104 protein-coding genes, 3 tRNA genes and 1 pseudogene are annotated in these 114,641 nt (G+C 69.8%); 64 read left to right on the forward strand and 44 right to left on the reverse strand.

The window, feature by feature from the left end; all coding sequences use genetic code 11:
- Positions 1–176 precede the first annotated feature (176 nt).
- Positions 177–494: a cupin domain-containing protein gene (locus ACIQZO_RS29790; RefSeq protein WP_403631833.1), complete on the reverse strand. Its 318-nt coding sequence runs from the start codon at positions 492–494 to the stop codon at positions 177–179.
- 89 nt (positions 495–583) lie between these two features.
- Here ACIQZO_RS29790 and ACIQZO_RS29795 point away from each other — a divergent pair, with 89 nt between their 5' ends.
- The 5 genes from ACIQZO_RS29795 to ACIQZO_RS29815 all read left to right on the forward strand — a co-directional run bounded on the left by ACIQZO_RS29795 (position 584) and on the right by ACIQZO_RS29815 (position 4,294).
- On the forward strand, positions 584–964 hold the full coding sequence (locus tag ACIQZO_RS29795; protein ID WP_403631835.1) for a phage holin family protein: 381 nt from the start codon (positions 584–586) through the stop codon (positions 962–964).
- Positions 965–975: 11 nt separating this feature from the next.
- Positions 976–1,467: a low molecular weight protein-tyrosine-phosphatase gene (locus ACIQZO_RS29800; protein WP_403631838.1), complete on the forward strand. Its 492-nt coding sequence runs from the start codon at positions 976–978 to the stop codon at positions 1,465–1,467.
- Positions 1,464–2,639 (forward strand): cystathionine gamma-lyase, encoded by a 1,176-nt coding sequence (locus ACIQZO_RS29805; RefSeq protein ID WP_403631841.1) that lies wholly within the window; start codon positions 1,464–1,466, stop codon positions 2,637–2,639. The genes ACIQZO_RS29800 and ACIQZO_RS29805 overlap by 4 nt, the downstream gene beginning before the upstream one ends.
- 208 nt (positions 2,640–2,847) lie before the next feature.
- Positions 2,848–3,753 (forward strand): LysR family transcriptional regulator, encoded by a 906-nt coding sequence (locus ACIQZO_RS29810; RefSeq protein ID WP_403631844.1) that lies wholly within the window; start codon positions 2,848–2,850, stop codon positions 3,751–3,753.
- Positions 3,754–3,814: 61 nt separating this feature from the next.
- A complete protein-coding gene (locus ACIQZO_RS29815; RefSeq protein WP_403631847.1) occupies positions 3,815–4,294 on the forward strand; it encodes an NUDIX domain-containing protein in 480 nt (159 codons plus the stop codon).
- A gap of 34 nt (positions 4,295–4,328) precedes the next feature.
- On the opposite strand, the gene ACIQZO_RS29820 is transcribed toward ACIQZO_RS29815, so the two are convergent.
- Together ACIQZO_RS29820 and ACIQZO_RS29825 are read right to left on the reverse strand one after the other, a co-directional pair.
- Entirely contained in the window at positions 4,329–5,537 is a 1,209-nt protein-coding gene (locus ACIQZO_RS29820) for a globin domain-containing protein (protein WP_403632181.1), read from the reverse strand.
- A 120-nt stretch (positions 5,538–5,657) separates the two neighbouring features.
- Entirely contained in the window at positions 5,658–6,308 is a 651-nt protein-coding gene (locus tag ACIQZO_RS29825) for an HAD family hydrolase (RefSeq protein WP_403631850.1), read from the reverse strand.
- 168 nt (positions 6,309–6,476) lie between these two features.
- Here ACIQZO_RS29825 and ACIQZO_RS29830 point away from each other — a divergent pair, with 168 nt between their 5' ends.
- From ACIQZO_RS29830 to ACIQZO_RS29840, 3 genes are read left to right on the forward strand one after another with little or no spacing between them, the layout of a single operon-like run.
- Positions 6,477–7,370 carry a GNAT family N-acetyltransferase gene (locus tag ACIQZO_RS29830; protein WP_403631853.1) on the forward strand — a complete coding sequence of 298 codons (894 nt, stop codon included), beginning with the start codon at positions 6,477–6,479 and terminating at the stop codon, positions 7,368–7,370.
- 15 nt (positions 7,371–7,385) lie between these two features.
- Positions 7,386–7,847 carry a GNAT family N-acetyltransferase gene (locus ACIQZO_RS29835; protein ID WP_403631856.1) on the forward strand — a complete coding sequence of 154 codons (462 nt, stop codon included), beginning with the start codon at positions 7,386–7,388 and terminating at the stop codon, positions 7,845–7,847.
- Between the two features lie 57 nt (positions 7,848–7,904).
- Positions 7,905–9,074 carry a winged helix DNA-binding domain-containing protein gene (locus tag ACIQZO_RS29840; protein ID WP_403631859.1) on the forward strand — a complete coding sequence of 390 codons (1,170 nt, stop codon included), beginning with the start codon at positions 7,905–7,907 and terminating at the stop codon, positions 9,072–9,074.
- A gap of 15 nt (positions 9,075–9,089) precedes the next feature.
- On the opposite strand, the gene ACIQZO_RS29845 is transcribed toward ACIQZO_RS29840, so the two are convergent.
- The 3 genes from ACIQZO_RS29845 to ACIQZO_RS29855 all read right to left on the reverse strand — a co-directional run bounded on the left by ACIQZO_RS29845 (position 9,090) and on the right by ACIQZO_RS29855 (position 11,407).
- Complete coding sequence (locus ACIQZO_RS29845; RefSeq protein WP_403631861.1) at positions 9,090–10,475, reverse strand: serine hydrolase domain-containing protein; 1,386 nt, start codon at positions 10,473–10,475, stop codon at positions 9,090–9,092.
- Positions 10,476–10,633: 158 nt separating this feature from the next.
- Positions 10,634–11,014, reverse strand: a complete 381-nt coding sequence (locus ACIQZO_RS29850; RefSeq protein ID WP_403631864.1) for a hypothetical protein — start codon at positions 11,012–11,014, stop codon at positions 10,634–10,636.
- 78 nt (positions 11,015–11,092) lie between these two features.
- Entirely contained in the window at positions 11,093–11,407 is a 315-nt protein-coding gene (locus ACIQZO_RS29855; protein ID WP_403631867.1) for a hypothetical protein, read from the reverse strand.
- Positions 11,408–11,475: 68 nt separating this feature from the next.
- Between ACIQZO_RS29855 and ACIQZO_RS29860 the strand changes: the two genes are divergently transcribed.
- Positions 11,476–11,832 (forward strand): hypothetical protein, encoded by a 357-nt coding sequence (locus ACIQZO_RS29860; RefSeq protein WP_403631870.1) that lies wholly within the window; start codon positions 11,476–11,478, stop codon positions 11,830–11,832.
- 355 nt (positions 11,833–12,187) lie between these two features.
- On the opposite strand, the gene ACIQZO_RS29865 is transcribed toward ACIQZO_RS29860, so the two are convergent.
- The 6 genes from ACIQZO_RS29865 to dnaB form a co-directional block, all read right to left on the reverse strand.
- A complete protein-coding gene (locus ACIQZO_RS29865; protein WP_403631872.1) occupies positions 12,188–12,523 on the reverse strand; it encodes a hypothetical protein in 336 nt (111 codons plus the stop codon).
- On the reverse strand, positions 12,483–15,209 hold the full coding sequence (locus ACIQZO_RS29870; RefSeq protein WP_403631874.1) for a TniQ family protein: 2,727 nt from the start codon (positions 15,207–15,209) through the stop codon (positions 12,483–12,485). The genes ACIQZO_RS29865 and ACIQZO_RS29870 overlap by 41 nt, the downstream gene beginning before the upstream one ends.
- Entirely contained in the window at positions 15,206–16,321 is a 1,116-nt protein-coding gene (locus ACIQZO_RS29875) for an AAA family ATPase (protein ID WP_403631877.1), read from the reverse strand. Before ACIQZO_RS29875 ends, ACIQZO_RS29870 begins: the two co-directional genes overlap by 4 nt.
- On the reverse strand, positions 16,318–18,450 hold the full coding sequence (locus ACIQZO_RS29880; protein ID WP_403631880.1) for a helix-turn-helix domain-containing protein: 2,133 nt from the start codon (positions 18,448–18,450) through the stop codon (positions 16,318–16,320). The genes ACIQZO_RS29875 and ACIQZO_RS29880 overlap by 4 nt, the downstream gene beginning before the upstream one ends.
- Complete coding sequence (locus ACIQZO_RS29885) at positions 18,447–19,166, reverse strand: TnsA-like heteromeric transposase endonuclease subunit (protein ID WP_403631883.1); 720 nt, start codon at positions 19,164–19,166, stop codon at positions 18,447–18,449. Before ACIQZO_RS29885 ends, ACIQZO_RS29880 begins: the two co-directional genes overlap by 4 nt.
- Before the next feature lie 198 nt (positions 19,167–19,364).
- Entirely contained in the window at positions 19,365–20,831 is a 1,467-nt protein-coding gene (gene dnaB, locus ACIQZO_RS29890) for a replicative DNA helicase (protein WP_403632184.1), read from the reverse strand.
- Between the two features lie 452 nt (positions 20,832–21,283).
- On the opposite strand from dnaB, the gene ACIQZO_RS29895 reads away from it, so the two are divergent.
- Positions 21,284–22,621, forward strand: coding sequence for an MATE family efflux transporter (locus ACIQZO_RS29895; protein WP_403631885.1), 1,338 nt, complete (start codon positions 21,284–21,286; stop codon positions 22,619–22,621).
- Positions 22,622–22,751: 130 nt separating this feature from the next.
- Here the strand turns inward: ACIQZO_RS29895 and rplI are convergent, their stop codons facing one another.
- The 4 genes from rplI to rpsF all read right to left on the reverse strand — a co-directional run bounded on the left by rplI (position 22,752) and on the right by rpsF (position 24,456).
- Positions 22,752–23,198: a 50S ribosomal protein L9 gene (gene rplI / locus ACIQZO_RS29900; RefSeq protein WP_069921086.1), complete on the reverse strand. Its 447-nt coding sequence runs from the start codon at positions 23,196–23,198 to the stop codon at positions 22,752–22,754.
- Between the two features lie 18 nt (positions 23,199–23,216).
- Positions 23,217–23,453, reverse strand: a complete 237-nt coding sequence (gene rpsR / locus ACIQZO_RS29905; RefSeq protein WP_003956534.1) for a 30S ribosomal protein S18 — start codon at positions 23,451–23,453, stop codon at positions 23,217–23,219.
- 43 nt (positions 23,454–23,496) lie between these two features.
- Positions 23,497–24,093, reverse strand: coding sequence for a single-stranded DNA-binding protein (locus ACIQZO_RS29910; RefSeq protein ID WP_403631888.1), 597 nt, complete (start codon positions 24,091–24,093; stop codon positions 23,497–23,499).
- Between the two features lie 72 nt (positions 24,094–24,165).
- On the reverse strand, positions 24,166–24,456 hold the full coding sequence (gene rpsF, locus ACIQZO_RS29915; RefSeq protein WP_004950685.1) for a 30S ribosomal protein S6: 291 nt from the start codon (positions 24,454–24,456) through the stop codon (positions 24,166–24,168).
- A 251-nt stretch (positions 24,457–24,707) separates the two neighbouring features.
- Between rpsF and ACIQZO_RS29920 the strand changes: the two genes are divergently transcribed.
- The 3 genes from ACIQZO_RS29920 to ACIQZO_RS29930 all read left to right on the forward strand — a co-directional run bounded on the left by ACIQZO_RS29920 (position 24,708) and on the right by ACIQZO_RS29930 (position 27,378).
- Positions 24,708–25,010, forward strand: coding sequence for a hypothetical protein (locus ACIQZO_RS29920; protein ID WP_030008388.1), 303 nt, complete (start codon positions 24,708–24,710; stop codon positions 25,008–25,010).
- A gap of 142 nt (positions 25,011–25,152) precedes the next feature.
- A complete protein-coding gene (locus tag ACIQZO_RS29925) occupies positions 25,153–26,271 on the forward strand; it encodes a lipid II:glycine glycyltransferase FemX (protein WP_403631891.1) in 1,119 nt (372 codons plus the stop codon).
- Between the two features lie 75 nt (positions 26,272–26,346).
- Entirely contained in the window at positions 26,347–27,378 is a 1,032-nt protein-coding gene (locus ACIQZO_RS29930; protein ID WP_403631894.1) for an alanine racemase, read from the forward strand.
- 10 nt (positions 27,379–27,388) lie between these two features.
- Here ACIQZO_RS29930 and ACIQZO_RS29935 read toward each other — a convergent pair whose 3' ends face one another.
- Together ACIQZO_RS29935 and ACIQZO_RS29940 are read right to left on the reverse strand one after the other, a co-directional pair.
- Positions 27,389–28,849 carry a glycosyltransferase family 87 protein gene (locus ACIQZO_RS29935; protein WP_403631897.1) on the reverse strand — a complete coding sequence of 487 codons (1,461 nt, stop codon included), beginning with the start codon at positions 28,847–28,849 and terminating at the stop codon, positions 27,389–27,391.
- A gap of 94 nt (positions 28,850–28,943) precedes the next feature.
- The gene (locus ACIQZO_RS29940) at positions 28,944–31,553 is read right to left on the reverse strand and encodes a transglycosylase domain-containing protein (protein WP_403631900.1); all 2,610 of its coding nucleotides are present in this window, start codon (positions 31,551–31,553) and stop codon (positions 28,944–28,946) included.
- Positions 31,554–31,830: 277 nt separating this feature from the next.
- Between ACIQZO_RS29940 and ACIQZO_RS29945 the strand changes: the two genes are divergently transcribed.
- The 3 genes from ACIQZO_RS29945 (at position 31,831) to ACIQZO_RS29955 (ending at position 34,938) form a co-directional block, all read left to right on the forward strand.
- Complete coding sequence (locus ACIQZO_RS29945) at positions 31,831–32,433, forward strand: PadR family transcriptional regulator (RefSeq protein WP_030383938.1); 603 nt, start codon at positions 31,831–31,833, stop codon at positions 32,431–32,433.
- A gap of 49 nt (positions 32,434–32,482) precedes the next feature.
- Positions 32,483–33,565, forward strand: coding sequence for an inositol-3-phosphate synthase (locus tag ACIQZO_RS29950; RefSeq protein WP_403631903.1), 1,083 nt, complete (start codon positions 32,483–32,485; stop codon positions 33,563–33,565).
- A 104-nt stretch (positions 33,566–33,669) separates the two neighbouring features.
- Positions 33,670–34,938, forward strand: coding sequence for an MFS transporter (locus ACIQZO_RS29955; RefSeq protein ID WP_403631905.1), 1,269 nt, complete (start codon positions 33,670–33,672; stop codon positions 34,936–34,938).
- A gap of 65 nt (positions 34,939–35,003) precedes the next feature.
- Here the strand turns inward: ACIQZO_RS29955 and ACIQZO_RS29960 are convergent, their stop codons facing one another.
- Positions 35,004–36,470, reverse strand: coding sequence for a CCA tRNA nucleotidyltransferase (locus tag ACIQZO_RS29960; RefSeq protein ID WP_403631908.1), 1,467 nt, complete (start codon positions 36,468–36,470; stop codon positions 35,004–35,006).
- Between the two features lie 185 nt (positions 36,471–36,655).
- On the opposite strand from ACIQZO_RS29960, the gene ACIQZO_RS29965 reads away from it, so the two are divergent.
- The 7 genes from ACIQZO_RS29965 (at position 36,656) to trxA (ending at position 46,104) form a co-directional block, all read left to right on the forward strand.
- Positions 36,656–38,920 (forward strand): DUF6049 family protein, encoded by a 2,265-nt coding sequence (locus tag ACIQZO_RS29965; RefSeq protein WP_403631910.1) that lies wholly within the window; start codon positions 36,656–36,658, stop codon positions 38,918–38,920.
- 46 nt (positions 38,921–38,966) lie between these two features.
- A complete protein-coding gene (murJ, locus tag ACIQZO_RS29970; protein WP_403631913.1) occupies positions 38,967–41,141 on the forward strand; it encodes a murein biosynthesis integral membrane protein MurJ in 2,175 nt (724 codons plus the stop codon).
- 117 nt (positions 41,142–41,258) lie between these two features.
- Positions 41,259–42,980, forward strand: a complete 1,722-nt coding sequence (locus ACIQZO_RS29975) for a protein kinase family protein (RefSeq protein WP_403631916.1) — start codon at positions 41,259–41,261, stop codon at positions 42,978–42,980.
- A gap of 25 nt (positions 42,981–43,005) precedes the next feature.
- The gene (gene sigM / locus ACIQZO_RS29980; protein WP_403631919.1) at positions 43,006–43,701 is read left to right on the forward strand and encodes an RNA polymerase sigma factor SigM; all 696 of its coding nucleotides are present in this window, start codon (positions 43,006–43,008) and stop codon (positions 43,699–43,701) included.
- Complete coding sequence (locus ACIQZO_RS29985; RefSeq protein ID WP_403631922.1) at positions 43,698–44,615, forward strand: hypothetical protein; 918 nt, start codon at positions 43,698–43,700, stop codon at positions 44,613–44,615. Before sigM ends, ACIQZO_RS29985 begins: the two co-directional genes overlap by 4 nt.
- A gap of 128 nt (positions 44,616–44,743) precedes the next feature.
- Entirely contained in the window at positions 44,744–45,703 is a 960-nt protein-coding gene (trxB, locus tag ACIQZO_RS29990) for a thioredoxin-disulfide reductase (protein ID WP_403631925.1), read from the forward strand.
- 59 nt (positions 45,704–45,762) lie between these two features.
- On the forward strand, positions 45,763–46,104 hold the full coding sequence (gene trxA / locus ACIQZO_RS29995; RefSeq protein WP_403631928.1) for a thioredoxin: 342 nt from the start codon (positions 45,763–45,765) through the stop codon (positions 46,102–46,104).
- Between the two features lie 70 nt (positions 46,105–46,174).
- Here trxA and ACIQZO_RS30000 read toward each other — a convergent pair whose 3' ends face one another.
- The 9 genes from ACIQZO_RS30000 to rpmH form a co-directional block, all read right to left on the reverse strand.
- Complete coding sequence (locus ACIQZO_RS30000; RefSeq protein WP_403631931.1) at positions 46,175–46,792, reverse strand: GNAT family N-acetyltransferase; 618 nt, start codon at positions 46,790–46,792, stop codon at positions 46,175–46,177.
- 102 nt (positions 46,793–46,894) lie between these two features.
- Positions 46,895–47,983, reverse strand: coding sequence for a ParB/RepB/Spo0J family partition protein (locus ACIQZO_RS30005; protein WP_403631934.1), 1,089 nt, complete (start codon positions 47,981–47,983; stop codon positions 46,895–46,897).
- Positions 47,980–49,068: a ParA family protein gene (locus ACIQZO_RS30010; RefSeq protein ID WP_403631937.1), complete on the reverse strand. Its 1,089-nt coding sequence runs from the start codon at positions 49,066–49,068 to the stop codon at positions 47,980–47,982. Before ACIQZO_RS30010 ends, ACIQZO_RS30005 begins: the two co-directional genes overlap by 4 nt.
- A 277-nt stretch (positions 49,069–49,345) precedes the next feature.
- Positions 49,346–50,062, reverse strand: a complete 717-nt coding sequence (rsmG, locus tag ACIQZO_RS30015; protein ID WP_403631940.1) for a 16S rRNA (guanine(527)-N(7))-methyltransferase RsmG — start codon at positions 50,060–50,062, stop codon at positions 49,346–49,348.
- A 136-nt stretch (positions 50,063–50,198) separates the two neighbouring features.
- Positions 50,199–50,711 (reverse strand): protein jag, encoded by a 513-nt coding sequence (locus tag ACIQZO_RS30020; protein WP_403631943.1) that lies wholly within the window; start codon positions 50,709–50,711, stop codon positions 50,199–50,201.
- Between the two features lie 15 nt (positions 50,712–50,726).
- Complete coding sequence (yidC, locus tag ACIQZO_RS30025) at positions 50,727–51,830, reverse strand: membrane protein insertase YidC (RefSeq protein ID WP_403631945.1); 1,104 nt, start codon at positions 51,828–51,830, stop codon at positions 50,727–50,729.
- A gap of 3 nt (positions 51,831–51,833) precedes the next feature.
- On the reverse strand, positions 51,834–52,115 hold the full coding sequence (yidD, locus tag ACIQZO_RS30030) for a membrane protein insertion efficiency factor YidD (RefSeq protein ID WP_075970728.1): 282 nt from the start codon (positions 52,113–52,115) through the stop codon (positions 51,834–51,836).
- Entirely contained in the window at positions 52,112–52,486 is a 375-nt protein-coding gene (gene rnpA, locus ACIQZO_RS30035; protein WP_403631949.1) for a ribonuclease P protein component, read from the reverse strand. The genes yidD and rnpA overlap by 4 nt, the downstream gene beginning before the upstream one ends.
- 21 nt (positions 52,487–52,507) lie before the next feature.
- Entirely contained in the window at positions 52,508–52,645 is a 138-nt protein-coding gene (gene rpmH, locus ACIQZO_RS30040) for a 50S ribosomal protein L34 (protein WP_100597229.1), read from the reverse strand.
- 355 nt (positions 52,646–53,000) lie between these two features.
- Between rpmH and dnaA the strand changes: the two genes are divergently transcribed.
- The 11 genes from dnaA to ACIQZO_RS30095 all read left to right on the forward strand — a co-directional run bounded on the left by dnaA (position 53,001) and on the right by ACIQZO_RS30095 (position 67,203).
- Positions 53,001–54,779, forward strand: coding sequence for a chromosomal replication initiator protein DnaA (gene dnaA / locus ACIQZO_RS30045; RefSeq protein WP_403631952.1), 1,779 nt, complete (start codon positions 53,001–53,003; stop codon positions 54,777–54,779).
- An 874-nt stretch (positions 54,780–55,653) separates the two neighbouring features.
- The gene (gene dnaN, locus ACIQZO_RS30050) at positions 55,654–56,784 is read left to right on the forward strand and encodes a DNA polymerase III subunit beta (protein WP_403631955.1); all 1,131 of its coding nucleotides are present in this window, start codon (positions 55,654–55,656) and stop codon (positions 56,782–56,784) included.
- A gap of 185 nt (positions 56,785–56,969) precedes the next feature.
- Positions 56,970–57,848 (forward strand): phosphogluconate dehydrogenase (NAD(+)-dependent, decarboxylating), encoded by an 879-nt coding sequence (gnd, locus tag ACIQZO_RS30055; protein ID WP_403632187.1) that lies wholly within the window; start codon positions 56,970–56,972, stop codon positions 57,846–57,848.
- Between the two features lie 86 nt (positions 57,849–57,934).
- Positions 57,935–59,071: a DNA replication/repair protein RecF gene (gene recF / locus ACIQZO_RS30060; protein ID WP_403631958.1), complete on the forward strand. Its 1,137-nt coding sequence runs from the start codon at positions 57,935–57,937 to the stop codon at positions 59,069–59,071.
- The gene (locus ACIQZO_RS30065) at positions 59,068–59,604 is read left to right on the forward strand and encodes a DUF721 domain-containing protein (protein WP_403631960.1); all 537 of its coding nucleotides are present in this window, start codon (positions 59,068–59,070) and stop codon (positions 59,602–59,604) included. Before recF ends, ACIQZO_RS30065 begins: the two co-directional genes overlap by 4 nt.
- Before the next feature lie 384 nt (positions 59,605–59,988).
- Positions 59,989–62,010, forward strand: coding sequence for a DNA topoisomerase (ATP-hydrolyzing) subunit B (gene gyrB / locus ACIQZO_RS30070; protein WP_403632190.1), 2,022 nt, complete (start codon positions 59,989–59,991; stop codon positions 62,008–62,010).
- Positions 62,011–62,053: 43 nt separating this feature from the next.
- On the forward strand, positions 62,054–64,660 hold the full coding sequence (gyrA, locus tag ACIQZO_RS30075) for a DNA gyrase subunit A (protein WP_403631963.1): 2,607 nt from the start codon (positions 62,054–62,056) through the stop codon (positions 64,658–64,660).
- A gap of 87 nt (positions 64,661–64,747) precedes the next feature.
- Positions 64,748–65,296: a DUF3566 domain-containing protein gene (locus ACIQZO_RS30080; protein WP_403631966.1), complete on the forward strand. Its 549-nt coding sequence runs from the start codon at positions 64,748–64,750 to the stop codon at positions 65,294–65,296.
- 118 nt (positions 65,297–65,414) lie between these two features.
- A tRNA-Ile gene (locus ACIQZO_RS30085) sits at positions 65,415–65,488 on the forward strand.
- Positions 65,489–65,632: 144 nt separating this feature from the next.
- Positions 65,633–65,767, forward strand: coding sequence for a DLW-39 family protein (locus ACIQZO_RS30090; protein ID WP_208809277.1), 135 nt, complete (start codon positions 65,633–65,635; stop codon positions 65,765–65,767).
- Between the two features lie 122 nt (positions 65,768–65,889).
- Positions 65,890–67,203 (forward strand): hypothetical protein, encoded by a 1,314-nt coding sequence (locus ACIQZO_RS30095; protein WP_403631969.1) that lies wholly within the window; start codon positions 65,890–65,892, stop codon positions 67,201–67,203.
- Here ACIQZO_RS30095 and ACIQZO_RS30100 read toward each other — a convergent pair.
- Entirely contained in the window at positions 67,190–68,443 is a 1,254-nt protein-coding gene (locus ACIQZO_RS30100; protein ID WP_403631972.1) for a serine/threonine-protein kinase, read from the reverse strand. The two genes, ACIQZO_RS30095 and ACIQZO_RS30100, sit on opposite strands and share 14 nt — an antisense overlap.
- Before the next feature lie 44 nt (positions 68,444–68,487).
- Positions 68,488–69,036 carry a helix-turn-helix domain-containing protein gene (locus tag ACIQZO_RS30105; RefSeq protein ID WP_403631975.1) on the reverse strand — a complete coding sequence of 183 codons (549 nt, stop codon included), beginning with the start codon at positions 69,034–69,036 and terminating at the stop codon, positions 68,488–68,490.
- 162 nt (positions 69,037–69,198) lie between these two features.
- Here ACIQZO_RS30105 and ACIQZO_RS30110 point away from each other — a divergent pair.
- The 4 genes from ACIQZO_RS30110 to ACIQZO_RS30125 all read left to right on the forward strand — a co-directional run bounded on the left by ACIQZO_RS30110 (position 69,199) and on the right by ACIQZO_RS30125 (position 72,747).
- Positions 69,199–69,271 (forward strand) — tRNA-Ala (locus ACIQZO_RS30110).
- A gap of 527 nt (positions 69,272–69,798) precedes the next feature.
- A complete protein-coding gene (locus tag ACIQZO_RS30115) occupies positions 69,799–70,812 on the forward strand; it encodes a ScbA/BarX family gamma-butyrolactone biosynthesis protein (protein WP_403631978.1) in 1,014 nt (337 codons plus the stop codon).
- A 42-nt stretch (positions 70,813–70,854) separates the two neighbouring features.
- Complete coding sequence (locus ACIQZO_RS30120) at positions 70,855–71,511, forward strand: HAD family hydrolase (RefSeq protein WP_403631981.1); 657 nt, start codon at positions 70,855–70,857, stop codon at positions 71,509–71,511.
- A 27-nt stretch (positions 71,512–71,538) separates the two neighbouring features.
- Complete coding sequence (locus ACIQZO_RS30125) at positions 71,539–72,747, forward strand: cytochrome P450 (protein ID WP_403631984.1); 1,209 nt, start codon at positions 71,539–71,541, stop codon at positions 72,745–72,747.
- 77 nt (positions 72,748–72,824) lie between these two features.
- Here the strand turns inward: ACIQZO_RS30125 and ACIQZO_RS30130 are convergent, their stop codons facing one another.
- Positions 72,825–74,336: an FAD-dependent monooxygenase gene (locus ACIQZO_RS30130; RefSeq protein WP_403631987.1), complete on the reverse strand. Its 1,512-nt coding sequence runs from the start codon at positions 74,334–74,336 to the stop codon at positions 72,825–72,827.
- 201 nt (positions 74,337–74,537) lie between these two features.
- Positions 74,538–76,103, reverse strand: coding sequence for an MFS transporter (locus tag ACIQZO_RS30135; RefSeq protein WP_403631990.1), 1,566 nt, complete (start codon positions 76,101–76,103; stop codon positions 74,538–74,540).
- Between the two features lie 118 nt (positions 76,104–76,221).
- On the opposite strand from ACIQZO_RS30135, the gene ACIQZO_RS30140 reads away from it, so the two are divergent.
- The 3 genes from ACIQZO_RS30140 to ACIQZO_RS30150 all read left to right on the forward strand — a co-directional run bounded on the left by ACIQZO_RS30140 (position 76,222) and on the right by ACIQZO_RS30150 (position 77,766).
- Positions 76,222–76,533 carry an ArsR/SmtB family transcription factor gene (locus ACIQZO_RS30140; RefSeq protein WP_403631993.1) on the forward strand — a complete coding sequence of 104 codons (312 nt, stop codon included), beginning with the start codon at positions 76,222–76,224 and terminating at the stop codon, positions 76,531–76,533.
- 115 nt (positions 76,534–76,648) lie between these two features.
- Entirely contained in the window at positions 76,649–77,632 is a 984-nt protein-coding gene (locus ACIQZO_RS30145) for an AMP-binding protein (RefSeq protein WP_403631995.1), read from the forward strand.
- Between the two features lie 2 nt (positions 77,633–77,634).
- A complete protein-coding gene (locus tag ACIQZO_RS30150) occupies positions 77,635–77,766 on the forward strand; it encodes a hypothetical protein (RefSeq protein WP_403631998.1) in 132 nt (43 codons plus the stop codon).
- 72 nt (positions 77,767–77,838) lie between these two features.
- On the opposite strand, the gene ddaH (ACIQZO_RS30155) is transcribed toward ACIQZO_RS30150, so the two are convergent.
- On the reverse strand, positions 77,839–78,705 hold the full coding sequence (gene ddaH / locus ACIQZO_RS30155) for a dimethylargininase (protein ID WP_403632001.1): 867 nt from the start codon (positions 78,703–78,705) through the stop codon (positions 77,839–77,841).
- Positions 78,706–79,023: 318 nt separating this feature from the next.
- On the opposite strand from ddaH (ACIQZO_RS30155), the gene ACIQZO_RS30160 reads away from it, so the two are divergent.
- The 12 genes from ACIQZO_RS30160 to ACIQZO_RS30215 are packed head-to-tail and all read left to right on the forward strand — an operon-like array spanning position 79,024 to position 91,868.
- A complete protein-coding gene (locus ACIQZO_RS30160) occupies positions 79,024–80,334 on the forward strand; it encodes a SidA/IucD/PvdA family monooxygenase (protein WP_403632004.1) in 1,311 nt (436 codons plus the stop codon).
- 54 nt (positions 80,335–80,388) lie between these two features.
- Positions 80,389–80,757, forward strand: coding sequence for a cupin domain-containing protein (locus ACIQZO_RS30165; protein WP_403632006.1), 369 nt, complete (start codon positions 80,389–80,391; stop codon positions 80,755–80,757).
- The gene (locus ACIQZO_RS30170; RefSeq protein ID WP_403632009.1) at positions 80,754–82,373 is read left to right on the forward strand and encodes a class I tRNA ligase family protein; all 1,620 of its coding nucleotides are present in this window, start codon (positions 80,754–80,756) and stop codon (positions 82,371–82,373) included. The genes ACIQZO_RS30165 and ACIQZO_RS30170 overlap by 4 nt, the downstream gene beginning before the upstream one ends.
- A 16-nt stretch (positions 82,374–82,389) precedes the next feature.
- Positions 82,390–83,715, forward strand: coding sequence for an MFS transporter (locus ACIQZO_RS30175; RefSeq protein ID WP_403632012.1), 1,326 nt, complete (start codon positions 82,390–82,392; stop codon positions 83,713–83,715).
- Between the two features lie 15 nt (positions 83,716–83,730).
- Positions 83,731–84,984: an ATP-grasp domain-containing protein gene (locus tag ACIQZO_RS30180; protein ID WP_403632014.1), complete on the forward strand. Its 1,254-nt coding sequence runs from the start codon at positions 83,731–83,733 to the stop codon at positions 84,982–84,984.
- The gene (ddaH, locus tag ACIQZO_RS30185; protein ID WP_403632016.1) at positions 84,977–85,801 is read left to right on the forward strand and encodes a dimethylargininase; all 825 of its coding nucleotides are present in this window, start codon (positions 84,977–84,979) and stop codon (positions 85,799–85,801) included. The genes ACIQZO_RS30180 and ddaH (ACIQZO_RS30185) overlap by 8 nt, the downstream gene beginning before the upstream one ends.
- Positions 85,798–86,133: a hypothetical protein gene (locus ACIQZO_RS30190; RefSeq protein ID WP_403632018.1), complete on the forward strand. Its 336-nt coding sequence runs from the start codon at positions 85,798–85,800 to the stop codon at positions 86,131–86,133. Before ddaH (ACIQZO_RS30185) ends, ACIQZO_RS30190 begins: the two co-directional genes overlap by 4 nt.
- Positions 86,130–87,908: an ABC transporter substrate-binding protein gene (locus ACIQZO_RS30195; protein ID WP_403632021.1), complete on the forward strand. Its 1,779-nt coding sequence runs from the start codon at positions 86,130–86,132 to the stop codon at positions 87,906–87,908. Before ACIQZO_RS30190 ends, ACIQZO_RS30195 begins: the two co-directional genes overlap by 4 nt.
- The gene (locus ACIQZO_RS30200; RefSeq protein WP_403632024.1) at positions 87,908–88,411 is read left to right on the forward strand and encodes a YbaK/EbsC family protein; all 504 of its coding nucleotides are present in this window, start codon (positions 87,908–87,910) and stop codon (positions 88,409–88,411) included. The genes ACIQZO_RS30195 and ACIQZO_RS30200 overlap by 1 nt, the downstream gene beginning before the upstream one ends.
- 5 nt (positions 88,412–88,416) lie before the next feature.
- Positions 88,417–89,679, forward strand: coding sequence for an ATP-grasp domain-containing protein (locus tag ACIQZO_RS30205; protein ID WP_403632027.1), 1,263 nt, complete (start codon positions 88,417–88,419; stop codon positions 89,677–89,679).
- A 36-nt stretch (positions 89,680–89,715) separates the two neighbouring features.
- Positions 89,716–90,861, forward strand: coding sequence for an NAD(P)/FAD-dependent oxidoreductase (locus tag ACIQZO_RS30210; protein ID WP_403632028.1), 1,146 nt, complete (start codon positions 89,716–89,718; stop codon positions 90,859–90,861).
- Positions 90,862–90,890: 29 nt separating this feature from the next.
- The gene (locus tag ACIQZO_RS30215) at positions 90,891–91,868 is read left to right on the forward strand and encodes an MmcQ/YjbR family DNA-binding protein (RefSeq protein ID WP_403632030.1); all 978 of its coding nucleotides are present in this window, start codon (positions 90,891–90,893) and stop codon (positions 91,866–91,868) included.
- A gap of 25 nt (positions 91,869–91,893) precedes the next feature.
- On the opposite strand, the gene ACIQZO_RS30220 is transcribed toward ACIQZO_RS30215, so the two are convergent.
- Positions 91,894–93,357 carry an NB-ARC domain-containing protein gene (locus ACIQZO_RS30220; RefSeq protein WP_403632032.1) on the reverse strand — a complete coding sequence of 488 codons (1,464 nt, stop codon included), beginning with the start codon at positions 93,355–93,357 and terminating at the stop codon, positions 91,894–91,896.
- Positions 93,358–93,626: 269 nt separating this feature from the next.
- Here ACIQZO_RS30220 and ACIQZO_RS30225 point away from each other — a divergent pair, with 269 nt between their 5' ends.
- The gene (locus tag ACIQZO_RS30225) at positions 93,627–96,800 is read left to right on the forward strand and encodes a BTAD domain-containing putative transcriptional regulator (RefSeq protein WP_403632192.1); all 3,174 of its coding nucleotides are present in this window, start codon (positions 93,627–93,629) and stop codon (positions 96,798–96,800) included.
- A gap of 75 nt (positions 96,801–96,875) precedes the next feature.
- Here ACIQZO_RS30225 and ACIQZO_RS30230 read toward each other — a convergent pair whose 3' ends face one another.
- Complete coding sequence (locus ACIQZO_RS30230; RefSeq protein WP_403632035.1) at positions 96,876–97,055, reverse strand: hypothetical protein; 180 nt, start codon at positions 97,053–97,055, stop codon at positions 96,876–96,878.
- A gap of 84 nt (positions 97,056–97,139) precedes the next feature.
- The gene (locus tag ACIQZO_RS30235; RefSeq protein WP_403632037.1) at positions 97,140–98,045 is read right to left on the reverse strand and encodes a hypothetical protein; all 906 of its coding nucleotides are present in this window, start codon (positions 98,043–98,045) and stop codon (positions 97,140–97,142) included.
- A 312-nt stretch (positions 98,046–98,357) separates the two neighbouring features.
- Here ACIQZO_RS30235 and ACIQZO_RS30240 point away from each other — a divergent pair, with 312 nt between their 5' ends.
- Positions 98,358–98,894 carry a LysM peptidoglycan-binding domain-containing protein gene (locus ACIQZO_RS30240; RefSeq protein WP_403632039.1) on the forward strand — a complete coding sequence of 179 codons (537 nt, stop codon included), beginning with the start codon at positions 98,358–98,360 and terminating at the stop codon, positions 98,892–98,894.
- A gap of 81 nt (positions 98,895–98,975) precedes the next feature.
- Here ACIQZO_RS30240 and ACIQZO_RS30245 read toward each other — a convergent pair whose 3' ends face one another.
- Positions 98,976–99,683: a DUF5324 family protein gene (locus ACIQZO_RS30245; RefSeq protein WP_403632042.1), complete on the reverse strand. Its 708-nt coding sequence runs from the start codon at positions 99,681–99,683 to the stop codon at positions 98,976–98,978.
- Between the two features lie 147 nt (positions 99,684–99,830).
- On the opposite strand from ACIQZO_RS30245, the gene ACIQZO_RS30250 reads away from it, so the two are divergent.
- Together ACIQZO_RS30250 and ACIQZO_RS30255 are read left to right on the forward strand one after the other, a co-directional pair.
- The gene (locus ACIQZO_RS30250) at positions 99,831–100,358 is read left to right on the forward strand and encodes a peptidylprolyl isomerase (RefSeq protein WP_403632195.1); all 528 of its coding nucleotides are present in this window, start codon (positions 99,831–99,833) and stop codon (positions 100,356–100,358) included.
- 133 nt (positions 100,359–100,491) lie between these two features.
- Positions 100,492–101,367 (forward strand): rhomboid family intramembrane serine protease, encoded by an 876-nt coding sequence (locus ACIQZO_RS30255; RefSeq protein WP_403632046.1) that lies wholly within the window; start codon positions 100,492–100,494, stop codon positions 101,365–101,367.
- A gap of 115 nt (positions 101,368–101,482) precedes the next feature.
- On the opposite strand, the gene crgA is transcribed toward ACIQZO_RS30255, so the two are convergent.
- Positions 101,483–101,737 carry a cell division protein CrgA gene (gene crgA, locus ACIQZO_RS30260; RefSeq protein WP_030383881.1) on the reverse strand — a complete coding sequence of 85 codons (255 nt, stop codon included), beginning with the start codon at positions 101,735–101,737 and terminating at the stop codon, positions 101,483–101,485.
- 91 nt (positions 101,738–101,828) lie between these two features.
- On the opposite strand from crgA, the gene ACIQZO_RS30265 reads away from it, so the two are divergent.
- From ACIQZO_RS30265 to ACIQZO_RS30290, 6 genes and pseudogenes are all read left to right on the forward strand, one after another.
- Entirely contained in the window at positions 101,829–102,602 is a 774-nt protein-coding gene (locus tag ACIQZO_RS30265; RefSeq protein WP_403632048.1) for a DUF881 domain-containing protein, read from the forward strand.
- Entirely contained in the window at positions 102,574–103,356 is a 783-nt protein-coding gene (locus ACIQZO_RS30270) for a class E sortase (protein WP_403632051.1), read from the forward strand. The genes ACIQZO_RS30265 and ACIQZO_RS30270 overlap by 29 nt, the downstream gene beginning before the upstream one ends.
- An 89-nt stretch (positions 103,357–103,445) precedes the next feature.
- Positions 103,446–103,622 (forward strand): hypothetical protein, encoded by a 177-nt coding sequence (locus ACIQZO_RS30275; RefSeq protein WP_403632054.1) that lies wholly within the window; start codon positions 103,446–103,448, stop codon positions 103,620–103,622.
- Positions 103,619–104,257 carry an aminodeoxychorismate/anthranilate synthase component II gene (locus tag ACIQZO_RS30280; RefSeq protein ID WP_403632057.1) on the forward strand — a complete coding sequence of 213 codons (639 nt, stop codon included), beginning with the start codon at positions 103,619–103,621 and terminating at the stop codon, positions 104,255–104,257. Before ACIQZO_RS30275 ends, ACIQZO_RS30280 begins: the two co-directional genes overlap by 4 nt.
- A 143-nt stretch (positions 104,258–104,400) precedes the next feature.
- Positions 104,401–105,078 (forward strand): annotated as a pseudogene (locus tag ACIQZO_RS30285) (class E sortase); the annotation flags it as partial.
- A 13-nt stretch (positions 105,079–105,091) separates the two neighbouring features.
- Positions 105,092–105,817, forward strand: a complete 726-nt coding sequence (locus ACIQZO_RS30290; protein ID WP_403632060.1) for a class E sortase — start codon at positions 105,092–105,094, stop codon at positions 105,815–105,817.
- Between the two features lie 173 nt (positions 105,818–105,990).
- Here ACIQZO_RS30290 and pknB read toward each other — a convergent pair whose 3' ends face one another.
- From pknB to ACIQZO_RS30320, 6 genes are all read right to left on the reverse strand, one after another.
- Positions 105,991–108,015, reverse strand: coding sequence for a Stk1 family PASTA domain-containing Ser/Thr kinase (gene pknB / locus ACIQZO_RS30295; RefSeq protein WP_403632063.1), 2,025 nt, complete (start codon positions 108,013–108,015; stop codon positions 105,991–105,993).
- Positions 108,016–108,210: 195 nt separating this feature from the next.
- Entirely contained in the window at positions 108,211–109,677 is a 1,467-nt protein-coding gene (locus ACIQZO_RS30300; protein ID WP_403632065.1) for a peptidoglycan D,D-transpeptidase FtsI family protein, read from the reverse strand.
- On the reverse strand, positions 109,674–111,098 hold the full coding sequence (locus ACIQZO_RS30305) for an FtsW/RodA/SpoVE family cell cycle protein (protein WP_403632068.1): 1,425 nt from the start codon (positions 111,096–111,098) through the stop codon (positions 109,674–109,676). The genes ACIQZO_RS30300 and ACIQZO_RS30305 overlap by 4 nt, the downstream gene beginning before the upstream one ends.
- 34 nt (positions 111,099–111,132) lie before the next feature.
- Positions 111,133–112,593 (reverse strand): PP2C family protein-serine/threonine phosphatase, encoded by a 1,461-nt coding sequence (locus ACIQZO_RS30310; protein ID WP_403632071.1) that lies wholly within the window; start codon positions 112,591–112,593, stop codon positions 111,133–111,135.
- Positions 112,594–112,740: 147 nt separating this feature from the next.
- Positions 112,741–113,244, reverse strand: coding sequence for an FHA domain-containing protein (locus tag ACIQZO_RS30315; RefSeq protein ID WP_403632074.1), 504 nt, complete (start codon positions 113,242–113,244; stop codon positions 112,741–112,743).
- A gap of 10 nt (positions 113,245–113,254) precedes the next feature.
- A complete protein-coding gene (locus ACIQZO_RS30320; RefSeq protein ID WP_403632077.1) occupies positions 113,255–114,115 on the reverse strand; it encodes an FhaA domain-containing protein in 861 nt (286 codons plus the stop codon).
- Between the two features lie 293 nt (positions 114,116–114,408).
- Here ACIQZO_RS30320 and ACIQZO_RS30325 point away from each other — a divergent pair.
- Positions 114,409–114,491 (forward strand) — tRNA-Leu (locus ACIQZO_RS30325).
- The last annotated feature ends 150 nt before the right edge of the window (positions 114,492–114,641 follow it).

A 114,641-nucleotide genomic window follows, 5' to 3' on the forward strand; every position in this document is an offset into this window, starting at 1 on the left:
CCGCCCGCTCATGATCCAGTCCTCAACAAGCCGGATCATCGCAGGCCACGGGGCACCTTTTGCATGCGGTGACAGAACGTCACAGTTCATGGAATTCACGGTGAAACACCGAGGCCGGAGTCCCCTGATCCGCCCCTTAGGGGGATCAGAGCCCCGACCCTCATCCGCCCTGCCGCTCAGCCCTCCGGCGGGGAGAACACCACCATCACCTTCAGGTCCTCGGTGATGTGGTGGAACTTGTGCGGGACGCCCGCCGGGACGTAGACGACGCTGCCGCGCGCCACCGTCTCCGTCTCCTCCCCGATCGTGATCGAGGCCCGCCCGCTGACGACGAAGTACACCTCGTCCTGCCGGTGCGGAAGCTGCGGATCGGTCTGCCCGGCGTCGAGCGCGTACAGCCCGACCGACATGTTCCGCTCGCGCAGGAACTGCAGATAGGCGCCGTCGTTGGCGGCCCGCTCCGCTTCGAGCTCGTCAAGCCGGAAGGCTTTCATCGTCGTTGCGCCCCTTGTACTCGATCGTTCCGTCGCATCCGCTGATCTGCGGATGTCCCACCGAGATCTTCTCTGCCACGATCAGACACATGACGAATTTCGTAGTCAAGACGCTCGCCAACGCGGCGGCCCTGGCCGTCGCCATCTGGCTGCTTTCCGGAATCACCCTCGACGACGGCAGCAGCATGGGCCGCCGGACCCTCACCCTGATCCTGGTCGCCCTGGTCTTCGGCCTGGTCAACCTGCTCGTCAAGCCGGTGGTGAAACTGCTCTCGCTGCCGCTGTTCGTCCTCACCCTCGGCCTGTTCACCCTCGTCGTGAACGCCCTGATGCTGCTGCTGACCTCCTGGCTGGCCACTCAGCTGAACCTCAGCTTCCACGTGGACAACTTCTGGACCGCGATCCTCGGCGGCCTGATCATTTCCATCGTCTCGTGGGCCGTGAACATGATCCTGCCCGACAAGAACTGAACAGGCCGGCCATGTACCGCGTCTGCTTCGTCTGCACGGGCAACATATGCCGCTCCCCCATGGCCGAGTCCGTCTTCCGCGCCCACGTGGTGGCGGAAGGTCTCGGCACCCTGGTCGAGGTGGACAGCGCCGGAACCGGCGGCTGGCACGAGGGGGACGGTGCCGACCCCCGCACCATCTCCGTCCTGGAGGCGGCCGGCTACGAACAAGGGCACCGGGCCCGCCGGTTCCGCTCTTCCTGGTTCGCCCGCCTGGACCTCGTCATCGCACTCGACACCGAGCACCTTCGGGACCTCCGGGCGCTCGCGCCCACCGCGCAGGACGCCGCGAAGGTGCGGCTGCTGCGGTCCTACGACCCCGCGGCCACGGCCGCGGAAACCGACGTACCGGATCCCTATTACGGGCCGCTCGACGGGTTCGAGGAGTGCCTGGAGCTGGTCGAGGCGGCGAGCCCCGGCCTGCTGGATGCCGTACGTGAAGCCGTGAAGGAGCACACCGCGTGAACGACTACACCCCCCGGGGCGCCGGATCGGCCGCATCCGGCCCGGCCTCGTTCGGCGACGGCACCCGGGCCGTCCGGGCCGGACTGCCGGAAGCCGTCAAGAACGAGCCGCCACTGCCCGGACCGGTCTTCGCCGCCCACTTCCACCTCCCGGGAGACGTCGAGGGCCCCTACGCCTACGGCCGCGACACCAACCCGACCTGGACCCTGCTGGAACGGGCGATCGGTGAACTGGAGGCCCCCGGCGAGGACGTGCACACCATCGTCTTCGCCTCCGGCATGGCCGCGGTCTCCGCCGTCCTCCTCTCCCAGGCGCACACCGGCGACACCGTGGTCCTGCCCGACGACGGCTACCAGGCGCTGCCCCTGCTGCGGGAGCAGCTGGAGGCCTACGGGATCCACGTGCGCACCGCGCCGACCCGTGACGACGGCCAGCTGGCTGCCCTCGACGGTGCCCGGCTGCTGTGGATCGAGACCCCTTCCAACCCCGGGCTCGACGTGTGCGACGTACGCCGCCTCGTGGACGCAGCGCACGCCGGCGGGACCCTGGTCGCCGTCGACAACACCCTGGCCACCCCGCTCGGGCAGCGGCCCCTGGAGCTGGGGGCGGACTTCTCGGTGGCGAGCGGAACCAAGGGCCTCACCGGCCACGGGGACGTCCTGCTCGGGTACGTCGTCTGCCGCGATCCGGAGCTCGCCGCCCGCGTCCGGCGGTGGCGCAAGATCGTCGGCGCGATCCCCGGCCCCATGGAGGCCTGGCTCGCCCACCGATCCCTCGCCACGATCCAGCTGCGCGCACAGCGGCAGTGGGCCAACGCACTGGCCGTCGCCGAGGCGTTGACCCATCGCACCGACGTGAGCGGGCTGCGCTACCCGGGACTGGCCACGAACCGCTCCCACAAGACGGCGGCCCGGCAGATGCGGGGCTTCGGCTCGGTGGTCTCCTTCACTCTGCCCGACCGCGCGCACGCGGAGCGCTTCATGGCCGCCCTGCACCTGGTCGAGGACGCCACGAGCTTCGGCGGAGTGCGGTCCACCGCGGAGCGGCGCGGACGGTGGGGCGGCGACGCCGTGCCGGAGGGCTTCATCCGCTTCTCCGCCGGCGCCGAGGACACCGAGGACCTCGTGGCGGACGTACTGCGCGCCCTCGACCACGCGGGCGCCGAGGGCTGAGCCGGGCAACGGCTTTCACCTGTCGCATCCGAGGAAGCCGTGTGCAAGCGGTCCGAGCCTCCCCCCTAGTGGCTCGGACCGCCCCGGGTTCCGCGCGCGAAGAACCACGCGACAAGGCTAATTGACTCTACGTCAGAGTCCAATCACGATAACGACAGGGACCTATCTGCATATTTATAGTTGAAGGCCCCCACCGAGAGGTGCAGCGATGGACCTGACCCTGCTGCGCACCTTTGTCGCCGTCCACCGGGCCGGCTCGTTCACACGCGCCGCCGCCCTCCTCGGACTGTCCCAGCCCGCCGTGACCTCGCAGATCCGCACCTTGGAGCGCCAGTTGGGCCGGCCGCTCTTCCACCGCCGGGCGCGTGGCGTCACCCCCACGGCCGTCGGCGACGAACTGGCCCACAAGGCCGCCCCGCACCTCGACGCCCTGCTGCGGATCACCGAGGCCGAGCGGGAGGCCGCCGGCGCGTTACGCACCCTCCACGTCGCCGGTCCCCCCGAGTTCCTGTGCCTGCGTGTGCTCCCCGCCCTCGCACTCCTCGTCGGCCAGGGCCACACCCTGCGCGCCGCCCCGCAGACCGGCGCCCAGGCGACCCTCGACGGGCTCGCCGCCGGCCACCACGACCTCGTCGTCACCACCGCCCACCCGCGGGGCGGGCTCTTCTCCGCCACCGCGCTGTGCGACGAGGAGCACGTCCTGGTCGCCGCGCCGTACTGGGCCGCCCTCGTCGACCGGGACCGGCTGCGCATCGAGGGGCCCGCCGCACTGGACGGAATCCCGCTCGTCGAGGTCCACGAGAGCCTGCCGCTCGTCACCCGGTACTGGGCCGCCGTCTTCGACGCCCTGCCCGATGCCAGGTCCCTGGCCGCCACCGTGGTCGTGCCCGACCTGCGGGCCGTACTGGAATGCGTCCGGGCCGGTGCCGGGCTCGCCGTCCTGCCCCGCTACCTGTGCCAGGAGGCCCTGGGCAGCGGTCGGATCGTCGCGCTGGCGGAGCCCCCGGTGCCGCCGCTGCGCACCTGGTTCCTGGTCGTCCGGACGGGAAGCCTGGCTCTGGCGCACCTCGCCCGGGCGCACGACCGGCTACTGGATGCCGCCGTGCACTGGTGAGCCACCTCTTTTTCGGCCCGTTGCGCGTTTCAGAAGCGGAGTGGCGGGCCACGCTTCTCCCATGACCGAACGTCCCGTGGTCAAACGCACCGCCCGCGCGATCCTGCTCGACGGTGGCGACCTGATCCTCATCAAACGCACCAGGCCCGGCGTCGACCCGTACTGGCTCACCCCCGGCGGGGGAGTCGAACCCTCGGACGCCACGGTCGTCGACGCCCTGCACCGGGAGGTCCACGAAGAACTCGGTGCGAAGATCACCGATGTGGTGCCCTGTTTCGTCGACACCGTCGAGCACATCGCCGAACGGGGGGTGACCGGCGTGAAGGTGCAGCACTTCTTCGTCTGCCGCCTCGAATCGATGGACCCGAACCTTCGGCACGGCCCCGAGGTCGACGAGCCCGAGGGCGAGTACGAGATCGTCCGTGTGCCCTTCAGCCGGGTGGGCATCGCAGCCGTCCACCTCGTCCCGCTGTCCCTGCGGCACTACCTCGACGGCAACATCGAGGGTGTACGCGCCATGCACGCTCCCGACCTGGGCTGAGAGCGGGCTGGGACCGGCGGTCCGCCGCCCGGTCTCAGCCGGCGATGCCCGCCAGCTCCTCGACCGCGTCGTGCCGGATCCGCTCGCAGGGAATCCCTATCCGAAGGAGCTCGTCCACTCCGTTGCGGATCATCGCGGGCGGACCCGAGATGAAGGCGTCGTACGAGCTCCACGGGCCGTGCTCGCCCACCGCCTGCGGCAGTTGGCCGGCCAGTCCGTCGCCGACCACCGGGCGCACCGACAGCCACGGATGGGAGCGCTGGAGTCCCAGCAGGGTGTCCTTGTCGTACAGGTCGTTGTCACTGCGGGCCCCGAAGAACACCTCCACGGGCCGACGCTCACCGTGTTCGGCCACGTCCTCGATCAGCGCCTTGATCGGCGCGATGCCGGTCCCCCCGCCCAGACACAGCATGCCGTTGTCCGTGGTGTGGTCCACCACCATCGATCCGGCCGGCGGTCCCAGGCGCAGTACGTCCCCCGGGCGGGCGTGACGGACCAGTGCGTTGGACACCCAGCCGGCGGGGACGGCCTTGACGTGGAACGACAGCAGTCCGTCGGCGCGCGGTGCCGAGGCGAAGGAATAGTGCCGCCATACCCGCGGCCACCAGGGGGTCTCCACGCTCGCGTACTGGCCGGCGAGGAAGGCGTAGGGCTGGTCCGGACGGACGGTCAGCACCGCGATGTCCGGGGTGCGCAGATCGTGGGACACCACCTCCGCGTGCCACCAGGCGGGAGCCTTGACCTCGTCCTCCGCCGCCGCGTCAATCATGATCTGGGAGATCGCGGTGTACGCGCGCACCCAGGCGGCCTGCGTCTCCGGGCCCCAGCTGCTGTACGCGTAGCGGGCCAGGGCTCCGACGAGGGCCTCGCCCACCGCCGGGTAGTGACCGGCCATGGTGCCGTACTTGCGGTGCCCGGTACCCAGTCGGCGCAGGTAGGGGACGAGGACGTCGGGGTTGTCGATGTGCTCTGCGGCGGTCAGCAGTGCCTTCAGCAGCCGGTCGCGCTGGACGTCCATGGCCACGGGGAACATGCTGCGCACTTCAGGGTGCCCGGTGAACACGAGTGCGTAGAAGTACGAGGTCACCCTGTCCGCGACGGGGGCGATCTCCGCGAGGGTCCGGCGGATGAGCACCGCATCGGGTGAGGGCTCGGCCGCGCCGCCCCCGCCGGATATCGGGGCCGTTTCGCGTCTGGCCGATCTGGTGGGCGGAGCGTCCATGCGGTGCCTCGCTTCGAGCATCTCGTCGGTCTGCACACGCCACGGCCTGTGAATCCGTGGTTCCGGGCTTCACAGCGTGCCAGCCGACTCAGAGGCCTGCGGGGAAACGCGGAAAGTCCGCGTTTCGAACCCACTTTCCTCCTAAGATGCGTCAACTCCCGGGCGTGCCAGACCCACAAGCTGGTACGCCTCGCGCAGATCCCGACCCTCGTAGACATGAGTCGCTCGCTCGGCCAGGAAAGGCCGCGCATTGACCGCCACCGAGACCGGCACCACATCGAAGAGCATCGCGTCGGTCACCGAGTCCCCGTAGGCAACGCAGTCGCTCCGGCTCACACCGAACTCCGCGCAGAGCCGGTCCGCGATCGTGACCTTGCCCTGGGGCGTCAGGATCCCGGCCTCCTCCACGGGCCGGGTGAACGGCACCTCCGGGAAGACCGACCCGTGCGCCGCGTGCGCGCCCCACTCCAGGAGCAGCTCCACGAAGAAGGACGGCGACAGGGAGATCACCGCGCAGTAGTCCCCGCGCTCCCGGATCTCCTGCCATACGTCCCGGATCCCGGTGAGCCAGGGTGCCCCGTCGAACGCCGCGCGGACGTGCGCGGGAGTCAGCTCGGCCCACAGTGTGTGAGCGGCGACCGAGAACTGGTGCGGGCCCATCTTCTGCGCCCCGAAGGCCCGTTCCAGCTCGGCGATCTCGGCGCTCAGCCCGAGCTGGCGGGAGATCTCGACCGGCGCCGCCGAGCCGTACATCAGCGTCCCGTCCAGGTCGAAGAGGTGCAGGAGAGTCATAGCCCATGAGGCTAGTCGGTCCGTTTCACGTGAAACACCGTGTTTCACGTGAAACACCGTCCGGCGGGCGGCGCCGGAGGGGGTCCGATGTTTCACGTGAAACATCGACCTGAACATCCGACCCCAAATCCTCTGGACGGCTCCCAGTCCATGATCCAGTCTGGGCCGGTGACACCACCACACATCACCGATCTACCGATCCGGGCGCTGACCGTGGACGATCTCCACCGCTGCGCCGACCTGTCCGAAGATCGCGGATGGCTCCGCGAGGACCATAAGTGGCGTCTGCTCCTCGCCGCCGGGAACGGCTACGGCGTCGATGCCCCGGACGGCCGGGGGCTCGCGGCCGCCTGTGTCGTCACCCGGTACGGCACCGCACCCGCCGGCCCGGAGCTCGCCGCCATCGGGATGGTCCTCGTGGCCGACCGATTCGCCCGTCAGGGTCTGGGCCGCCGCCTGATGACCCACGTCTGCAACGACGTACTCAAGGGCGTCCCCCTCACCCTGCACGCCACCCCGTACGGGCGCCCTCTCTACGAGGAACTCGGCTTCGAGACGACGGGGCGCGCCGAGATGCTGATGGGTGCCTTCCGGCACGAAGGCACCCCCGGCGCGTACGGCACCGCACGGGTCCGCCCGGCCAACGCCGAGGACCTCCCGCGCATCCTGCGCCTGGACGCGGAGGTCTTCGGCACCGACCGCACGCACCTGATCACCCGGCTTCCCGCCTTCGCCGACCGGCTGATCGTCGCCGAGGACCCTTCCGGAAACGGCTCCCTCACGGGCTACGCGGCGTCCTGGCCCAATCTGGACACCCAGGTCATCGGGCCGCTGATCGCCCATGACACCGCCACGGCCCAGTCACTGGTCTCCGCGCTCGCCCGGGGTACCGACCGGGTGCTGCGCACCGACGTCGACGTACGGCACGAGGAACTCGTCACGTGGCTCAAGGACCGCGGACTGGCCTCCGTGGCCTTCAACGCCGTCATGACCCGAGACATCCCCGGCTTGCCCGGCGACTGGACCCGCCGGTGGGCGCCGCTCACCGTGGCCGCCGGCTGAGAGGAACACGCCATCGTGACCGACACCCCCGAGCTGACGATCCGGCCCGCCACCGCGGCCGACGTACCCGCCATCGTGGCCATGCTGGCCGACGACCCGCTCGGCGCCACGCGCGAGTCCCCGGACGATCTCTCCCCGTACCTCACGGCCCTGAAGCGGCTCACCGACGACCCGAACCAGCACCTGGTCGTCGCCGTCCGCGACGACCGCGTCGTGGGCACGCTCCAGTTGACCGTCGTCCCGGGGCTCTCCCGTAAGGGAGCCACCCGTTCGATCATCGAGGGCGTCCGCGTGCACGCGGACGAGCGCGGCAGCGGCCTGGGCACCCGGTTCATCGAATGGGCCGTCGAGAAGTCCCGTACCGAGAACTGCACGCTCGTACAGCTGACTTCGGACGCGACCCGCACCGACGCCCACCGCCTCTACGAGCGGCTCGGGTTCACCGCCTCGCACGTGGGGTTCAAGCTCCAGCTCTGACCGGTCGTTCCGGCAAGCCGGGCCGCCGTGTCGGCGGCCCGGCCTACGATCGGGAGGATGAGCCTCCCCCTCGTCACCACCGCCGAGCGACGCCACCGGCTCGGCAAGCGCCACCGCCTCGCCCCGTCGGCCCGTGCCGCGTCGGTCGCGGAGGCCGCGGACTCCGTCGTGGCCCTGCACGCCACGGACGCCGCGACGGTCTTCCTCTCGGCCCGGGCCCGGCTCACCGGGGGCGGCCCGGACCTGATCGAGCGGGCTCTCTACGAGGACGTAAGCCTCGTGCGCCTGCTCAGCATGCGCCATACGCTCTTCGCGGTCTCCGCCGAACTCGCCCCGCACGTCGACTCCTCCACCGCCCGTGCCATCGCCACGAAGGAACGCCGCACCCTCCTCAAGCACCTCGACGAGGACGGCCAGGGACTCGACGCCGAGTGGCTGGCCCGGGCCGAGACCGCCGCGCTCGACACCCTCGACACCCACGGTCCCTCCACCGGCAGCCAGCTGTCCGCGGCCGTGCCCGCGTTGCGGCAAAAGATCACCATCAGTCGCGGCAAGAAGTACGAGACCGAGCAGGGCGTCGCGACCCGGGTCATCCGGCTGCTCGCCGCCGACGGCCGGATCCGCCGCGACCGACCGCGCGGATCGTGGACCTCCAGCCAGTACCGCTGGGTCCACACCGAGGCCTGGCCCGCCGTACCCGTCGCCGAGGCCCGTACGGAGATCGCCCGCCGCTGGCTGCGCGCGTACGGCCCCGCCACCGAGACCGACCTCAAGTGGTGGACCGGCTGGACCCTCACGGACGTCCGCAAGGCCCTCGCCGCCGTGGGCCCCGACCAGGTCCGTCTGGAGGACGGCAGCACCGCCCTCGTCAGCCCCGGGGACAGCGCGCCCGAACCGGCCCCGGAGCCGTGGGCCGCACTGCTGCCCGGCCTCGACCCCACCGGCATGGGCTGGGCCGACCGCGGTTTCCATCTCGACCCCGCCCACCGGAGCGCCCTGTTCGACTACGCCGGCAATATCGGCCCTACCGTGTGGTGGAACGGCGAGATCGTCGGCGGCTGGGCGCAGCGCTCCGACGGCGAGATCGTCTGGCGGCTGCTGTCCGGCCCCGGGCGCGCCGCCGAGCAGGCGATCACCGCCGAGGCCGCCCGGCTCGCCTCATGGGTGGGCGATGCCCGCGTCACCCCTCGCTTCCGCACTCCTCTGGAGCGCGAACTCGTCGCCTGAACCGGCTCCGGGCGGTCAGCCGATGCCCCGCCAGCCCTGCGGGTCCACCCCGCCGGGCACCGGGGCGTCGGCGTCGTAGGGCTCCCGGGTGAACACGAAGGACGCGAGGTCCAGATGGCTCACCGAACCGTCCTCACGGCGCACCGCACGCAGCGTCTCTCCGGCGTAGTAGCCGGAGAGACCGGTCCAGGTGCCGTCCGGCTCGGCCCGGAAGCGAGCCGTGCGCCCGGTGGCGCCCACCGGTCCCAGTTCCAGCGCTCCGTCGGCCCGCAGGCGCACCACCTGGGCCGAAGTGCCCCAGTACCAGGGGCCGCACAGCTCCAGCGGCACCTGGTCCGACTCCAGGAACGGCCGCCAGGGCCGGGGGAAACGCGGCTCGGCGTCGGCCACGATCCCCACGAGGTCAGCGGCAACCGTCGAGGCCGGCAGGCCCGAGGTGCAGTTCGCCAGCACCACCGCCGCCACGTCGTCGGCCTCGCTCAGCCACAGACCCGCGACGAAGCCGGGCAGCGATCCGCTGTGCCCCACGAGCCTGCGTGCGCCGACGAGCATCAGCTGCATGCCCAGCCCGTATCCCAGCTCGTCGAGGCCGGGCTCCGGGGGCGCGGCCGCCGTGCGCATCTCCCGTACGGACTCGGTGCACAGGACCCGCTCGTCACCGCGCAGGAGGAATTCGGCGAACCGCGCCAGGTCCCGCGTCGTGGACCACAGCCGGCCGGCTGCGGCCATGAGTCCCAGGTCCTCGAGCGGCTCGGGCATCATCACGTCGGCCCAGGGATGTACCGCCCAGCCGCCCGCGTGCGGGGCCTGCGGCAGCCCGCTCGTGCGCTCCAGGCCCAGGGGTTCCAGCACCTCGGTCCGCAGAGCCTCTTCCCAGGACCTTCCGCGCACCGCCTCGACCAGTGAACCGAGCAGGGTGTAACCGGGGTTGGAGTAGTGGTGCCTGCTTCCCGGCTCGAGCCGGAACGGCTCCTCGCCCAGCACGTCGGCGAGTTCGGGCCGCTGCCCGCCCGGAGTGCGCTCCCACCACTCGCCGGGCGTCTCCGCCGCCAACCCGCCCGTGTGTGCCAGCAGTTGGGCAATGGTCACCCGGCCGGCGCCGGTCCCCGGCAGGTGCTTCTCCAGCGGGTCCGCGAGCGAGAGCAGACCCTCGTCGCGCAGCCTCATCACGAGAACCGCCGTGAACGTCTTGGTGATCGACCCGATCCGGTACTGGACGTCCCCGTCCGGACCGTGCCCCTCGACCGAGGTCCGGGAACCCTCCCAGACCACCTCACCGCCCCGCAGGACGGCCGCCACCACGGACGGCGCCCGCCCCTCGCTCTGCGCGACGGCGATCCGGTGCCTCAGCGCACGCCGGGTGGCAGGGAGCAGTTCCAGGTCCTCAGCAAGATCGTCCATGATCTGTAGGATCTCGCTTTCGGTGTCATATCGCGACGCTGTGACCTGCAGGTCTTGGCGGTCTCTCACGTGGGTTGGCCTGGGTTCTGTCTCACGGCCGTGTCATTTCCTCGCAGCCATCCCGGATCCCTGTGCCTGCATCCGGGTTCCCTTCAAGGTCACCCAAAGATCAGTTCGACGTTGGAGTCGACGCAGACCTTCAATACGATCACGAGCTGTCGGGCGTCCTCGATGTGCCGCGAGAGAGCGGGGTCGCTTTCCTCAGCTTCCCACTCCGTGATGATCTCGGCCAGCCTGGGCAGGACCCTGGCGCAGTCGGCGGCGGATAGATCGCCGGCATCGTCGGGATGATCGATTAGGGGCTCAAGCGTCGATGAGATCTCGCTCCAGTCCCGGTCCCCGCCAAAGCCCCACATGTCCGGCAGTGCGAACCCCTCAGCCTGCGCCAAGCGCTGGCGAAAGGCGCTGAAACCCGAGTAGGACCAGCTGATGTCCGGGCTGGTGAGGTCATCGTCCCCAGGAAACAGACACAATCCCACGAAGCCTCCTCGATCGAGACTTCATGATCAAGGAGGCAGATCGAGTGCGGCAAGTGACTATCCGCCCCCAGCGAGCGATCACGACGGCCGGGCTGTGATCTGCTGGCGGGCGGAGTCCCAGACCTCCTCGAACTCGTCAGAAGTCAGATGCTCCGGATTATGGCCTTCCCACTCAGAGACGGGCAGTTCTGCTGTGATCCCAAACCTGCTGTCGTACTCGTCGAGGCGGCCTGTGTCGGAGGCCTGTTGCCATTCGACGACGGAGGCGGCTGCGATCGGGGTCAGCTCCGGCCTTTCGAGCTCGATCTGCCGGGTCACCCAGCCTTCGGCGTCGACCTCGAAGTAGAACCAGAGGTCTTCCTCGTCCCAGTAGCAGCGCATCCATGTCGTCACCAGCCCATGATGACTGCGTGCTGTCTGCTCGGCGGAGCAATGTCAGAGCCATGTTGGAGGATCACGCCATGCTGATTGCAACTGATGAGGCTGGGCGCGTGGTGAAGAGGCCCTCGAAGCCGGCGATAGGCAGGATGCTGGCCAACCTCCAACGCGGTAACGCGCATCTGGTGCTGGAGCGCGTGGAGGAGGGCCTGGAAGGCAGCTGGTATGTCCAGGTGTTGCTGCGCGACGACAACACGTACCAACTCGAATTCCGGGACGGCGTGGCAGCCGAGCACTATCAGACGCGGACCGTCTCTCAGGAGAAGGTCCTGACGGCAATGCTCGACTGGGCTGCTGGCAGGGGGGACTGGCGGGACGCTTTCATGTGGAACAACATCGGCTCGCAGTTCGAAACCGGAGAGGCTCCGCAACTCGGCTGATCAGGTCACCCATCCGGTAGTTGCTTCGCCCCTCGTCTGGATCCACTCGCGGATGGTCTCGATGGCGTCGAGAAGATCCTCGTGCGGAGATCACGATGCTGTCGACGAACCCGATCTGTTGGCACGTCCCCGCACTCAAGTTCCGCTTCACCGCTGCTCCAGACGATGAGCACGGCGACTTGGTCATCCGTTTCTAGCGTCACCCAGGTGCTGGTCTTGGTTCGGCCGTCCTCAGGCGATCGCTGGACGCCACCCGTGATTCCGCACGATCGCAAGCGTTCCTCGTGCTCGTCGAACCAGGTCTGGAGCCTCTGAGGCAGCTCATCCGGGGTCCGCCGCGCCTCTCCACTGTCTCTCATGGCTGGGGGATGAATCCCGCGGATCGGTCGAGCGAGAACGGAGCACCGGCCAGCATCGGATCCCAGCCTTGGCTCCGCGCTTCCCGAATGCTCGCAGCAACGTGAGCTGGCCGAATGGGCTCAGTCTCGACACCCAACCAGTTACTGGGATGGGCCTGGCCGCTGGTGACGATCAAGGTCGTGCCCGGCTGGTCGACGTTGGCGGCCTCGACCGCGTAGGTCATGGGTGTCCAGCAGAGTCCCTGCATGTAGGAGGGCTTCCTGCGGATTCGCCAGCGGTACTCGATCCCGTCAACGGCTATGCGGCGGGACCCCTTCTTGTTCAGCGCCATCGTCCCCCTCTTCTACCTCGGACTGTAGTGCCCTGCCACTGGCCTGTCCCTGGATATTCCTGGCTGCGGCGGCGACCTTCTTCCCGAAGGCGGTCAGCTTCATGGCTCTGCCTCGTTCGGCGCGCTCAATCAGAAGCTGTCCCAGGTCCTTTTCCAGCCGGTTGATCTGGATCACCAACGTCGGCTGGTTGATGCCGAGGGCCCGTGCGGCCTCACAGATCGTGGGATAGCCGGAGGCAGCCAGGAAACGTTCAATGCGTTGCCAGGCATAGGGGCTGGTGAGGGCCTTCCGTAGGAGGGCTGGGGTCTCGGCTCTCTTCTCGGTCACGCGGAGTGCAGTGTCGTGGCTACCGCCGCCGCGGGGCCGGAGGGGGATCTTGTGGGCGTGCGCCCATCGGGCCATGTTCGCGGTGCTCATGCCCTTCTCGCGGGCGAGATCGGGCAGGGTCCGACGCCGGTGGACGTACTCCTCGATCAGCCAGTCCCGTTCGACGGTGCCGCGGCGCGTGTAGTCCTGAGGACCGTCACGGACGGGGATGCCGTACTCCCGCGCGAGGCGGGTCAGGAGTTGGCGGGAGAAGCCGGTGAGGGTGGCGATCTGCTGGAGCGAACGGTGCTCGTTGAGGTAGAGCTGGGTGAAGTGCTCTTTCGGGAGGCTTTCTCGGGCTTGCTGGCGGATGCGGCCGGTGGCTCTGGCCACGTTGCGCGTCAGTGGGGGTGCGGGGGCGGGGTGTTCGTCGAGGACGTGCCGGATGGCGTCGATGTTCGTGCCGAGGATCTGAGCGACGTGCTGGGCGGGGTGTTTTCGCTGCCGGACGAGCTGATGCAGGCGGGCGATGTCGATGTGTGCTGGGTCGGGGCCGGGCAGGACTAGTCCGTCCGCCAGGGCTGCTGCGGGCTGCCAGGTCACGGGTTCGTCGTGGATATGGTGCGATGCCAGGAAGACCAGGCCTTCCTGGTGGAGGGCGTGTGTGAGTTCGGGCGTGTGCAGCGCGGATGCCAGCATCGCTGCCGCCCGGAAGGCCGCTTCGTCGAGCCCTCCTTGGTCGTCGGGGGCGGACTCCGCGGGGAGTCCGCTGAGACGCTGGAAGAGCCAGCCGCGGGCGATACGTTCACGCCGTCCGGTCCCGGGCAAGGCTCCGGTGCGGCGGCAAATATCCAACCATCGCTCATGTGGCAGCAGTTGGCTGTAGTCCAGGAGACGGCGCCGCTGGTAGTCGATGGGCACGTCGCCGGCGTCGATGTGGTCGGCGAGCCGGATCAGCACGGTGGCGATGTCCGGCCACTGGGGAAGATCGTCGAGTTCCTGCAGGAGACGTGAGGCTTCGGTGCCATCGGTGACGTTGCCGAGCAGTTCCGCGGCCCGGCCCAGAGGAACGCTGCCGTCGGGGATCAGCAGCAAAGCGGCGAGGACCGGGGCCAGGGTCCGTGCGTGGATCCCGTCAGGCGGTGTGAGCCGTACTGTCCATGCCGGCCAGAACATGGAGGGGATCTTCCTGGACCGCTGCTCGATGTCCTGGGCGGTCAGAGTCGGCCGGCGGGGAGTGGTTGTCGGGGTGCGGTAGCGCAGGTGCCCGCTGGGGCGGAGGCCCGGGGCCAGAGCGGCCAGATGCACGGACTGCAGAACCGGGCTGACGCCCTGCCCCCAGTCGTCGATGCTGGTGACGGAGACCTGCGTGAGCTCTTCGCGTACAACTTCCAGCAGACCGCGCATTGCCTCTCCGGCCGGTTGGATCCCGGGCCGTTCAAGGATGTTCAGGGCGGTGGTGACCGCGACGGCGACATCCACGGCCCGGGACGGGGCCGCGAACCCTGTGCGGTCGGCCGCCATTCCGGCGTGCGGCGAAACGGGATCGGTGGCGAGGTGTGCTGTGACGATGTCGGCAGGCAGCTGCTCGCGAAGTACGAGGGCGGGAAGGTCGGCCAGGGTCCGGATGCCCAGGGCCCGGATGTCGGCGAGCACGGCCTGTGCCGCTTGCGGGGCCGCCTCGTAGGGGCCGAAGGAGGCGCTTCCCGTGTCGATGATGTCCATCACGCGGTCCTGCGCCGTGAGAACAGGATGATCCACCGGCAGCAGAAGCGTCGAGGTTTGGGTGAGATCGGCCCCGCAGCCTGCGGAGACCGGTCTGTCTGGGCGGATCGGCGGGTTGCCGCAGAGTTCCAGGCGAGGAACGACCCGTCCCGAACGGGGCCGTTGCCGGGGGATCCGGCTGCAGTGCGGGCACCAGTCCGCCAGCAGTCGGCAGTGGCGGGTGCAGGCGAAAGCAAAGCCCAGCCGCCAGGACAACTGCCAGCGGCCTTCGCTGGATCGCAGGCACTCCGGGCAGAACCGGGATCCCCGGCCACGGCCCCATAGGGCATGCCGTGACACGTTGCGGCGGCCCTCGGCCAGCTGCAGAGCTTTTCCGTCGTAGTGGGCCAGAGTCAGGGCGGTGACCACCTGCGGGTCCACGCCTGTCGCGTGCGCGACGGCTGCGGTCCGCCGCTCATCGAAGGAGATCGTCCAGTCCGGTGGGATGCCTCGAAGCTGGTTCCCCGCCCGTTCCCGGACCGGGAAGCCGAGGTGCCACAACACATCGCCGAGCGTGGTGTCCATCCGCCGAGCCATCGCCTCCAGCCAGGAGTCGAGGGCCTCGCCCGGGAGAGGCAGCAGTCGGATCGGCAGGCTCCGCACGGCTGTATTCATGCGGCCTTGCTGCGACCTGATCGTGGGCGGCTGGTCAGGCGCCGCTTCTCCAGGGCAGCTTCGAGTTCCCTGCGGGCCGCCTCGGATGCCTCGTCGTTCTTCACGCTGTCGAGCAGATCGCGGTCCAGACGCTCGGTTCCAGTGCGAACGGCCCGTTGGCAGCCACGATTGATCAGCGTCATCAGCGACCCGATGTGACCGGTGCTGCGGGCGAAGAAGTAGTCCGAGAGGTCATCGGCAAGCATGCCGGGGTACTTGTCGGCCAGGACCAGTCGTTGTTCGAGGGCCAGCAGCATCTGCCGCCATTCCCTGCGCCCGGCCTCGGACTCGATCGTGAAGGGCCGCATCCCCAATCGGGTGGTGCGGCGCCCGGTCTGGGCCAGCACCGCTTCCCCCCTGCTGCCGCCCTCGCTGAACAGCCCCTTGCCCGCGAGTCCAACACCGATCATCAGCAGCGTCACGGGGAACTCGTTGGCGATCCACTTCAAATGGTTGCTGACTTCGATTCCGTTGCGCTGATTCCATTTCAGGAAGTGCAGGTCGTCCAGGGCCAGGAGGCGGACCTCGCAGGACAAAACACAGTCCAGAGCTCGCTGGCCGAGTTGGGCGGTGGTTCCACGGTTGCGACCCGGATGACCGAAGAATTCGAGGATGGCCCGGTTAAGGTCTTTCATGCCGGTATTCCCGGTCAGTCCAACCCGGCAGACCGGGAGTCGCTCGTGGCCCTGGGCGGTGAACTCGCCCTGTTCAGCGATCTCTCTGCGGTGGAACTCCCGGGCGAACGCCAACACCGAGGTGGTCTTGCCCAGGCCAGGGAAGGCGTCGACCGCGATGGCCCCCTTGGCCTTGTCGCCGTCCTGCAGATTGCTGTCAACGATGTCCCACAAGTCTTCGTGTAACTCGATCAGTTGAGGCGTCTTGATTGGGCCGATGTTCGCATGCCATTCTCGCCGCCGCAGGTTGTGCTCGACGCTCGCCTCATCGCTCAGGGCCTCCAGCTGTGCCCGGGTCAGCGCATCGGGCTGACGGCGACGCGGGTCCTGGGCGAACGTCTTGAGGTCCTCCTTCCGTGACAGCGCCAGGTTGCTCCGACTCGGCGCGGTCGTGCTCACGCATCCTCCAGGGCATCCGCGTAGAAATCGTCTGTGTCATCGAGGTCCTCCAGGTCGGCCGCGTCGTCATCGCCCATCTCCGCCGTCGGCTCCCGTACTTCGGTTTCCGCCGAGTCCTCGGACCGGCCCAGGGCTTTGCGTACGGACGGAAGTGAGACGACCGTGTCCATGTCGTCGCTCTCCGGCAGCTCGATGGATACCTGCTCGCGCGAGATACGCAGCGCCATGCGCCGTTCGGCGAGCGTGGTGCCCAGGCCGAGGTTCCAGCGCTCCAGCAGGTCGGCGACGGCGAGCCGGTCGTCGGGGTATCGGTATTTCGCGGCCGCCAGCTTCCGGGCGAAGGCGAGTGCCTCCTCGCTCAGCGGCATCCGCGCTGACGGCGCGTGTTCCCAGTTCAGGGTGTGCCAGGCACGGGTATCAGGGTCGCGGAAGTAGATCCGGGTGACATCATCCGGATCCACCTGGAACGGCCAGCCGTTCTTCACCGGACCGTCATACGGGCTGCGGATGCCTACCTCGGGCAGGCCCGGACCGCTGTAGCGGCGGCGGCCGATCTCAACTCCGTAGTGCTGGATCGTGCGCCACTTCGTGTGCAGGAACTCAAAAGCGAGGTCCCGGTCCCGGGGAACCTCGATCCAGCCGGCCCGTGCCATGCCGTGCTCGAACATCGCCGCGGGCGACATCCGCAGTCCGGGCAGACCCGGATCGACCAGGCTGGAGTGCGGCCGGCAGTGATAGACCGCCGCGGTCCACTCCCGGATCATCGCCTCCAACTCGTCGAGGAAGAAGAAAGCATCGCCTTCCGGGTTCTCTCCGCGGGAGTGGATGTCGGGTCCCTTGTAGCCGGGCAGAGCCTGCAGCAGGCCCTCGCGCAGGGTGCGGAAAAAGCGCTCAACCGGCCCTTTGTCCCGTCCCGTCCGCAGCCTCGCCGGCTGAATCGAGATACCCATCCGGCGGCAGACGCTGGTCAGATGCTCCGAGACATAGACCTTGCCGTGATCGACCACCAGCGTCTCTGGCACCAACGGCGGCGACGCCAGCCCCGGCCCGACGGCCGCAACGACGTCGACCAGCACGGTGCGTGGGATTCCGTGCTCGGGCCAGACCGCATGCCGCGGCCAGTCCCGCCCCGCCGGCCGGGGACGGAACGACTGGTAGAGCACCGCGCTGACGTCCGCCGCCTTCGTCGAGACCGGTGTGAGCCGAATCCCGGTGATGCAGCGGGTGTACCAGTCCATCGCAACCGTCAGCTCGGCCTGCACCCACTGCAGTGTCAGCGGATCGAACGCGAACACGTCCAGCCGCGTGGTGTCCATCAGCAGATACTCACCCGGCCGCGTCGGCCGCAGCTTCCCGTACGGACCCCGCGGACGCTCCGCGATATCCCGGTTCCGTTTCGTACTCAGCCGGAACAGCGGATGCCTCCGCTCCAGCTCAGCCAGAATCCGGTAAGCCGTCGCCTGGCTCGGCAGGCGGACTGCATCGGAGCCATGACGGGCAATGAGGCGTGCTCGGGTGCGCTCGATGACCATCTTGCGAGAGGGCTTCGACTCGCCGGTGTGCTCGACCATCACCTCAAGCGCCGTCTCCACCCACCGCTCATCGGTACCTGCCGCCGCACCACTGGACTGTTTCTTCTTCGGTACCAGTCCGGCCTCGCCATGCCTCCGAAAGTCCGCAACCCACTGCTTGACGGTGCGGACATGAACCCCCAGTTCCAGCGCCTTCGCAGCGTATTTGGGTTCCACCAACCCGCCGGGCGCATACTCACGGCGGGGCTCTCCCTCGCGCGCCAGCTCCGTACTTCCAGAACGGAAACCCGTCAGCAACTCGCGGACATGCTCAGCCCGCTCAAGGACCTGGTGCCGCTCGTCTTCCTTCAGCTGGTCCAACACCACCGAGGCGATTTCCCCGTCGTCATCAGCCGCCGGACCGGGCTGATCGGGAATCACGACCGCCCGGTCGGAGAACACGAGTTCCTTCAAGGACAACCGCAGAAGCCGCCCTTGGCCGTCCTTGAGAACCACCTCATTGCCCGCCGTCGTCGCGGCCATCTCCACTACCTCGACGGTCTCCCCGTCGTAGCGGAATCGTGTACCGACCCCCACTCGGGCTCCGGCCCCGCTCACGCTGCCCGCCTCAACACAGTTGAAGAACTGAGCGGCCGGCTGAGGTCCGCGCGAAGATCATGAGTCCAAATCAGGTGATGGACCGCAGCCCGGACGTAGGGCTCAGGCCGAGTGGGCAGCCACCGAACCACGTCGCCCAACAGGACACCGTCAAGGTCAGCTTGGCGAAGTTCGTCGAGAACCTTGGAACAGAACAGCCAGTCCCGCCGGTAGCCGGTAAGGAAGCGGATGTTCTCCAGTTCTGCCTCCGGCGGCTCGCTCCAGACCTCGTATTGCCATCCCCGAGACTCCACCGCCTGCCGCGTCCAGTCGAAGGTGAACGCCACCTCAGGCCTGGCTAACCGTCGGCGCGGCTTGACGTCCACCACCACGGGCCCCGGCTCGGTGATCAGCAGATAGTCCGGGATGTGCTTGCGGTCCTTCCCTGCCACCACGGTCCTCATCAGAAACGGCTGGGCCACGATGCCGTGTACGGACGGATCGAAGTCTGCGAAGAGAACCTTCGTCAGCTCCAGCCGTGACTCGTAGATCACGTGGTCCCGCGTCGTCGCCGACCAGTAGGTCCCGGAGTAGTGCTTCTGCTCTCGGTACCAACGGAACGTTCGCCATGGAGCCGCCGAACCCAGCAAGTCGACGGACGTATCCGCCCAGGACAAGTCCTCGACGCTCTTGCCGTCTTGGAAGCGAACACTGACTGCTACGGCGAGACTATCCACGGCGTACCCCATCCCAGGTGACGGCCCGAACAGCCACGATGCCCGCCCCTAGTCAAGAGGGAGGGCACGATCGGCTCTCGCCACCCAAAAGAGTGAGTCCGCTGAACTGCGATTCTCAGCACTACGCCATATATGCCACCGATATGCAGTCAGCTCTGAGAATATGGCGCGGATTTTGAGAACCTACATGATCGGATGCTACGTGTTGGCCATGTCCACGAAGCGTGAATAGTGGCCCTGGAAGGCCACCGTGATCGTGGCCGTGGGGCCGTTACGGTGCTTCGCCACGATCAGGTCCGCCTCGCCGGCGCGGGGGGACTCCTTCTCGTACGCGTCCTCGCGGTGCAGCAGGATGACCATGTCCGCGTCCTGCTCGATCGAGCCCGACTCACGCAGGTCGGAGACCATGGGCTTCTTGTCGGTGCGCTGCTCCGGGCCACGGTTCAGCTGGGAGAGCGCGATCACGGGGACCTCCAGCTCCTTCGCCAGCAGCTTGAGGTTTCTGGACATGTCCGAGACCTCCTGCTGACGGCTCTCGGGACGGCGCGAGCCGCCCGACTGCATCAGCTGGAGGTAGTCGATGACCACGAGAGAGAGGTCGTTGCGCTGCTTGAGCCGGCGGCACTTGGCCCGGATCTCCATCATCGACAGGTTGGGGGAGTCGTCGATGTAGAGCGGGGCGGCGGAGACGTCCGGCATCCGGCGGGCCAGCCGGGTCCAGTCGTCGTCCGTCATCGTGCCCGAGCGCATGTGGTGAAGCGCCACCCGGGCCTCCGCCGAGAGCAGGCGCATGGCGATCTCGTTGCGCCCCATTTCGAGGGAGAAGATCACGCTCGGCAGGTTGCTCTTGATGGAGCAGGCCCGCGCGAAGTCCAGCGCGAGCGTGGACTTACCCATGGCGGGACGGGCGGCGATGACGATCATCTGGCCCGGGTGCAGACCGTTGGTCAGCGAGTCCAGGTCGGTGAAGCCGGTGGGCACTCCCGACATCTGGCCGCTGCGGGAGCCGATCGCCTCGATCTCGTCGAGCGCGCCCTCCATGATGTCCCCGAGCGGCAGGTAGTCCTCGGAGGTCCGCTGCTCGGTGACGGCGTAGATCTCGGCCTGGGCGCTGTTGACGATCTCGTCGACGTCGCCGTCGGCCGCGTAGCCCATCTGCGTGATCTTCGTACCGGCCGCGACCAAGCGGCGCAGCACGGCCCGCTCGTGGACGATCTCCGCGTAGTACTCCGCGTTCGCCGCGGTAGGGACGGACTGGACCAGGGTGTGCAGGTACGAGGCCCCGCCCACCTTGCTGATCTCGCCGCGGCGGGTCAGCTCGGCGCCGACGGTGATCGGATCGGCCGGCTCGCCCTTGGCGTACAGGTCGAGGATGGCCTGGTAGATCGTCTCGTGCGAGGGACGGTAGAAGTCGTGGCCCTTGAGGACCTCGACGACGTCCGCGATGGCGTCCTTCGAGAGCAGCATGCCGCCGAGCACCGACTGCTCGGCGTCGAGGTCCTGCGGAGGGACGCGCTCGAAGCCGCCGCCCCCGCCGGAGTCCCAGGAGCCGCCCTCGCGGCCCCGATCGTGCTGTTCGTCCCCGCGGCCGCGGCCTTCGCCGTTACGGCGCGATCGGGCGGGCAGACGGTCTCCCGGACCGCTGTCGGCCCAGGGGTCGTCCATGGGCTCGGGCATGCTCACCGGGCCGCCTCCTCCCGTCCGCAACGCGGACCTCGCCGTGTCACTCTTTCTACGACACGGCTCTGACATTTGGGGCACCCGAATCCGCCGTCGGCGAGTCGGGCAACGAACCACGGTAGGCCCGCGAGCGGCGTCAGCCAATCTTGTTATCCACAGGGCATGTGGACGACATGTGGATGACGGCACCAATGCTGTGGGTAAGTCGCCGGAAGCTGTGCACGGACCGGGGGACGACGCTGTGGACAAAATCACGCGCCCCACCCTGTCACCCACTCTGACCTGCGGTTTTCTGCTCCAGAGGCAGTGGTGGAGAAAATTTTTGGCCACTGTCTCGAGATCGCCTCCAATGAGGTGCACGGAACGCCCCGGTCGGCGTTACCGTAAGGATCTAAAGATGGTTGCATCTATTACCTGTGGAAGATTAGATTGAGCGCATGACACAGGCCCTCGCAGCACCCGAGGCGGGGTCGGGACGGCACGACCGAGAGATCTTCGCACTCGCCCTCCCCGCCTTCGGCGCCCTCGTCGCCGAGCCCCTCTTCGTGATGGCCGACAGCGCCATCGTGGGGCACCTCGGCACCCCCCAGCTGGCCGGCCTCGGCATCGCCGCCGCGGTACTCACCACCGCCGTGAGCGTCTTCGTCTTCCTCGCCTACGCCACCACCGCGGCCGTCTCCCGCCGCGTCGGCGCGGGGGACCTGCAGGCAGCCATCCGGCAGGGGATCGACGGCATCTGGCTCGCCCTCCTGCTGGGCGCGGCCGTCATCGCCGTGGTGCTGCCCGCGGCCCCGTCGCTGATCTCGCTCTTCGGGGCCTCCGACACCGTCGCCCCGTACGCGCTCACCTATCTGCGGATCTCCGCCCTCGGCATCCCGGCCATGCTCATGGTCCTGGCCGCCACCGGGGTCATCCGCGGCCTCCAGGACACCCGTACGCCGCTCTACGTCGCCATCGGCGGCTTCGCCCTCAACGCGGCCCTGAACGTCGCACTCGTCTACGGTGCGGGTCTCGGGATCGCCGGCTCCGCCTGGGGCACGGTCCTCGCCCAGTGTGCGATGGCCGCGGCGTACCTCTTCGTGGTCGTACGCGGAGCCCGGCGGCACGGCGCCTCGCTGCGCCCGGACCCCGCGGGGATCCGGGCCTGCGCCCAGGCCGGCGCGCCCCTGCTGGTCCGGACCCTGTCGCTGCGGGCCATCCTGATGATCGCGACCGCCGTGGCCGCCCGGCTCGGCGACGCCGACATCGCCGCCCACCAGATCCTGCTCTCCCTCTGGAGCCTGCTCGCCTTCGCGCTGGACGCCATCGCGATCGCCGGGCAGGCGATCATCGGCCGCTACCTGGGAGCGAACGACACCGAGGGCGCCAAGGCGGTCTGCCGCCGCATGGTGCAGTGGGGAATCGCCTCGGGCGTCGTCCTCGGACTGCTGGTCGTCCTGGCCCGCCCGGTGTTCATCCCGCTGTTCACCAGCGACCCGGCGGTCGAGGCGGCGCTGCTGCCCGCCCTGCTGGTGGTGGCCCTCTCCCAGCCCGTCTCCGGCATCGTCTTCGTGCTCGACGGGGTCCTGATGGGTGCGGGCGACGGCCGCTACCTGGCCCGGGCCATGCTCGTGACGCTCGCGGCGTTCGCCCCGGCCGCGTTGCTCGTACCGCTCCTCGGCGGCGGCCTGACGGCGCTCTGGTGGGCCATGACGCTGATGATGATGGTCCGGATGGTCACTCTCCGGCTGCGCGCCGGCTCGGGCCGCTGGCTGATCGCGGGCGCCACTCGCTAGGAGGTGCCCGGGCCCCATCGTGTTTCACGTGAAACATCCGGGGCCGAGCCGACGCTGTTTCACGTGAAACAGCGCCCGACAACGACGAAGGGCCGCACCCCAGTGGGGTGCGGCCCTTCGAGCGCAGCCCTTAGGCGGCGACGACCTCGATGCCCACGTTCGCGGCCACGTCGGCGTGCAGACGCACGGAGACCTGGTACGAACCGAGGGTCTTGATCGGGGAGCCGAGCTCGACGCGGCGCTTGTCGACCTTCGGGCCGCCCGAGGACTCGATCGCCGTGGCGATGTCGGCCGGGGTCACGGAACCGAAGAGACGACCGGCGTCACCCGCGCGGGTGGCCAGACGAACCTTCACGCCCTCGAGCTTGGCCTTGAACTCGTTGGCCTGCTCGATGGTCGCGATCTCGTGGATCTTGCGGGCGCGGCGGATCTGCGCCACGTCCTTCTCGCCACCCTTGGTCCAGCGGATCGCGAAACCACGCGGGACCAGGTAGTTGCGAGCGTAACCGTCCTTGACGTCGACGACATCGCCGGCGGCACCGAGGCCAGAAACCTCGTGGGTCAGGATGATCTTCATTAGTCGGTCACCCTTTCCTTATCGCGCGGTGGACGTGTAGGGCAGCAGTGCCATCTCACGGCTGTTCTTGACTGCCGTGGCGACGTCACGCTGGTGCTGCGTGCAGTTGCCGGTAACGCGGCGGGCACGGATCTTGCCGCGGTCGGAAATGAACTTCCGCAGCATGTTCGTGTCCTTGTAGTCCACGTACACGGTCTTGTCCTTGCAGAACGCGCAGACCTTCTTCTTAGGCTTGCGCACAGGCGGCTTCGCCATTGTGTCTCTCCTGTGTGATCAAGAAGTGGGGATGCGAGCTGCCCTAGAAGGGCGGCTCGTCCGAGTAGCCACCGCCGGAGCCGCCGGAGCTTCCGCCCCAACCGCCCCCGCCGCCGCCCTGCTGCTGGCCACCGGCCGGCGCGCTGGACGCCCACGGGTCGTCGGAGGGAGCTCCGCCGCCCTGCTGCGGCTGGCCACCGGGGGCTCCGCCCCAGTTGCCACCGCCGCCGCCCTGCTGCTGACCGCCGCCGCCGTATCCACCCTGGCCACCGCGACCGGTGGTCTTGGCGACCTTGGCCGTGGCGGTCTTCAGGCTGGGGCCGACTTCCTCGACGTCCAGCTCGTAGACCGTGCGCTTGACACCCTCACGGTCCTCGTACGACCGCTGCTTCAGCCGGCCCTGCACGATGACGCGCATGCCCCGCTGAAGGGACTCAGCGACGTTCTCCGCCGCCTGACGCCAGACCGAGCAGGTCAGGAACAGGCCTTCGCCGTCCTTCCACTCATTGGTCTGCTTGTCGAAGATGCGGGGAGTGGACGCGACACGGAACTTCGCGACCGCCGCACCCGAGGGGGTGAAGCGCAGCTCGGGGTCGTCGACGAGATTGCCGACGACCGTGATGACGGTCTCGCCTGCCATGGATGAACCTCTCGGCGGGGATTGCTGCTGGGCTGCTGTGCTACTCGATCCCGATTACCGCTGAACCGAAGTTCAGTGGGTCTCGGGGCGAAGGACCTTGGTCCGGAGAACCGACTCGTTCAGGTTCATCTGTCGGTCAAGCTCCTTGACGACCGCAGGCTCGGCCTGAAGGTCGATGACCGAGTAGATGCCCTCAGGCTTCTTCTTGATCTCGTAAGCGAGACGACGACGGCCCCAGGTGTCGACCTTCTCGACCTTTCCGTTGCCCTCACGGACGACAGAAAGGAAGTTCTCGATCAGCGGGGAGACAGCGCGCTCCTCGAGATCGGGGTCGAGGATGACCATCACTTCGTAGTGACGCATGTGGAACCCACCTCCTTTGGACTCAGCGGCCACGGTCGTTCCGTGGCAGGAGGGTCGTGATGCGTAAGCACGGCGTCCGCAGAGCAGACACCGCGCAGCTGTACAGACTACCTGCTCACACCCTTCCGGTTGAAATCCGCCAGAAGAGGGCCACAATCTGTATCCATCGGGTGTGCTCGGTGCTAGGCCCTCGGCCCCTTGTCGGAGGCAGCCCGCAGCACCGCCAGCTTCAGCCAGGAGGTGCCCTTCCGATGGCACAGGCAATGCGGCCCCCTCAGATCTCCCTCCTCTCCACCGACGGCAAGCCCCACCCGCTGCAGGACACCCTGATGGCGGTCACGCTGACCCTCGGCGCCGTGGCGTTCGTCACGGCCTTCTTCCACAACCTGCACCTGATCAGCTCGTGGGCCGGGCTGATCGGAATCCTGACCGGCGCGTACGGACAGTTCGTCTCCGTCACGACACGCGAGCGCTTCGCGCTGATCATCGGCCTTGGTGCGTCTGCCATCGGCTTCTACCTCGGCATGTTCCACGGCGGCCTCTTCGGGGGCTGACCGGGCTGAGCGGGACACCTCCGCGGCAGGGCGCCGGCCACGCACCGGTCCGGGCCCACGGCCCGTCCCCCAGAAGGGTGGCGCCCCTGTCGCAGTAGGCTTCGCGCCATAGCCAGCGAAGCCGCCGGAGGAGACGCCCCGCATGAGCCTGTCCCTGAGGACCATCAGCCGAGAGCAGCATCTGGGATACCTCCAGAGCCTGCCCTCGGCGAGCCACTGCCAGGTCCCGGCGTGGGCCGACGTGAAGAACGAGTGGCGTTCCGAGAACCTCGGTTGGTTCAACGACTCCGACGAACTCGTCGGAGCGGCCCTCGTGTTGTACCGGCAGCTGCCCAAGGTGAAGCGGTACCTCGCGTACCTGCCCGAGGGCCCCGTCATCAACTGGTACGCCCCGAATCTGGAGGAGTGGCTCCAGCCGATGCTGGCCCATCTCAAGCAGCAGGGCGCCTTCACCGTGAAGATGGGCCCGCCCGTCGTCATCCGCCGCTGGAACTCCACCGCGATCAAGGCCGGTATCCAGGACCCGAACGTCAAGCGCCTGCGCGACGTGGAGGCCTCGGTCATCGAGCCCCGCGCCTTCGAGGTGTCGGACAAGCTGCGCCGCATGGGCTGGCAGCAGGCCGAGGACGGCGGCGCCGGCTTCGGTGACGTACAGCCCCGCTACGTCTTCCAGGTACCGCTGGCCAACCGCTCGCTGGACGATGTCCTGAAGGGCTTCAACCAGCTGTGGCGCCGCAACATCAAGAAGGCCGAGAAGGCCGGCGTCGAGGTCGTGCAGGGCGGCTACGACGACCTGCCGACCTGGCAGCACCTGTACGAGATCACGGCCGAGCGCGACAAGTTCCGCCCGCGCCCGCTCAGCTACTTCCAGCGCCAGTGGACGGCCCTCAACTCCGAGGACCCCAACCGGATGCGCCTCTACATCGCCACCCACGAGGGAGAGCCGCTGGCCGCCGCCACGATGCTCACCGTCGGCCAGCACGTCTGGTACTCGTACGGCGCCTCCGCCAACCACAAGCGCGAGGTCCGCCCCTCGAACGCGATGCAGTGGCGCATGCTGCGTGATTCGTACGCGCTCGGCGCAAGCGTCTACGACCTGCGCGGCATCTCTGACACGCTGGACGAGAACGACCACTTGTTCGGTCTGATCCAGTTCAAGGTCGGTACGGGTGGCGAGGCCGTGGAGTACGTCGGCGAGTGGGACTTCCCGCTCAACAAGGTCCTGCACAAGGCCCTCGACATCTACATGTCGCGCCGCTGACCCCGCACCACCCCGCCCCACACACAGACAGCACCGCTGCATCACGCAGCTTCTCAGGAGAGGTTCCGGACGGGCATGGCGCTCACGCTCTACGTCGACACCGCGCGCTGGCGTGCGCACCAGAAGCAGATCCAGGACCAATTCCCCGGGCTGATCCCGGTCTGCAAGGGCAACGGCTACGGCTTCGGCCACGAACGGCTGTGCGAGGAGGCGACCCGTATGGGCGCCGACATCCTGGCCGTGGGAACGACGTACGAGGCCGCCAGCATCAAGGACTGGTTCGGCGGCGACCTGCTCGTCCTCACCCCGTTCCGGCGGGGCGAGGACCCGGTGCCGCTGCCCGACCGGGTCATCCGCTCGGTCGCTTCGCTGGACGGGGTGCGCGGTCTGGTGGGGGCCCGGGTGGTCATCGAGTGCATGAGCTCGATGCGCCGCCACGGAATCTCGGAGCAGGACCTCGGCCAGCTGCACGCCGCGATCGAGGACGTCCGCCTGGAGGGCTTCGCCCTGCACCTGCCCCTGGACCGCCCGGACGGCTCCGACGCCGTCGAGGAGGTCATCGGCTGGATGGACCGGCTGCGCGCGGCCCGGCTGCCGCTGCACACGATGTTCGTCAGCCACCTGCGGGCCCAGGAGCTCGCGCGGCTGCAGCAGCAGTTCCCGCAGACCCGCTTCCGGGCGCGCATCGGCACCCGGCTGTGGCTGGGCGACCACGAGGCCACCGAGTACCGCGGCGGGATCCTCGACGTCACGCGCGTGACCAAGGGCGACCGGTTCGGCTACCGCCAGCAGAAGGCCGCGTCCGACGGGTGGCTGGTCGTGGTCGCCGGCGGTACCTCGCACGGAGTGGGCCTGGAGGCCCCCAAGGCGCTCCACGGTGTGATGCCGCGCGCCAAGGGAGTCGCCCGGGCGGGTCTGGCCACGGTCAACCGGAACCTTTCGCCCTTCGTGTGGGCGGGCAAGCAGCGCTGGTTCGCGGAGCCGCCGCACATGCAGGTGTCGATCCTCTTCGTGCCCTCCGACGCGACCGAGCCGAAGGTCGGCGACGAGCTGGTGGCGCACCTGCGCCACACCACCACGCAGTTCGACCGGGTGCTCGACGCCTGAGTCCGTCAGGTCAGCCTTGGGCGCTCGTGCCCCAGGCGACCCGCTGTTCGTCCGAGGGCGTCGCGTACCGCGGCGCCCTCGCCGCGTCCGACAGCACGAACACGTCGTCGGCCTCGTCCAGGACTCCGCCGGAGGGGTCGTCCGAGCCGTCCCGCCGTACGACGTCGCGCTCGGGCATCAGGATGTCCCGGACGATGACCGCGCACAGGTACAGGGTGGTCATCAGGTGGGCGGCGATCGCCAGCTGGTAGCCCTCCACGGGCAGGCCCTGGTGCTTGTCGCCGCTCGACGTGTAGGCGAGGTAGAACCAGATCCCGAGGAAGTAGACGACCTCGCCGGCCTGCCAGATCAGGAAGTCCCGCCAGCGCGGCCGGGCCAGCGCCGCGAGCGGGATGAGCCACAGCACGTACTGCGGCGAGTAGACCTTGTTGCAGAGGATGAAGGCGGCGACGACGAGGAAGGCCAGCTGCGCGAAGCGGGGGCGCCTCGGGGCGGTCAGGGTGAGCAGTCCGACGGCCCCGCACAGCAGGAGCGTCAGCCCGGTCGCGTACGTGTTGGCCCCGTCCAGGGGGTTGCCCGTGCGCTGGGAGATCAGCAGCCACACCGACCCGAAGTCGATGGGCCGTTCCTGGCTGAAGGTGTAGAACGTCTGCCAGCCGTCCCATGCGAGGAGCATGATGGGCAGGTTCACCACGAGCCAGGACCCGACCGCGCCCAGCACGGCGGCGCCGAAGGCGCGCCACTTCCCGGCCCGCAGGCAGAGCACGAACAGCGCGCCGAGCAGCAGTACCGGGTAGAGCTTGGCGGCGGTGGCCAGCCCGATGAGGATGCCGAAGAGCAGGGTCCGGCCGCGGGACCACATGAGCATCCCGGCCGCGGTCAGGGCGATGGCCAGCAGGTCCCAGTTGATCGTCGCCGTCAGGGCGAATGCGGGCGCCAGGGCGAAGAGCAGGGCGTCCCAGGGGCGGCGGCGGTGGGTACGGGCGACGCACACCGCGATGACGGCCGCGCAGGCCATCAGCATGCCCGCGTTGACCATCCAGTACATCTGTTCGCGGTGCTGCATGGAGCCGCTGCCGGGCGTCAGCCAGGAGGCGATCTCCATGAAGAGCCCGGTGAGCACCGGATACTCCAGGTACTCCATGTCGCCGGGCAGCCGGTCGAAGTAGGGCGTCAGGTTGTCGGCGAACCCGCGGACCGCGTACAGGTGGGGGATGTCGGAGTAGCAGGCGTGGGTGTACTGCGAGCCCGCCCCCCGGAACCACGCCCAGTCGTAGCAGGGCAGCTTCTGGACCATGCCGAGCGCGAACATGCCGATGGCGATGAGGGCCACGACGCGGACCGGCCCCAGCCAGTGGCCGCCGAGCCTCGCGTAGCGGCCCAGGGGGCCGCCGATGAGCTCACTGCCGGCTGCGGCGACCTCGTCCTGCTGCGTGGGCAGTACGGGGCGGTCCTCGTGCACCTTGGTCATGGGGCACATCCTGCCGTACGGGGCCGGACACGGGGGAAGGCCGTCGCACGCTGGGTGCGACGGCCTTCCTCGGCTCACGGAGCGGTGGTGCGGGTCACCCGTCGTCGGAGTCGTTGATCCCGCCGGTGATGCCGCCCGGGCGGCCCGGTCTGCCGGACTGCGTCGGGGACGGTGATCCGCTGGACCCGCTGCTGTTTCCGGCATTGGTCCCGGCGTTGGCCCCGGAGCTGGTGCCGGTGTTCGCGCCTCCGTTGGTGGCACCGCGCACCGTCTCCGGGTCGCAGTACAGCTCCCACGGCCGGCAGGACGGCTTCCCGCCCTTGGACGGGGAGGGGGACGGCGGCGGGGTGCTCGGCGGGATCGTCGACGGGGACGGCGACGGCGGGACGACGGGCGACGGCGTGGGGGAGGGGGCACCGGCGGAGTCGGCGGTGACGCCGAGGTCCTCGGCCTCCGGGAACTTCGTGACCGGGACGTCCTTGAGCGCCTCGCGCATGTACTCGGTCCAGATCACGGCCGGGATGTCACCACCGTGGATGGAGGGGATGTCACCCACACCGTTCATGGAGATCAGCTTCTTGTCCGCCGAGTTGGGGTCGGTGCGGAAGAGGACGATCGAGGTGGACAGCTCCGGGGTGTAGCCGACGAACCACGCCGACTTGTTCTGGTCCGTGGTGCCGGTCTTGCCGGCGGCCGGCCGGCCCAGCTTCTTGACCTTGGTCGCGGTTCCGTTCTGGACCACGTTCTGCAGGACCTCGGTGACGTTGTCCGCGATGGCGCTGTCCATCGCCCGCTGGTCCTTGCCCTTCTCGAAGCCGGACAGCTTGTCGCCGTCCTTCCAGACCTCGGTCACGGAGAACGGCTCGTGGTGCGTGCCGGAGGCGGCGAAGGTCGCGTACGAGTCGGCCATCCGGATGGCGCTGGGGGTCGAGGTGCCGAGAGCCCAGGAGGCGTCGGCGTTGGGGTTCATCGACTCCTCCAGGATGCCCGTGGACTTGGCCAGAGCCCTGACCTTGTCGTGACCGACATCGAAGACGAGCTGGGCGAACGGGACGTTGATGGACTTCTCCATCGCCTCGTTGAGGGTCACGTACCCGAAGGCCGTGGGGCTCTCGTTCTTCTGCTTGAAGGGCCTGCCCGAGGCGTCGCGCAGGGGCCTGCCCTCACGGTTGTTGATCACCGTGAGGTCGTTGGCCTGGTACTTGCTGTCGACCGAGATGCCCTTGCCCTTGGAGTTCTGGGTGCCGTACTCCATGGCCGCCGCCAGCACGTACGGCTTCCAGGTCGAGCCGACCGGGACACCGCTGGTGTTGGCGTTGTTGCTGAAGTACTTGTGGTCCCAGCCCGGGCCGCCGTACAGCGCGACGATGGCTCCGGTCTTCACGTCCACAGAGGCCCCGCCGAACTGCACGAAGGTGTCGGTGTCGGGGCGTTCCTTCTCGTTGATGAACCCGTTGCGGGTGTCCTCGACCGCCTTGACCAGGGCGTCCACCCGGGGCTTCTGGAAGGTGGTCCTGATCCGGTAGCCGCCCAGGGCCATCTGCTCCGGGGTGATGCCCTTGGTCTTCATCACGTACGCCTTGGCTGTGTCGACCAGGTAGCCGATCTGGCCCGTCATGCCGCGGGCCGACTCCGACTCGGCGCGCGGGGGGAAGTCCGCGTCCGTGTACTTCGCCCGCTCGGCCTTGTCCATCCGGCCGACCTCGACCTGCCGGTCCAGCACCCAGGACCAGCGTTCCCGCGCCCGCTTCTCGTTGAGCTCGGGGGTGGCGGAGGCGCCGATGCCGCCGTCGGGGTTGTAGAGGTTCGGGCCCTTCAGCACCGCGGCCAGGAAGGCGCACTCGGCAGGGTTGAGGTCCTGGCTGTCCTTGCCGAAGTAGGCGCGGGCGGCCGCCTGGATCCCGTAGGCGTCCCGGCCGTAGTAGGCGGTGTTCAGGTAGCCCGCGAGGACCGTGTCCTTGCGCTCGGACACACCCAGCCTTATCGCGATGAAGAGCTCGGTGGCCTTGCGCTTGATCGTCTGGTCGGAGTCCAGGTAGGTGTTCTTCACGTACTGCTGGGTGATGGTCGAGCCGCCCTGGGTGGAGCCGCCCGTGCCCATGTTCCACACGGCGCGGGCGATACCCATCGGGTCCACGCCCTTGTCGGTCTCGAAGGACTCGTTCTCCGCCGCGATCACGGCGTCCCGCATCGCCCGGGGGATGCTGGAGATGGGCACGATCTGCCGGTTCATCGAACCGCCCGTCGCGACCATCTGACTGCCGTCGGCCCAGTAGAAGACGTTGTTCTGCGCCTCGGCGGCCTTGTTCGGGTCCGGCGTACCCACCATGGCGATGCCGATGCCGGTACCCGCGATGATCACCGCGAAGAAGCCCAGGGCGGTGCCGGAGACGAACTTCCAGGACGGCACGAAGCGCTTCCAGCCGTCCCGGTCGGACCGCGGGTAGTTGATGAGCCGCTTGTCCCGGCGTCCGGAACCGCGCGCGGCGGTCCCTCTGCCGCGGCCGGCGGCGCCTCTCTGGGCAGCCCGGCGGGGATCGGCGCGGCTGCCCTGGCCGGGCTGCGGCGTGTACGGGCCGCTGTGTGACGCCGTGGGGACGTCACGTCCGGCCGGGCCCCTTCCGGGGCGCGGTGGGGTGGCACGCCGGGCTGAGGCGTGTCCACCACCCTGGGGCTGCGGCGGTTTGCGGCGGTGCTCGCTCATCGAACGACTACTCCTCGGGCAGGCGAGTGGCCTGGAAGCGGCAGAGATTAATTCCGGTTCCCCCCGGTGTCATCGCCCACAGACTACGCACGCGCAAAACGCGCCCAGTGCCGAAGTTCACCCCAAATCAGGCAACCTGCCTGGTGCGAATTGGTGATGTGACACCGGTCACCACGTCTCCCCTTGTCGATCAGGGCGCTCCGTTCTATCGTCTGGATGTATCGAGTCGATACATCAGCTCGGTATAAAGACTCAGAGGCGGAGGGGAGGAAGGCGGATGAGCAGACGCTCAGGCATCCTCGAGTTCGCCGTCCTCGGCCTGCTTCGCGAATCCCCCATGCACGGCTACGAGCTGCGCAAGCGGCTCAACACCTCGCTGGGGGTGTTCAGAGCCTTCAGCTACGGGACGCTCTACCCCTGCCTCAAGACGCTGGTCGCCAACGGCTGGTTGATCGAAGAACCGGGCAATGCCCCGGAGGACGCTCTCGCCGCTTCACTCGCAGGGCGCCGCGCCAAGATCGTCTACCGGTTGACGGCCGCGGGTAAGGAGCACTTCGAAGAGCTCCTCTCCCACACCGGCCCCGACACCTGGGAGGACGAGTCCTTCGCCGCCCGCTTCGCCTTCTTCGGCCAGACCGAACGAGACGTGCGGATGCGGGTCCTGGAGGGCCGCCGCAGCCGGCTGGAGGAGCGTCTGGAGAAGATGCGCGCCTCGATCGCCCGGACGCGGGAGCGCCTCGACGACTACACGCTTGAGCTGCAGCGCCACGGCATGGAGTCCGTGGAGCGCGAAGTGCGCTGGCTGAACGAGCTCATCGAGAGTGAGCGGGCGGGACGGGATCGGAGACGAACCGGTCCGTCCGACGAAACTGAAAAATGAGGCCTGCACCTCGCAGACCTCGTCCGAGAACAAACAGGGAGCAACCGGAATGGGTTCGGTTCGCGTAGCCATCGTCGGCGTAGGCAACTGCGCCGCCTCGCTGGTGCAGGGCGTCGAGTACTACAAGGACGCCGACCCGGCGGCCAAGGTCCCCGGTCTGATGCACGTCCAGTTCGGCGACTACCACGTGCGTGACATCGAGTTCGTCGCCGCGTTCGACGTCGACGCGAAGAAGGTCGGCCTCGACCTTTCGGACGCCATCGGCGCCAGCGAGAACAACACCATCAAGATCTGCGACGTCCCGAGCGCCGGTGTGACCGTTCAGCGCGGCCACACCTACGACGGTCTGGGCAAGTACTACCGCATGACGATCGAGGAGTCCGCCGAGACTCCGGTCGACGTGGTCCAGATCCTCAAGGACCGCAAGGTCGACGTCCTGATCTGCTACCTGCCGGTCGGCTCCGAGGCCGCGGCGAAGTTCTACGCCCAGTGCGCCATCGACGCCAAGGTCGCCTTCGTCAACGCCCTCCCGGTCTTCATCGCCGGCACCAAGGAGTGGGCCGACAAGTTCACCGAGGCCGGTGTCCCGATCGTCGGCGACGACATCAAGTCGCAGGTCGGCGCCACCATCACGCACCGCGTGATGGCGAAGCTGTTCGAGGACCGCGGTGTCCGTCTTGAGCGCACCATGCAGCTCAACGTCGGCGGCAACATGGACTTCAAGAACATGCTGGAGCGCGACCGCCTGGAATCGAAGAAGATCTCCAAGACGCAGGCCGTCACCTCGCAGATCCCCGACCGTGAGCTCGGCGAGAAGAACGTCCACATCGGCCCGTCCGACTACGTCGCGTGGCTCGACGACCGCAAGTGGGCCTACGTCCGCCTCGAGGGTCGCGCCTTCGGTGACGTCCCGCTGAACCTCGAGTACAAGCTCGAGGTGTGGGACTCCCCGAACTCGGCCGGTGTCATCATCGATGCCCTGCGCGCCGCGAAGATCGCGAAGGACCGCGGTATCGGTGGCCCGATCCTGTCGGCGTCCAGCTACTTCATGAAGTCCCCGCCGGTGCAGTACTTCGACGACGAGGCCCTGGTCAACGTCGAGAAGTTCATCAAGGGCGAGGTCGAGCGCTAACCGAACCCAAGGGTCGTACCGACACCTGGACTTCGGCTGTTCTTCCGCGGAGGGTCCCCGGGCAATGCGCCCGGGGACCCTCCGCGTATGTGACCCTTGCCCTCATGCCTGTCGTACGTGATCTGCGCGTACTCCTGCGCCTGCGGGATTTCCGCAACCTGCTCGCCGTACGGCTGTTCTCCCAGGCCGCGGACGGCGTCTACCAGGTCGCGCTCGCCACCTACGTCGTCTTCTCCCCGGAGAAGCAGACCTCGCCGGCGGCCATCGCCTCCGCCATGGCGGTACTGCTGCTGCCCTATTCGGCGATCGGACCCTTCGCCGGGGTGCTGCTCGACCGCTGGCGGCGCCGTCAGGTCTTCCTCTACGGCAATCTGCTGCGGGCCTTCCTCGCCTGCGTCACCGGGATGCTCATCGTCGCGCAGGTGCCCGACTGGCTGTTCTACGCCTCCGCGCTGTCCGTGACCGCCGTCAACCGCTTCGTGCTGTCCGGGCTCGCCGCGTCGCTGCCCCATGTCGTCGGCCCCGATCAGCTGGTCACCGCGAACGCGCTCTCCCCCACCGCCGGAACCCTCGCGGCGGTGGCCGGCGGCGGGCTGGCCTTCCTCGTCCGGCTGCTGGCCTCCGACTCCAATGCCCTCGTGGTCCTGCTCGGAGCCGGGCTCTACCTCGTCGCGGCCCTCGTCTCCCTGCAACTGGCCATCGGCCTCCTGGGGCCGGACCACCCCGCCGGCCGGGCCCACCCCTCGGTCACCGAAGGGGTCGCCCTCACCGTGCGGGGCATGACCGAAGGCCTGCGGCACCTCGCCGCCCGGCGCGAGGCGGCCCGGGCTCTCGCCGCGATGACCATGATGCGGTTCTGCTACGGGGCCCTGTTCGTCATGCTGCTGATGCTCTGCCGCTACTCCTGGTCGGACAACGAGTCCGACGGGCTGGCCCTGCTGGGAGTCGCCGTCGGCGCCTCCGGGGCCGGATTCTTCGCCGCCGCCGTGGTGACCCCCTGGATGGTGGGCCGGCTGGGCCCCCTCGGCTGGATCACCGTGTGCTCCGGGGGCGCCGCGGTCCTGGTGCCGGCCCTCGGCCTGTTCTTCACCCCGGGACCGATGCTCGTCGCCGCCTTCGTCCTCGGGCTCGCCACCCAGGGCGCCAAGATCGCCACCGATACCGAGGTGCAGTCGAAGGTGGACGACGACTACCGCGGCCGCGTCTTCTCCGTCTACGACGTGCTGTTCAACGTCGCATTCGTCGGCGCGGCGGCGGCGGCATCCCTGATGCTCCCCACCGACGGACGCTCCGTGATCCTGATCGTGATCGTGTCCGTGCTCTACGCCGCGACCGCGGTGCTGCTGGCCCGGCAGGAGCGACGTTTCACGTGAAACATCGCCGCTGACGATCCGGGGGGCGATGTTTCACGTGAAACATCGCCCCCGGTGTCCGTCCCTCAGGCCTGTGCGGCCCACCACTCCTTCAGCGCCACGACAGCCGCGTCGCGCCCCATCGGGCCGTTCTCCAGCCGCAGCTCCAGCAGGAAGGCGTAGGCCTTGCCGATCACCGGGCCCGGACGCACGTCGAGCACCTGCATGATCTCGTTGCCGTCCAGATCGGGCCGGATCGCGTCCAGCTCCTCCCGCTCCTGCAGCTGCGCGATGCGCTCCTCCAGCCCGTCGTAGGTCCGGGACAGGGCATTGGCCTTGCGCTTGTTGCGGGTGGTGCAGTCGGACCGGGTCAGCTTGTGCAGACGCTCCAGCAGGGGGCCCGCGTCACGGACGTAGCGCCGCACCGCGGAGTCCGTCCACTCCCCGTCGCCGTAGCCGTGGAAGCGCAGGTGCAGCTCCACCAGCCGGGACACGTCCTTGATCATGTCGTTGGAGTACTTCAGAGCGGTGAGCCGCTTCTTGGTCATCTTCGCGCCCACCACCTCGTGGTGGTGGAAGGAGACCCGGCCGTCGCTCTCGAAGCGGCGGGTGCGGGGCTTGCCGATGTCGTGCAGCAGGGCCGAGAGCCGCAGGACCAGGTCCGGGCCCTCCTCCTCCAGCGCGATCGCCTGCTCCAGGACGATCAGCGAGTGGTCGTAGACGTCCTTGTGCCGGTGGTGTTCGTCACTCTCCAGCCGCAGCGCGGGCAGCTCGGGCAGCACCCGGTCGGCCAGCCCCGTGTCCACCAGCAGTCCCAGGCCCTTGCGCGGGTGGGCGGACAGGATCAGCTTGTTCAGCTCGCCCTGGACCCGCTCCGCCGAAACGATCTCGATCCGCTCGGACATCGCCTTCATGGCCGCCACGACCTCCGGGGCGACCTCGAAGTCCAGCTGCGCGGCGAACCGCGCCGCGCGCAGCATCCGCAGCGGATCGTCCGAGAAGGAGTCCTCCGGGGTGCCGGGAGTGCGCAGCACACCGGCGGCCAGGTCCTCCAGGCCGCCGTGCGGGTCGATGAACTCCTGCTCGGGCAGGGCCAGGGCCATGGCGTTGACCGTGAAGTCACGGCGGACCAGGTCCTCGTCGATCGAGTCCCCGTAGGAGACCTCGGGCTTGCGCGACGTACGGTCGTAGGCCTCCGACCGGTAGGTCGTCACCTCGATCTGGAAGTTCCGTACGGTGTCCCCGACGCGGGCGCTCTTCTGCGCCCCGACGGTGCCGAAGGCGATGCCGACGTCCCACACCGAGTCCGCCCACGGCCGGACGATCTTCAGAACGTCCTCGGGGCGGGCATCGGTGGTGAAGTCGAGATCGTTGCCGAGACGCCCCAGCAGCGCGTCGCGGACGGACCCACCGACCAGGCCGAGGCGGAAGCCCGCCTCCTGGAATCGGCGGCCGAGCTCGTCGGCGACAGGAGCGATCCGCAGCAGTTCACTGACCGCGCGGAGCTGCACCTGACTCAGGGCACTGGGGTTGTCTTCGTTGGCGTTCGGCACAACAGAAAAGGGTACGTGCCCGGCCCACCGGGAGCCGCCCCTTTTGCGGGCACCCCGGTAGACGGCAACCCCGGCCCTGAGCTGATCATGTGGAGCAAGGCGCGGCACTCGCACACAGCGGGCCTCGTTACCATGCGTGGACGCACAAAAAACGACCACTGACACTTCGAGGGACGGGCTAGCGCGTGGCCGAGGCGGCAGACATCCAGGGGGCGTCCCCCGCTCCTGCCCGGCGCCGGTGGCTGCGGCGCGCGATCGTCCTGCTCGCCGGGACGCCCGTGCTGGCCGCGCTGATCTACTCGCCCGCGCCCCGGGCGGAGGCCGCACAGGCCTCGTCCGTGGATGTCCAGCTGACGTCCATGGCCCCCTCGGCGCCGGTCAAGGGCGACACCCTCACCATCGAGGGCACCGTGCTCAACACGGGCTCCGAGAAGATCACCGACGCCCACGTCGGCCTGCGGGTCGGGCCCGCACTCGCGGACCGCTCGTCCATCGATGAGGCGGCCGAGCGCACCGGCTTCCGGGCCGGCGCCGATCCGGGCGAGATCGACCCGGCCTACGCGGTGAAGATCGACTCCCTGCCCTCCAAGATCAGCCAGCCCTTCACGCTCACGATCCCGGTGAACAAGCTGGAGCTGGACAAGGACGGGGTCTACCCGCTCGGGGTCTCCCTGTCGGGAGTCACCGACAGCCGGCCGTCCGAGCAGGTTCTGGGCATCAAGCGGACCTTCCTGCCCTGGCAGCCCGAGGCCGCCGCCAAGCGCTCCCAGCTCACCTACGCCTGGCCGCTGATCTCCACCACCCGCGTGACGGCGGAGACGGGCTCCGACGAGCTCCAGACCCCCGTCTTCCTCGACGACTCCCTCGCCCAGGAGCTCGCTCCGGGCGGGCGCCTGGAGCGGATGGTCACCCTCGGCAAGGATCTGCCGATCACCTGGGTCATCGACCCCGACCTGCTCTATTCGGTCGACGCGATGACCAAGGGCTACCGGGTCCGCACTCCCGGCGGCAAGCCCGTCCAGGGCAAGAACAAGGCCGTCGCCGAGCAGTGGCTGAGCTCGCTCGAGGCCGCCGTCCAGGGCAAGAAGGTCGTCGCCCTCCCGTTCGCCGACCCGGACCTCGCCTCCCTCGCCCACCGCGGCAAGGACGTCTCGGGCACCCTGGGCCAGCTGCGCCCCGCCACCGACAAGGCGAAGCAGGCCGTCGAGACGGTCCTGCACGTCCCCGCTTCCACCGACTTCTCCTGGCCCGTGGACGGCGCCATCGACCCCTCGATCGTCAATGTGGCCACCTCGGCGGGCGCCCACAACGTCCTCACCCGCAGTGACAGCCTCGTGGAGAGCGGAGCCCTCGGCTACACGCCCTCGGCCGCACGGCCCATCGGGGCGGGCACCACCGCCGTCGTGGCGGACGCGGACCTGTCCACCGCCTTCCAGGGCGAGATGCTGCACGCCGGGACCTCCACGCTCGCCGTGCAGCGGTTCCTGGCCCACAGCCTCGCCCTGAACCTCCAGAAGACCGAGGAGCAGCGCAGCTTCGTCGTCGCCCCGCAGCGGATGCCCAACGTCAGCCAGGTGCAGACGATGGCCGCCGCCGTACGGGGCCTCCAGGCGGGCCGCTGGACGCAGCCCGTGGACCTTGAGGCCGCGGCCGCCGCCAAGCCCGATCCGGGAGCCACCACCCAGGTGCCGGGCGCCGGCCAGTACCCCGAGGCCCTGCGCAAGCAGGAGCTGCCGGTGTCGGCCTTCGAGAAGATCCGCACCACGCAGAACGCCCTCGACCGCTTCAAGGTGATCCTCGCCGCGCCCGACCGTGTGGAGATCCCCTTCGGCAACACGACCAACCGGGAGATGTCCACGTCCTGGCGCGGGCGTCCGGACGAGGCCAGCCTCTACCGGGAGCACGTACAGGAGTACCTGATCGGTCTCACCGAGAAGGTCAAGGTCATCCCCAAGTCCGACGCCACCCTGTCCGGACACAGCGCCACCATCCCGGTCAGCGTCCAGAACAGCCTGGTGCAGGACGTCCACGACCTCGTCCTGCGCGTGAAGTCCGCCAACCCGAGCCGTCTGATGTTCGGCGGCAAGGCCGAGGCCGAGCAACAGGTCACCGTGCAGGGCGACCACACCCAGACGGTCAAGTTCCCCGCCAACGCCACGGCGAGCGGTCCCGTCGAGGTCACCGCGCAGCTGTTCACCAAGGACGGCGTTGCCTACGGCAAGGCACGGACGTTCACCGTCGAGGCCACCGAGATCACGCCCACCGTCATGCTCGTGATCGCCGGTGGTGTGCTCCTCCTGGTCCTGGCAGGCGTCAAGATGTACGCCAGCCGCAAGCGCGTGGCGGCACGCGCCGCCGCCGAGGAGAGCACGCAGCCGAGTGACGAGTCCCCGGACACCGAACCGCAAAGCGCGGACGGGTCCGGCACGAGTGAGACAGTGGACCGTTGATTGACGCCGTGGCCGGTCGGCCTGGGGACGATGAGGTGGGGTTTCGATGAACGCGCCGTACGACGGTGACCGCGGGCAGGGCACTGGTGGGCCTGCGCCCTCCCAGGGCACTGCCCCGGGCACCCCGGTGCCCGGGCAGGTTCCCGTGCCCGCGCCCGCGCCGGACCGTGACCCGTATATCCAGGACGCCTACGCCTACGATCCCTACCGGTCCCAGGACCTGTCGGCCCAGGACCCCGTCGCCGAGGTGCTCTACGACCGGTCCGCCCACCCGCCGCCACCGCCCGGCACCTACCAGGAGCCCGGACCGCTCTACGCGGCTCCGACCGCGCCCTCCTACGCTCCGGACCCGCGGGTCTGGGCCCAGACCCCGCCGCCCGAGCCGGACGGCCCCTCGCGCCACCTGCCGTACGGCGACCACGCCACCACGACGCAGTTCGTCGGCGTGGACGCACTCGTCACCAACGCCGCGGACGAGCAGCCGGAGCCGGACGCGTTCGCGCACCTGTACCGGGACCAGGAAGCGGCGCCCCGCACCCCCGCCGAGGACGCTCCCGTGGCCGCTCCGGCCCCGAGCAAGCCGGCCGGACGCGCCTCCAGCCTCCTGAAGTCCAGTGCCCTGATGGCCGCGGGCACGATCGTCTCCCGCATCACCGGCTTCCTGCGGACCCTGGTGATCGCCGGTGCCATCGGCGTCGGCACCTTCAACGACACGTACCAGATCGCCAACACCCTGCCCACGATGATCTACGTGCTGGTCGGCGGCGGCGCTCTGAACGCCGTCTTCATCCCGCAGCTGGTCCGGGCCATGAAGAACGACAGCGACGGGGGGCAGGCGTACGCCAACCGGCTGCTGACGCTCGTCGTGGTGCTGTTGGCGGGCATCACGACCATCTGTGTCCTGGCCGCGCCGGTGTTCATCACGATGATGTCGCCGAAGATCGCCTCCGACCCCCAGCAGATGGAAGTCGCGGTCGCCTTCGCCCGCTACTGCCTGCCCACCATGTTCTTCATGGGCGTCCACGTGGTCCTGGGTCAGATCCTCAACGCCCGCGGCCGCTTCGGCGCGATGATGTGGACCCCGGTCCTCAACAACATCGTCGTCATCGCCACCTTCGGCGCCTTCATCTGGGCCTTCGGGGGCTTCACCACCTCCGCAGTGAACGCCACCACGGTCACCCCCGAAGGCGTGCGCCTGTTGGGCCTGGGCACCCTGCTCGGCCTCACCGTCCAGGCCCTGGCGATGCTGCCGTACCTGCGTGACGCGGGCTTCAAGCCGCGCCTGCGCTTCGACTGGCGGGGCCACGGCCTCGGCAAGGCCGCGGGCCTGGCCAAGTGGACCTTCTTCTTCGTCCTCGCCAACCAGGTCGGCCTGGTCGTCGTCACCCAGCTCGCCACCTGGGCCGGTTCCGTCGCCGAGAAGCAGGGCCACCCCGGTACCGGTATCACCGCCTACAACTACGCGCTGCTGCTGTGGCAGATGCCGCAGGCGATCATCACCGTCTCCGTCATGACGGCCGTCCTGCCCCGCATCTCCCGCTCCGCGCACGACGGCGACGCCGCCGCGGTCCGCGACGACATCTCCTACGGTCTGCGCACCTCGGCCGTCGCGATCGTGCCCTGCTCCTTCGCCTTCCTCGCCCTCGGTGTCCCGATGGCCACACTGCTGTACGCCGGCTCGGGTTCGGGCGCGCAGAACATCGGCTACATCCTGATGGCCTTCGGACTCGGCCTGATCCCGTACTCGATCCAGTACGTCGTCCTGCGCGGCTTCTACGCCTACGAGGACACCCGCACGCCGTTCTACAACACCGTCATCGTCGCCGCGGTCAACGCGGCGGTCTCCGCGCTCTCGTTCTTCGTGCTCCCGGCCCGGTGGGCGGTGGTCGGCATGGCCGCCGCCTACGGACTCGGCTACGCCGTCGGCGTCGGCGTCGCCTGGCGCCGCCTGCGCACCCGGCTCGGCGGCGACCTCGACGGCGCGCACGTGATGCGCACCTACACCCGCCTCATCGGCGCCTGCGTCCCGGCCGCCGCCGTGGCCGGAGCGGCCGCCTACGGGGTCACCCAGTGGCTGGGCAGCGGAGTCACCGGCTCCGCCGCCTCCCTCGTCGCCGGCGGGATCGCCCTGGCAGCGGTGTTCCTCATCGCCGCCAAGCGGATGCGGATCGAAGAGCTCAACGCAATGGTCGGGATGGTCCGCGGACGTTTGGGGCGCTGATGCGCACAACCGTCGCCCCCTTTCGTGTGTCGTGCTTAGCGTCGGACTGTGGGCACAATTGGCATGGCTTCGCAGACTGGCTTTCAGCACGCAACGGATGGGGAGGCAGGAACGACGGTGGCGGAACGTAGCACGGCTGCCGTCGACGTGGCCGACAACAGCGGCGATGAGCCGCTGACCGCTCAGGCGGCACAGGCCACGTCCGACGGGGTGGACACCCAGAACGGACGAGCCGCGGACGGACCCATGCCCGACAAGGACGGCGAACGCACCAACCCGGCCCCTGCGGCCGCACCCGAACTCCACAGCGGACACAAGCTCGCCAGACGCTACCGGCTGGAAGAGTGCGTCACCCGTGTGGACGGATTCAGCAGTTGGCGCGCGATGGACGAGAAGCTGCGCCGGGCCGTGGGCGTGCACCTGATGCCCGCCGACCACGCGCGGGCACGCTCCGTCCTGGCCGCAGCACGTTCCTCCGCCCTCCTGGGCGACCCACGGTTCGTGCAGGTCCTCGACGCGGTGGAGGAGAACGACGTCGCCTACGTCGTCCACGAGTGGCTGCCCGACGCCACCGAACTCACCGCGCTGCTCGCCGCGGGTCCGCTGGAGGCCCACGAGGCGTACCAGCTCGTCAGCCAGGTCTCCCAGGCCATGGCCGCCGCCCACCGCGAAGGGCTCGCCCATCTGCGGCTGACGCCCAGCGCGATACTGCGCACCTCCACGGGCCAGTACCGTATCCGCGGCCTCGCTGTGAACGCCGCCCTGCGCGGCATCACCAGCGAGACCCCGCAGCGCGCCGACACCGAGGCCATCGGCGCCCTCCTATATGCCGCCCTCACGCAGCGCTGGCCGTACGAGAGCGACGCGTACGGCCTCACCGGCCTGCCCAAGGGCGTGGGCCTGATCGCCCCCGACCAGGTACGCGCCGGTGTCCACCGCGGTCTGGGCGAACTCGCCATGCGCGCACTCGCCAACGACGGGGCCACCGCCTCCCGTCAGGAGCCCGCCTGCACCACCCCGGACGAGCTGGCCAAGGCCGTGGCCTCGATGCCCCGCATCCGGCCGCCGGAGCCCGCCTTCACCGCCCCGCCCGAGTACCAGCACACCACCTACCAGCAGGGCAGCTACGGACGTCCCACGCCTCCCGGCGTGAACACCGTTCAGAGCCGGCCCGTCGTGCCTCCTCCGCCCCCGCTGCAGAGCCGTACCGGCCGGGCCCTCAAGTGGGGCGTCGCCGCCCTGCTCATCGCTGCCCTCGGCCTGGGTAGCTGGCAGCTGGCCGACACCCTCCTGGACCGCGGGACCCAGAAGGGCAACAGCGGCACCAACAACAACCAGACGGGCTCCGACGACAGCGGGGAGAAGAAGGAGCCGACCCCTCTGACGATCACGGGTGCCCAGGAATACGCCCCGGACGGCAAGCCGCAGAACGCCGAGAACGTCTCGAACACATACGACGCGGACGCCGCCACCTACTGGCGTACCAAGAGCTTCTTCGACGGCCCCGAAGTGAAGATCAAGGACGGCCTCGGAATCGTCTACGACCTCGGGTCCGAGCAGGAGGTCAGCGGAGCATCGATAGCGCTGAAGTACGGCGGGCCGCACACCACCCTCACCCTGTACGCCGCCGACTCCAAGTCCCCCAAGGGTTCTGTCGGCTCCATGGCGAAGATCGCCGGAACGACCAGTTCGGACAACAGTCTCCAGCTGACTGCCGACAAACCGGTCAAGACGCGGTACGTGCTCGTGTGGATCACCGCCATGCCGCACGCGCCGCTCGATGACTTCAGCGATTCCGGCTACAAGCAGGCCATCACGGACGTGAAGTTCTCGGGCTGACCGCACAACCGGGAGGGGCCCACCGTTGAACGACGCGACACCCGGCACGTGCAGTGACCAGGAGCTCCTGGAGCTGCACGTGGCCGGTGATCCCGATGCCTTCGGCGAGATCGTGCGACGGCACCGCGACCGGCTGTGGGCCGTGGCTCTGCGGACCCTCGGGGATCGCGAGGAGGCCGCGGACGCCGTACAGGACGCCCTGGTCTCCGCCTACCGGGCCGCCCACACCTTCCGCGGGGAATCCGCCGTCACCACCTGGCTGCACCGGATCACCGTCAATGCCTGTCTGGACCGGGCCCGCAAGGCCGCCTCCCGCAGGACCGCGCCCCTCGACGACACGGACCGCCTGGAGCGCCTCCTGGAGCCCCACGAGTCCGCGGAGGCCCCCGCGGAGCGCCAGGACCTCCATCGCCAGCTCCTGGCCGCCCTGAGGACCCTCCCGGCCGATCAGCGGGCCGCGCTGGTCCTCGTCGACATGCAGGGATACCCCGTCGCCGAGGCGGCCCGCGTCCTCGACGTCCCCACCGGAACCGTGAAGAGCCGGTGCGCCCGTGGCCGGGCGAAACTCGTACCGCTCCTCACTCATCTGCGCTCGAATGCCGGGGATAACACCGCCTCCGAGCGGGGAAGGAACCGGACGCCGGGCGCGCCCGTCCCACCAGCGGCAGAACCCCGGCATTCAGACCCAGACGCTGTGAAGGGCGGAGGTGGACGACCGTGAGCCCCACAACCGGCATGACCGGCACGATCCGGCACCCGGACGTCTCGGAGATCTCCGACCTGACCGAAGGTCTGCTCTCCCCGTCCCGTACCGCCGAGATCCGCCGGCACCTCGACGACTGCGTGCTGTGCGCCGATGTCCGCGCCTCCCTGGAGGAGATCCGGTCCCTCCTCGGCACCCTTCCGGGCCCGGCCCGGATGCCCGCCGACATCGCGGGTCGCATCGACGCGGCCCTCGCCGCGGAGGCCCTCCTCGACTCCACGCAGCCTCAGGCCCAGGCCGTCCCTGCCGGCCGGCCCCGCACGCCGCACCGCGATGTTTCACGTGAAACATCGCCCGGTGGTCACCCGACCGGCCCAACCGGCCCCGGGCGGCGCCGCGCGCGCCGCAGGATCGCCGTCTTCGCGGGTCTGGCCGGCGCCGCCGCCTGCGCTCTGGGCCTCTTCCTGTTCGGCGACTTCGCCGGCACGCCCGCTCACGACACCGCCACCCGCGGTGAGGCATCGGACTCCGCCGAGCAGCCGTCCGCCGCTTCCGGCGGCAGTTCCTACACCGCTCAAGGCCTCCAGAACAGCGTCCGGCAGCTCATCGCGGCCGACCGGGGCACCAAGACCCTGCCCGAAGAGGGGAACAACACGCTGGGGCTGGAGAACACCACCCCCGCCCCCGGGGTCGCTCCCGGCGACCGGGCAACGGGTGCCGTGCCCGGCTGCGTCCAGGAGGCCACCGGGCGCCCCGACGCGCCGATCGCCGCCGAACGCGGCAGCTACCAGGGCACCTCCGTGTATCTGCTCGTCCTGCCCCACCCCGCCGACTCCGCGCGCGTGGACGCCTACCTCGTCGACACCGCGTGCGAGCAGACCGCTTCGGGAGCCCCCGGAAAGGTCCTCCTGACACACACCTATCCCCGGTAGCCGAGGCGTTCGGGCCTTTGCTGGGGCCGGTGGGGAATGCATGCGCCGTAGGATCCGTTGGGTGGGGTGAGAGTCCGCACCGGCCCCCGGTAGGCAGTACGCAGTCCGCAGAAACGAGGAAGAAACCCGTGAGCGACGTTCGAAACGTGATCATCATCGGCTCCGGGCCGGCCGGTTACACCGCCGCCCTGTACACCGCACGCGCTTCGCTCAAGCCGCTGGTCTTCGAGGGCGCCGTCACCGCGGGTGGCGCCCTGATGAACACCACCGAGGTGGAGAACTTCCCGGGCTTCCAGGACGGCATCATGGGCCCGGACCTCATGGACAACATGCGGGGTCAGGCCGAGCGCTTCGGTGCGGAGCTGGTTCCGGACGACATCGTGTCCGTGGACCTCAGCGGTGAGATCAAGACCGTCACCGACACCGCCGGCACCGTGCACCGCGCCAAGGCCGTCATCGTGACCACCGGTTCCCAGCACCGCAAGCTCGGTCTGCCGAACGAGGACGCGCTCTCCGGCCGCGGTGTCTCCTGGTGCGCCACCTGCGACGGATTCTTCTTCAAGGACCACGACATCGCTGTCGTCGGCGGCGGTGACACCGCGATCGAGGAAGCCACCTTCCTCTCCCGGTTCGCCAAGTCCGTCACGATCGTCCACCGTCGCGACAGCCTGCGCGCCTCGAAGGCCATGCAGGACCGCGCCTTCGCCGACCCCAAGATCAAGTTCGCCTGGGACAGCGAGGTCTCCGAGATCCACGGCGAGCAGAAGCTCTCGAGCCTCACCCTGCGCAACACCAAGACCGGTGAGACCTCCGAGCTGCCCGTGACCGGCCTCTTCATCGCCGTCGGCCACGACCCGCGCACCGAGCTGTTCAAGGACCAGCTGGACCTCGACCAGGAGGGCTACCTCAAGGTCGACGCCCCCTCCACCCGGACCAGCGTCAACGGCGTGTTCGGCGCCGGCGACGTCGTGGACCACACCTACCGTCAGGCCATCACGGCAGCGGGCACCGGCTGCTCCGCCGCCCTCGATGCCGAGCGCTTCCTCGCCGCCCTCGCGGACGCCGAGAAGGCCCACGCAGCGGTCTGACCGCTCCGCCCCCGCACCACCCCACCCCACACCCCGCAGAAAAGATGAAGGAGGCCGCTGTGGCCGGCACCCTCAAGAACGTGACCGACGCTGACTTCGACGCCGAGGTTCTCGCCAGCGGGAAGCCCGTGCTGGTGGACTTCTGGGCCGCGTGGTGCGGCCCGTGCCGCCAGATCGCGCCGTCCCTCGAGGCCATCGCCGCCGAATACGGCGACCAGATCGAGATCGTCAAGCTCAACATCGACGAGAACCCGGCCACGGCCGCCAGGTACGGCGTCATGTCCATCCCGACCCTGAACGTCTACCAGGGTGGCGAGGTCGCCAAGACCATCGTCGGTGCGAAGCCGAAGGCCGCCATCCTGCGCGACCTCGCCGAGTTCGTCGAGGTCAAGACCGCCTGACGGTCGATCCATGTTTCACGTGAAACGGGGCCGCCCCTGCATGGGGGCGGCCCCGTTCCGCGTTCCACGCTCACAGCGGGCGCAGCGCCGGCTCCTTGCGGGCCGCGCCCAGCAGCCGGTCCAGCGCCAGCTCCACGTCTTCCTTCCATGACAGCGTCGACCGGAGCTCGAGCCGCAGCCGCGGATGCACAGGGTGGGGACGGACCGTTTTGAAGCCCACCGCGAGCAGGTGGTCAGCCGGCAACAGGCACGCCGGGCCCTCCCAATGCGCGTCCCCGAACGCCTCGATGGCGCGGAATCCCCGCCGCAGCAGGTCTTTCGCCACCGTCTGAACCATCACCCGACCGAGGCCCTGGCTCTGATACCCCGGCATGATCCAGGCGGTGATCAGCTGCACGGCATCCGGCGAGACCGGGCTGGTGGGGAAGGCGGTGGCCCGCGGCACGTACGCGGCCGGCGCGTAGAGGACGAAGCCCACCGGAACCTCGTCCACGTAGACCACTCGGCCGCAGGATCCCCACTCCAGCAGGACGGCGGAAATCCACGCCTCCTTCTCCTGGGCCGCAGTACCCGCCTTCACGGCGGCCTCACCGCTGACCGGATCCAGCTCCCAGAAGACACAGGACCGGCAACGACGTGGGAGGTCCTGGAGGTTGTCCAGCGTGAGCGGTACCAGCCGACGACCCATGAACGCATCGTATCCACTGGTCGATCGTTCTTCGACAGCAAAGCGAAGGGGCGGACCGCGTCGGTTCGCACCGTCGCGATCCGCCCCTCGGCGGCCCGGGGTTCACTCCCCGGTGAGTCCCTGCTCCAGCACCCGGCCCTCGCCCGGCGCCAGCGATCCCAGGATTCGCTCCAGATCCTCCATCGAGGCGAACTCGACGGTGATCTTGCCCTTCTTCTGGCCCAGGTCCACCTTCACCCGCGTCTCGAAGCGGTCCGAAAGCCGCGTCGCCAGCTCGTTGAGAGCCGGAGCCACCCGGGCACCCGCACGCGGACCCTTCGGCTTCACCGCACTCGACGGCTCCGAGGCCATCAGCGTCACGATCTCCTCGACCGCACGCACCGACAGGCCCTCGGCCACGATCCGGTGGGCCAGCTTGTCCTGCTCCTCGGAATCGTCCACCGAGAGCAGGGCACGCGCGTGTCCGGCGGACAGCACACCCGCGGCCACCCGGCGCTGCACCGAAGGGGACAGCTTGAGCAGCCGCAGCGTGTTCGACACCTGGGGACGCGAGCGCCCGATCCGGTCGGCCAGCTGATCGTGGGTGCAGTTGAAGTCCTTGAGCAGCTGGTCGTAGGCCGCGGCTTCTTCCAGCGGGTTCAGCTGAGCGCGGTGCAGGTTCTCCAGCAACGCGTCCAGCAGCAGCTTCTCGTCGTCCGTCGCCCGGATGATCGCCGGAATGGCCTCCAGCCCGGCCTCGCGGCAGGCACGCCAGCGCCGCTCACCCATGATCAGCTCATAGCGGCCGGGGGCCGATTGCCGCACGACCACCGGCTGAAGCAGACCCACCTCCTGGATGGAGGTCACCAGCTCGGCGAGCGCGTCCTCGTCGAACACATCGCGCGGCTGGCGCGGGTTCGGCGTGATCGCGTCCATCGGGAGCTCGGCGAATGTCGCCCCTGCCACCACATTGGTCTCGGCCTCGGGCTCCGGCTCGACCACGGGGGCAAGGGGAAGCGATGTTTCACGTGAAACATCGGCCTGCACGAGCGCGGCCAGCTTCGCCGCCGCGACCCCCCGCTCCGAAGCCAGCGTCGGCACCGCCGACGGGGACGTCGAGCCGGCGCTGATCACCGGCGGCGTCTTCTCCTGCGGAGCCGCCGGGATCAGCGCACCGAGCCCCCGCCCCAGGCCTCTACGTCGCTCACTCACTGGATCCCCTCCGCCACACTCTGCGTGCTGTTCATGCCCGGGCCCAGATGGGCGTGCCGAGCGTCGTACTGCATTCCGACCCCCCGATACGCGATCTCTCGCGCTGCCTCCAGGTAGGAGAGGGAACCACTGGAACCCGGGTCGTAGGTGAGCACCGTCTGCCCGTAGCTCGGCGCTTCGGAAATTCGCACCGATCGGGGGATGCTCGTTCGCAGCACCTCCTTGCCGAAGTGGCTGCGCACCTCCTCCGCCACCTGCGAGGCCAGCCGGGTCCTGCCGTCGTACATCGTCAGCAGGATGGTCGACACGTGGAGCGCCGGGTTGAGGTGGGCTCGCACCAGATCGACGTTGCGGAGCAGCTGACCCAGCCCCTCCAGCGCGTAGTACTCGCACTGGATCGGGATCAGTACCTCCGCGCCAGCCACCAGCGCGTTCACCGTCAGCAGGCCGAGCGAGGGCGGGCAGTCGATCAGGATGTAGTCGAGAGGCTGGTCGTACGCCTGGATCGCCCGCTGGAGGCGGCTCTCCCGCGCCACGAGCGACACCAGCTCGATCTCCGCACCCGCCAGATCGATCGTGGCCGGGGCGCAGAAGAGCCCTTCCACGTCCACCACCGGCTGGACGACCTCCAGCAGAGGCCGGCTGTCCACGAGCACGTCGTAGATCGAGGGCACATCGGCATGGTGGTCGATACCCAGCGCCGTGGAGGCGTTGCCCTGCGGGTCGAGGTCGACCACCAGGACCCGTGCACCGTGCAGGGCCAGTGAAGCCGCCAGGTTGACGGTCGTCGTGGTCTTGCCCACGCCGCCCTTCTGGTTGGCCACCACGATGACCCGCGTCTGGTTCGGCCGGGGCAGCCTCTCTCCGGCGCGCCCCAGCGCCTCGACCGCCTGCTGGGCGGCTCGGCCGATGGGGGTGTCGTTGTCTACAAGAGGCGGAGGCAATGTTTCACGTGAAACATCCTCACCCGCCGATTCAGAGCGGGGACCGGGGACCGGATCGGTCATCGGCCCCGCGAGGTTGGCGTCGGACCGCACGGTGTCACTCTCCTCGACATCAGGCTCGCGATGAACAGAGCCTGCCATGCCACCCGGCTCGCGAACCAGCGGGGCCCGTACTCCTGTGGATGAATCCACCGATGTGGACAACTCCGTCCCCCTTCCGTCCTTGCGGGAACGCGGGGACGCTGCCGCACGACCGCGGCTGATGATTCCGTGCAGCAGAGAGCGACGTTTCACGTGAAACACGATGCCCGGACGGAGTCTTCACGCCGCTACGACACTCCGAAATCCATACCTATAGGGCCCAACGCGGATGAAATCTCCGCATTGGGCCCCCGGTCAGCACAGAATCAACGGACCATCACCGGCGGCGACGCGTACGTCCCACCCGTGCAGCCTTAGCCCGCTTGGCCGCGAACCTCACCCCGCCGGGGCTCTCTCCCACCTCGACCCGCACCACCGTCGACAGCGGATCCACCAGACCCTCGCCGACCTGGAGCACCGAGGTCTTCACCACACCCAGCTTCGCCAGCGCCGTCTTCGCCGACACCAGCTCCTCGTCCGCGGTGTCACCCTTCAGCGCCAGCATCTCGCCGTACGGACGCAGCAGGGGCACACCCCAGCCGGCCAGCCGGTCCAGCGGAGCCACCGCCCGCGCCGTCACCACGTGCACCGGCTGGAGCTTGCCCAGGACCTCCTCGGCCCGACCGCGCATCACCGTGACGTGGTCCAGGCCCAGCAGTTCCACGACCTCCTGGAGGAAGGTCGTCCTCCGCAGCAGCGGCTCCAGCAGCGTGATCTTGAGATCCCGGCGCACCAGAGCCAGCGGGATACCGGGCAGCCCGGCACCCGAGCCCACATCGCACACGGTGACGCCCTGGGGCACCACCTCCGACAGCACAGCGCAGTTCAACAGGTGCCGCTCCCACAGGCGCGGCACCTCACGCGGCCCGATCAGGCCCCGCTTGACTCCCGCGTCCGCCAGCAGCTCCGCGTACCGCACAGCTTCCGGGAAAAACTCACCGAACACCGCGCGCGCCTCTTCAGGCGCCGGGGGAAGCTCTGCTGCCTCCGTCACGGGGACCGTCCTTCCGTACCGCATGGTTCTGAAGAACCACGTCTTCAAGGTGAAGCGTCGTTCACTTGTCAGGCCAGGCTGACAAACATCGGCCCCGCCTGCGACACAGACGGGGCCGAACAACTTGCGCCGGCGATCAGGCCGGAAGCACAACGACGAAGCGCTGCGGCTCCTCGCCCTCGGACTCGCTGCGCAGACCGGCGGCCGCCACGGCGTCGTGGACGACCTTCCGCTCGAACGGGGTCATCGGGGCCAGCTCCAGCGGCTCGCCGGACGCCTTCACGTCCTTCGCGGCCTGGGCGCCCAGCGCCGCCAGCTCCTCGCGCTTCTTCGCGCGGAACCCGTCGATGTCCAGCATCAGCCGGCTGCGGTCCCCGGTCTCCCGGTGCACGGCGAGGCGGGTCAGCTCCTGCAGAGCCTCCAGAACCTCACCGTCGCGGCCCACGAGCTTCTGCAGATCACGGCCGGTCGATTCACTGACGATCGACACCGCGGCCCGGTCGGCCTCGACGTCCATGTCGATGTCGCCGTCCAGGTCGGCGATGTCCAGCAGACCCTCGAGGTAATCGGCCGCGATCTCACCCTCCTGCTCGAGGCGGGTCAGGGTGTCGCCACTCTCAGCGGCGGCGGTGGTGGTGCCTTCCGTCACGGGAGGGACTCCTTCTTACTTCTTGGGAGTGGGCTTGCTGGGCGTCTGACGCTGCGACTTCGACTGGCGCTTCGGTTGCTGGCGCTTCGCGGCACCGCCGCTCGCCGCATCCGAGTCTGCCGTGGCCTCGGAACTCTTGATCACACTGCCGTCGGGCTGGGCGGCCATGCCCTGCTTGGTGAGGGTGGTGATGAACTTGCGCTCGTTGTCGTTGCGGTCCGGGCCCTTGGCGACGATCGCGGCGACGACCTTCTTCTTGCTCCGGCCCTTCACGTCACCGTGCGAGCCGATGTGCTTCAGCAGGCGGGAGAGGTACTGGTCCTGCGCCTTGCTGCCCGGCGTCGGGTTCTGGTTGATCACGTACATCTGCTGGCCCATGGTCCACACGTTCGTGGTCAGCCAGTAGACGAGAACACCGACGGGGAAGTTGATGCCCATGACGGCGAAGATCACGGGGAAGATGTACATCAGCATCTTCTGCTGCTGCATGAACGGCGTCTTGACCGAGAGGTCCACGTTCTTCTGCATCAGCTGACGCTGGGTGTAGAACTGCGACAGCGACATCATGATGATCATGATGGCGGTGACGACGCGCACATCGGTGATCGAGGCGTTGAGGCTCGCGGCCTTCTCGGCGCTGTCCGTGAACTTGGCGGCGAGCGGAGCACCGAAAATGTGGGCCTGACGGGCGCTGGCCAGCAGCGGGCCGTCGATGTAGCCGATCTCTTTACCGTTGGCGATGCTCGAGAGCACGCTGTAGAGAGCGAAGAAGAACGGGGACTGCGCCAGGATGGGAAGGCACGAGGAGAGCGGGTTGGTACCCGTCTCCTTGTACAGCTTCATCATCTCTTCGGACTGACGCTGCTTGTCGTTCTTGTAGCGCTCCTGGATCGCCTTCATCTTCGGCTGGAGCGCCTGCATACCCCGCGTCGCCTTGATCTGCTTCACGAAGAGCGGGATCAGGCAGATACGGATCAAGACCACCAGGGACACGATGGACAGGCCCCAGGCCCACCCGCTGTCCGGCCCGAAGACTGCCCCGTAGAGCGAGTGGAACTGAACGATGATCCAGGAAACGGGTGTGGTGATAAAGCTGAACAGACCGGCGATCGTGTCCACTAATCAGGCTCCTTGAGCATTGCGAGATCTACGCAACGCACTGCGCAGCTGCTCGTGCCAACGCGGGCGTTTACGGGGTGGGACATGGTCCACACCACCCGGGGACCACGGATTGCACCGCAGGATCCGCCAAGCGGTCAGGACCGTCCCCTTCACCGCACCATGCCGGTCGATGGCCGTGTACCCGTAGTGCGAACACGACGGGTAGTAGCGGCACACCGGCCCGAGCAGCGGACTGATCGTCCACTGGTACAGCTTGATCAAAGCGAGCAGCGGGTACTTCATCGAGCCACGCCTCCCAGGAGCCGCACCAGAGCGGCATCAAGGTCCCGGGCCAGCGCGTCGGGGCCGGCATCGCCCGCTCCGGGCAACGCTCGTACCACCACCAGGCTACCGGCGGGCAGCTGAGAGAGCCGCTCGCGGACCAGATGGCGAAGACGGCGCTTGACCCGGTTACGTATGACGGCGTTGCCGACAGCCTTGCTGACGACGAAACCCGCACGCGTCGAGGGATCGATCTCCCCCGGCTCGTGCGGGTCCGTTGCACCGCTTGTACGTAGGTGGACGACGAGGAGCGGGCGACCAGCCCGACGACCTCGACGTACCGCGCTCGCGAAGTCCTCGCGCCGCCTCAGCCGGTTTTCGGGAGACAGCACGACGTCACGACCTGCGTGTTGTTACGCGGAAAGTTCGGCGCGGCCCTTGCCACGACGGTTCGCGAGGATCGCGCGACCGGCACGGGTACGCATCCGCAGGCGGAAGCCGTGGGTCTTGGCACGACGGCGGTTGTTCGGCTGGAAGGTGCGCTTGCTCACTCGGGGGCTCCAGAGAATGAATCGTTGTGGCGGGACATCGCCTGGCTGTCACCGTGCGCCCACGAGGAAACTCGCGTGTTCGCCCGAGTGGCACCGCTAAACGATCACTAATAGTGACCTTCGCCCATCCATAGGCAGGCGGCAGCAGCCATCGACAACTCGACCTCGTTACGGTACGCGCGGCTACGCCGTCCGGTCAAACCGAGCCGACGTGGCCGCACACTGTGCACAGGCTGTGGACAACGACTTGAACCGTACCCGCTGGCCTGACTACCGTTGACTGACCCCGGATTTTTTGTCCCGACCGTCCCAAAGAACCACACATTCGTGGGACCCCTGTGAGAGAGCGTGCTCTGTGGCTGACGTACCTGCCGATCTTGCCGCAGTGTGGCCAAGGGTGCTCGAGAAGCTCCTCGGGGAGGGACAGCCGGGGATCGAACCGAAGGACAAGCAGTGGGTCGAGCGGTGTCAGCCCCTGGCACTCGTCGCCGACACCGCACTGCTCGCCGTCCCCAATGAGTGGGGCAAGCGCGTCCTCGAGGGCCGCCTCGCCCCGCTGATCAGTGACGCGCTGAGCCGCGAGTGCGGCCGCCCCATCCGGATCGCCATCACCGTGGACGACTCCGCCGGCGAGCCCGCGCCCCCCGCCCCGCCCCAGCAGCAGGGCGGGTACGAGCCCTACGGCGGCCAGCGCCCCGGCGGCGGCCCCGGCGACGACCAGCTCCCCACGGCCCGCCCCGCCTACCCGGACTACCAGCAGCAGCGCCCCGAGCCCGGCGCCTGGCCCCGCGGCGGCCAGCAGGACGACTACGGCTGGCAGCAGCCGCGCCTCGGCGGCTTCCCCGAGCGCGACCCGTACGCCTCACCGCAGCCGGGCTATATGCAGCAGTCCGAGCCCTCCGGCTACGACCAGGGCTCCTACGAGCAGCAGAAGTACGAGCAGTCGCCGTACGACTCCCAGCAGCAGCACCAGAACCATCAGTACGAGCAACAGAAGTACGAGCAACAGAAGTACGAGCAGCCCGCGCCGCGCCAGGCTCCCGGCCGGCCCTCGTCGGCCCCGTCCCCCTCCGGCGGCTCCACCTCGGGCCCGCTGGAGCCGACCGCGCGGCTGAACCCGAAGTACCTCTTCGACACCTTCGTCATCGGCGCCTCCAACCGCTTCGCGCACGCCGCCGCGGTGGCCGTCGCCGAGGCGCCCGCCAAGGCCTACAACCCCCTCTTCGTCTACGGGGAGTCGGGCCTCGGCAAGACGCACCTGCTGCACGCGATCGGGCACTACGCGCGGAGCCTCTACCCCGGGACCCGGGTGCGGTACGTGAGCTCCGAGGAGTTCACCAACGAGTTCATCAACTCGATCCGCGACGGCAAGGGCGACGCGTTCCGCAAGCGCTACCGCGAGATGGACATCCTGCTCGTCGACGACATCCAGTTCCTCGCGAGCAAGGAGTCGACGCAGGAGGAGTTCTTCCACACCTTCAACACGCTGCACAACGCCAACAAGCAGATCGTGCTCTCCTCCGACCGGCCGCCCAAGCAGCTGGTCACCCTGGAGGACCGGCTCCGCAACCGCTTCGAGTGGGGCCTGATCACCGACGTCCAGCCGCCCGAGCTGGAGACCCGTATCGCGATCCTGCGCAAGAAGGCCGTCCAGGAGCAGCTCAACGCCCCGCCGGAGGTACTGGAGTTCATCGCCTCCCGCATCTCGCGCAACATCCGCGAGCTGGAGGGGGCGCTGATCCGGGTCACGGCCTTCGCGAGCCTGAACCGGCAGCCGGTCGACCTGGGCCTGGCCGAGGACGTCCTGAAGAACCTGATCCCGGGCGGCGAGGACAGCGCACCGGAGATCACCGCCTCCGACATCATGGCGGCCACCGCCGACTACTTCGGCCTGACCGTGGACGACCTGTGCGGCTCCTCGCGCAGCCGGGTCCTGGTCACCGCCCGGCAGATCGCCATGTACCTGTGCCGGGAGCTCACCGACCTGTCGCTGCCCAAGATCGGGGCGCAGTTCGGCGGCCGCGACCACACGACCGTGATGCACGCGGACCGCAAAATCCGCGCGCTGATGGCCGAGCGCCGCTCCATCTACAACCAGGTCACCGAGCTCACGAACCGCATCAAGAACGCCTGAGCGCGGCCCCGACCCCCGCTTCAAGGCCCCTTCAGGGCCCCTTCACACGCATGCAGAGGGCGCTCCCGGTCCACAACGGGGGCGCCCTTCTTCGTTCGCGCGCCCCTGACCTGTTCGAATACGCCCCCGAGGGAGCAACTCATCCACAGATTGGGAGACTTTCTTCCGTCCACACCCTGGGGACGGATTCCGTCGCCCACAATCTGTCCACAGGCATGCGGGGTGAGTCTCCATCAGGGCAGGTCAAGCCCCTGTGGAATTGTGCACAACCGCTATCCACAGGCTGTGGACAAATATTTCGTCCACAGCACTGTCCACGGCGTTGTCCACCGTCGACCCACAGGTTTCCACGTCCTGTGCACAGGATCCGATGCCTTCTCCACACCCTTGTCCACTGTTCGGCAACACACCACCCCCTCTCACCGCCCGGAGTGAAAGCCGTCACACGGATGTAGACGTTTGGGCTGTGGAGTACCGGGGGAAAGCTGGGGACGCACCTGTGGACTAGTGGGGGTCTCCTGGGGACAGCCTGTGCAGAACTTTTCGTTCTCCACAGAGACACGGGGTTGTCCACCGGTGTCGCCCACAGGGTCGGTGGATAAAAAACCGGGGTTGACCTGCGCAAACGGGCTTATCCACCGTTTCCACAGGCCCTACTACTACCCCCATAGAGAGTTAGGCCGGTTTCGGTTTTCAAGCGGGTCCTGTGCACAACTCGTCGATCGCCCGCCCCGACGCCTCGCTCCCGACTTGACCGCCGGCCGCACCGACTGTCGGCGCCGTACGTCAGACTGGTTCCCGGCATCGGTCGAGGCATCGACGAGCCGACGACGAAGGCCGGCAGACGAGCGAGCAACAGCAGGAGGCGGTTCCGGTGAAGATCCGGGTGGAGCGCGACGTACTGGCGGAGGCGGTGGCTTGGGCCGCCCGCAGCCTCCCGGCCCGGCCGCCGGTGCCCGTTCTCGCGGGCCTGCTGCTCAAGGCCGAGGAAGGCACGCTGAGCCTCTCCGGCTTCGACTACGAGGTCTCGGCCCGCGTCTCCGTCGAGGCGGACGTCGAGGAGGACGGCACCGTCCTGGTCTCCGGCCGGCTGCTGGCGGACATCTGCCGCGCCCTCCCCAACCGCCCGGTGGAGATTTCCACAGACGGTGTACGGGCGACCGTGGTCTGCGGCTCCTCGCGATTCACACTCCACACCCTGCCTGTGGAGGAGTACCCGGCACTGCCGCAGATGCCGACCGCGACCGGGACCGTGGCCGGCGAGGTCTTCGCCTCCGCCGCCAAGCAGGTGGCCACCGCCGCCGGCCGTGACGACACGCTGCCGGTGCTGACCGGTGTCCGCATCGAGATCGAGGGCGACCGCGTCACCCTGGCCTCCACCGACCGCTACCGCTTCGCGGTCCGCGAGTTCCTGTGGAAGCCGGAGAACCCGGACGCGTCGGCCGTGGCCCTGGTGCCCGCCAAGACGCTCCAGGAGATCGCCAACTCGCTGACCAGCGGTGACACCGTGACCCTGGCGCTGTCCGGCTCCGGTGCGGGCGAGGGCCTGATCGGTTTCGAGGGCGCCGGCCGCCGCACCACCACCCGGCTGCTCGAGGGCGACCTGCCCAAGTACCGGACCCTGTTCCCGACGGAGTTCAACTCGATCGCCGTGATCGAGACCGCGCCCTTCGTCGAGGCCGTCAAGCGCGTGGCCCTGGTCGCCGAGCGCAACACCCCGGTCCGCCTCAGCTTCGAGCAGGGCGTGCTGATCCTGGAAGCCGGCTCCTCCGACGACGCACAGGCTGTGGAAAGGGTCGACGCCCAGCTGGACGGCGACGACATCTCGATCGCCTTCAACCCGACCTTCCTGCTGGACGGCCTGAGCGCGATCGCCTCCCCGGTGGCCCAGCTCAGCTTCACCACGTCGACCAAGCCCGCGCTGCTCAGCGGCCGCCCGGCGATCGACGCGGAAGCCGACGAGGCGTACAAGTACCTGATCATGCCGGTGCGCCTCTCCGGTTGATTTTTCCCAGGTCAGGCCCGGTTTCGCCGCCCGCGAGACCGGGCCTGACCACGTTGCGGGAGTTCTGCGCGGCCTCGCGCGCCCCGTGAAGCCGGGCGGCGCACCCCGGCGTAGGCTCGGGGCCGGGGTGTCCCCGGGATCCTCGGGCACCCCGGCACAGACGGCCACAACGCTTAAGGAACCACCTGATGGAGCTTGGTCTCGTCGGTCTCGGCAAGATGGGCGGCAACATGCGCGAGCGCATTCGCCGCGCAGGCCACACCGTCATCGGATACGACCGCAACCCGGACCTCGCGGATGTCCACAGCCTGCGCGAGCTTGTGGACAGCCTGCCGGCCCCCCGCGTCGTGTGGGTGATGGTCCCGGCCGGAGCGGCCACCCAGTCCACCATCGACGAGCTCGCCGAGCTGCTCTCGATCGGCGACGTCGTCGTCGACGGCGGCAACTCGCGCTGGACCGACGACGAGAAGCACGCGGCGGAGCTGGCGACCAAGGGCATCGGATTCGTCGACTGCGGTGTCTCCGGCGGCGTGTGGGGCCTGGAGAACGGCTACGCCCTCATGTACGGCGGCGAGAAGGACCACGTCGCTCGGGTCCGGCCGGTCTTCGACGCCCTCAAGCCCGAGGGCGAGTTCGGCTCCGTGCACGCGGGCAAGGTCGGCGCCGGCCACTTCGCGAAGATGGTTCACAACGGCATCGAGTACGCCATGATGCAGGCCTACGCCGAGGGCTGGGAGCTCCTGGAGAAGGTGGACTCGGTCACCGACGTCCGCGAGGTCTTCCGCTCCTGGCAGGAGGGCACGGTCATCCGCTCCTGGCTGCTGGACCTGGCCGTGAACGCCCTCGACCAGGACGAGCACCTGGAGCAGCTGCGCGGCTTCGCGCAGGACTCCGGCGAGGGACGCTGGACGGTGGAGGCGGCGATCGACAACGCCGTGCCGCTGCCCGCGATCACCGCGTCGCTGTTCGCGCGGTTCGCCTCGCGGCAGGACGACTCCCCGCAGATGAAGATGATCGCCGCGCTGCGCAACCAGTTCGGCGGCCACGAGGTCGAGAAGGCCTAGCTCCCGCAGCGCAGTAGAACAGCAGGTCAGCACCACAGCACCACAGCACCACAGCGAGCAGTGAAGCCGGGGGAGGTCGGCGCCGTATGCACGTTTCGCATCTCTCATTGGCCGACTTCCGCTCGTACGCCCGGGCCGAGGTTCCCCTCGACCCGGGCGTCACCGCTTTCGTGGGCCCCAACGGCCAGGGCAAGACCAACCTGGTCGAGGCGATCGGCTACCTCGCGACCCTCGGCAGCCACCGGGTCTCCTCGGACGCCCCGCTCGTGCGGATGGGCGCGGACCGGGCGGTCATCCGGGCGGCCGTCACCCAGGGCGAGCGCCGGCAGCTGGTCGAGCTGGAGCTCAATCCCGGACGGGCGAACCGGGCCCGCATCAACCGGTCCTCGCAGGTCAAGCCCCGGGACGTGCTGGGGATCATACGGACGGTGCTGTTCGCGCCCGAGGACCTGGCGCTGGTCAAGGGCGACCCGGGCGAGCGGCGGCGGTTCCTCGACGAGCTGGTCACGGCGCGCTCGCCGCGGATGGCCGCGGTCCGCTCCGACTACGAACGGGTGCTCAAGCAGCGCAACACCCTGCTGAAGTCCACGGCGATGGCCCGCCGGCACGGCGGGCGCTCCCTGGACCTCTCCACCCTCGACGTGTGGGACCAGCACCTCGCGCGCGCGGGCGCGGAGCTGCTCGCGCAACGGCTGGATCTGATCGCGACCCTGCTGCCGCTCGCGGACAAGGCGTACGAGCAGCTCGCGCCCGGCGGCGGCCCGCTGGGGCTCGCGTACCGGTCCTCGGCCGGCGAGCCGGTGGACAGCGGTACGGCGCGTACCCGCGAGGCCCTCTACGAGGTGCTCCTGGCCGCGCTGGCCGAAGTGCGCAAGCAGGAGATCGAGCGCGGTGTCACCCTGGTGGGACCGCACCGTGACGACGTACTGCTGCGGCTCGGCGAACTGCCGGCGAAGGGGTACGCGAGCCACGGCGAGTCCTGGTCGTACGCCCTGGCCCTGCGGCTGGCCTCGTACGAGCTGCTGCGCTCGGAGGGCAGTGAGCCGGTGCTGATCCTGGACGACGTCTTCGCAGAACTGGACGCACGGCGCCGGGAGCGGCTGGCCGAGCTGGTGGCACCGGGCGAGCAGGTGCTGGTGACGGCGGCGGTGGACGACGATGTCCCGGGGGTGCTGGTGGGAACGCGGTTCGCGGTGTCCGGCGGTGAGGTGACCCGGCTGTGAACGAGCACGGCAAGGACCCGCAGGAGGGTCGCAGGACCCCGGAGGCATCCGGGGTGGACCTCGCGCGCCAGGCCCTGGCGGCGGCGCGGGAGCAGGCGCGGGCCCGGGGCAACGCGGCCGGCGGGAAGAAGCGCCACCAGCAGCCCGGGCTGCGCTCGGGAGCCCGTGCGGACGGCCGGGACCCGATGCCGTTGATGGCGGCGCTGGACCGGCTGCGCACCGAACGCGGCTGGGAGATGCCGATGGCGGTGGCGGGCGTGATGCAGCGCTGGTCGGAGATCGTCGGCCCGGAGATCGCGGCCCACTGTGAACCGCAGCGGTACGAGGACCGTGAACTGGTCGTGCGGTGCGATTCCTCGGCGTGGGCGGCGCAGCTGAAGCTGCTGGCGCCGCAGCTGGTCGCGCGGCTGAACGCGGATCTGGGGCAGGGCACGGTCCGGCTGATCAAGGTGCAGGGGCCCGGCGGGCGGCCGAAGGGCTACGGGCCGTGGCGTGCGCCGGGCAGCAAGGGCCCGGGCGACACCTACGGATGAGTCCGCGGCCCTGCGGAGCCGAAGCCCGGCTGCCCCGGGACCCGGGGCTCCGCCCCTGACCTCGCGTCTCGAGCGCCGGCGGGGCTGGAGTGGTGCCGCCGGCGGGGCCGTTCGTGGTGGTGTCCCTCACGGTAGTCGGAGGTTGACAGCCCGAGGGGCTGGATGCCCGTGTGAGCCTCTTTGAGCCCCTTCCTGAATGTGGGGAGTCGGAGAGAGGAGGTTCAGGGCGGCACATGCGGACTCAGGTACCGGCAAACCCCCATTCATGTCAGTGGTACCGGTAGACTGAACGAGAATCCCGCCCGTTCGCGGGATCACGCAGACAACGCAGATCGACGCGGCCGCTCCCGCCGGTGCACTCGCTGGTCCGGGGTACGGGCTGCGCTGTGCCAGAGAGGGCGCTTCGTGGCCGATTCCGGCGACTCCAACGAGAAGAATTACGACGCCAGTGCGATCCAGGTCCTCGAGGGCCTGGACGCGGTCCGCAAGCGGCCGGGTATGTACATCGGCTCGACAGGTGAGCGTGGTCTGCACCACCTCGTCTACGAGGTCGTCGACAACTCGGTCGACGAGGCGCTGGCAGGGCACGCGGACACCATCGACGTGACGATCCTCGCCGACGGCGGGGTGCGCGTGGTGGACAACGGCCGCGGCATCCCGGTCGGCATCGTTGCGTCCGAGGGCAAGCCCGCCCTCGAGGTCGTCCTGACGGTCCTGCACGCGGGCGGCAAGTTCGGCGGTGGCGGCTACGCCGTCTCCGGTGGTCTGCACGGTGTCGGTGTGTCCGTCGTGAACGCCCTGTCGACGAAGGTCGCGGTCGAGGTCAAGACGGACGGCCACCGCTGGACCCAGGACTACAAGCTGGGCGTGCCGACGGCCCCGCTGGCGCAGAACGAGGAGACCGCCGAGACGGGCACCTCGGTCACCTTCTGGGCCGACGGCGACATCTTCGAGACGACCGAGTACTCCTTCGAGACGCTGTCGCGGCGCTTCCAGGAGATGGCCTTCCTCAACAAGGGCCTCACCCTGACGCTGACCGACGAGCGCGAATCGGCGAAGGCGACCGTCGGCGCGGACGACCCGGACGCGGACACGGCGGAGCCCACGGCGCGCACGGTGAAGTACTACTACGAGGGCGGCATCGTCGACTTCGTGAAGTACCTCAACTCGCGCAAGGGCGAGCTGATCCACCCGACCGTCATCGACGTCGAGGCCGAGGACAAGGAGCGCATGCTCTCGGTCGAGATCGCGATGCAGTGGAACTCGCAGTACACGGAGGGGGTCTACTCCTTCGCGAACACGATCCACACGCACGAGGGCGGTACGCACGAGGAGGGCTTCCGTGCGGCCCTGACGGGTCTGGTGAACCGTTACGCGCGCGAGAAGAAGCTGCTGCGCGAGAAGGACGACAACCTCGCCGGCGAGGACATCCGCGAGGGTCTGACGGCGATCATCTCGGTCAAGCTGGGCGAGCCCCAGTTCGAGGGCCAGACGAAGACCAAGCTGGGCAACACCGAGGCCAAGACCTTCGTGCAGAAGGTCGTCCACGAGCACCTCAACGACTGGTTCGACCGCAACCCGGTCGAGGCCGCGGACATCATCCGCAAGTCGATCCAGGCGGCCACGGCGCGCGTCGCGGCCCGCAAGGCCCGTGACCTCACCCGTCGCAAGGGTCTGCTGGAGAGCGCCTCGCTGCCGGGCAAGCTGTCCGACTGCCAGTCGAACGACCCGACCAAGTGTGAGATCTTCATCGTCGAGGGCGACTCGGCCGGTGGCTCCGCGAAGTCCGGCCGCAACCCGATGTACCAGGCCATCCTGCCGATCCGCGGCAAGATCCTGAACGTCGAGAAGGCCCGTATCGACAAGATCCTCCAGAACACCGAGGTCCAGGCGCTGATCAGTGCCTTCGGCACCGGTGTGCACGAGGACTTCGACATCGAGAAGCTCCGCTATCACAAGATCATCCTGATGGCGGACGCCGACGTCGACGGCCAGCACATCAACACCCTGCTGCTGACCTTCCTCTTCCGCTTCATGCGCCCGCTGGTCGAGGCCGGTCACGTGTACCTGTCGCGCCCGCCGCTCTACAAGATCAAGTGGGGCCGGGACGACTTCGAGTACGCGTACTCGGACCGCGAGCGCGACGCGCTGGTGGAGCTCGGCAAGCAGAACGGCAAGCGGATCAGGGAAGACTCGATCCAGCGCTTCAAGGGTCTGGGCGAGATGAACGCCGAGGAACTGCGCATCACCACCATGGACGTGGACCACCGCGTGCTGGGCCAGGTCACGCTGGACGACGCGGCGCAGGCCGACGACCTGTTCTCGGTGCTGATGGGTGAGGACGTCGAGGCGCGACGCTCCTTCATCCAGCGCAACGCCAAGGACGTCCGCTTCCTCGACATCTGAGTCGGCTCCGCTGACCGCCGCCTGAAAGGACTTCTGACCAGCAATGGCCGACGAAACCACTCCCACCGCAGAGAACTCCGCGGAGGAGCAGCCCGTGATGCGCATCGAGCCCGTCGGGCTCGAGACGGAGATGCAGCGCTCCTACCTCGACTACGCGATGTCCGTCATCGTCTCGCGCGCCCTGCCGGACGTGCGGGACGGCCTGAAGCCGGTGCACCGCCGCGTGCTGTACGCGATGTACGACGGGGGCTACCGGCCCGAGAAGGGCTTCTACAAGTGCGCCCGTGTCGTCGGCGACGTCATGGGTACCTACCACCCGCACGGTGACTCCTCGATCTACGACGCCCTGGTCCGCCTGGCCCAGCCGTGGTCGCTGCGGATGCCGCTGGTGGACTCCAACGGCAACTTCGGCTCTCCGGGCAACGACCCGGCGGCCGCGATGCGCTACACCGAGTGCAAGCTGATGCCGCTGGCCATGGAGATGCTCCGGGACATCGACGAGGAGACCGTCGACTTCCAGGACAACTACGACGGCCGCAACCAGGAGCCCACCGTGCTCCCGGCTCGCTTCCCGAACCTGCTGGTCAACGGCAGCGCCGGCATCGCGGTCGGCATGGCGACCAACATCCCGCCGCACAACCTCCGCGAGGTCGCGGCCGGCGCCCAGTGGGCGCTGGAGCACCCGGAGGCCTCGCACGAGGAGCTCCAGGACGCGCTGATCGAGCGGATCAAGGGCCCGGACTTCCCGTCGGGCGCCCTGGTCGTGGGCCGCAAGGGCATCGAGGAGGCGTACCGGACCGGTCGCGGCTCCATCACGATGCGCGCGGTGGTGGAGGTCGAAGAGATCCAGAACCGCCAGTGCCTGGTGGTCACGGAGCTCCCGTACCAGACCAACCCCGACAACCTCGCGCAGAAGATCGCGGACCTGGTCAAGGACGGCAAGGTCGGCGGCATCGCCGACGTCCGCGACGAGACCTCCTCGCGGACCGGCCAGCGCCTGGTGATCGTCCTGAAGCGCGACGCCGTCGCGAAGGTCGTGCTGAACAACCTCTACAAGCACACCGATCTGCAGACGAACTTCGGTGCGAACATGCTGGCGCTGGTGGACGGCGTGCCGCGCACGCTGTCGATCGACGCCTTCATCCGCCACTGGGTGACGCACCAGATCGAGGTCATCGTCCGGCGCACGAAGTTCCGCCTGCGCAAGGCGGAGGAGCGCGCCCACATCCTGCGCGGTCTGCTCAAGGCGCTGGACGCGATCGACGAGGTCATCGCGCTGATCCGGCGCAGCAACACGGTCGAGATCGCGCGCGAGGGCCTGATGGGCCTCCTGGAGATCGACGAGATCCAGGCGAACGCGATCCTGGAGATGCAGCTCCGCCGCCTCGCGGCCCTGGAGCGCCAGAAGATCGTCGCCGAGCACGACGAGCTCCAGGCGAAGATCAACGAGTACAACGCCATCCTGGCCTCGCAGGAGCGCCAGCGCTCCATCGTCAGCGAGGAACTGGCGGCGATCGTCGACAAGTTCGGCGACGACCGGCGCTCCAAGCTGGTGCCCTTCGACGGTGACATGTCCATCGAGGACCTGATCGCCGAAGAGGACATCGTCGTCACGATCACGCACGGCGGCTACGTCAAGCGCACCAAGACCGAGGACTACCGCTCGCAGAAGCGCGGCGGCAAGGGCGTGCGCGGCACCAAGCTGAAGCAGGACGACCTGGTCGACCACTTCTTCGTCTCCACCACGCACCACTGGCTGCTGTTCTTCACGAACAAGGGCCGCGTCTACCGCTCCAAGGCGTACGAGCTGCCGGACGCCGGCCGCGACGCCCGCGGGCAGCACGTCGCGAACCTGCTGGCCTTCCAGCCGGACGAGAAGATCGCCCAGATCCTCGCGATCCGCGACTACGAGGCGGCGCCCTACCTGATCCTGGCCACCAAGGGCGGCCTGGTGAAGAAGACGGCGCTCAAGGATTACGACTCGCCCCGCTCGGGCGGCGTCATCGCGATCAACCTGCGCGAGACCGAGAGCGGCAGCGATGACGAGCTGATCGGCGCGGAGCTGGTGTCCGCGGAGGACGACCTGCTGCTGATCAGCAAGAAGGCGCAGTCGATCCGCTTCACGGCGACCGACGAAGCGCTGCGCCCGATGGGCCGTGCCACTTCGGGTGTGAAGGGCATGAGTTTCCGTGAAGGTGACGAACTGCTGTCCATGAGCGTGGTGCGGCCGGGTACGTTCGTCTTCACCGCGACCAACGGCGGCTACGCGAAGCGGACGCCGGTCGACGAGTACCGCGTCCAGGGCCGCGGCGGTCTGGGTATCAAGGCTGCCAAGATCGTGGAGGACCGCGGGTCGCTCGTCGGGGCGCTCGTGGTCGACGAGACGGACGAGATTCTCGCCATCACGCTCGGCGGTGGTGTGATTCGTACGCGCGTCAACGAAGTCAGGGAGACCGGCCGTGACACCATGGGCGTCCAGCTGATCAACCTGGGGAAGCGCGATGCCGTGGTCGGTATCGCGCGCAACGCCGAGGCCGGTCAGGAAGCTGACGAGGTCGAGGCCGACGAGAACGAGACCGAGGTGGCCGACGGACAGGCCGCCGAGGCCGCCGAGGGCACGCAGCCTTCGGCCGGGGAGTACGAGGAGTAAGTCGTGAGTGGAGCCACGGGCGCCGGACCGGCCAAGACTGGAGCGAATGGTGCCCGTGGCCCCGCCGCGGACTCCCAGGGGGGAACCGTGACGGACACCCGAGGACCGCAGCCGGCGGCCGGCGCGGACACCGGTCAGGACCAGCCCGCACAGCCGTACCACCCGCCGCAGGCCTACACGGCGCCCTCGGGCCCGGGGACGCCGCGGGGTGGCACGGGTGGCGGTGCGCAGCGCAAGCCGCGTACGGGGGTCCGTACGGCCCCCCGTACGCGCAAGGCACGGCTGCGGGTGGCCAAGGCCGACCCGTGGTCGGTCATGAAGGTCAGCTTCCTGCTGTCGATCGCGCTCGGTATCTGCACGATCGTCGCGGCGGTGGTGCTGTGGATGGTCATGGACGCGATGGGCGTCTTCTCGACCGTCGGCGGCACGATCAGTGAGGCGACCGGCTCGAACGAGGGCAACGGCTTCGACCTCCAGTCGTTCCTGTCGCTGCCGCGCGTTCTGATCTTCACGTCGGTCATCGCGGTGATCGACGTGGTGCTGGCGACGGCACTGGCCACGCTGGGCGCGTTCATCTACAACCTGTCGGCGGGCTTCGTCGGCGGCGTGGAGCTGACCCTCGCCGAGGACGAGTAGGTCCTGCGGGGAAGCGCCCGCGACGGGTCGGATGACCTGCGCAGACGCCCCTGGGCAACGGATTTTGGCCTGACCGGGTCTGTGCGCTAATCTTCAGGAGTCAGCGCGCAGCGCGGATGGGGCTATAGCTCAGTTGGTTAGAGCGCATCCCTGATAAGGATGAGGCCACAGGTTCAAATCCTGTTAGCCCCACAGTGTCGAAGACCCCCAGGCCAAAGCCTGGGGGTCTTTGTCGTTGGGTCAGTTGGTGGGTTGGGAGGTCACCGATCGGTATCGGTCGGTGTGTATTGTTGGGCGCCAGAAGTCCCCTACGTCAACGAAAGACGAGGTCGCGCGGTGAAGAAGCTGCTCCTGGTCGCACTGGCCGCCATCGGCGGGCTCCTCGTGTACCGCCAGATCCAGGCGGACCGCGCCGAGCAGGACCTGTGGACGGAGGCAACTGACTCCGTGCCCTCTGGTTCCGGTGTGTGAGACCCAAGGCTGATCTCATGAAGCCCCGGCTGCCGCTGCGGCCGGGGCTTTGTGCTGTTCTATGACGAAAACTTCCGTTATGTAAAGATTTGGCTTGCGCTAGCAAGCTCGGGGTGGGCGTGATGGTTCGGGGACGGACGACAGTGTGGGCGGCGGCCCTGGGCCTGGTGGCGGGCCTGCCGGGGGTCGCGTACGCCGAGGGGGCCGGGCCCGCGCCCCTGCCGACCTACCGGGCCGCCGACGGCGCCAAGGCGATCGAGGGCAAGCCCTCCACGGCGGACGCTCCGGAGATCGAGGCCGGGGGCTCCTACGCGGACACGATCGGACCGGGGGAGCGCGTGTACCGGCTCGTCCTCGACAAGGACGAGTCCGACGTCTACGTCTCCGCCGTGGTCCGGCCCGCGGCGGGTGCGAAGGTCTCCGGCGGCGACGGCATAGAGGTGGAGATCATGACCACCGCCGGGCGCTCCTGCCCGGGCAGCGCAGGCCGGGCGAACTTCGGCTACGACCCCTACCCGATCAGCGCGGCCGGCGTCCGCCGGGGGGCGGAGGACGCGGACTGCGCACCCGCCGGCGTGTACTACGCCAAGGTCACGCGTACGTCGGCCAAGGGCTACGACCAGAGCCCGTGGCCGCTGGAGGTCAAGGTCCAGCGGGAACCGGGGCGCGGTGCGGGCGCTCCCACCACCGCGCCGAGCAGCTGGCCCTCCGGGACCCCCGCCCTGCCCGGCACCGAGGCGGTGGGCCGCACCGGAGGCACCGGCTTCAACGACGCCCGCGCCCTGGGCGCCGGGGTGTGGCGCGACGAGATGCGGCCCGGCCAGACCCGCTACTACCGGGTCCCGCTGGACTGGGGGCAGCAGCTGGGCCTGAGCGCCGAACTGTCCGCCGCGAAGATGACCAAGAGCTACGGCTCCGCGTCGGGCGGGCTCACCGTCTCGCTCTACAGCCCGTACCGGGGCCTGATCTCCGACAAGGACACCTCGTACGACGGCAAGCAGGCCGGGGTCACCTTCGAGAAGACCCCGCCCGTCGCCTACGAGAACCGCTTCGCCAGTGACCGGACCGTGCAGCAGGTGTCCCTCGCGGGCTGGTACTACGTCGCGGTGACCATGGGGGCGAAGGTCGCCGAGTTCACCGAGGACGCGGCGACCGTGCCGCTGACCCTGCGCCTGGACGTCGCCGGTACGCCGGCCAAGGCGCCCGCGTACAAGGAGAGTCCGGCCGCGGGGGGCTTCGGGGTGGGCGACGGGGACCGGGCCGCCGCGAAGGAGGGGCTCACCGCCCCGGAGGCGGCCGAGGCCGCCGAGCGGCACCGGGCCATGCGGGTCGTGGTGGGCGCCGGCTTCGGCACCGGGGCGGCGCTGCTGCTGGTGCTGGGCGGCTGGACGCTGCTCGGGCGGCGGGGACGGGGACGCGGCGCTACAGCTGGGTGAGGGCCCAGACGCCCACCGCGAAGCAGAGCAGCGCCGCGGCGAGGAGCGAGGCCACCGCCTTCGGCGGGGGCGGCGCGATCCCGGCGCGGTCCCGGACCGGCGGCCCGGCGGGCGCCGCCGCGGTCGGCGGCGGCAGGTGGAAGCTTCCCGTCTCCGAGGGCCCGTACGCGGGCATCCGGGCCGGGACGGCGGGGGCGGCCGGGGAGGCGGCGTACGGGGCCATCGGGGCGTTCTGCGCCGTACCGCGCGGGTCGGTACGGGTGGGCTCCGCGGCCACCGTCACGGAGGCGGGGGAGGCGGTGGGCGCGGTGACGGGGGCCGCGACGGGTGCGGGCGCCTGCAGGGGCGCCGGAGCGGTGCCCAGCGGACCCTGCGGGCCGAATCCCGGCGGCAGCGGACCGAGTTGGTCGAACACCTCCACCGGATCCTCGTCCGGGGCGGGCGGCGGCAGCAGCTCCACGGCCTCGGCAAGGGCCTTGCGTGCCCCTGTGGCTGTCCGGAAGCGGCTCTGGGGGTCCGGCTGGAGGAGGCCGGCGATGATGTCCCAGAGGGGGGTCGGGACGCCTTCGGGGGCGCCCGGGGTGCCATGGGCGAGGAAGTGCTCCACCAGGGCCCGGGAATCGGGCTTGCGGCCCTGGAGGAGGTACAGGGCGACCAGTCCGACAGCGAAGAGGTCCGCGGGGAAGTCCGGCTCGGCGCCCAGGAGTTGCTCGGGGGCGAAATAGCCCGGCGTACCGACCACGTAGTCGGTCTCGGTCAGCCGGGGCTCGCCCTTGCGCATGGAGATGCCGAAGTCGGACAGCCGCAGGTGCGGCCGCCCGGTTCCGGTGGCCTCCATCAGGATGTTGGCCGGCTTGATGTCGCGGTGCACCACGCCCTCCGCGTGCACCGTCGCCAGCCCCGACAGCAGCTGGTCGAGCAGGGTGCACACGAAACGCGGCGGCAGGGGTCCGTAGTCCCCGATCACATGACCGAGCGAGCCGCCGCCGACCAGGTCCATGGTGAAGAGGACCTTGTCGTCGTCGGCCGCCCAGCTGGCGGGCGCCAGTACGTGCGGATGGTCGATCCGCAGGGCCTGCTCCCGTACGAACCGCAGGAGCGTGTGCGCGTCGCTCTGCAGGAGCACCTTCGCGGCCACGTACCGGCGACGGCGGTGGTCCCAGGCCCGCCACACGGCGCCCGCGCCCCCGCGCCCGATCGGATCGATCAGCTCGTACCGACCGGCGAAGACCTCACCCATCGCTGTGCCCGTCCCCCGTCACCCGTTGTCCGCCCTCGTGCGTGTCAGTTCTGGTGGGCCTCGTAGTGGGCGACCGCGTCGGCGGTGCGGCCCGCGCCGTAGACCCGGAGGAACTCTGCCAGTTCCGGATGGCTCGGGGCGAGGCTGTTCGCCGCGTCGATGATGTCGCCGGCCGCGGAGACCGAGCGCAGCAGCGACTGGATCTCGCGGACGACCCGCTTGACCGTGGGTGCGCCGGAGCCGGTGGTGGTCTGGCCGCTGTTGCTGAGGACGGATCCTCCCTGGGTCTTCTTGATCTCGTCCATCCGGTCGGTGGCCTCCCCCGCGCTGACGCTTCCGTCGGCCACCTGGCCGGCGAGATCCTGGAGGGCCTGGACGCGCTGGACCACGGCCGGGTTCCCGATCTTGGCGCGCTGGCCGCTCATCAGCTGGGACAGCATGGGCGCCGACAGTCCGAGGACGGCAGCGAGGCGGGCCTGGTTCAAGCCGAGGTCATCTATGAGCCGGCGAAAGAGCGCTCCCAGCGGCTCCCCGTACCAACTGCGCTGAAGCTCTCTGGCTCTGGCCGTGGCCTCTTGTTGTACTGCGTCCACTCTTACTACTCCCCTTCGCTGGTGCGAACCTCGCGAGCATCTTACGGAGAGTGGTCGCACGGCGGGAGTCCCTATCATTTTGCGAGATGAGGGGGTACACCCGGTACTCTGTTCTGCGGAACGACCACACCTCCCACGCGGGAGAGGTGCGTCCACTTCCACGGGGCCTTAGCTCAGTTGGTAGAGCGCTGCCTTTGCAAGGCAGATGTCAGGAGTTCGAATCTCCTAGGCTCCACATGTAAATGCCCTCCGACCTGCGAAAATGCAGTGTCGGAGGGCATTTTTTCGTTCCCGCCGGGCGGGCCCCGGCGCTCCGGTTGCCTCGGGGCGGTCCGGAAACAGGCCTCGGCGGACATCCCCGTGCATCACACACGGGGTGCCGGCGCCCGGGTGGAGTCCCGGCGAGGACCCGCGGGGAACCGCGAGGACCCGCAGGGAACCGCGAGGACCCGCAGGGAACCCGGTGACGCCGTTGGCCGAAACGCCGGTCGCCCGTCCGACGTCCCGTCAGGCGCCCCGGCAGCGCGCCGAGTTTCCGGTGTGGCCACCGAAACCCCTTCCGACCTGGCGCGATACGCTGCCCAAGGGGCTCCAGAACGAGGTATTCCAGGGCAGCCTGCGGCTGCTTCCGACACGAGTTGTTAACGGTGTATCCGCCACGGAAGTGGCGTACGCCACGGTGGTCGGGCGGTCAATCAAGGTACGGTCACATGCGTACCTCCGTTTGGAGGCGTACCTGCATGCATGAGGGGGAACTCAGCCATGTCCACGATCCTGGAAACCGAACTCGACTACTCGAGCACCGTGACCCGCGCCTTGGTGCACAGAGCGGCCGTCTGCGAGGTGTTCCTGACCGATTCCGTCCGACTGGCCGAGGACGAATACCTGATCGCCGCGCAGCTCCCGCGCGTGCACAGCTACTACAACGACCAGGTCACCACGCCGGCCGTATACGACCCGCTGCTCCTCGTCGAGGTCTTCCGCCAGGCGTCGATCTACACCGCGCACACCTTCCTGGACGCCGCCGTCGACGAGAAGTTCATCTTCAACGGCGGCGAGATGGTCGTCACCGACGTCACCGCCCTCCACATCGGCAGCCGGCCGGGGCACGCGCAGATCCACGCCCGGCAGGCGGGGCTCAAGCACCGCGACGGGGTCGTCACCGGCAGCACGCTCGACATGGTCCTGACGGTGGACGGGCGGGAGGCCGCGACCATGAGCACCACCTGCCAGTGGATGCCCGGCCCGGCCTGGAACCGGATGCGCGAGAAGGGCCGCGCCGCACTCGCGCCGGGCACCGCCCGCCCGCACCCCACCGGACGCGGCGTCGCCCCGATCACCGTGGGCCGCATCTCCCCGCAGAACGTGGTGCTGTCCGAGACCGAGGTACGCGAGTACGAGGTGCTCACGCAGATCATCGTGGACCAGGCGAACCCGGCGCTCTTCGACCACCCGCTGGACCACATCCCGGGTGCGCTGATCTTCGAGGGCTTCCGGCAGTCCGCGGTGCACGCCGCGTTCGAGCTGTTCGGTCTCTCCCCGCGGGGTCTGCTGCTCACGCGCGTGGAGACCGACTTCACCCGCTTCGGCGAGTTCGAGCTGCCCACCGACTGTCTGGTGCGGGTCGTGGAGTCGCCGAGCCCCGACTCGGTGGCCTTTGAGATCACGATGAGCCAGGAGGAGCAGATCGCCCGGGCCCGAGTGCACCTCACCCTGACCAGCCCCATCGCCGGAGCTCTGCTGAACCGGTTCGGCTACGCCACCGCGGGCGTCTGAGAGCCCGTCATCCGCATCCGGGCCACACAAGGAGATCCCGCAGTGCCCCAGCCCATGATCTGGTTCGACTTCGGTGGCGTGCTCTCGCCGCCGCTCGACGAACTCTTCGACTCGTACCACGCGCGTACGGGCATCACGCCCCGGCAGATGAAGACCGCGCTCGCCGCGGTCGCCGCCGAACTGGGCCATGAACCCCTGGCACCCCTCGAACTGGCCCTGCTCACCGAGCCCGAATGGGGCCGGTCCATGGTCCGGGTCCTGGAGGAGGCCGACCCCGGCATCGACCTGACCCGTGCACGCTTCGAGCGGTTCGGGCAGCAGTGGTTCGAGGGGGTCCGTGCCAACCCGGTGATGGTGGCGACGGCCTTGCACGCCAAGGAGCACGGCTACCGGGTGGGCATCCTCAGCAACAACGTCGTCGAGTGGGAGCCCTACTGGCGGGCGATCGTCGAGCCGGTCGGCGAGGTCGACTGCGTCGTCGACTCCTGCAAGGTCGGCGTCCGCAAGCCCGATCCGGAGATCTTCCGGCGGGCCGAGAAGGAGGCGGGGGTGCCGGCCGAGGAGTGCGTCCTGGTCGACGACCTCGCCGAGAACTGCGCGGCGGCCCGTCGCGTCGGGTGGCGCGCGGTGCAGTTCCGCAACAACGCCCAGGCCACACGCGACCTGGCCGGCCTGACCGGACTGCCCGCTCTCGTCTGACGCACCACTCTTCCCCACGGAGCACACATGCCCAGTACCGTCACGTCCGCGGCCGTCACCGTCGCGGACATACCCCACCTCGACCCTGTTCCGGCCTTCACGCCGCTCGACGAGCGCAGCCCGGAGGGCGTCCCGCTCATCCTCCTGCCCAGTGGTCACAAGGTCATGCACCTGACGCGCTATGCCGATGTGCACAAGGTGCTCACCGACCCGGCGTCCGGCCGCACCGAGACCAACGTCGAGGACGGGCCGAGCTTCCTGCCGACCGTGATGCCGAAGGAGCTGCTGCTCAACCTCGACGCCCCGCACCACGCCCGGGTCCGCGGTTTCGTCTCCGCCGACTACAGTGCGGCGGGCACCGAGCGGCTGCGGCCGGTGCTCGACCGGGTGGTGGACGAGGGAATCGAGCGGCTGCGCCGGTCCGAGTCCCCCGACCTGTTCAGCGACCTCGTCGACCGGGTCCCGATCGCCGTCAACGCCCACTTCCTCGGCTTCCCGATCGAGGACGTGCCGTACTTCCGCCCGTCGGCGCGGATCGTGCAGATCGCCTCGCACGAGGACGTACCGGACCTGGTGGAGCACTTCTACCGGGTGTACGGATACGTCCAGGACCTGGTCACCGGGGCCCGGCCGGTGACGCCCGGCGGTCTGATCGAGCGCTTCCGCGCCGACCGCGACCGGGCCGAGCCGCCGATGGACGACGCCGAGCTGACCGGCATCTTCTTCGGCTCGCTGCTCGGAGCCGACCAGAACGTGGTGTCGGTGCTGACCAAGTCGCTGTACGCGCTGCTCTCGGCGCCCGCCCTGTGGCGCCGGCTCGCCGACGACCCGGGGGTCGCCCCGCGTCTCGCGGAGGAGCTGATCCGGCTGATCCCGCTGGGCACGATCTCCGCGTTCCCGCGCGTCGCGGGCCGCGACCTGGAGACGAGCGAGGGGCTCGTGCCGGCGGGCAGCGTGCTCTACCCGGACGCCTTCGCCGCCAACCGGGACCCCGAGGCGTTCGCGGATCCGCTGACCGTGGACCCGGACCGCACGTCCGCCAAGCGGCACCTGCAGTTCGGCTACGGCATGCACCACTGCATGGGCGCCGCGCTCGCCCGCATGGAGATCGTCACCGTACTGACGCGCCTGGCGCAGGAGTTCCCGGACCTGTCCCTGGCCGTCGACCCGGCCGAGGTGCCCTGGGACAACGGGACGGTGCTGCGCCGGCCCACCTCGCTGCCGGTGCACCTGTGACGGCAGGGCCCGGCTGAGGTGACCGCGGGCCGGTGAGGGCGGGCACGGGGTTCCGTGCCCGCCCTCCGGTGCGCCCGTCAGCGGGGCTCGCCGAACCACTGGCGCAGGGTGCCGGGCAGGGAACCGCCGTCCGGGGCCCAGGCGATGTAGCCGTCGGGCCGGACGAGGACGGCGGACCAGGGCAGCGGCCGGGTGGTCGTCGCGGACACGGTGCTCACTACGTGGGCCCAGCCCTCGCCCGGTGCGCGGTGGGCGGCGCCGGGCTCCCCGAGCAGGAGCAGCAGGGGCCGGCCGGGCAGCAGCAGCCGGGTCAGGTCGGTGGGCCCCTCGTCCGTGGTGAGCGGCAGGTTCGGCAGGAACTGGCCCTCCCAGCGGGAGCCGCCCGCGGTGCGCGCGGGGTGCACCGTCTCCTGGGCGCTGATCATGTGGCCGACGTGGGTGTTCACGTCCTCGAGCCCGAGGAGTTCGCCGACGAGGTCGCGCAGCGGGTCGAGGCCGGGGTCCGGCCGCATCAGGGCGAGCTGAGCGCGGGTGTTGTCGATGACGCGCTGTCCCGCGGGGCGGCGCTCGGCGTCGTAGGTGTCCAGAAGGTCCTTGCCCGCGGTGCCCGCGAGGGTGTGGGCCAGTTTCCAGGAGAGGTTGAGAGCGTCCTGAAGACCCAGGTTGAGGCCCTGCCCGCCCACGGGGAAGTGGACGTGGGCGGCGTCGCCCGCGAGGAGGACCCGGCCCTGGCGGTAGTCGCGCACGAGCCGGGTGAAGTCGCTGAACCGGGAGAAGAAGATCGGGTCGGCCATCGGCACGCCGTGGCCGAGGACGCGCTCGCCCTCCCGGCGCAGCTCGTCGAGGGTGAGCGGGGAGTGCCGGTCGGGATGCGGGCCGCGGAAGTCGATCGTGATGAACCGGCTGTGCCCGTAAGGGTTGACGCCCGCGACCGTCCAGCCTCGCGGGGTGCGGTGCCAGCCGTACGGCACGGCGTCCGGGTCGGTCAGCCGTACCAGCCCGAGCAGGGCGGACACGGTCGCCGGGTGGGTGTCCTCGGGGAAGCCGAGCCGCTCGCGCACGGTGCTGCGGGCGCCGTCCGCGCCGACGACGTACTCGGCGGTGAAGTGCCGTACGCCGTCCGGCCCCTGGGCGGTGACCTCGACCGCGTCGGGCCCCTGGCCGATGTCGCTCACGCGGTGTCCGCGCAGCACGGTGACGCCCCGCGCACGGGCCCGCTGCTCGAAGTCCCGCTCCAGGTCGGCCTGGGAGCGGCCGACGATGGGACCGGGCTCGGTGGCGGGGGCGGTGATGACGAGCCCCGGCATGCCCGCGAAGTGGAAGGTGTCGGCGGAACTGCGCCCGAGCCGGTCCTCGGTGGCGGCCGGCGCGTGCAGATGACCGCGTCGCGCGAGGCCCTGGACGGTGCGGGCGTGCAGGGTTCCCGCCTTGGGCTGGTCCACGGTGTGCGGTTCGGCCTCGAGCACGACGGTGGACACCCCGTGGTGCCCGAGTTCGGCGGCGACGAGCATGCCGACGGGCCCGCCCCCGACGACCAGGACCTGGGCGTGGGTGGGAGCGGGTCGGGGGCCGCCTGGAGGTCGGTTCATGGCGCGCGGGTCCTTTCCTGGTGCCGCCCCGGCCGGCCGGTCGTGGTGCGCTGCGGGGACCGCAGCGGTGCCGGCGCGGGGGAACGCGGGTGGCCCGGCGCCTCGACGGGGGATTCGGGCACCGGGCCGGTCTCGGGTGGTGTCGCGTGGAACGGGTCGATCGGGTGGGGGACGCGGGAGTCGCCGCGTCCCCCGCGGGCGTCAGGCCGCCTTCTCCGTGGCGGCGCCGCGCAGCAGGACGGCGACCACGGCGCACAGCACGACGCAGACCGCGGCCAGTCCCCACAGGACGGTGTGGAAGGCGGAGTCGTAGGACTGGGCGAGGAAGTGGGTGAAGCCCTCGGTGTCCACCGCCCCGGACAGCTCGGTGGCGCGGGCGAAGTCGCCGCCCGCGGCCTGGTCGGCGACCCGGTCCGCCTGTGCGGCGCCGGCGTAGTCGCCGATGCCGTCCTGGATGCGGGTGCCGAGCACGGTCGCGAGGACCGAGCCGTACACCGCCACGGCGATGGCCTCGCTGCCGAGGCGCAGCGTGTTGAGGAAGCCGGCGGCCATGCCGGCCTTGGCCGGGTCGATCAGCTCCAGCGCCTGGCCGTCGACGAGGCCCGCCGACAGGCCCATGCCGGCGCCGGTGACGAGCATCGGCAGGGCGACCACGAGGATCTTCACATCGGGCGAGAAGAGGGTGAGCGCCAGGTCGCCGACGACCAGGCAGGCGAGGCTGACGTAGATGAGGGTGAGCGCGGAGACCCCGCGGGTGACGAGCTTCGCGGCGAGCATCGGGCAGATCAGCACGGGTGCGGTGAGCAGCAGCATGATCACACCGGCGGTGCCGGTGTCACGGCCGGTGGCGGCGGTCAGGTAGCTCGGCAGGTAGGTGAGCATGGTGACGAACCCGAAGGACGCGGCGACCGGCACCATGCACAGGCCGACGAAGCGCCGGTTGCGCAGCACGCTCAGGTCCAGCATGGGGTGTTCGCGGCGGTTCTCGACCATGGCGAAGGCCGCGAGGACCACGACCGCGCCGGCGAACAGCCCCAGTACGCCCGGGCTGCCCCAGCCCCACTGCGAGCCCTGCACGATGGCGGTGGTCAGCAGCACCATGGCGACGACGAACAGCGCGCTGCCCGGTATGTCGATGCGCGCGCCGCTGCCGCCGTCGGCGGGCATGGCCTTGGCGATGGCGGGCACCGCGAGGAGTACGAGGAGCAGGGCGACCGCGTGCACCGCGAACACCCAGCGCCAGCCGAGGCCCTGGACGAGTGCGCCGGCCAGCGAGGGGCCGATGGCCACGCCGACGCCGGCGACGGTGCCGAACAGGGCGAACGCCTTGGCGCGCGCCGGTCCGTCGAACACGGTCGCGATGATCGCCGCACCGCAGGAGAAGATCGCCGCGCCGCCGATTCCGGCGAGCGCGCGGGCGCCGTCCAGCCACAGCACGTTGGTGGCCAGCGCGCTGGCCAGCGAGGCCACGGTGTAGACGGCTGCGCCGGCGGCGAAGGCCTTCACCCGGCCGACGATGTCGGCGATGGAGCCCCAGACGAGGGTGAAGCAGGCGAAGGCGACGTTGAAGGCGTTCACCACCCACTGCAGGGGGGCGAGGCCGGCCTGGGTGTCGGCCCCGATGTCGGAGAGCGCTACGGCGGTGCCGGAGATCGACATCGGGACGACGAACACTGCGAGGAGCACGGCGGCCAGGGTCAGGGTGCGGCCCGGCTGCCGTTGCGCCTGCACGGGTGGCGCGGCCGACGAGGTGGTCTGCGTACTCATGTGGGCACTACTCCAGGCTCGGCCCGGCCGACGGACGACCAGGTTCGGTTTGCATCGAACCTTAAGCTGGCACAGATGAGAGGTATGATGCAACCCGTACCTCAGGAAGGAGGGCGCGATGCCCGACGAGGATGGCCACCCCTCCCGCGAGGAGATGAGCCTGTTGACCGTGCTGAACGCGCTCTCCGACCCCCTGCGCTACGCGGTCGTGGGCGCCCTGCTGAGGGAACCGGAAGGCACGGCGCGCACCTGCGCGTCCTTCAACCTGCCGGTCTCGAAGTCGACGATCACCCACCACTTCCGGATCCTGCGCGAGGCGGGCCTGGTGCAGCAGGTGGACCGGGGCAACAGCCGGGCGGCCACTTTGCGCCGCGCGGACCTGGACCAGCGCTTCCCCGGCCTGCTGGACCTGATCAGCGCCGACCTCTGACCGCCCCGGTCCCGCGGACCCGACCGCCGGACAGCTGATCCCGCACGCGCTGCTGCCGCCCCGTGCCGCGCAGCCGCTCCGCCATGCCCGGGACCGGCCACCTGAGAGAGACACCATGACGACACGTCAGGAGTTACCCGCCGCTCGGACTGCCGCGGCCGGGGCCGATGAGGCCGCCGACCTGGGCACACTGCTCGTACGGGCCGCGGCCCGGTTCCCGGAGCACGGACTGCGCTACTGCTCGGGCGAACGGCCCCCGGGCCACACGCTGTGCACCTGTCCCCGACTGCTCGACGAGTCGCTCCGGCTCCTTGCCGCCCTGCGGGACGCGGGAGCCCGTCCGGGCCGGGTCGTGGCCCTGATGCTGGAGCGGCCCGAGGACTTCCTGCCGGCCCTCTGGGCGTGCCTGCTCGGCGGGATCACCGCCTGCCCGCTCGTCCCCCTCCGGAACGACCCGCAGCGCTGGGCGGCGCAGCTGCGTCACGTCGACGCCCTGCTCGAAAGACCGCTCCTGATCACCGACCGCCGCACGCGCGAGGAACTTCCCGCCGGACCGGGCCCGGCGGTCGTCATCGTCGAGGACCTGGTGCGGGCCGCGGCCGGTACGGACGCGAGCACGGTCGTCACGAGCACCTGCGCATCGGACGAGGTGGCGCTGCTGGTGCTCACCTCCGGTTCCACCGGCGCCGCCAAGGCGGTCCGGCTCACCCACGGCAACCTGCTGGCCTCGATGGCCGCGAAGGCCGGGGCGCAGTCCCTCACCGCGGACGACGTGACCCTCAACTGGATCTCCTACGACCACGTCGCCGCGCTGCTGGAGGCGCACCTGCTGCCGTTGTCCGTGGGGGCCGTACAGCTGCAGGCCTCGCCCGAGTCGGTGCTCGCCGATCCGCGGCACTTCCTGGAACTGATCGACGCCCACCGGGTGACGATGACCTTCACCCCGAACTTCCTGCTGGGGCTGATCGGCAAGGCCCTCGACGGTGACCACCAACGCCAACGAGCACGGCTTCGCCTCCCTGGTGCCGTTCGGCGACGGCTGGTACCGGGCGATCGGCTGGGTCGCCGGGGACGACCGGCCCGACGACGCAGTGGCTGAAAGTGGTCTCCCCCGCCGGTTCCCTGCGCACCACCCTGCTGATCCGCCCGGACGGCCACATCGCCTGGGCCACCGAGGAACCGGACCCCGAGCGGCTGCGTGCGGAGCTGGCGCGCTGGCCCCTGCGGCCCTAGGGGGCTCCCGCCCCGCCCGCTGCGAAGACCCTCCCGACCCGCGCGGACGCGGTCGGGAGGGTCTTCGTGTGGTCAGCGGTCGCGCAGTTCCAGCGTGCAGCACTTCACGCTGCCGCCGGCCTTGAGCAGCTCGGAGAGTTCGACGCCGATCGGCTCGAAGCCGCGCGCCCGCAGCTTGGCGTGGAGGCCGGTGGCCGCGGCGGGCAGGAGCACGTGGCGTCCGTCGGAGAAGGCGTTGAGACCGAAGACGGCCGCGTCCTCGGCGCCGGCCAGGATCGCCGTGGGGAACATGGCGCGCAGTACGGCCTGGCTGCCCTGGGAGAAGGCGGCCGGGTAGTACATGACCTCGTCCTCCGACAGCACGGAGAGCGCGGTGTCCAGGTGGTAGTACTCCGGGTTCACCAGCGTCAGCGAGGTGACCGGGAGGCCGAAGAACTCCTGCGCCTCCGCGTGGGAACGCGGGTCCGTGCGGAAGCCGGTACCGGCCAGCAGGCGGCGGCCGACGGTCAGGATGTCGCCCTCGCCCTCGTTGACGAACTCGGGCCACAGGGTGTCCGTGTAGCCGCGGCCCTCCAGCCACCGCAGGTACGCGGGCCCCTCGGCGGTGCGCTCCGCGTGGCGGAATCTGGCCCCGAAGACCTTGCCGTCGACGACGGTGGCGCCGTTGGCCGCGAACACCATGTCGGGCAGACCCTCGATCGGATCTATCTCCTCGACCACGTGGCCGAGTTCGAGGTACAGGTCGCGCAGGCCCTCCCACTGGCTGACGGCGAGGGCGTTGTCCGTGGCGTGCTGCGGGTTCATCCACGGGTTGATCGAATACGTGACGTCGTAGTGCCGGGGCCGGCACATCAGCAGACGGCGGCGCGTGGCGACCCGCGTGGGGCTCTCGGAACGGAAGAGCGCGCCGGCAGGGGTGATGGGCTCGGTGAGCGGCACGAGGGCTCCTTCTCATGGGGTTTCGATGGAAGCCCGACTGCCCGAGGGATGTTTCGGCCAGTCGGATGCGTGTGACGCAACTGATCACTCGGGCCAATGGAAATGGCCACTCGCATTGACCGGAAGTAACGGCGGACACCGGCCAATCAACCCGCCCGCGGGGTCCCCGGCCGAGTTGATTGTCCGTGGCCGAGACGCCTTCCGGGCAATCGGGGCCCGGCATGGAATGTGGACATCACCCGGAAGGCAACGCAAGGACGCGAACCGTCCTGCCTGACCGTACGAACCTGTCCACCTGTTCCATCTGGAGGTACTTCCATGGCGCATCGCAATGTCGAACTGCTCGCAGTCGGCGCAGGCCCGGCGAACCTGGCGCTGGCGGTCGCCGTCGAGGAGCTCGCACCCGAGCTGGCCGGTGACACCCTGGTGATCGAGCGCGAGCAGGACATCGTGTGGCAGCGCGGCATGCTGCTGCCCGACGCGCTCAGCCAGGTCTCCTTCCTCAAGGACCTGGTCACCATGCGCAATCCGTGCAGCCGATTTTCCTTCGTCAATTTCCTGCACTCGCAGGAGCGCCTCGACGCCTTCGTCAACCTGGCGAGTTTTGTCCCTTACCGAAGCGAGATATCCGAGTACCTGCAATGGGTCGCCAATGAACTGGAGACGGTGCGGGTCGAATACGGCCGCGAATGCGCCGGCGTGGAGGCGGTGACGGGCGACGACGGCGAGCTCTCCGGCTGGCTGGTCACCCTGGCCGACGGCGACACCATCGGCTGCCGCTACCTCGTGATCGGCGCGGGCCGCGACGCCCACGTCCCCGCCGTGTTCGACGGCCTGCCGGCCGAACGCGTCATCCACAGCACCCAGTACACGCAGCGCATCGCCGGCGTGCGGGCCGACCTGCCGCACCGCGTCGCGGTGATCGGCGGCGCCCAGAGCGCGGCCGAGCTGTTCGGCGCCGCACTGCGGGACCTGCCCGAGTGCAAGCCGACGATGATCATGCGCTCCATCGGCCTGAACGGTTACGAGAGCAGCAAGTTCACCAACGAGCTCTACTACACGTCCTTCATCGACGAGTTCTACGGCTCCTCGCCCGAGGCCCGCCAGCAGCTGCTCGGCGAGATGTACCGCTCCAACTACGGCGGTCTCTCCCCCGCCACCCTCGACGGCCTGTACCGGCAGTTCTACCAGGACCGCCGCTCCGGCCGGGAGCGCCTGGCGATCCACCCCATGACGGATGTCGCCGCGGCCCGCATGGACGGCGACGAGGTCGTCCTCACCCTCGTCGACCGCAAGTCGGGAGCCGAGCGGGAGATGCGTACGGACCTGGTCCTCCTGGGCACCGGATTCGTCCGCGAGATGCCGTGGGCGGTCAAGGCCCTCGCGCAGCAGATCGGCCTCGAAGAGATCAACGTGAGCCGCCAGTACAGGCTCGACCTGGGTCGCCCGGCGAGCGCCGCCTGCTACCTGCAGGGCGTCAACGAGGCCACCCACGGCATCGCCGACTCGCTGCTCAGCGTGCTCGCGGGCCGCTCCGCCGAGATCACCGAGGACATCCTCGCCCACCGCCGGACCAGCTCCGTAGAGGTCCCGGAACTGCGCGAGCTCGCGCTCGCCGGCGCGGTCTGAGCACCGCGCACCCCTCACGAGCCGTACCCGCCTGACGAGGAGAGACCGACCCACATGCTCACCAAGCAACTCGACCGCGACGGACTGACGCACGAGAACGGACTGGACGCCCAGCGGCTGCTGCCCTGGTCCGAGCTCAACGCCCCCTTCGAGGGTTCCTGGTGCGTCATCCGCCCCGGCACCGCGTCGACGGCCCACGCCCACCACGAGTACGAGATCTTCATCGCCGTCGCCGGCTCCGCCGTCCTGGAGTCGCAGGGCGTCCGCAAGCCCTTCGCGACCGGGGACATCGTCCACTTCACCCCGGGCTCCGAGCACCGGGTGATCAACGAGTCCGACGCGGACTTCGAGATGTACAGCGTCTGGTGGGACCTCGACATGACACAGCGGTTCGCAGCTCGCCACGAAGGAGTCCAGGCATGACACGCCGTACGGTCATCATCGCGCCGCCGCCGACCCCGAACGGCGACCTGCACACCGGGCACCTGGCGGGCCCGTACCTCGCGGGCGACGTGTACGCCCGCTACCTGCGGGCGTCGAACCGGCCGGTGATCTTCACCAGCGGTACCGACGACAGCCAGACCTACGTGGTCTCCAGCGCGGCCCGCGCCGGCCTGACCCCGGAGGAGCTGGCCCTGCGCTCCGCGACGCAGATCCGCGCCACCCTCGAGGCGGCCGGTATCTCCGTCGACGGCTTCGCCCCCTTCGACAAGGGCTACCGGCAGACCGTCATCGACTTCGTCACCGACCTCCACAGCGAGGGCGCCTTCCGCCTGAAGACGGTGCTGCTGCCGTACGTCGAAGCCACCGGCGAGTACCTGATGGAGGGCCTGGTCGCCGGCGACTGCCCGGTGTGCCTCGTGGAGAGCCGCGGCGGGCTCTGCGAATCCTGCGGGCACCCCAACAACTTCGACGAACTGCTGCGTCCCCGCTCCACCGTCGACCCGGCCGCCGTGGTCACGCACCGCGAGGCGCAGATCCTCGTCCTGCCGATGGAGGAGTACCGCGACCGGCTCGCCGACTACTACGTCCGGCACCGGGACGTGCTGCGCCCGCACACCGCGCAGCTCATCCGGGAGGCGCTGGAGCGCCCGCTGCCCGACTTCCCGATCACCTATCCCACCGCCTGGGGCATCCCGGCGCCCTTCACCGAGACGCCGGGCCAGGTCCTCAACGCCTGGGCCGAGGGCATGGCCGCCTCGATGTACTGCACCTGGTACGCGGCCGAGCAGCTCGGTGAGCACACCGACCGGTTCGACGAGCACTGGCTGTCCGAGCACGGCATCGACCTCGTGTACTTCCTCGGATTCGACAACGTCTACTTCTGGGGAATGACGCACCTGGCGCTGCTGATGGCGCACGGCGACCGGTACGTCGAGCCCCACGCCATCGTGTCGAACGAGTTCTACGAGCTGGAGAACCAGAAGTTCTCAACAAGTAAAGGCCACGTGGTGTGGGCCGCCGACCTGGTGGCCGAGGTACCGCGCGACCTGGTGCGCTTCTACCTGGCGCTGACGGCGCCGGAGCACTCCCGTACGAACTTCAGCCGCGAGGCGCTCGAGCACCTGTCGAGCTCCCGACTGGTCGAGCCGTGGAACCGGCTCGCGGGCCGGCTGGACGAGATGCTCGCCGGGATACCGGCGGACGCGCTGCTGCCGGTCTCCGCGACCGGCGCCGAGCAGGCGGGGATCGTCGTCGAGCGGTTCCGCTCCCACTACGAGCTGGAGAGCTTCAGCCTCCACCGGGCGGCGGACCTGATCGTCGTGCACCTCGACCGGTTGCTGAAGCAGGCGGACCGCGTGGCGGTGGACGTGCCGAGCGACCTCGGCGACCTGGTCCTCGCCGTCCGGACGCTGACCGCGTGCGCCGCTCCGCTGCTCGTCGACGTCGCCGCCCGTGCCGAGAAGGCCGGCGCCGATCTGATCCTCCCGGCCGGCGCCTTCGACGCCGACCCCGTCGCTCCCCTGCGACTCCCCCTCCTGTCCACCGTGGTCGGGGCGTTCGCGCCCGTGGCCGAGCCGGCCGACATCCGAGCCTGAACCCCCGAGGAGCACTGTGTCCACCATCGCCCCGCCCCGTCCCAATCGGGCAGAACGACTGCTCATCCCCGCGACCTTCATCACCAACCTGGGCAACGGCATCCAGCTCACCGCCGCCTCGTACCTGGTCTTCACCGAGGCCAACACCATGCTGGCGGTCAGCTGGCTGATGATCGCCGTCACCATCCCGCAGGTGGCGCTCTCCCTGTTCTTCGGCAAGCTCGCCGACCGCTTCGACCGCCGCACCCTGGCGATGATCTCCGACCTGGCCAGCGGGGCCGCCGCGATCGGTCTGCCGGTCTGGCTGGCCCTCGGCGGTAACCCCTCGACCGTCAGCTACGTCGCCAGCTTCATCCTGTCGATCTCCGCGGCCCTCTTCTTCCCGGCCAGCAACGCCCTGATCAAGGAGCGCATCCCGGAGTCCCGGCTCGCCCAGTTCAACGGCAACGCCGAGATCGCCATCCAGGCCGGCACGCTCGCCTCGGCGGCCCTCGGCGGCTGGGTGATCGTCTGGGTCGGCACCACGTCGCTCTTCTACTTCAACGCGATCACGTTCCTGCTCTCCGCGGTCCTGCTGTTCCTCATCGGCCGCCGCCCGGCCGGCCAGGCCGTCACCGAGGCCGCGGCCAAGGCCGCCTCGGCCGCCGCCGCCCGTCTGGCCGCCGCCCGCCCGCCGCTGGCCCGTCTGGCGCTGCTGTACATCATCGGCAACATCGTCATCATCGTCGGCAACAGCATCATGCTGGTCCTGGTCATCGAGGGCTTCAAGTCCAACGCCGGCTACCTCGGCATCGTCGACGCCCTGTTCGGCATCGGCGCCCTGTTCGCCGCCTGGGCCTTCAAGAAGATCAGCTCCAAGGCCACGGTGCTGAAGACGGCCCTGATCGGCTACGTCGCCTTCGCGGTGCTCCTGTCCATGGAGTCCGTCCACCTCTACGCGATGATGGCCGTCATCCCCTTCGCCGCCATCGCCTTCTGCGTGGCCCGCATCTCGGCCCGTACCGCCCTGATGAGCGCGGCGCCCGAGGAGAAGACGGGCTTCGTGTTCGGCGCCACCAACGCCTTCGGCCTCGCCGCCGGTACCGTCGCCGTCGTCCTGATCTCGCTCCTGGTCGACTCCACCAACGTGAAGAACGGCTTCTACGCCCTCTCCGTCCTGGTCGTCATCATCGCCTCCCTCACCGTCCTCTCGCTGCGCAAGCACGACCGTGAGGTCGCCGCCGCCGAGGCTGCCGCAGCCGCCGAGATCGTGTCCGAGCCGGTCGCCGCCACCGTCGCCGCCACCGTCACCGAGCCGGTCACCGAGGCCGTACCGGCCGAGGCCGTACCGGCCAAGGTCTGAGGGGGGTCGGCACAGATGAAGCTGCTCGCGATCGAAGCCAGCCAGAACGCCACCTACTACATCTCGCGCTACCGGCAGATCGAGGCCCTCGGGGCCGAGGTCCACGTCCTCAACGGCATAGGCACCGAGGACTTCTGGGACGCGGACCGCTACCGGATCGCCGGATCCAAGCACATCGAGGACATCGTCACGGCCGCCAAGGTCTGGCACGCGGAGGAGGAGTTCGAGGGGGTCCTGACCTTCTCGGAGTCCGGGGTCGTCACGGTGGCGGTCGTCGCCGAGGCGCTCGGCCTGCCGAGCATCGGCCTCGAGGCCGCCCGCACCAGCCGCAACAAGTTCCTGATGCGCCAGGCCCACGAGCGCGGCAGCGCGGCGCACCCCGGCTTCCGGTACGCCCCGGACGTCGAGGCCGCCCTGCGGGCCGGCGAGGAGCTCGGCTACCCGCTGATCCTGAAGCCCACCCTGGGCGCCGCCAGCAACTTCGTCTTCAAGGTCGACGACCCCGAGGAGATGAGTGCCCGCTTTGCGGACGCCACCTCGGGCATCGAGACCATGACCTGGGCCCTGATGGAGGCCGACGGACTGGACCTCGGTCCGAACGGGATCATCATCGAGGGCTACCTCGACGGCCACGAGCACCTCATCGAGGCGCTGGCCTGGGACGACGAGGTCTACCTCGGCTCCATCGTGGACCGGATCACCGTCGAGAGCGGCACTTTCGACGACGATGTCCACCACGCGCCCAGCTCCCTGACACCCGAGCAGGTCGCCGCGGTCCACGAGGTGGTCCGGGACGCGGCCCACGCCCAGGGCCTGCGCCGGTCCGTCCTGCACGCCGAGGTGAGGTTCCACCAGGGCAAGCCCTTCATCCTGGAGATAGCGATCCGTCCCGGCGGCGGCGGCCTCGACCACATGGCGCGGATCAGCGCCGGCCACGACCCCATCCAGTGCGTGTCGGACGTGGCCCGCGGCATCAGGCCGGACGTGTCGCACTACACGCCGACGGACGTGCACACCGCCGCGATGTGCCTGATCAGCGGGGCCGGCACGGTCGAGTCCATCGAGGTGCCGACCGAGGTCGCCGAGGACCCCGCGCTGTTCTTCCTCAAGATCACGGCCGCGGCGGGCACCGTCATCAAGCGTCCGCCGGCGGGCAACAACATCCTCGGTTTCATCGGAGCCACCGGCACCTCCCTGACCCAGGCGCTGACCACCGCGCACATCGCGGCCGGCCGCATCAGCACCGAGATGAGGCCGGAGCATGGCTGAGCCCCCGCGGCGTACGGCCACCAAGCGGCACTACCTGATGTGCCGGCCGACGCACTTCGAGGTGACCTACGCGATCAACCCGTGGATGAACCCCGACAAGCCGATGGACGCCGGCCTGGCACTGGCCCAGTGGGAGCGGATCCGGGACCTGTACCTCGGGTTCGGGCACGAGGTCTCCTTCATCGACCCGGTCCCGGGCCTGCCGGACATGGTGTTCTCCGCCAACGGCGCCACCGTGGTCGACGGCAAGGTACTGATCGCGAAGTTCCGCCACGAGGAGCGGGCGGCCGAAGCCGACGCCTACCGGGCCTGGTTCGAGGAGCGCGGATACGCCGACCTCCTCGTCCCGCAGTACGTCAACGAGGGCGAGGGCGACTTCGCCCCCGCCGGCCGGCGGATCCTGGCCGGCGCGGGATTCCGCAGCGACCCCGGCGCGCACGAGGAGCTCCGCGCGTTCTTCGGCCTGCCGGTGGTCGGCCTGACCCTGACCGACCCCCGCTTCTACCACCTGGACACCGCGCTGTTCGTCCTCGACGAGGACCTGGTGGCGTATTACCCCGCCGCCTTCTGCGAGGAGAGCCAGGAGGTGCTGCGCGAGCTGTACCCGGACGCGATCCTCGCGACCCGCCAGGACGCCGACGCCTTCGGCCTCAACGCGGTGAGCGACGGACTGAACGTGGTCGTGACGGAGACCGCCACCCACCTGATCGACGAGCTGCGCGCCCGCGGGTTCGCGCCGCACCCCGTCGACATGTCCGAACTGCTGAAGGCCGGCGGCGCGGTCAAGTGCATCACTCAGGAGATACGACACCGGTGATCGACTACGACGGCAGAAGTTTCCGCAACACCGGCTACCCGTCCGACGAGGACGCCCCCGTGGGCCACTACCGCCAGGAGGGCGACCTGCTCTGGGCCGACTTCGACGGTGGACCCGTCCGCAGGGGCTCCCTGAACGGGCGCGTTGAGCCCGACGGGAACCTGGAGTTCGCCTACACGATGGTCCTCGCCGACGGCGAGGTGGTCGCCGGGCGGTGCTGGAGCACCCCCGAGTTCCTGGACGACGGACGGATCCGGCTCAACGAGCGCTGGGAGCGTTACGGAGCCCATTCGGACAGCGGCGAATCCGCACTGGAGGAGGTACCGAGATGACCCCGCCCACCACCCCGCTCCGCGGGGGCAGCGTGACCTGGGCCTGCACCAGCGGCTTCAGCCCGGTCTTCATCTTCCCGTTCACCCCGGGCGAGTACTACGGGGTGGCCAACCTGCACGAGTTCCAGACCCTGATGTACCGCCCGCTGTACTGGTACGGGACCGGCGGGCAGCCGACGGTCGACTACGAGCGCAGCCTCGCCGAGCCCCCGGAGTGGAGCGAGGACGGCCGCACGGCGACGATCACGGTCAAGCCGTACACGTGGTCGAACGGCGAGAGCGTCAACGCCGACAACGTGATGCTGTGGATGCACCTCCTGGAGGCCGAGAAGGACAGCTTCGGCGGCTACACGCCGGGCTTCTTCCCGGACAACCTGGCCGGCTACGAGAAGGTCGCCGAGGACAAGGTCAGCTTCACCTTCGACCGCGCCTACTCGCACAACTGGGTGCTGATGAACCAGTTCAGCACCATCACCCCACTGCCGAAGGCCTGGGACCGCACCGGCGACGACCGGCCGGCCGACGCAACCCACGACCCGGCGCAGGCCTCCGCCGTCTACGCCTACCTGCGGGCCTGCAACGACGAGCGTAAGAGCTGGGACACCAGCCCCGTATGGAGTGTTGTCAACGGACCCTGGAAGCTGAGCAGTTACACGATCGACGGCATATCCGGCGAGGCCGTCCTGGTGCCGAACGAGACCTACTGCGGCCCCAACAAGCCCTACCTGGACGAATTCCGGCTGGTGCCCACCGGCTCCGACACCGAGCAGTACGAGATGCTCCGCCGCGGCCCCGAGGCCCTGGACGGCGTGCAGATCGGCTTCCTGCCCTTCGACGAGGTCACCGAGCCGGCCGAGGACCCGCTGCTCGGCGGGCCCAACCCGCTCGGCGAGCACTACGACCTCGTCCCCCAGCTCACTTACAAGATCCATTACTTCCCGATCAACTTCAACAACCCCACCGTCTCCGGAAAGATCTTCAAGCAGCTCTACTTCCGCCAGGCCCTCCAGTCCTGCCTGGACTCCCGGGGCGCCATCCGCGACGTCTACAAGGGCTACGGCTACCCGACCACCGGGCCGATCCCGGCCCTGCCCGACAGCCCGCTGCTCTCGCCCGCCGCGCACGAGGACCCGTACCCCTTCGACGTCGACAAGGCCCGTGCCTTCCTGACCGAGAACGGCTGGGACACCAGCACCACCCCGGCGCTCTGCGTCCGCGAGGGCACCGGACCCGCAGAGGCGGGCGAGGGCATCGCGGCCGGCACCCCGCTGCGGTTCTCGATGCGGTACGCCCAGGGGCACGAGACGCTGACCGCCGTCATGCGCAAGTTCGCCGCCGACGCCGCGAAGGCCGGCATCGAGATCGTGCTGAGCGAGGTGGAGGCGAGCGTCCTGGTCCTGGAGGACACCACCTGCACCCCCGGCCCCGACAGCCCGTGCCTGTGGGAGTTCAGCGACTGGAACGGCGGCTGGGGCTACGGACCCGGCTTCTACCCGACCGGTGAGGCGCTCTACTCGACCGGCTCCTCGGTGAACTTCGGCAGCTACAGCGACCCGAAGGCCGACGAGCTGATCGCGCGCACCGTCGTCAGCGACGACCTGGAGGACCTGTACGCCTACCAGGACTACATGGCGCAGCAGGTCCCGGTCATCTGGATGCCCAACTTCCCCTTCCGCCTGCTGGAAGTGGCCAACAACCTGAAGGGCGTGGCTCCGATCAACCCCTTCGGACTGATCAATCCCGAGGACTGGCACTACGTCGGCGAGGTGCTCTGATGTACCAGCGATTGATCGACCTCCTCGACGGCCATCAGGCCCGGTACCGACTGATCGACCACGTCGCCGAGGGCCGCACCGACCTGGCGAGCGTCCTGCGCGGTCACCCGCTGGACCAGGCCGCCAAGTGCATCGTCGTCCGCGTGAGCATCACCAAGCGGGTCGGCAAGTACGTGCTCGCGGTGGTTCCCGGCGACCGGCAGGTCGACCTGGAGGCGGTCGGCGCCCTGTTCGGCGGCGGGCGGACGGCCTTCGCCACCCCCGAGATCGCCGAGCGCCTGGCCGGCAGCGTCTGCGGCACGGTGATGCCGCTCAGCTTCCACCCCGATCTGCACCTCGTCGTGGACGAGGGCCTGATCCTCACCGAAGAGATCTATTTCAACGCGGCCCGCCTGGACCGCTCCGTGGCCCTGTCCACCCCCGACTACCTGGCCATCGCCCAGCCGCAGCTCGCGGCGATCGCGACGGCCGGCGCCCGGGTCCTGACCCACTCCGCGAGGTGACGAAGATGACTGATGACGCCAGCACGACCGATGACGGCGTGGTGATCCTGGTCGGCAGCGGACAGCGCGCCTACCGCGAGTACCTGCTCGCGGGCGCCGCCCGGCGCCGCCCGATCTGGATCCTGGACGCGGTGGACCCGACCTGGCAGGAACAGTACGTTCGGGGCTCCACCACGGTGGAACTGCTCGACCGCGCCCGCCTGGTGCCCGACACGGAGGGGCTGATCAGGGCCGCCGAGGCGGTGGCCGCCGAGCACCGCGTGGTGGGCGTGTTCAGCTACGACGAGACGCTCGTGGTGACCACCGCGCTCATAGCCGAGCGGCTCGGACTGCCCGGCCTGACCTCCCGTGGCGCGGACAACTGCCGCAACAAGCACAACACCCGGCAGCTGCTGACCGCCGCCGGGATGCCCCAGCCGCACTTCGCCTACGTGACCGACGCCGAGGCGGCCCTCGCCGCGGCCGACTCCTTCGGCTACCCGGTGGTCCTCAAGCCCCGCGGCATGGGCGCGAGCATCGGCGTCATCCGGGTCGACGACGCGGCCGGGGTCCGGGCGGCCTTCGAGGTCGCGGACGCCGCCGGCCGCGGCGGGAACAGCGACTACGAGGGCGGGGCGCTGGTCGAGGAGTGCGTCATGGGCCCCGAGATCAGCATCGACGGTGTGGTCTTCGACGGCGCCTGGACCCCGCTCTTCCTCGCGCACAAGGAAGTGGGCCTGGCCCCCTACTTCGAGGAGACCGGGCACGTGGTCAGCGCCACCGACCCGCTGCTCGCCGACGAGGAACTGCTGGGCATCCTGCGGGACGCCCACACGGAACTGGGCATCGGCTACGGAATCACGCACACGGAGGTGAAGCTCACCACCCGCGGCCCGGTGATCATCGAGGTGAACGCCCGCCTCGGCGGAGACCTGATCCCCTACCTCGGCAGCCTCGCCACCGGTGTGGAGCCCGGGGAGCTGGCCGCGGAAGTGGCCGCCGGCGTTCGCCCCGAGTGGACCCCGACGCAGAGCCGCACCGTGGGGATCCGCTTCCTGTACCCGCCGGAGAACGGCACGGTCCGCTCGGTCGACGTACCCGCCACCGCGGACGTGCCGGGGCTGCTGGAGACCAACGTGATGGCGGCGCCGGGCACTTCGCTGCTGCTGCCGCCCGAGGGCTACCTCAGCCGCTACGCCAACCTGATCTGCGCCGGCGACACCGTCTTGAGCTGCGAGGAGTCCCTCGCCAAGGCATCCGCACTGACCACGATCGTCCTCGACAGCTGACCCGTCGGCGCAACGAAAACTGAAGGGAGGTGTGTGATGTCGACGAGGGTGACAGTAGTGGGCGGCGGAGTGATCGCCCTGCTCACGGCGGTCGAGTGCGTGCTCGACGGGCACCGGGTCACGATCGTGGACCAGGGCCCCATCCCGCACAGCAGAGCCACCTCTTTCGACCAGCACCGGATCCTGCGGGCCCTGCACCCCGCAGACCCGCGGACCACGGCGGCCGCACTGCGTGCGCACCGGCGCTGGGTCGAACTGGAGGAGCTGTTCCTGACGAGGTTCTACGAGCAGGTCGGCTCGCTCACCGTGCTGCCGCCGGCGGCGGCTGCGGACGCGGCGGCCATGCTGGAGGACGCCGGAGGCAGCGCCAGGGAGCTCACCGCGGCCGGCCTCGCCGACCGCTATCCGCACCTGCACGTGGGCGGCGGCCTCGGCGCGGTACTGGAGGACCAGGCGGGTGTGCTGCTCGCCGAGCGGGTCCTCGCCGCCTGCGTCGGCTGGCTGAAGTGGCAGCGGGGCATCGAGCTGATCGAGCACCGGGCCGTGACCGCCGTCGACGGCGAGAGCGGCAGCGTACGACTGGTGGACGGGCAGGTGCTGCACAGTGACGCGGTGCTCGTGGCCGTCGGCCCCTGGTCCCGTGACCTGCTGCCGCAGAGCATCTCCGAGCGGCTGACCCTGTACCGGCAGTCCCTCCTGTACTGCCGGGTGCCCCGGCAGCAGTCGCAGGCCTGGGCGCGCACTCCGGCCATACCGGCCCTGGGCACCGAGGGCGGAGCCTGGCTGATCCCGCCGGTGGCGGGCACGGCCCTCAAGCTCACCTCGGCCACCGCCTGCCGCGTGGTGGACGAGCTCACCGACCACGGCACCGACCCGTACTGGCAGCGCCGGCTGGAGAAGGAGTTCGGGGACCTGCTGCCCGGCTTCGGACCGGCCTGGGTCACCGCGGCCAAGGACGCCTACTACACGGCCTTCACCGAGACCGGCGGTCCGCTGCTGGTCGCCCTCGGCGGCGCGGGATACGCGTACGCGGCCTGCGGTGGCACATCCTTCAAGTTCGCGCCGCTCATCGCGCGGTCGCTCGCCGACCGGCTGATCGGCAGGAGTCCGTCGCTGATCGGCCTCGGTGCCCTCGACGGGCCGCCGCTGGACGTCCACACCCCGCAGCTCGCGGGTCTGTGAGCCGGCGGCCGGAGGTGAAGGAGCGGGACGTGGCAACGGTGGAGGACGTACGGCGGCTCGCGCTGAGCCTGCCGAGGACGCAGGAGCACCTGATCCGGGACCGGGTGAAGTTCCGGATCGGCGGCATCGTCTATCTCGCGCTGTCCCGGGACGAGAGCGAACTGGGCTTCGCCTTCCCCAAGGAGGAACGGGCCGCGCTGGTCGCCGCCGAACCGGCGAAGTTCTTCCTGCCCCGCGCGTCCGATCTGCGCTTCAACTGGGTGGAGTCCCACCTCGGAGCCCTGGGACAGGACGAGTTGACGGAGCTCGTGACCGAGGCCTGGCGGATGGTGGTCCCCGCCAAGGTGGCCCGCGCGCACCTGGACCCGCCGGCCGCGCCACCGCTCCCGCCGCCGCCGTCCCTCGCCGAACTGCGCTCATCGGCCGAGGTGTTCAACGGCTTCGCGGGCGTGGACCGCAGCTGGCTGGCGCTGCGTACGGAGACCGGCTCCGCGCTCGACCTCTCGCTCGCCGCGCACCGCACGGCCCTGCACCGCTGGCTGAACTCCTGGGGCTGCCGCATCCGTTACCCGCGCGAGGGCGAGCCCGACACCTTCGGCGAGGGGCTCGGCGCCTGGTGGGAGCGGCACACGCTGCCGGACGCACCGCTGGCCCGGCTCACCGCGCGCGACCTCTCCCGGCTGGCCGCGGCCTACGAGGAGCTGGCGGCGCTGGCGATCGGCCGCCGCAGCCTCGGCCCGACCGCCGCGTCCAAGGCGCTGTACGCGCTGCGCCCCGACTCGGTCATGCCGTGGGACGCGGCCATCGCGCAGCGGCTGTACGGGGCCCGGGACCGGGCCGCCTTCGCCCGTCACCTGGAGCTCGGCCGGACCTGGGCGCGTGCCGCGCTGGACGAGGGCGGCGGCCTGCCGGAGGCGGACCTGTGCGCCGAGCTGGGCCGGCCCCGGGTGTCCCTCGCCAAGGTCCTCGACGAGCACCTCTACGTCACGATCACGTACGGGGCGTGAGCCCGCGGGCACCCCGCGGGCCGGGCTACCTCGACTGCCGCGCGGGCGCCTGGTCCCGCGCCGCGGCCGGCGCGGGGTCCTCCTCGGTCGGGTCGGGCTGCGTCAGCGCGTACGCCCGGGCCATCGGCGTCAGTCCGTACTGCCCCGGCAGGTCGGAGTGGTCGAGCAACCCCGCGTCGAGGAGCCGTTCGAGCAGGTCCTCCACCGGTTGCGCGGAGCGCTCGACCAGCATGGCGAGCGCGTCCGCGGACTCGTACACCACGTTGTCGACGGAGGGCGGGTTGTCGGAGCCCGCGAACTGGCGCAGCATCAGGCGGGCCCACGGGGTCAGCAGCCGGTAGGCGCTGTCGAGGCGGCTGCTCAGCGCGTCGTCCCCGACCTGCAGCCGGGCCAGGAAGCGGCCGGGTGCCCCGTGGGCGCTCCTGGCGCTCTGCCCGTCGCCGAGCAGCTCCGCCACGGAGTCCTGGAGCATCCACTCGGGCCGGGCCGCGATGCGCCGGCCCGCCAGGTTGAGCGCCAGCGGCAGGTCCCCGCAGGCGTCGGCGAGGCGCAGGCATGCACGCGGCTCGCTACCGACCCGGTCCGCGCCGATGATCCGGGCGAGCAGCTCCATCGACTCGTCACGGTCCAGTGCGGGGAGCCGGATTCGGCCAATTCCGTCGAGGCCCAGTAGCCGCGATCGACTGGTGATGATGATGCGGCTCTCGGGCGCCGCGATGAGAAGTTCCCGAATCTGGCGCTCGTGCTGGACTCCGTCCAGCACCACGAGCAGCCTGCGCCGGTTGAGCAGTGATCGGTACAGGCCAATTCTCTGGCCGGGATCGTTCGGGATCCGGTCGGTGGGGATGCCGAGCGCCTCCAGGAAGCCGCCCGCGATCCCGGCGGCGTCCTTGCGTCCGTCCGCGGCCGGGTCGAGGTTCGCGTAGAGCTGCCCGTCGGGCAGGTTCACGGCGAGTTCGTGGGCGAGCCGCAGGGCGAAGGCGGTCTTGCCGACGCCGACCTGTCCGCTGATCACCAGGGGCGCCGCGGCGCGCTGTTCCCCGTACGAGGGGGCGGTCAGCGCGCGGGCCCGCTGGAGCAGGTCACGCCGTCCGACCAGGGGCTGAGCCTCCATCGGCAGCTGGGCGGGCGGCGGCAGCACGGCACGTACCTCGGCCGCGCGCAGCTCGTTCTCGTGGTGCTGCTGAACCGCCTTGACCGCCGGGCGGGCCGCTCCGTCGTCCCCTTCGGCGCGCGCCGCCTCGTGCCAGCGGCGCTCCCAGCTGGCGCGGTCACCGCCGCAGGCCTCGGCGAAGGCGAGGGCCACCTGAAGGGTCGGGAGGCGGTAGCCGGCGGCCGCGTCGGAGAGCACGGACGCGGAGAACATGGCACGTGTGGCCATGTCACGGTAGCCGGGACTGCCCGCCGCCGTCCGCAGCCTGCGCAATTCCCGGGCGAACGCGGTGACTGGTCCGGCATCGGGGGCCAGTGGTCTCTCCAGTCTTCCCACAGCCTGCTCCTTCGGTACTCGCTCCGTGTGCTGCCTGCTCCGGGCCGCTCGTGAACTGTCCGTGTCGCCCTTCCTGATCTGCTACCGGATGCTTACCGCGTGCTAGGGGTAACCCCTATGATCCGGTTGGCATGACCTGGCCAGGGGTCTTGTTCTTTGGGGGTGGATGTCCGATGCCGGGGGCGGATGCGGATTCCGGGGAGAGACGAAGCGGAGTGCCTGTGGGGGGCAAGCTGCGCTTCAACGTCCTCGGATCGCTTGAGGGATGGATGGACGAGGTACGGCTGAGGCTGGGGGGAGCGATCCAGGAACGGGTCCTGTGCATGTTGCTGCTCGAGGCCGGCCGGGTCGTGCCCGTCGCACGGCTCGTCGAGGCGACGTGGGAGAAGGACCCGCCGGTGACCGCGGCGCACCAGGTCCGCAAGGCCGTCGCCGACCTGCGCCGGCGGATACCCACCGGCAGCGAGGTGATCGCCACCGACGGGCCGGGATACCGCGTGGTGGTGGCGGACGACCAGCTCGACCTGCTGGAGTTCGACACGCTGACGAGGTCGGCCGCCCGGTCCCTGCGGGAGGGCGGGCAGGCCGAGGCCGCCGAGGCGCTGCGGACCGCCCTCGCGCTGTGGCGCGGCGCGGTCCTGTCCGGCACGGGCGGACCGGTGATCGAGGCCGCCGCGACCGCGCTGGAAGAGCGCCGACTGGCCGCCGCCGAACAGTTGTTCGACCTGTGCCTCGCCCTGGGCGAGAGCGGTGAGCTCATCTCGGGCCTGCGGGCCCTGATCACCCAGCACCCGCTGCGGGAGACGCTGCGCGGGCAGCTGATGCTCGCCCTGTACCGCTCCGGGCGGCAGGCCGAGGCGCTCAAGGAGTACGGGGAGGTCCGCGGGCTGCTCGTGGACGAGCTCGGGATCGACCCGGGCCCCCGGCTGGCCAGGCTGTACGAGGCGATCCTGCGCGACAGTCCCGAGCTGGCCGCGCCCGACCGGCCCGCGCCGGCGCCGAGGGCGCTGCCCGTGCCCGTCGCGGTGCCGGTCGCTGTTCCCGCGCCCGCGCCGGTACCGGTGGTCGCCGCGCCCGTACCTCCGGCTACCGAGCCGGCGGCCCCCGCGGCGCCGGAGCCCGAGCCGGTCCGTGCCGTGGCGCCGCTGCCCGAGGGCGCGGCCCCCGAGGCCCCGGCCCCGGCGGGAACGGTCCGGGAAGAGCCGGGAACGCGGGCCGCGCCGGCCGACGCCCCGTGCACCCTGCCGTACGACCTGCCCGACTTCACCGGCCGCGCCAAGGAGCTCGCCGAGCTCTTCGACTACGTGCGGGACGAGGGCCGGGGCAGCGACCGGTACGCCCGGATCGTGGCCATCGACGGCATGGGCGGCATGGGCAAGACCACCCTGGCGGTGCACGCAGCGCACCGGCTGGCCGACCGGTATCCCGACGGGCAGCTCCACATCGACCTGCACGGATTCACCCCGGGCCGGGACCCGGTCACACCGACCGCCGCGCTCGACAGCCTGCTGCGGACCCTCGGTACGCCGGGCGACCGGATCCCCGAGGACCTGGAGGGGCGCACCGCCCTGTGGCGGTCGAAGCTGGACGGCCGGCGGATGCTGCTGCTGTGCGACAACGCGGTCGACGCGGCGCAGATCAGGCCCCTGTTGCCGGCCTCGCCCGGCTCGCTGGCCCTGATCACCAGCCGCGGACGGCTGCTGGACCTGGACGGCGTCGAGTGGGTGTCCATCGGGATGATGGAGCCCGAGGACAGCACCAGCCTGATGGCGGAGACCCTCGGCTCGACCCGGGTGGCCGCCGAGCCCGCGGCCTCCGCCGAACTGGCCGAGCTGTGCGGCCACCTGCCGCTGGCGCTGCGGATCGCGACGGCCCGGCTGCGCAACAGGCCTCGTTGGACGGTGCGTTACCTGGTCGAGCGGCTGCGCGACGAGAAGCGCCGGATGGACGAGCTCAGTTCGGGCGAGCGCAGCGTCGCGGCGACCCTGCGCCTGTCCTACCTGGCGATGGACGAGGAGTACCGGACCGCGTTCCGCATCCTCAGCCTGTACCCGTGCGCCGGTACCGACGTCCATTCGGCGGCCGCGCTCCTCGGCACGGCCGTCCGCGACGCCGAGGACGCCTTGGAGTTCCTGCTCGACGTCCATCTGGTCCAGCAGCCCGACATCGGCCTCTACACCTTCCACGACCTGGTGCGCAGTTTCGCCCAGAGCCTGCGCGGCCCGGCGACGGCGGACGACGACGCGGCGGCGGTCGAGCGGCTGCTCGGCTACTACATGACGACCTCGGACGCGGCCTGCGAGGTGCTGTTCCCCGGGCGCGAGCGCCGGCCCACCGGTATACCGCCCTACCAGGGCGAACGGCCGCACTTCAGGGACGCCGAGCAGGCCGTGAGCTGGTTCGACCGGGAGCAGGCGGGACTGCTGGCGGCCGTGTCCCTGGCCGAGCGGTCCGGCCACGACCGGTACGCGGCCTGTCTGAGCCGCAACATCGGCTTCCACCTGCACACGCACGGGCAGCTCGACGAGTTCTGGAGCGTGGGGCACCTCGCGGTCGCCGCCGCCCGCCGGCTCGACGATCCGGCGCTCCTGGGCATCAGCCTGGCCAATCTGGGCGCGGCCTGCTGGAAGCTCGGCCGTTTCGAGGAGGGGCTGGAGGTGGCGCGGGAGGCGCGCGACACCGCGGTCCGCGCCGGGGACCGGCACACCGAGGCGAACAGCGAATCGACCATCGGGCTGCTGCTGTCGATGCTCGGGAGGTACGGGGAGGCCCTCCCCCTGCTCGAGCGGTCGGTGGCCGCCGCCCGGGAACTGGGCAACCTGCGGGCGGAGTCGGAGAGCCTGACCACCCTCAGCACGCTGTACGAGCGGTGGGGCCGCTACGCGGAGGCGGCCGCGGCCGCCGGCCGGGCGATCGAGATCGACCACGACCTCGGCTACCGCAGCAACGAGATCGTGGCCCTGACCGACATGGCCTTCGCCCAGGTGGGGCTCGGCGAGTACACGGACGCGGACGCCAGTCTCAAGCGCGCCCGCGACCTGTGCGACGAGACCAGGTCACCGGGGGACGTCGCCCTGGTGCTGGCGCTGTCCGCCCAGGTCGCGCACGAGCGGGGCGACGGCCCGCAGGCGCGCGCGTTCGCCGAGCGCTCCCTGGTGCTCGGCCGCACCAGCGGCGCCCCGATCAGGCTCGCGAAGGTCGAGAACGTCCTGGGCCAGCTGCACATGCTCTGGGGGGAGCACGACGTGGCGCTGGCCCTGCACGCCCACGCCCACAAGATCGCGGCGCCGATGAGTTTCCGTGCCGAGGAAGCGTCCGCGCTGGTGGGACTCGTGCAGGCGGCCGAGGCGCTCGGGGATTTCGCGGCCGCGGCCGGATACCGCACGACCGCCGAGGAGTTATTCGATTTCATGGGCCTGCCGGAGCACCGCCGGACCTACTGACCCCGTACGCGTGAAGTGCCCCGCACCAAAATCCGGTGCGGGGCACTTCTCTGTCGTGCGGGGCAAGCGGCCGGTCTAGCGGGGGGACGGGACCGGGGTCGGGGCCGGGGAGGCGACACCGGGGCCCTTGTCGTCCGCGAGGACCTGGTAGCCGGAGGGCTGACCGGCGTCCGCCGGGCTGCTGACCGTCACACCGACTCCGATCGCCAGAGCCGCCGCGATGATCCCGATCAGTCCAGCCAGCTTGCTGCGCATAGGTTGTCCCCCTGGTGTGTACCCGGTGCGGCTCCCGTGTGGTGCGGTGGCCGCTCTCGACAAGACAAAGAGTGGCCGAGGCCCTTACCGGTCCGTTCCCCTCTCGATCCCGCTCGCCGCCGCGCTGCGGGAACGGCGCTTACCGGCCTGTTCCCGGTCCGGCTCCGTGGCCGCGGCGATCCGTGATCCCCGCGCGCTGACCAGCACATCCGTCCTCGTGGTGCCCGACTCGTATCCGGCCAGATCGAGCAGGGCCCGGACCGTCGCGCGGATCCCGGCCTGCTCCGCGTCGTGGAGCGGCGCCGCCGTTCCCTCGGGTGCGATGTCGGCCACCAGGTGCATGCCGTCCACCGTCAGCGTCTCCACCCGGAACTTGGCGCCCGTCAGGAGTTCTTCGACGAGATAGGGGGCCGAGTGCCGTGCGGTCACCGCCTGTTCGGCCCACCGGGCGAGTCCGGGACGGTCGTGCACCGGGACGGTCCACCAGCACCCGCTCTTGTCGGCCGACTTGATCACCACCGGCAGGGGGAAGTCCTCCGCCAGCGAGCACGCCTCGGTGACCGTCTGCGCCTCCTCGGCGCGTACGGCCGAGGTCCGGCTCTGATTGAGGATGCGCCGGATCGTCACCGCGTCCGGCAGTCGCCGCGCCTGCCTGCCCCGGCTCGTGGAGAGTTCCCGCACCACCTCCTCGGCGGCGGCCGCGGACCCCCTGCCGAGGCCCTTCTCGAGATCGCTCGCGAGGTACAGCACCTGGCCGATCCCGTGGGTGAGGACCGTGTTCGTCAGCAGGGTGCGCAGTGCGGCCGCGTCGTCGAAGTCCACCCGCAGCCGGCGCTGCGGGGGCAGCTCCGCGGGCAGTCGCGCGTCCGCCGACCGGGGCCCGGGATCCGACACCACCCAGATGTCCAGGCCCGCCACGATCGCGGCGCTCACGAGCCCGGGTCCGGGCCTGACCAGCACTACCCGCTCCGCGGCCTGTCTGATGATCACAGAAATCTCCTCCATCGTGTCTCACGAGGGTGGTGTCCGACCTTCCCGGTCCCGTCCCTTCGCGGTCCCGGCCCGGCGACGGTGTACGGGCCGGCGACGGTGTACGGGCCGGCGACGGTGTACGGGCCGGCGACGGTGTTCGGGCCGGCGACGGTGTTCGGGCCGGCGACGGTGTTCGGGCCGGCGACGGTGTTCGGGCCGCGCGCCTGTCCCCCGGACGGCCCCGTCGCAGGGCCGCGCGGCGCCCGGTGCAGGACAGTGGAGGGGAGGTATCGATACCAGGGGGCACCATCACGCCGGAGGCGTACAGACATGGGACTCTTCGACTTCCTGAAACACGACAAGAAGAAGGCGGACGCCGCCGCCGAGAAGGAGCAGGTGGAGCAGCGGGCCGGGGACGCGGGGAGGACCTCCGCGGGTTCGGCCGCCGATGCCGCTTCGGTCACCCGGGCCGCCGCCGAGCGGATGGCGGCCGCGGCGCCCCCCAAGGCGGCCCCCGCCACCCCCACCCCCACGTCCGCCGCGCACAAGGCCGTGCCCGCCACCCCCCGGTCCACCGCGATGCCGAAGCCCGGGGCCTCCTCCTCGGCCGCGCCGGGCGCCATGCACACGCCCACGCCGCATTCGGCCGCGCACAAGGCGGTACCCGCGGCCCCGGTGCCGGGGCCCGTGCCCTCCGCCAAGACGCGTACCTACACCGTCCGGTCCGGCGACTCGCTTCCCGAGATCGCCCGTCGCGAGCTGGGCAACGAGGCACGCTGGCGCGAGCTCTACGCCATCAACCGGGGCGTCGTCGGTGACAACCCCGACCTCGTGCGCCCGGGCACGGTCCTCACCCTCCCCGGCTGACGGCCGCGCACGCGGAGCGGGACGCGAGAAAAGGGGCCCGGAACCTGGTGACAGGTTCCGGGCCCCTTCGTGTGGCGCCGTTCAGAGCTGCTTGTCGTCCGGCTCCGACTCGGCCTCGCGCTCCTTCTCCGCCAGCTCGTCGTCGAAGCTCGCCGGCGCCGCGTCGCGCGCCGACAGCTCGGTGGCCGCCGGAGGTTCGACGAGCCAGTCCGGATTCGACTGCTGGTCCCACCACTTCCACACCGCGAAGGCGGCACACGCCAGTACGCCGACCAGAGCGGCCCCGCGCAGGATCTTGCCGTTGCGCGCGCGCCGTTCATGACGGCGCACCAGCTTCTGGACCTCCTTGGCCGTCACCTGGCCGCGCAGTGCCGCGATGGCCGCGGTCGAGCGTGACGCGGCCTCCTCGGCCACCGGGGTGGCGGCCGCGATGGCGCTCTCGATCTTCGGCTGGGTGTAGTCGGCGGCCTGCCGCGCCGCCCGGCGCGCCTGCGTCGCGGCCCGGTCGACGGGGGGCGGGACATGGGCCCGCGCCGCCTTGATCCGGGGGTGCAGATGGTCGTCGTAGGTCGTACGGGCGTGGTGGGCGGCGCTGGTCGCCGCGTACGAGACCTTGGGTGCCAGGCGTTCGTTCGCTTCCTGGGCGTAGTGCACCGCGGCATCCCTGGCGGATTCCGCGTACGGTGCCACCACTTCCGTCGCGTGCCGCACGCTCTCCCTGGCACTCTCGGCTGCCAGGCGCATGCTCTCCTTGCCGGTCACGGGATCCTCCTCCTCGGTGGCGGACACAGTTCACCTTTCCACCCTTTGTCGGATCATGCCTGCCATATCGCGGACAGGCATGCGTGACAGGGCATACGGGTGGACGATTTCAGTGCCGCGGAGCGCTCCGTGCGACCATCTGGACCGACAGTGATGACTATGGAAGGCAGATCCGTGGCCGAGAAGCTCTACGCCACCCTCAGGACGACCCATGGCGACATCGAGGTCGAGCTGCTGGAGAACTTCGCTCCGAAGACCGTCCGGAACTTCGTCGAGCTCGCCACGGGCGCCCGTGAGTGGACCCGGCCCACCGACGGTCAGAAGACCACGGACCCGCTGTACGACGGCACCGTCTTCCACCGCGTCATCAGCGGCTTCATGATCCAGGGCGGCGACCCGCTGGGCAACGGCACCGGCGGGCCCGGCTACCGGTTCGCCGACGAGTTCCACCCCGACCTGGCCTTCACCAAGCCCTACCTGCTCGCCATGGCCAACGCCGGCCCGGGCACCAACGGCTCGCAGTTCTTCATCACGGTGGCGCCCACCGCCTGGCTGACGCGCAAGCACACCATCTTCGGCGAGGTCGCCGACCCGGCGAGCCAGAAGGTCGTGGACGCGATCGCCGGCAGCGCCACCAACCCGCGCACCGAGCGCCCGCTGGACGACGTGATCATCCAGTCCGTGGTCGTCGAGAGGCGCTGACCTCCCGCGCGCACCCCGGCCCGGACCCCGGCCCAGAGCCGTTCCGGGAACCTTTCCGCCCCGCTCGTCCGTACTGGATACGTACCGGACCGGCGGGGCGCGCCCCCTGCCTCGCCGCTGATCGAGGGAACCGATGGACACCGACCGTCTGCCGGGCTGCTACCGCCACCCGGACCGCGACACCGGAATCACCTGCACCCGCTGCGAACGCCCCATCTGCCCCGAGTGCATGATCAGCGCCTCGGTCGGCTTCCAGTGCCCCGAATGCGTCCGCGAGGGCTCCGGCACCGGACATCGTCCGACCGCGAACGCACCGCGCACCATCGCGGGCGGCGTGGTGGCCGCCGATCCCCACCTGGTCACGAAGATCCTCATCGGGATCAACGTCGTGGTGTTCCTCGTGGCCCTCTCCGACCCGGTGCTCGCGCGGGAGCTGGCGCTGTACGGCCTGTACCGGGACTACTTCGGCGGCACCCTCCACGGGGTGTCCACCGGCGAGTACTACCGGCTGCTGACCTCGGTGTTCCTGCACACCGAGTGGTGGCACATCGCCGGCAACATGCTCGCCCTGTGGGTGATCGGCGGTCCGCTGGAAGCGGCGCTGGGCCGGGTCCGCTACCTGGCGGTCTTCCTGCTCTCGGGCCTGGGCGCCAGCGCCCTCGTCTATCTGCTGACGGCGCCGAACGTCGCGACGCTCGGCGCCTCGGGCGCCGTTTTCGGCCTGCTCGGCGCGACCGTCGTGCTGGCGAAGCGGCTGCGGTACGAGATGCGGCCCGTGATCACCATGGTCGTGCTGATGCTGGTGCTGACCTTCGTACCGCTCGGCGGATCACTCTCCGTGTCCTGGCAGGCCCATGTGGGCGGCCTGGTCACCGGTGCGCTGGTGGGTCTGGGCATGATCATGCCCACGGCCGGCAGGAATCGCGCACTCGTGCAGTGGGGCACCTGCGCCATGGCGTTCCTGCTGGCCGCGACGGTGGTCCTGGTGCGCACCGCGGAACTCACTTGATCACACCGGCGTCAACTCTCCACAGAGTTATCCACAGATCTTCTGTCTTTTCCTCAGGTGTGGATGACGCTGTGGATAACTCATGGGGAGAGCTTCCATCAGGGGCTGTGGGGTGCTACTTCCACTGCGTGGATACGCCGAATCCGGCAGCAATGAAGCCGAAACCGACCACAATGTTCCAATTGCCCAGTGCCTCGATCGGCAGCTGGGTCTCGGTCACGTAGAACACGACGATCCACGCGAGTCCGATCAGGAAGAACGCCAGCATGACCGGAGCGACCCAGCTGCGATTCGTGAGCCGGATGCTCTGCGGCTGCCGCGTGGGCGGCGGCGTGTAGTCGTCCTTCTTGCGGATACGTGACTTCGGCACGAGGGGCTCTCCTGTCGATGCGCTGGGGACCTTGCCTGCCCCGGGCGTCCGTTAGCGTAGTGGACCTGTGGCGTTGAAGGAGAAGGGTACGTTGAGCAATTCCGACGACTCCTCCGTGGGTCCCCGTCGCCGGGCCAGGCCGGTCCGGCTGCTGACGGCTGCCGTCTTCGCCCTGGCGGGGCTGCTCTTCGTCACCAGTTTCAACACCTCCAAGGGTACGAACATCCGAACGGACGCATCACTCCTGAAGCTGTCGGACCTCATCCAGGAGCGCAGCCAGGACAACGCGGCGCTGGAGCAGAGCACCGCGGCGGTACGCGGCCGGGTGGATTCCCTCGCCGAGCGTGACGACGGCAGCACCAAGGCCGAGGACGCCAAGCTGGCGGCCCTGCGCGCGGCCTCCGGCACCGAGGAGCTGACCGGCAAGGGGCTGACGGTCACGCTCAACGACGCCCCGCCGAACGCCACCGCCCGTATCCCCAACGTGCCCGAGCCGCAGCCCAACGACCTGGTGATCCACCAGCAGGACCTGCAGGCCGTGGTCAATGCCCTCTGGCAGGGCGGGGCGCAGGGCATCCAGGTCATGGACCAGCGGCTGATCTCCACCAGCGCGGTGCGCTGCGTGGGCAACACCCTGATCCTCCAGGGCCGGGTCTACTCCCCGCCCTACAAGATCTCGGCCGTCGGCGACCCGGCCGCGCTGAAGAAGGCCCTCGCCGCCTCCCCGGCCCTGCAGAACTACCAGCTGTACGTGAACGCGTACGGGCTCGGCTGGAAAGTGGACGAGCACAAGGCGCTGACACTTCCCGGCTACTCCGGCACAGTGGACCTCCACTATGCGAAGCCGGTGGCGCCCACCCCGTGATCGGGTCCGTCCTGACGTCGTACTGCGCCTGGTGGTGCGGACCTTCAGCGAGGTGTGCCTGACGGCGGGCACCCTGATCGTGCTCTTCGTCGCGTACGTCCTGCTGTGGACCGGGGTCAAGGCCGACCGGGCCATGGACGGGGAGAGGGACCGGATGCGCGACCGCTGGGCGGCGGCCCCCGCCCCGGACGCCCCTGCCGCCCCGCCCCCGGCCGCCGCACAGCGGCCGACGCCTTCGCCGGCCCCGCCCGGCCCGCCGCCCGCGGCGGAGCCCGAGCGCTACCCGGCCGGCCGGGCCTTCGCCGAGATGTACGTCCCGCGCTTCGGCCGGGACTGGGTCAAGCCCGTCCTGGAGGGCACGGACCCCGAACTGCTGAAGAAGGGCCTGGGCCACTACGCCGCCACCGCCCGCCCGGGCGCCGTCGGCAACTTCTCGGTGGCCGGGCACCGGCGCACCTACGGGGACCCCTTCAAGGACTTCCCCGACCTGCGCCCCGGCGACGAGGTGATCCTCAAGGACGCGAGCACCTGGTACACCTACACGGTCCGGGGCGGCCCCCTGCGCACGCTGCCCACCGACGTCGCGGTCGTCGACCCGGTCCCGGAGAAATCACCGTTCACGGCGCCCGGCCGCTATCTGACGCTGACCACCTGCGACCCGGAATGGGGACACAGCCACCGGCTCGTCGTCTGGGCCGAGCTGACCGGGACCCTGGCCGCCGACCGGGGCCGACCGGAGGGTTTGTCCGGGTGACCCACCCTTTCGGGCCGCTGCCTTTAGTCTGTTCGCGTACCGCCCCCGCGGTGCGTTGAACGAATGTGGACGAAAAGGAATCAGGCGGCATGTACGGCTGGATCTGGCGGCACCTGCCGGGAAACGCGTGGATCCGCGCGCTGATCTCACTCGTACTGGTCCTCGCGGCGGTCTTCGTGCTGTTCCAGTACGTCTTCCCGTGGGCCGAGCCGCTTCTTCCGTTCAACGATGTGACGGTGGACGAGGGATCGGGAGTCACTCCGTGAGCGCGCGCATTCTGGTCGTGGACAACTACGACAGCTTCGTCTTCAACCTGGTCCAGTACCTCTACCAGCTCGGTGCCGAATGCGAGGTGCTGCGCAACGACGAGGTCGGGCTCGCGCACGCGCAGGACGGCTTCGACGGCGTGCTGCTGTCCCCCGGACCCGGTACGCCGGAAGAGGCGGGCGTCTGCGTCGACATGGTCCGCCACTGCGCGCGGACGGCCGTTCCCGTCTTCGGCGTCTGCCTCGGCATGCAGTCGATGGCGGTCGCCTACGGGGGCGTCGTGGGCCGGGCTCCGGAGCTGCTGCACGGCAAGACCTCACCCGTGCTGCACGAGGGCCTCGGGGTGTTCCAGGGACTGCCGTCGCCCTTCACCGCCACCCGCTACCACTCCCTCGCCGCCGAGCCCGGGACGCTGCCCGACGTGCTCGAGGTCACGGCGCGGACCGAGGACGGGATCATCATGGGCCTGCGCCACCGGGAGCACGACGTCGAGGGTGTGCAGTTCCACCCCGAGTCGGTGCTGACCGAGTGGGGGCACCGGATGCTCGCCAACTGGCTGGTGCGCTGCGGGGACGCGGGCGCCGTGGAGCGCTCGGTGGGGCTGGCCCCGGTGGTGGGCAAGGCCGTCGCGTGACCGCGGTCGCGCCGTCCGCGCCCACGGAGGGCCGGGCCGCGCGGCGCAGGGCGGCTCAGGAGGCCGCGAAGCAGGCCGCCGGACGGACCCGCAGGCGGGGCGGGCGGCGGCGCAGGCGGCCGGCCTCGGGCGGCCCGGTGGTCATCGCGAGCCGGCTGGGCGGGGAGCTGTTCATCACGCTGGGCCTGGTGATGCTGCTGTTCGTCGCCTACCAGCTCTGGTACACGAACCTCCTGGCGGAGCGGGTGGCGAACGGCGCCGCCGGATCGCTGCGCCAGACCTGGGAGAAGGACCCCGGCGGCTCCGGGGCCGCCGCGCCGCCCGTGACGGCCTTCGAACCCGGCCAGGGCTTCGCGATCCTGCACATCCCGAAGCTGGACGTGAAGGTCCCGGTGGCGGAGGGCATCAGCAAGCCGAAGGTGCTGGACCGGGGCATGGTCGGGCACTACGGCGAGGGCGCGCTGAAGACGGCGATGCCGGCCGACAAGCAGGGCAACTTCGCGGTGGCCGGACACCGCAACACCCACGGCGAGCCGTTCCGCTACATCAACCGGCTGGTGGCCGGGGACCCCGTGGTGGTCGAGACCCGGGATGCCTACTACACGTACGAGATGACCTCGTCGCTCGCGCAGACCCCGCCGACGAACGTGGCGGTGATCAAGCCGGTGCCGGAGGGGTCGGGATTCACATCCGAGGGCCGGTACATCACGCTGACCACCTGCACCCCGGAGTTCACCAGCACCTACCGGTTGATCGTATGGGGCAGGATGACCGAAGAACGCCCCCGCAGCCAGGGCCCGCCGCCCGCGCTGACCAGTTAAGGACGAATCAGCAGTGTCTCGTGCCAGCCGCCGCGCCGCGGCCCCGCCCGTCGGCAACCGCAGTGTGCTCGCCGGATTCCTGAGCCTGCTGGGCGAGGTCCTGATCACGGTGGGCCTGGTGCTGGGCCTGTTCGTGGCCTACTCGCTCTGGTGGACGAACGTGCTCGCGGACCGGCAGGCGTCGGCCCGCGGCGACGAGATCCGCCAGCAGTGGCAGAGCCCTTCCCCGCAGGCCGCGCAGCCCGGGGCGCTGGACACCCAGGACGGCGTGGGCTTCCTGCACGTACCGGCGATGAAGAACGGCGAGGTGCTCGTCAAGCCGGGGACCGACCCGGACATCCTCGACGACGGCGTCGCCGGGTACTACACGCAGCCGGTCAAGTCCGCGCTGCCGTGGGACGAGAAGGGCAACTTCTCGCTCGCCGCGCACCGGGACGGCCACGGGGCGAAGTTCCACGACATCGACAAGGTGAGGACCGGCGACGCGGTCGTCTTCGAGACCCGCGACACCTGGTACGTCTACAAGGTCTTCGCGGAGCTGCGCCAGACCTCGAAGTACAACACCGACGTGATCAGCGCGGTCCCCAGGGACTCGGGGAAGGCCGCCCCCGGCCGGTACATCACGCTCACCACCTGCACCCCGGTCTACACCTCGAAGTACCGCTACATCGTCTGGGGCGAGCTGGTCCGCACGGAGAAGGTGGACGCGAAGCGCACCCCGCCGGCCGAACTGCGCTGAACGCCCCGGCCGGGGCCCCAGAAGGCCCCTGTGGGCCGCGCGGGCGCCTCCTGAGCCCCACGGGGCCCAGGCGCCCCCGCGGGCGGGCAGAAGGCCGTACGGCGGCGGCACGTACAAAGGTCCGGTCCTTGCCCCCTGGAACGGGAGGCAAGGGCCGGACCTTCGTCGCTGCGCTAGTTGTTGCGGATCAGGCCGCCGAAGCCGCCGCCGTTGTTGTTGCCGCCCTGCTGGCCGCCGCCGCCGCCGACGATGAGGTTCACCGTCTGGCCCGCGTTGACCGGAGTGCCGGGCTGCGGGTCGGTGGCCAGCACGATCGCGTTGTCGTCCGACTGGCCGGCGACGATGCCGACCTTCAGGTTGGCGCGCCGCAGATCGTCCTTGTACTGACCGACGGTCCGGCCGGCGAAGTTGGGCACCACGGTCTGCGTCGAGGCCTTGGCGATGGTGATGTTCACCGTCTTGCCCACCTCGAGAGGCTGGCCCGCCTGGAACTGCTGTTCGACGACCGTGCCCGGTGCGGCACCGGGGGACTCGGTCTCCGTCACGCTGCCGAGCCTGAGCTTGGCATCCGTGAGGGCCTTGACCGCCTCGTCCTTCTTCTTGCCCCTGAGCTCCGGGACCTCGGACTTGGAGATCTCCTTGGCGACGGTCAGCGTGACGACGGTGTTCTTCTCCGCCTCCGTGCCGCCCTTCGGGGTCTGCTCCAGGACGGTCCCGGCCGGGCGGTCGGACTCCTGCGGCTTGCGCTCGACCTGGAAGCCCTTCTCCTTCAGCTGCTTCTCCGCCTCGTCGAAGCTGAGGCTCAGCACGTTCAGGACCGGCACCTTGGGCGCGCCCGAGGAGATCGTCACCGTGACCGTGGAGCCGTCTTCGACCTTGGCGTCGGCCGCGGGGTCCTGCTTGCAGACGTTGCCCTTGGGCTGGTCGTCGCAGGGCGCGTCGGAGCCCTTGACCACCTTGAGGCCTACGTTGTTGCCGCTCTTCTGCGCCTGTTCGAGGGTCTGGCCGATGAGCCTGGGCACGGAGGGCCGGTTGTCGGCGCCCTCACCGAAGAGGGAGCGGCCGATGAGGATCGCGCCGACGAGCACGAGGATGCCCGCCGCCACGAGCAGCACGGTGGACGCCTTGCTCTTCTTCTGGCGGCGGCCGGAGCCCTGGTCGTAGCCGCCGTGGCCCTGGTCGCCGTAGCCGTAGCCGCCGTCGCCCGGGGGCATCGGCGGCATCATCGACGTCTGGCCGCCGGGGTCGGTGGTGCGCAGGGCGGCCGTGGGCTGGTCGTAGCCCTGGTGCCCGTAGCCGTGACCCTGGTCGGGGTAGCCGTAGCCGGCCGCGCCCATGGTGGCGGTGGCGGCGACGGGCTGGCCGTCGAGGCAGGCCTCGATGTCGGCGCGCATCTCGTCGGCCGACTGGTAGCGGTAGTCGGGGTCCTTGACCAGTGCCTTGAGGACGATGGCGTCCATCTCGGGCGTGATCTCGGGGTCGAAGTTCGACGGCGGCTGCGGCTCTTCCCGTACGTGCTGGTAGGCGACGGCCACGGGGGAGTCGCCGACGAACGGGGGCCGGACGCTGAGGAGCTCGTAGAGCAGGCAGCCCGCCGAGTAGAGGTCGGAGCGCGCGTCGACCTGCTCGCCCTTGGCCTGCTCGGGCGAGAGGTACTGGGCGGTGCCGATGACGGCGGCCGTCTGCGTCATGGTCATGCCGGAGTCGCCCATCGCGCGGGCGATGCCGAAGTCCATGACCTTGACCTGGCCCGTGCGCGTCAGCATCACGTTGGCGGGCTTGATGTCGCGGTGCACGATGCCGGCGCGGTGCGAGTACTCCAGCGCCTGGAGGATGCCGATGCACATCTCCAGGGTGCGCTCGGGCAGCAGCTTGCGGCCCGAGTGCAGCAGCTCGCGCAGGGTGGAGCCGTCGACGTACTCCATCACGATGTACGGGATGGAGATGTTGTCGACGTAGTCCTCGCCGGTGTCGTAGACCGCGACGATCGCCGGGTGGTTCAGAGATGCGGCCGACTGGGCCTCGCGCCGGAACCGGGCCTGGAAGGACGGGTCACGGGCGAGATCGGCACGCAGGGTCTTGACGGCGACGGTACGGCCGAGCCGGGTGTCGTGGGCGAGGTAGACCTCAGCCATGCCACCACGGCCGAGCACGTGGCTCAGCTCGTACCGGCCGCCGAGGCGACGCGGCTCTTCCATAACGTTGCAGCCCTCTCCGTCAGTCCCGACCGCACCTGTGTGTGGTCCGGCGGTGTGCTGTTCGCGCAAAGGCTACCGGCCGATCGTCCGTGATCGGTTCGTGGCCACAGGCTGATACTGGACCGGTACCGTACGCTCGGATCCGGGTGGGATTCAGTGATGTGCGTCACTGCACTCCGGACCGTTCCTGCTCGGTCACCCCTTGCTGCCGAGCACCGCTTCCATGACCGCCTTGGCGACGGGGGCGGCCAGACCGCCACCGCTGATGTCGTCGCGGGCGGTGCCCTCGCTGTCCTCGATGACGACGGCGACGGCGACCGGCGAATTGCCGTCCGCACCCTCGGCGTAGGAGATGAACCAGGCGTACGGACGCTTCTTGTTGCCCTCGCCGTGCTGGGCGGTACCCGTCTTGCCGCCGACGGTCACGTTCTTGATCTTGGCCTTCTCGCCGGTGCCCTTTTCGACGACGTTGACCATCATCTGCTGGAGCTTCTCCGCGTTGCTCGCGGACAGCGGCCGGCTCATCTCCTGCGGCTCGTGCTTCTCGATGATGTCCAGGTTCGGCGCGGTGAGGTTGTCCACCATGTACGGCTTCATCAGCTTGCCGTCATTGGCGATCGCCGCCGTGACCATGGCCATCTGCAGCGGGGTGGCGGCGGTGTTGAACTGCCCGATGGCGCTCTGGGCGTTGCCGTCCTTGCCCATCTTCTTGTCGTAGATGCTGGCGAACGCGCGAACCGGGATGTCGATCTTGTCGTTGTTGAAGCCGAACTTCTCCGAGGTCTCCACCATCTTGTCGCGGGTGACCTTGTCGCCGAGGTTCGCGAAGACGGAGTTGCAGGAGATGCGCAGCGCCTCGTTGAGGCTGGCCTTCTCGCAACCGGTGTGGGAGTTCGGCAGCTGGGTCTTGGTGCCCGGGAGGATGTACGGCTCGGGAGTGTCCGTCGGGTCGTCGATGCCCTTGACCACGCCGTGCTCCAGGGCGGCCGCGGCGGTGACCACCTTGAAGGTGGAGCCGGGCGGGTACGTCTCGCGCAGGGCGCGGTTGACGAGCTTCTTGTCCTCGCTGTCCTTCAGCTCGACCCAGGCCTTTTCGTCGGTCTTGGAGTTGCCGGCGAAGCTGGAGGGGTCGTACGAGGGGGTGGAGACCAGGGCCAGGATGGCGCCCGTGCGCGGGTCGATGGCCGCGACGGCGCCCTTCTTCGTGCCGAGCTTCTCGAACGCGGCCTTCTGGGCATCGGGGTTCAGCGTGGTGACGACGTTGCCGCCCTGCTTCTTCTCCCCGGTGAACATGCCGATGGTGCGGTCGAAGAAGAGCCGGTCGTCGTTGCCGGTGAGGATGCCGTCCTCGAGCGACTCCAGCTGCGTGGAGCCGAAGGCCTGCGAGGCGTACCCGGTCACGGGAGCCCAGAGCTCGCCGCTCGTGTAGGTCCGCTTGTACTTGTAGTCGCTGCCGTCCGTGACCGCGGAGCCGGTGATCGGCTCGCCCTTGACGATGATGTTGCCGCGCTCGGTCGCGTACTGGGCGATCTGTACCCGGCGGTTCTCCTTGCGGGTACTGAGCTCCTCGGCCTGCACGTACTGCAGCCAGTTGGTACGGATCAGCAGGGCGAGGACGAGCAGCCCGCAGAACAGCGAGATGCGGCGCAGGGGCTTGTTCATGACGGACGGACCACCTGGGTCATCTCGGAGTCGGGGGACGGGGCGGGAGCCGGTGCGGGGCGGCGTGCGGTGTCACTGATCCGGATGAGGATGGCGATGAGGATCCAGTTCGCGAGGACGGAGGAACCGCCGGACGCGAGGAAGGGCATCGTCATGCCGGTGAGGGGGATGAGGCCCATGACGCCGCCGGCGACCACGAAGATCTGGAGCGCGAAGGCGCCGGAGAGGCCGATGGCGAAGAGCTTGCCGAACGGGTCGCGCGCGGCGAGGGCGGTGCGGACACCCCGCTCGATGATGAGCCCGTAGAGCAGGAGGAAGGCCATGACCCCGGCGAGGCCGAGTTCTTCGCCGACGGTGGAGAAGATGAAGTCGGAGTTGGCGGCGAAGCCGATGAGGTCGGAGTTGCCCTGGCCCCAGCCGGCGCCGAGGACCCCGCCGGAACCGAAGCTCATGATCGACTGGCCGACCTGCTCGCAGGCACCCGAGTCGACGTAGCAGGCGAAGGGGTCGAGCCAGGCGTTGACACGGGCCTTGACGTGGCTGGCGAAGGTGCCGACGACCACGGCGCCGCCCACCGACATCAGCAGGCCGATGACGATCCAGCTGGTGCGCTCGGTGGCCACGTACAGCATGATCACGAACATGCCGAAGAAGAGCAGCGAGGTGCCGAGGTCGTTCTCGAAGACGAGGACGAGCAGGCTCATCGCCCAGATCATCAGGATCGGGCCGAGGTCGCGGCCGCGCGGCAGGTAGAGGCCCATGAAGCGGCGGCTGGCCAGCGCGAGCGCGTCGCGCTTCACCATCAGGTAGCCGGCGAAGAAGATCGCGATGACGATCTTGGCGAACTCGCCGGGCTGGATGGAGAAGCCGCCCACGCTGATCCAGATCTTGGCGCCGAAGACGTCGGCGCCGAGGCCAGGGACGACGGGCAGGATCAGCAGGATCAGGGCGCCGGCCATCGAGATGTACGTGAACCTCTGCAGGACGCGGTGGTCCTTGAGGATCAGCAGGACGGCGGCGAACAGGGCGATGGCGAGCGCCGTGTACATCATCTGGCGCGGCGCGGAGGGGGAGAACCCGCCGAAGGCCCGCTTGGCGAGGGTCTGCAGGCGCTCGGACTGGTCCAGGCGCCAGATCAGGACGAGGCCCAGCCCGTTGAGGAGCGTGGCCAGCGGCAGCAGCAGCGGGTCGGCGTACTTGGCGTACCGGCGCACGACGAGGTGCGCGATCCCGGCGAGGGCGCCGAGGCCGAGGCCGTAGAGCACCATGCCGGGGGGCAGGGTGCCGTTGATCGCGAGGCCCACGTTGGCGTAGGCGAACATCGGGATGAGCACGGCGAAGCCGAGCAGCAGGAGCTCGGTGTTCCGCCTGCTCGGCAGCTCGATGGCGCCGATGGTGGTCGTGTTGGTGACAACGCTCATGGTGTGGCAGGCCCCCTGTGCCCGCGTATCTCTGCTACTTGCCGCACAGCCCGACCAGCTGCTGCTCTTCGGGAGTCAGGCTGGGGGCGGGTGTCGGGCTGTTCGTCGCCTCGGCGTTCCGGCGTTCCTCGTCCTTCTTGCACGCGGAGACCTGGACGCCCAGATCGTCGAGCTTCTTGCGCGCGCCGTCGAGGCTGCCCTCGCTGATGGTGGCCTCGACCAGCTTCCGCTTGAAGGGCGGCAGGTACTTCAGTTCGATGTCGGGGCGGTCGGTCTCCACCTTGGAGAGCTCCAGCGGCCCCAGCTTCGGGCTGATGCCGCGGAAGAGAGCGACGTGCTCGCCCTTCACGCCGACGTAGAACTGGGTCTGGGTCCAGCGCCAGCCCGCGTAGAGGCCGCCGCCGATGACGCCGGCGACGATGAGCAGGGTCAGCGTACGCGTGGTCCACTTGCGCCCTTTGCTGCGGCGCCTGCGGGGGTGGTCGTACGTGTCCTCGTAGCCGGAGTCGCCGTCGTAGGCGTCGGCCTCGCCGAAGCTGCCGTAGCCTCCGCCGCCGCCCTGGCTCTGGTCGGAGTACCCGTAACCGGGGGCCTCGCCGCTGCCGGGGGGGCCGAAGGCGCCGGGGGGCGGGGACTGGCGGCCGAGGCCGGAGGCCCGGCCGGCCGGGGTCTGCATGGCGTTGCCGCCGTCGAAGAGCTGGTGCTGGTTCTCGGCGACCGCGCCGACGACCACGGGGGTGTCGTTGACCTGGGCGGCGAGGGTGTCGCCGCTGTCGGTGTCGAGGACATCGGCGACGATGCAGGTGATGTTGTCGGGTCCGCCGCCGCGCAGCGCGAGCTGGATCAGGGACTGCACGGTCTCGCGGGGACCGTGGTAGTCGGCGAGGGTCTCTTCCAGGGTCTGGTGGGAGACGACGCCGGAGAGCCCGTCGGAGCAGATCAGGTAGCGGTCGCCCGCCCGGACCTCACGGATGGAGAGGTCGGGTTCGACGATGTCGCCGCTGCCCAGCGCGCGCATCAGGAGGGAGCGCTGCGGGTGCGTGGTGGCTTCCTCCTCCGTGATGCGTCCCTCGTCGACGAGGCGCTGCACCCAGGTGTGGTCCTGGGTGATCTGGGTGAGGACGCCGTCGCGGAGCAGGTAGGCGCGGGAGTCGCCGACGTGGACGAGCCCGAGGCGCTGACCGGTCCACAGCAGGGCGGTCAGGGTGGTGCCCATGCCCTCGAGCTGGGGGTCCTCCTCGACCATGACGCGCAGCTGGTCGTTGGCACGCTGCACGGCCGTGGCGAGGGAGGTCAGGATGTCGGAGCCCGGGACGTCGTCGTCGAGCTGCACGAGGGTGGAGATCACCTCGGAGCTCGCGACCTCGCCGGCGGCCTGGCCTCCCATGCCGTCGGCGATCGCGAGGAGCCGGGGACCGGCGTAGCCGGAGTCCTCGTTCCCCTCACGGATCATGCCCTTGTGTGATCCGGCGGCGAACCGCAAGGACAGACTCATGCGCACCTGCCCTGTCGACGAAGCTGCCTCCGGGTACAACCGGTCTCGAGCCACACTGCCCACCCTCCGGTCGGGAGCGCGCTCGGGTCCGTGTCCTCGGTGGGACGGATCGCCGCCGCGCGCTCGCTCCGCTCGCTCATTCTCGTACTACTTCCGCAGCTCGATGACGGTCTTGCCGATGCGGATCGGTGCGCCCGGCGGAATGGGCGTCGGGGTGGTCAACCGGGTCCGGTCGAGATACGTGCCGTTGGTGGACCCGAGATCCTCGACGATCCACTGGCCGTCACGGTCGGGATAGATCCTGGCATGGCGGCTGGACGCGTAGTCGTCGTCCAGCACGATCGTGGAGTCGTGCGCGCGGCCCAGCGTGATCGTCTGGCCGGCGAGGGCCACCGTGGTTCCCGTGAGGATGCCCTCGGACACGACGAGCTTGGTGGGTGCGCCGCGGCGCTGGCGCTGCTGCGGTGGCGCGGCCTGGCGGCCCGCCTGCTGCGGGGTGCCACCGGCACCACCGCCGCCGCGACGGGACCCGCGCTGGGTCACGCGCGTCCCGAAGAGATCGCTGCGAATGACCTGAACGGCCACGATGACGAACAGCCACAGAACGGCCAGGAAACCCAACCGCATGACCGTCAGGGTCAGCTCTGACATTGCCCCCGCTTCACCCTTCGGCTTGCCGGTAAATGATGGTGGTACTGCCCACGACGATCCGCGAGCCGTCGCGGAGCGTAGCGCGGGTGGTGTGCTGCCCGTCCACCACGATGCCGTTGGTGGACCCGAGATCCTGGATCGTCGAGGGCGTTCCGGTCCGGATCTCACAGTGCCGGCGGGATACGCCGGGATCGTCGATCCGCACGTCGGCTTCCGTGCTCCGGCCGAGTACGAGCGTGGCGCGCGAGATCTGGTGGCGGGTGCCGTTGATCTCGATCCAGTGCCGCCGGGGTCCGCCCGAGTTCGCCGCGGGGGCGACTGAGACGGGTCCGCCCGGAGCGGGCCGTCGCGCGCCGGGCCCGCCCGGGGGCGGGGCGCTGGGCATCGGCGGGGCCGCGACCGGCGGATAGCCATATCCGCTTTGCGGCTGGTTCTCCGGCGGCGGGTAGCCGTAGCCGCCCTGGGGGGACGGCGGTCCCGCCTGCGGCTGCGAGGTGCTGGAGGCGAGGGTGCGACTGCGGACCCGGTAGAGCCCGGTGTCGAGGTCCTCGGCCTTCTCCAGCTGGACCTTGATGGGGCCCATGAAGCTGTAGCGCTGCTGCTTGGCGTAGTCGCGGACGAGGCCCGCGAGCTCGTCGCCGAGCTGCCCGGAGTAGGGACTCAGGCGGTCGTAGTCACCGGCGCTGAGCTCGACGATGAAGTCGTTCGGGACGACGGTCCGCTCGCGGTTCCAGATGGTGGCGTTGTTGTCGCACTCACGCTGGAGGGCTCCGGCGATCTCCACCGGCTGGACCTCGGACTTGAACACCTTGGCGAAGGTGCCGTTCACCAGACCTTCGAGTCGCTGCTCGAACCGCTTCAGAACTCCCATGGGGCACCTCCTCCGTCGTTGTCGCCCTGTACTGCTTACTGATCGTATCCACGCGTGGCGGATTCGGGTGGTTCCCCATCGCACCTGTGAGGACGAGTGTTGGTCCTCACAAGCGATCGTAGGGGCGCCCCAGGGACAGTGTCCCGCACCAGGGGCGGAGTGCGGGAGGGGCCGTCCGAACCGGGGTGCGTGGGGGCCGGGAAAGCGATGTGAATCCACCCCGTTCTCCGTGCTAATCTTTCGACGTCGCCAGGGGAACGGCCCGAAAGGGAAGATCCACTGGGGAGCCGCTCGGGCGAGTGGCGGAACGGCAGACGCGCTGGCTTCAGGTGCCAGTGTCCTTCGGGACGTGGGGGTTCAAATCCCCCCTCGCCCACATCAACGAAACGGTCGTCATCGCGAAAGCGGTGGCGGCCGTTTCGTGTTTCTCCCCACTCTTCTTTTTCTTTGCGGCGGTTTCCGGCCAGGAGTGATCCAGGACACGTCCAGGGAGCCGCTGCGACGTACGTGGCTCATGTCGCGGGGA

It is taken from the genome of Streptomyces sp. NPDC097617 (genome assembly GCF_044761485.1).
GTDB lineage: Bacteria > Actinomycetota > Actinomycetes > Streptomycetales > Streptomycetaceae > Streptomyces.

What these genes read in the sequence shown, in the direction of transcription:
- ACIQZO_RS30100 (WP_403631972.1), bottom strand. Translation starts at nt 68,443, where the DNA reads ATGGGTGAGGTCTTCGCCGGTCGGTACGAGCTGATCGATCCGATCGGG.
- rpsF (WP_004950685.1), bottom strand. Translation starts at nt 24,456, where the DNA reads ATGCGTCACTACGAAGTGATGGTCATCCTCGACCCCGATCTCGAGGAG.
- ACIQZO_RS30125 (WP_403631984.1), top strand. Translation starts at nt 71,539, where the DNA reads ATGCCCAGTACCGTCACGTCCGCGGCCGTCACCGTCGCGGACATACCC.
- ACIQZO_RS29840 (WP_403631859.1), top strand. Translation starts at nt 7,905, where the DNA reads ATGAGCCTCCCCCTCGTCACCACCGCCGAGCGACGCCACCGGCTCGGC.
- pknB (WP_403632063.1), bottom strand. Translation starts at nt 108,015, where the DNA reads ATGGAAGAGCCGCGTCGCCTCGGCGGCCGGTACGAGCTGAGCCACGTG.
- ACIQZO_RS29825 (WP_403631850.1), bottom strand. Translation starts at nt 6,308, where the DNA reads ATGACTCTCCTGCACCTCTTCGACCTGGACGGGACGCTGATGTACGGC.
- ACIQZO_RS30200 (WP_403632024.1), top strand. Translation starts at nt 87,908, where the DNA reads ATGTACCAGCGATTGATCGACCTCCTCGACGGCCATCAGGCCCGGTAC.
- ACIQZO_RS30230 (WP_403632035.1), bottom strand. Translation starts at nt 97,055, where the DNA reads ATGCGCAGCAAGCTGGCTGGACTGATCGGGATCATCGCGGCGGCTCTG.
- ACIQZO_RS30000 (WP_403631931.1), bottom strand. Translation starts at nt 46,792, where the DNA reads ATGGGTCGTCGGCTGGTACCGCTCACGCTGGACAACCTCCAGGACCTC.
- gyrA (WP_403631963.1), top strand. Translation starts at nt 62,054, where the DNA reads ATGGCCGACGAAACCACTCCCACCGCAGAGAACTCCGCGGAGGAGCAG.
- ACIQZO_RS29910 (WP_403631888.1), bottom strand. Translation starts at nt 24,093, where the DNA reads ATGGCAGGCGAGACCGTCATCACGGTCGTCGGCAATCTCGTCGACGAC.
- ACIQZO_RS29790 (WP_403631833.1), bottom strand. Translation starts at nt 494, where the DNA reads ATGAAAGCCTTCCGGCTTGACGAGCTCGAAGCGGAGCGGGCCGCCAAC.
- ACIQZO_RS29860 (WP_403631870.1), top strand. Translation starts at nt 11,476, where the DNA reads ATGCTGATTGCAACTGATGAGGCTGGGCGCGTGGTGAAGAGGCCCTCG.
- ACIQZO_RS29870 (WP_403631874.1), bottom strand. Translation starts at nt 15,209, where the DNA reads ATGAATACAGCCGTGCGGAGCCTGCCGATCCGACTGCTGCCTCTCCCG.
- ACIQZO_RS30130 (WP_403631987.1), bottom strand. Translation starts at nt 74,336, where the DNA reads ATGAACCGACCTCCAGGCGGCCCCCGACCCGCTCCCACCCACGCCCAG.
- ACIQZO_RS29920 (WP_030008388.1), top strand. Translation starts at nt 24,708, where the DNA reads ATGGCACAGGCAATGCGGCCCCCTCAGATCTCCCTCCTCTCCACCGAC.
- rplI (WP_069921086.1), bottom strand. Translation starts at nt 23,198, where the DNA reads ATGAAGATCATCCTGACCCACGAGGTTTCTGGCCTCGGTGCCGCCGGC.
- ACIQZO_RS30255 (WP_403632046.1), top strand. Translation starts at nt 100,492, where the DNA reads ATGGACACCGACCGTCTGCCGGGCTGCTACCGCCACCCGGACCGCGAC.
- ACIQZO_RS30160 (WP_403632004.1), top strand. Translation starts at nt 79,024, where the DNA reads ATGGCGCATCGCAATGTCGAACTGCTCGCAGTCGGCGCAGGCCCGGCG.
- ACIQZO_RS30095 (WP_403631969.1), top strand. Translation starts at nt 65,890, where the DNA reads ATGGTTCGGGGACGGACGACAGTGTGGGCGGCGGCCCTGGGCCTGGTG.
- ACIQZO_RS30010 (WP_403631937.1), bottom strand. Translation starts at nt 49,068, where the DNA reads ATGGCAGGCTCTGTTCATCGCGAGCCTGATGTCGAGGAGAGTGACACC.
- dnaB (WP_403632184.1), bottom strand. Translation starts at nt 20,831, where the DNA reads ATGGACGACCCCTGGGCCGACAGCGGTCCGGGAGACCGTCTGCCCGCC.
- ACIQZO_RS29845 (WP_403631861.1), bottom strand. Translation starts at nt 10,475, where the DNA reads ATGGACGATCTTGCTGAGGACCTGGAACTGCTCCCTGCCACCCGGCGT.
- ACIQZO_RS30320 (WP_403632077.1), bottom strand. Translation starts at nt 114,115, where the DNA reads ATGGGAGTTCTGAAGCGGTTCGAGCAGCGACTCGAAGGTCTGGTGAAC.
- ACIQZO_RS29945 (WP_030383938.1), top strand. Translation starts at nt 31,831, where the DNA reads ATGAGCAGACGCTCAGGCATCCTCGAGTTCGCCGTCCTCGGCCTGCTT.
- ACIQZO_RS30310 (WP_403632071.1), bottom strand. Translation starts at nt 112,593, where the DNA reads ATGAGTCTGTCCTTGCGGTTCGCCGCCGGATCACACAAGGGCATGATC.
- ACIQZO_RS29865 (WP_403631872.1), bottom strand. Translation starts at nt 12,523, where the DNA reads ATGGCGCTGAACAAGAAGGGGTCCCGCCGCATAGCCGTTGACGGGATC.
- ACIQZO_RS29935 (WP_403631897.1), bottom strand. Translation starts at nt 28,849, where the DNA reads ATGACCAAGGTGCACGAGGACCGCCCCGTACTGCCCACGCAGCAGGAC.
- ACIQZO_RS30305 (WP_403632068.1), bottom strand. Translation starts at nt 111,098, where the DNA reads ATGAGCGTTGTCACCAACACGACCACCATCGGCGCCATCGAGCTGCCG.
- ACIQZO_RS30170 (WP_403632009.1), top strand. Translation starts at nt 80,754, where the DNA reads ATGACACGCCGTACGGTCATCATCGCGCCGCCGCCGACCCCGAACGGC.
- murJ (WP_403631913.1), top strand. Translation starts at nt 38,967, where the DNA reads ATGAACGCGCCGTACGACGGTGACCGCGGGCAGGGCACTGGTGGGCCT.
- ACIQZO_RS29925 (WP_403631891.1), top strand. Translation starts at nt 25,153, where the DNA reads ATGAGCCTGTCCCTGAGGACCATCAGCCGAGAGCAGCATCTGGGATAC.
- ACIQZO_RS29895 (WP_403631885.1), top strand. Translation starts at nt 21,284, where the DNA reads ATGACACAGGCCCTCGCAGCACCCGAGGCGGGGTCGGGACGGCACGAC.
- ACIQZO_RS30240 (WP_403632039.1), top strand. Translation starts at nt 98,358, where the DNA reads ATGGGACTCTTCGACTTCCTGAAACACGACAAGAAGAAGGCGGACGCC.
- recF (WP_403631958.1), top strand. Translation starts at nt 57,935, where the DNA reads ATGCACGTTTCGCATCTCTCATTGGCCGACTTCCGCTCGTACGCCCGG.
- ACIQZO_RS29815 (WP_403631847.1), top strand. Translation starts at nt 3,815, where the DNA reads ATGACCGAACGTCCCGTGGTCAAACGCACCGCCCGCGCGATCCTGCTC.
- ACIQZO_RS30180 (WP_403632014.1), top strand. Translation starts at nt 83,731, where the DNA reads ATGAAGCTGCTCGCGATCGAAGCCAGCCAGAACGCCACCTACTACATC.
- ACIQZO_RS30225 (WP_403632192.1), top strand. Translation starts at nt 93,627, where the DNA reads ATGGACGAGGTACGGCTGAGGCTGGGGGGAGCGATCCAGGAACGGGTC.
- ACIQZO_RS30205 (WP_403632027.1), top strand. Translation starts at nt 88,417, where the DNA reads ATGACTGATGACGCCAGCACGACCGATGACGGCGTGGTGATCCTGGTC.
- rpsR (WP_003956534.1), bottom strand. Translation starts at nt 23,453, where the DNA reads ATGGCGAAGCCGCCTGTGCGCAAGCCTAAGAAGAAGGTCTGCGCGTTC.
- ACIQZO_RS30300 (WP_403632065.1), bottom strand. Translation starts at nt 109,677, where the DNA reads ATGAACAAGCCCCTGCGCCGCATCTCGCTGTTCTGCGGGCTGCTCGTC.
- ACIQZO_RS30315 (WP_403632074.1), bottom strand. Translation starts at nt 113,244, where the DNA reads ATGTCAGAGCTGACCCTGACGGTCATGCGGTTGGGTTTCCTGGCCGTT.
- ACIQZO_RS29955 (WP_403631905.1), top strand. Translation starts at nt 33,670, where the DNA reads ATGCCTGTCGTACGTGATCTGCGCGTACTCCTGCGCCTGCGGGATTTC.
- ACIQZO_RS30145 (WP_403631995.1), top strand. Translation starts at nt 76,649, where the DNA reads ATGACGACACGTCAGGAGTTACCCGCCGCTCGGACTGCCGCGGCCGGG.
- ACIQZO_RS30140 (WP_403631993.1), top strand. Translation starts at nt 76,222, where the DNA reads ATGCCCGACGAGGATGGCCACCCCTCCCGCGAGGAGATGAGCCTGTTG.
- ACIQZO_RS29800 (WP_403631838.1), top strand. Translation starts at nt 976, where the DNA reads ATGTACCGCGTCTGCTTCGTCTGCACGGGCAACATATGCCGCTCCCCC.
- ACIQZO_RS29930 (WP_403631894.1), top strand. Translation starts at nt 26,347, where the DNA reads ATGGCGCTCACGCTCTACGTCGACACCGCGCGCTGGCGTGCGCACCAG.
- ACIQZO_RS29950 (WP_403631903.1), top strand. Translation starts at nt 32,483, where the DNA reads ATGGGTTCGGTTCGCGTAGCCATCGTCGGCGTAGGCAACTGCGCCGCC.
- ACIQZO_RS29820 (WP_403632181.1), bottom strand. Translation starts at nt 5,537, where the DNA reads ATGCTCGAAGCGAGGCACCGCATGGACGCTCCGCCCACCAGATCGGCC.
- ACIQZO_RS29810 (WP_403631844.1), top strand. Translation starts at nt 2,848, where the DNA reads ATGGACCTGACCCTGCTGCGCACCTTTGTCGCCGTCCACCGGGCCGGC.
- ACIQZO_RS30135 (WP_403631990.1), bottom strand. Translation starts at nt 76,103, where the DNA reads ATGAGTACGCAGACCACCTCGTCGGCCGCGCCACCCGTGCAGGCGCAA.
- ACIQZO_RS30115 (WP_403631978.1), top strand. Translation starts at nt 69,799, where the DNA reads ATGTCCACGATCCTGGAAACCGAACTCGACTACTCGAGCACCGTGACC.
- ACIQZO_RS30275 (WP_403632054.1), top strand. Translation starts at nt 103,446, where the DNA reads ATGTACGGCTGGATCTGGCGGCACCTGCCGGGAAACGCGTGGATCCGC.
- ACIQZO_RS30195 (WP_403632021.1), top strand. Translation starts at nt 86,130, where the DNA reads ATGACCCCGCCCACCACCCCGCTCCGCGGGGGCAGCGTGACCTGGGCC.
- ACIQZO_RS30270 (WP_403632051.1), top strand. Translation starts at nt 102,574, where the DNA reads ATGCGAAGCCGGTGGCGCCCACCCCGTGATCGGGTCCGTCCTGACGTC.
- ACIQZO_RS29940 (WP_403631900.1), bottom strand. Translation starts at nt 31,553, where the DNA reads ATGAGCGAGCACCGCCGCAAACCGCCGCAGCCCCAGGGTGGTGGACAC.
- ACIQZO_RS30165 (WP_403632006.1), top strand. Translation starts at nt 80,389, where the DNA reads ATGCTCACCAAGCAACTCGACCGCGACGGACTGACGCACGAGAACGGA.
- ACIQZO_RS30210 (WP_403632028.1), top strand. Translation starts at nt 89,716, where the DNA reads ATGTCGACGAGGGTGACAGTAGTGGGCGGCGGAGTGATCGCCCTGCTC.
- ddaH (WP_403632016.1), top strand. Translation starts at nt 84,977, where the DNA reads ATGGCTGAGCCCCCGCGGCGTACGGCCACCAAGCGGCACTACCTGATG.
- yidD (WP_075970728.1), bottom strand. Translation starts at nt 52,115, where the DNA reads ATGAAGTACCCGCTGCTCGCTTTGATCAAGCTGTACCAGTGGACGATC.
- ACIQZO_RS29795 (WP_403631835.1), top strand. Translation starts at nt 584, where the DNA reads ATGACGAATTTCGTAGTCAAGACGCTCGCCAACGCGGCGGCCCTGGCC.